The following is a 111,213-nucleotide window of genomic DNA, read 5'->3' as shown; positions in this document are numbered from 1 at the left end:
GACCGGCTGTACTCCTTCTACATCCGGGAGAACTTCTACCCGCTGCGGACCGAGTACAACGACTACTGCCGCTGGGCCGCCGACCGCCTCGGCAACGTGCAGTACTCCACCTCCGTCACGGAGGTCACGTACGACGAGCAGGCCGGCCTGTACGAGGTCCACACCGACCGCGGGGAGACCCACCTGGCCCGCCGCCTGGTCCTGGGCACGGGCACCCCGCCGTTCGTCCCGCAGGCCTGCGCCGGGCTCGGCGGAGACTTCACGCACAACTCCGCGTACATGCAGAACAAGGCGGAGCTCCAGCAGAAGAAGTCGATCACGCTGGTCGGCTCGGGCCAGAGCGCGGCGGAGATCTACTACGACCTGCTGTCCGAGATCGACGTGTACGGCTACCGGCTCAACTGGGTGACCCGCTCCCCGCGGTTCTTCCCGCTGGAGTACACCAAGCTGACGCTGGAGATGACCTCCCCGGAGTACGTGGACTACTTCCACGCCCTGCCCGAGGAGACCCGCCACCGGCTCGAGCACCAGCAGAAGAACCTCTTCAAGGGCATCGACGGCGAGCTCATCAACGCCATCTTCGACCTGCTCTACCAGAAGAAGGTCACCTCGCCGGGCCCGGTCCCGACCACCCTGCTGACCAACAGCTCGCTGAACTCGGCGGCGTACGACACCACCACGGGCGCGTACACCCTCGGGCTGCGCCAGGAGGAGCAGGAGCGCGACTTCTCCCTCGTCACCGAGGGCCTGATCCTCGCGACGGGCTACAAGTACACGCTCCCGGACTTCCTGAACCCCGTGCGCGAGCGCCTCTCCTTCGACGGCCACGGCCGCCCCGACGCGGCCCGCAACTACAGCATCGACGTGACCGGCCGCGGGGTCTTCCTACAGAACGGCACGGTCCACAACCACTCCATCACCTCGCCCGACCTGGGCATGGCCGCGTACCGCAACGCGTACATCATCGGAGAGCTCCTCGGCCGCGAGTACTACAAGGTCGAGAAATCCATCGCGTTCCAGCAGTTCGCCGCCCCGGAAGGCACGCACGCATGAGCACCACCGAAATCCTGTACAGCCGCGTCGACGCGGAGCTCGGGGCCTTCTCCGTGAGGCCCCTGGACCCCTTCGCCGACGCGGAGCTGCTGCACGGCTGGATCACCCACCCGAAGGCCTCGTTCTGGATGATGCAGGACGCCTCGCTGCCGGACGTCGAGCGCGAGTACATGCGGATCGCCGCCCACGAGCACCACCAGGCCTTCATCGGCCTGCACGAGGGCCGCCCGGCCTTCCTGATGGAGACGTACGACCCGAGCCGACTGGAGCTGGTCGGCCTGTACGACGCCCGGCCCGGCGACGTCGGCATGCACTTCCTCGTCGCCCCGAGCGACCGGCCGTTGCACGGCTTCACCCGCGCGGTCATCACCACCGTCATGGCGGCCGTCTTCGCGGACCCGGCGACCGAGCGCGTCGTCGTCGAGCCGGACGTCGCCAACACCGCCGTGCACGCCCTGAACGAGGCCGTCGGCTTTGTACCGGAGCGGCAGGTCACCAAGCCGGAGAAGGAAGCGCTGCTGAGCTTCTGCACCCGCTCGCAGTTCGAGGCGGCCACCGGCCTGACGGGAGCGTCCATATGAGCCTCGCCGATGCGATCTCGCACCTCTCCCCCGAACTGTGGGCCCGCGCGAACCGCGCACTGGTCCGCAAGGCCCTGGCGGAGTTCTCGCACGAGCGCCTGCTGTCCCCGAAGCCGCTCGGCGGCTCGGCGTACTCGGTCCTGAGCGACGACGGCACCGTGGAGTACCGCTTCACCGCGGCCCTGCACGCCCTGGACCACTGGGCGGTCGACGAGGCCTCCGTCACCCGCCACCGGGACGGCGCCGAGCTGCCCCTGGACGCGATCGACTTCCACATCGAGCTGAAGGACTCCCTCGGCCTGAGCGCCGAGGTCCTGCCGGTGTACCTGGAGGAGATCTCCTCCACCCTGGCGGGCTCGGGCTTCAAGTACACGAAGCCCGAGGTCCCGGCCGCCGTCCTGGCGAAGTCCTCGTTCCAGGACATCGAGACGGGCATGACCGAGGGCCACCCCTGCTTCGTCGCCAACAACGGCCGTCTCGGCTTCGGCGTGCACGAGTACCTCTCCTACGCCCCGGAGACGGCGAGCCCCGTCCACCTGGTGTGGGTGGCGGCCCGCAAGGACGTCTCGACGTTCACGGCCGGCGCCGGCCTCGACCACGACTCGTTCCTGCGCGAGGAGCTGGGCGAAGCCGCCGTCGCGGGGTTCGAGGCCAAGCTGTCCGCCCTGGACCTGGACCCGGCCGACTACCACTTCCTGCCGGTGCACCCCTGGCAGTGGTGGAACAAGACCACGGTCACCTTCGCGGCCGAGATCGCGAACCGCCGTCTGGTGCTGCTCGGCGAGGGCGAGGACGCGTACCTGGCCCAGCAGTCGATCCGTACGTTCTTCAACACCACGACGCCGGCGAAGCACTACGTGAAGACCGCCATCTCGGTCCTCAACATGGGCTTCATGCGCGGCCTGTCGGCGGCCTACATGGAGGCCACCCCGGCGATCAACGACTGGCTGCACCAGCTGATCGAGGGCGACGAGGTCCTGCAGTCGGTGGACTTCTCGATCATCCGCGAGCGCGCGGCCATCGGCTACCACCACCGCCAGTACGAGCGCGCCACCGACCGCTACTCGCCGTACCGCAAGATGCTGGCCGCCCTGTGGCGGGAGTCCCCGGTCGAGCACCTGCGGGAGGGCGAGCGCCTGGCGACGATGGCCTCGCTGCTGCACGTCGACTCCGAGGGCAAGTCCTTCGTCGGCGCGCTGATCGAGGAGTCGGGCCTCACCCCGTCGCAGTGGCTGAAGCCGTACCTGAGGGCCTACCTCCTCCCGCTCCTGCACTGCTTCTACCAGTACGACCTCGCGTACATGCCGCACGGCGAGAACACCATCCTCGTCATCGAGAACGGCGTGGTGAAGCGGGCGATCTTCAAGGACATCGCCGAGGAGATCGTGGTCATGGACCCCGACGCGGTGCTCCCGCCGGCCGTCGAGCGCGTCCGGGCCGACATCCCGGAGGACATGAAGCTCCTGTCGGTCTTCACGGACGTCTTCGACTGCTTCTTCCGCTTCCTGGGCTCGATCCTCGTCACGGAGGGCATCTGCGAGGAGGACACCTTCTGGCGGGCGGTCGCGGACTGCGGCCACGCCTACCAGGAGTCGATGCCGCAGCTCGCGGAGCGGTTCGAGCGGTACGACCTGTTCGCCGAGGAGTTCCAGCTGTCCTGCCTGAACCGGCTCCAGCTGCGCAACAACAAGCAGATGGTGGACCTTTCCGACCCGTCGGCCGCCCTCCAGCTGATCGGCACCCTCAAGAACCCCGTCGCGCCTTACGCATCGCGACGGTGATCAAGGGGGCGGGTGCGCTGCCGCGTACGGTCCCTCGGCAGCGCACCCGCCCCTTCTGCCCCTCGGCCCCTTTTCCCGGCTACGGCCAGGGCACGTCCGGGGCCCGGTAGTACGTGATGTCCTGGGCGTCCAGCCTCGGGCCCTGGGCCGCCAGGCGCCGGCGGTAGTCGGTCCAGTTCCCCGGGCCCGGGCTCCAGCCGAGTTCCGCGAGGCCCAGGACCCGGGGGAAGGCCATGAACTCCAGGTCCGGGCGGGTGGCGATGGTCTCCGTCCAGAGCGGGGCCTCCACGCCCAGGACCGCGGACTCCGGGACGCCCGTCAGGTACGCACCTGGGTTCCAGTCGTAGGCCCTGCGCACCGGGACGAAGCCCGCCCAGGCCAGTCCCGGCTTGGTCGTCAGGTCGTACTTCATGTCCAGGTACAGCCGGTCTGCCGGCGACAGGATCAGCGGGTGGCCCGCCTTCGCCGCCGTGGCCACCGCCGCCTTCTCGGCGGCCCCGGTCCGGTCGTGGCCCCAGTACTGGAGCACCGCCCCCGGCGCCGGGCGGGCCGTCGCCAGCTGGTGCCAGGCCACCACCGTCTTGCCGTGGCGTGCCACCACCTGCTGGGCCCGGTCCATGAACGCCGCGTAGTCCGCCGCCGGCGTCGAGAGCGCCTCGTCGCCGCCGATGTGCAGGTAGCGGCCCGGCGTCAGCTCCGCCAGCTCGCCGAGCACCTCGTCGATGAACTCGTACGTCCGCTCCTTGCCTACGCACAGCGAGCTGAAGCCGACCTTGATCCCGGTGTAGCGCTCGCGCGCCTTCCCGTCGCAGTTCAGCTCCGCGTACGAGGCCAGGGCGGCGTTCACGTGCCCCGGCATGTCGATCTCCGGGACCACGTCCACGTACCGCTGCGCCGCGTACGCCACGAGGTCCCGGTACTGGTCCTTCGTCCAGTGGCCGCCCGGCCCGCCGCCGACCTCGCTGCCGCCGCCGTACTCCGCCAGCCGCGGCCAGGAGTCGATCGCGATCCGCCAGCCCTGGTCGTCGGTCAGGTGCAGGTGCAGCGTGTTGACCTTGTACTGGGCGAGCTGGTCGACGTACCGCTTGACCTGCTCGGCCGTGAAGTGGTGGCGGGCGATGTCCAGCATGGCGCCCCGGTACGCGAAGCGCGGCGCGTCGGTGATCTCGCCGCCGGGCACCGTGCCGGGACCGGCCACCGGCAGCAGCTGCCGCAGCGTCTGCCCGGCGTGGAAGAGCCCCGCCGGGGTCCGGGCGGTCAGCGTGACCCCGCTCGGGCCGGACTCCAGCCGGTACCCCTCGGCGCCGACGCCCTCGGCCTGCTCGTCGAGGCGCAGCCGGATCCCGTCGCCGTCGGCCCCGTCGACCACCGGCAGCGGGAGCCCGCTGGGGCCCCTGAGCTGCTCGGCGAGGAGCTCGCCGACCCGGCGGACCTCCTCGCCGCCGCTCGCGCCGGTACGGACGACCGTGCCCGCCCCGACGGCGTACCCGGGGCCTTCGGCGCGTAGGGAGGCGGGCGACGGCAGGAGCTGCTCGTAGGGCGCGAGGAGGGCGGGGCGCTCGTCCCCGGCTCTGGCGTCGTCGCCGGGGGACGTGGCGCAGGAGACGGCCGCGCCGAGGACGAGGAGGGTGCCGAGCGTGCGTCGCAGGACTCTCATAAGGCAGGTATAGGCCAACTGGCGTGCTGCGGCCGGTGCGAGAATCGGCGGATGGCGGAAATCATCCAGAAGGACGGCACATGGACCTTCGACGGGGACGCGGTGCGTATCGTGCCCGGCCGCGACAAGGGGGTGGGGCTGCTGCGCCAGACGCTGGGCGAAGTGGTCGTACCGCTGCGCGCGCTCGCCGGGGTCAGTTACGAACCGGGCCGCAAGACGGGCCGGTTGCGGCTGAAGCTGCGTGACGGCGCCGACCCGCTGCTCCAGGTGACGGGCGGGCGGCTGCCGGATGCCTCCGACCCGTACCGGCTGACCGTGGAGGCGGACCGGACGGGAGTGGCGGAGTACTTCGTGGACGAGGTCCGCAATGCGCTGCTGCTGGACCAGGTCGACCCCGGCCCGGCGGACGCGTACCTGCTGCCGGGGCCGGCCGTGCCGATCACGGTGGCCGCGGGGGACGGGACGGTGGCCTTCGACGGGGACCGGGTGGGGCTGGACTGGAACTGGACGACGGAGGAGGCCAAGAGCTCGGGCGGTCCGCGCGAGTTCCGGGTCGCGGACCTGCGGGCGGTGGAGTGGTCCCCCTCGAAGGGCCTGGACAACGGATGGATCCGGTTCACGCTGGCGGGCGCTCCGGCGGCTCCGGCACCCAAGTACGACCCGTACACGGTGGAGCTGTTCGGTTTCAAGAAGGACCCGCTGATGGCGCTGGTGGCGGCGGCCGTGGCGGTGCGGATGCCCCATCCCCGGGGCGCGTCGGCGCCGGCCGAGGCCGCCACGGTCCTGTCCGCGGCGCCGGTGCCGGAGCTCGCGGCCTCGGCGCCCGAGCCGACGGCCCCCGAGGACCACGACGCGCTGCTGCGCCGGCTGCGCGAGCTCGGCGATCTGCATCAGGGGGGCATCCTCACGGCCGAGGAGTTCGCCGCAGCCAAGCAGGCCGTTTTGCGCCGGTTCTAACCGTTTAGTGAGCGGATTTACGCATTCCGCTGGTCTGGACCAGATGGATCCTGCCCGATTTCGGGCAGGATCTTTGCGTTCCCGGCGGTATCCCGTCAGTATCTACGGGTGCTCGACCGCCGCCCGTCTCATGACGATCTTGTCGACCACCTGGTGCGCAGCACCGCGCTGCAGCGCGGCGAGGCAGCCCGGGTGGTGCTCGACGTGCTCGCGTACTTCGACGAGACGACCGAGGAATTCGTGCGCCGCCGCCACCGGGAGCTCCAGTCCGGCGGCGCGGTCAACGCGGAGATCTTCGAACGGATCGCGGCCGAGCTGCCGCACCGCGCCGTGGCGCCGCCGGAGCTCTCGCTCCGGCAGCTGCGCCGCATCGTCTACGGCTGAGCGACAGGTCCGGCCGACGGACCGGGCGCGGGCAACAGCGGCAAGGGCAACCGAACTTCAGGAGGGGCAAGACTTTATGTGCGGAATCGTGGGTTACATCGGCAAGCGTGACGTGGCACCGCTGCTGCTGGAAGGCCTGCAGCGACTGGAGTACCGCGGATACGACTCCGCGGGCATCGTCGTCAACAGCCCGAAGTCCCCCGCGCTCAAGGTGGTCAAGGCCAAGGGCCGGGTCCGCGAGCTGGAGTCCCGGGTCCCCAAGCGCTTCGCGGGCACCACCGGCATCGCCCACACCCGCTGGGCCACCCACGGCGCGCCGAGCGACGTCAACTCGCACCCGCACCTGGACCCCGAGGGCAAGGTCGCGGTCGTCCACAACGGCATCGTCGACAACGCCGCCGAGCTCCGCGCCAAGCTGGAGGCCGAGGGCGTCGCCTTCGTCTCGGAGACCGACACCGAGGTGATCGTCCACCTGGTCGCCCGCTCCCAGGCCGACACCCTGGAGGAGAAGGTCCGCGAGGCCGTCAAGGCGATCGAGGGCACCTACGGCATCGCCGTCATGCACGCCGACTTCGCCGACCGCATCGTCGTGGCCCGCAACGGCTCGCCCGTCATCCTCGGCATCGGCGAGAAGGAGATGCTCGTCGCCTCCGACGTGGCCGCGCTGATCGCCCACACCCGCCAGGTCGTGACCCTGGGCGACGGCGAGATGGCCACCCTCAAGGCCGACGACTTCCGCACCTACACCACCAGCGGTACGAAGACCACCGCCACCCCCGAGACCGTGGAGTGGGAGGCCGCCTCGTACGACATGGGCGGCCACGACACGTACATGCACAAGGAGATCTCCGAGCAGCCCGACGCGGTCGACCGCGTGCTGCGCGGCCGGATCGACGACCGCTTCAACACCGTGCACCTGGGCGGCCTGAACCTGGACCCGCGCGAGGCGCGCGGCATCCGCCGGGTCAAGATCCTGGGCTGCGGCACCTCGTACCACGCGGGCCTGATCGGCGCCGGCCTCATCGAGAGCATGGCCCGCATCCCCGCGGACGCCGAGCCGGCCTCCGAGTTCCGCTACCGCAACCCGGTCGTGGACCCCGACACGCTCTACATCGCAGTCTCGCAGTCCGGTGAGACGTACGACGTGCTCGCCGCCGTGCAGGAGCTCAAGCGCAAGGGCGCCCGCGTCCTCGGCGTCGTCAACGTGGTGGGCTCCGCGATCGCCCGCGAGGCCGACGGCGGCGTGTACGTGCACGCCGGCCCCGAGGTCTGCGTCGTCTCCACCAAGTGCTTCACCAACACGGTCGTGGCCTTCGCGCTGCTCGCCGTGCACCTGGGCCGGATCCGGGACCTGTCGGTCACCGACGGCAAGCGGATCATCGAGGGCCTGCGCAAGCTGCCCGAGCAGATCCAGGAGATCCTCGAGGGCGAAGAGGACATCAAGAAGCTGGCGGCCGAGTACGCCGAGGCCAAGTCGATGATGTTCATCGGCCGGGTCCGCGGCTACCCGGTGGCCCTGGAGGCCTCCCTCAAGCTGAAGGAGATCTCCTACATCCACGCCGAGGCCTACCCGGCCTCCGAGCTCAAGCACGGGCCGCTCGCGCTCATCGAGCCGGCGATGCCGACGGTCGCGATCGTCCCGGACGACGACCTGCTGGAGAAGAACCGCGCGGCGCTGGAGGAGATCAAGGCCCGCAGCGGCCGGATCCTTGCCGTCGCCCACCGCGAGCAGGAGAAGGCCGACCACACCATCCTCGTACCCAAGAACGAGGACGAGCTGGACCCGATCCTGATGGGCATCCCGCTCCAGCTGCTGGCGTACCACACGGCCCTGGCCCTGGGCCGGGACATCGACAAGCCGCGCAACCTGGCGAAGTCGGTCACCGTCGAGTAGTCGGCAGTCGAGTAGTCGGCAGTCGCACCGAGCACGCGGAACGGCCCCCGGGGATTCCCCCGGGGGCCGTTCCGTACGTCCGCTTCGCCACGCGCCTCAGCCCGCGGCGACCGCGCCCCGGCCCGACGCCTTGCCCAATGCGGTGGGCCAGTGGGCCAGCGCCGCGGTGGCGCCGTACCAGAACAGCAGCCCGGAGACCGCGGCCACCCAGCCGGCGACCTTGGCGAGGCCGCCGCTGTCGGCGAAGGAGCCGACCGCGAGGAGCAGCAGGGAGAGGGTGAGCAGGGCGTACGCGCCCTGACCGAACAGTCCGCTCGAGGCACTGACCGTGAGGGTCAGCGCGAGCAGGGCGAAGAGGACCAGGAACAGTCCGGCGGCGTGTGCCGAAACCTTTCCGTCCGCCCCCGCGGCCCAGGTGAACCAGAAGGCGCCGAGGCCCGCGAACGCGGTGCCGTTGAAGCCGTTGCCGCCGCGGAATTCGAGGACTCCGAGGACGAACAGGGCGAGACCGCCGACGTAGGTCGCGAGTGACACGGAGTTGGCGACGGACACTCCGCTGACGATGGCGGTGTGGCCGATACCGAATGCGAGAAGGGTGAGACCCAGGGCTATGTTCCCGAGGGTCGAAGTCGAGGCCGTGCTTCCCGCAGAGACACCATTGTCCACGGCGGGCTCCCTTCGATCTGCAGTTGTTTGCTGCGTCCCAGCAGCACTTATCTACCCTTTACATGGGGGTTCACAACCGCACAACCGACGTACAGTGGGTTACGGAATGACAACGACCGGTCGCTGTGCGCGCTTGGCCAGCCGGCCCGCCACGGACCCGAAGATCCGGCCCACGATCCCGTGCGTGGAGCCGACCACGATGGCGTCCGCCGAGTACTCCCGGCCGACCTCCTCCAGCTCGTGGCAGATGTCCCCGCCCCGCTCCACCAGGATCCACGGCACCTCGGCCAGATAGTCCGCGCAGGCGAGTTCCAGCCCCAGCACCTCGGTGCGGTGGTCCGGTACGTCCACGAAGACGGGCGGCTCGCAGCCGGCCCACACGGTGGTGGGCAGCCGGTTGGCCACGTGCACGATGATCAGGCCGGATCCGGACCTGCGGGCCATCCCGATCGCGTACGCCAGGGCGCGCTCACTGGACGTGGAGCCGTCGAACCCCACCACGACCCCGTGCCGGAAGGCCGGGTCGCAGGGATGACGTGCCTGTTCCGCCGCGCGCAGATCGCTCGACGCGTGATCGGCGAGGGGTTTGCGCTTGCGGTCCGCGGGTTCGGGGAGTTCGTGACCGGCCATGGATGTCTCGGCGAAGGGGTCCTCGGGGGAAGGGACAAGGCGGCGGGGCGGCAAATGGGCTGAAGCGACGATTGAAAAATCGACGACTCAGTGTGACGGAGCTCTGTCCGGGAAGCATCTTCCCAAGCCCATACCCACCAGGGTACGGCGACACTCCTGTCCTGCACAGGGCATGCCGCCCTTGGAGAGCGTCCCAGGGAGCATGCCGGAGCGAGGGCTCCTTGGCAATGGCCGCTGCCCCCTACAGCCAGTGACGAGCAGCGCCACGCGCCACCCATGCGCGCAGTGACCGAGCGCCGTCGCGCACCGTTGGACGGGCGTCCGACCGTCCAGGAAGAGCCTGCAGGGAGCACGCCCGTGCCCGGCCATCCGGTCCACCCCGTCCAGCCCGCTCAGCCGACCCAGTCCGTCCGCTCCGTCCGGACCGCGCAGCACACCGACACGACCCCGCAGTTCACCCCCGCCCCCGTTCACCCGTCCGTGCACCCCGGCAGACGCCCCCATGACGACCCCGCGGGTGACGTGGTGCGCTGGGCCGCCTTCAGCTGCCTGCTCGTCCCCGTGGTGCTCGTCGTCTACGGGACCTCCTTCGACGGGGCCGCCGTCGCCACCCTCGGGCTGGTCGCCGTCACGGCCGTGTGCCGGGCGATGCTGCGGTACTCGGAGAAGGCGGAGCGGATGGCCCTCGCGGAGGAACGGCTGCCGCCGGGCGGGCGCCGCCGCCGTCCGCGCGCCGGGGCCGGCGCCCCGGGCCGTGCGCACCGGGGATGTCACACCTCCGGTGGAATCTCCCCTGAGGACTGACTGATTCGCACGCCCACACCCGCACGTTTTCAGCCAACTTCCCGGCACAGTGGCGTTCTTGTCGGAATGCCCCATCAACCCCCCTACCACCAGCGACTACACCGCCAGGGGGGCTCCGAGACCCTACGGGTACTGGCCATGGCCGGACGGCGAGCTTCCCACTCCGGTAGCGGAGTGGAACGCTTCCTGATCGAATGCTTTTCGCCAAGTTGCCAAGTCGACATAGCGCTGCGTGCTGAACTTGTCACGCCGACACCACGGGACGCAGTAGATTCGATCATGTATTTACGGCGGGGGATCCACGTGCAAGGCCGAGGGGAAACGTGCAGGTGCGACCAGACCAAGGAGTCGCGACACCCAAGGGGGGCTTAGCCATGAGCCAGGATTCCACCGCCGTCGTCGCGGACGCCGGCAGGAAGCTCGCGGGGCGTCGCCGCAGGGAGATCGTCGCGGTGCTGCTGTTCAGCGGCGGGCCGATCTTCGAGAGCTCCATTCCACTTTCCGTGTTCGGCATCGACCGGCAGGACGCGGGAGTTCCACGCTATCGACTGCTCGTCTGCGCCGGGGAGGACGGTCCGCTGCGGACCACCGGCGGACTCGAGCTCACCGCGCCGTACGGGTTGGAGGCGATCGCCCGGGCAGGCACGGTCGTCGTTCCGGCCTGGCGCTCGATCACTTCACCGCCGCCTCCGGAGGCGCTCGACGCACTGCGTCTGGCGCACGAGGAGGGCGCCCGGATCGTCGGACTGTGCACGGGGGCCTTCGTGCTCGCCGCCGCCGGTCTGCTGGACGGCCGGCCCGCGACGACGCACTGGATGTACGCGCCGACGCTGGCCAAGCGGTACCCGTCCGTCCATGTCGATCCGCGCGAGCTGTTCGTCGACGACGGCGACGTGCTGACGTCCGCGGGCACCGCGGCCGGAATCGACCTGTGCCTGCACATCGTGCGCACGGACCACGGCAGCGAGGCGGCCGGGGCACTGGCCCGCCGGCTCGTCGTCCCGCCGCGCCGCACGGGCGGCCAGGAACGCTATCTCGACCGGTCGCTGCCGGAGGAGATCGGTGCCGACCCGCTGGCCGAGGTCGTCGCCTGGGCGCTGGAGCACCTCCACGAGCAGTTCGACGTGGAGACGCTCGCCGCCCGCGCGTACATGAGCCGGCGCACGTTCGACCGGCGCTTCCGCTCGCTGACCGGCAGCGCGCCGCTGCAGTGGCTGATCACCCAGCGGGTGCTCCAGGCGCAGCGGCTGCTGGAGACCTCCGACTACTCGGTCGACGAGGTCGCCGGGCGCTGCGGGTTCCGCTCGCCGGTCGCCCTGCGCGGGCACTTCCGGCGCCAGCTGGGGTCCTCCCCCGCCGCCTACCGCTCGGCCTACCGGGCACGCCGGCCGCAGGCCGACGTGGCCCAGGTGGCCGAGATCCAGGGGTCCCCGGTACCGCACCAGCGCACTCCGCAGCCCCAGCGGGCCGCGGCGGCCCTGGCCGCGGCCGGCCCGACGGTGACGGAGCTGTACGCACCGAACCGGGTCCTGCGCGAGCACGCGTAGCTCCCGCGACGGGCACTGCCTGACGAAGGTCCCCCGCATCGGTCGTCACCGATGCGGGGGACCTTCCGCGTAATCCGCATAAGCTGGGCCGCATGAACGATCGCATGGTGTGGATCGACTGCGAGATGACCGGGCTCTCGTTGACGGACGACGCACTTATCGAGGTGGCCGCACTGGTCACCGACTCGGAGCTCAACGTGCTCGGCGAAGGCGTGGACCTCGTGATCCGCCCGCCGGACGCGGCCCTGGAGACCATGCCCGACGTGGTGCGCGAGATGCACACCGCCTCAGGACTGCTCGACGAGCTGGCCGCCGGGATCACCCTCGCGGACGCCGAGGCGCAGGTCCTGGCATACGTACGGGAACACGTGAAGGAGCCCCGCAAGGCTCCGCTCTGCGGGAACTCGGTCGGCACCGACCGCGGCTTCCTGCTGCGTGACATGCCCGCACTGGAGAGCCACCTGCACTACCGGATCGTGGACGTGTCCTCGGTCAAGGAGCTGGCGCGCCGCTGGTACCCGCGGGCCTACTTCAACAGCCCGCCGAAGACCGGCAACCACCGGGCGCTCGCGGACATCAAGGAATCCATCGCCGAGCTGCGCTACTACCGGGAGGCGGTCTTCGTTCCGCAGCCCGGGCCCGACTCGGACACCGCCCGGGCCATCGCCGCCAAGCACACCCTGTCCGCCGAATAGGACCCGGCAGGACGCTCCGCAGACGGGTCGGGGAAAAGGAGGGCGCGAGCACCCTCCCGGACCCTGTACCCTTTTCTTCGGCCGGTCGGTTTTCCGACCGGACATGGTGGGTGTAGCTCAGTTGGTAGAGCACCTGGTTGTGGTCCAGGTGGCCGCGGGTTCAAGTCCCGTCACTCACCCTGCGAGAGGGCCCCGGTCCGCGAAAGCGGACCGGGGCCCTCTGTGTTTTCCGGGCTCTGGCTGCGTTTCGGGGCGCTGTCGCCGGTCCACCGCCGAACGGTCCGGCTGAACTCCCGCCCGGAACACCGCCGCCGGCCCGCGCGGAAGAGGGCCGCGGCGGTCAGGCGTGGAAAGCGGCCGCGTGGTCCTCGGCCCAGGTTTCGAAGGAGCGGGCCGGGTGGCCGGTGAGGCGCTCGACGGCGTCGGTGATCTCGACCGGGAGACCGTCGCTCGCGGCCCAGTAGTCGAGGAGCGCATCGGCATAGGGGCCGGGTATGTAGCCCTCGACCCCGGACTTCCACTGCTCGGCGGTGACGGACTCGAAGGGCACGGGGGCACCGAGCACCCCGCCGAGTATGGCCAGTTGGGTCGCGAAGGTCAGGGAGTGCGGGCCGGTCAGGTGGTACGCGCGGCCACCGAGGGCGGGGTCGGTGAGGACGGCGAAGGCGGCCTCGGCGAGGTCGGCCTCATGGACCGGGTCGCAGTGGGCGCCCGGGTAGGGCAGCTGCACCGCGCGGCCGGACTTCAGCGACCAGGCCCAGCCGAGGGCGTTGCTCGCGAACGCGCCAGGACGCAGCAGGGTGGTGCGCAGCGGGGAGGCCAGCAGGGCCTCCTCGACGGCGAGATGCGAGGCGGACAACGGGCTCTCGGCGGCGGCGGGGCCGAGCACCGAGGAGGAGGACAGGAGCACGACGTGCTCGACTCCGGCGCTGACGGCCTCCTTGACGAAGGCGCCGATGGCGGCGGCCTCGGCATAGAGGAAGACGGACCGGACGCCGGCCAGGGCGCCGGGAAAGGTCGACGGATCGGTGAGGTCGCAGTGGACGGCATGGGGCGTATCCGGCTCGCGGGAGGCGAGGCGGTGGGGGATGCCGCGGGCGGCGAGGAGGGGGACGAGGCCGCGGGCGACGGCGCCGCGGGCACCGGTGACGAGGATCGACATGGCGGGTTTCTGTTCCTGTTCTGGTTGCAGTTCTCTTGCTGGTCTTCTTGCTCGTCTTGTTGCTGGTCTTCTTGCTGGTCTTGTTGCTGTCCTGGCGTGCAGCCCACGCTAGGATGAGTACGTGGCACAGATTCTGCACGATCAATATTCTGCGTCACGCAGATAAATTTCAGGCATGGAGAAGCCGATGTCAACCGATTCCCCTCGTTCGAGTGACACGCGTGCCGAGTGGAGCCGCGCCGAACTGCTCACGCGCATCGTCACCGAGAGCCAGCGCCACTACGCCGACTACTCGCTCTTCAACCAGGCCATGGCCGACCACGTCGGGCTGCACCCCACCGACATGCAGTGCGTCGCCCTCCTCGACATGGAGCCCGGCCCCGTGAGCACCGGCGACATCGCCCGCCTCACCGGCCTGACCTCAGGGTCCGCCACCCGCCTCGTCGACCGGCTGGTCAAGGCCGGCGTCGTAGAGCGGCACGCCGACCCCCACGACCGCCGCCGCTCCCTCGTCTCCCTCGCCCCCGGGGCGCGCCGGCGCATCGGCGAGGCGTGGGAGACCCCGGGCCGGGCCTTCGGCGCGGTCCTGGAGAGCTACTCCGACTCCGAACTCGCGGTCATCGCCGACTACCTGCACCGCGCCGCCGAGGTCGGCCGGTCCCAGGCCCAGCGCCTCAACTCCGGCGGCTGACCTCCGGGCCCCACCTCGCCAGGGCGAGCACGCGGGACTCCCGAAGCCCGCATTCCGCGGCTACGGTCCTGCTCACGGGCAACGGTGCGCGCCGGAGACACGGGAGGGTCGGCGTGCGGATGGAGGTTGTCCGTGTCCGGATCCGACGCCGCCCCCGGCGGCTTCCGCGGAGTCTTCGCACTCGGCGGCAGCGCCCTGCCCGTCTACGCGTTCCTCGCGCGGCTGCCCGCCGCGCTGTGCCCCATCGGGACGCTCCTGCTCATCAACGAACGCGACGGCATCGGCGACGCCGGCACCGTCGCGGCCGCCCTCTGGCTCGGCCAGGCCCTCGGCGGCCCGGTCATCGGCCGCCTCGCCGACCGGCGCGGCCACCGCCCCGTGCTCCTCGTCGCCTGCGTCGCGAACGCCGCCGTCCTGGCCGCCCTCGTCGCGGCCGTCCTGGCCGGGCTGCCGCTGCCCGCCCGGACGGCCCTCGCCGTCGCCGCCGGGCTCACCGTGCCGCAGGTCGGCCCGCTGGCCCGGGCCCGCTGGGCGCACCTGGCGGGCGAGGACGAGGCCCTGGTCGGTACGGCCCTGTCCTTCGACACCACCCTCGACGAGCTCGGGTTCGTGGTCGGGCCCGCGCTCGCCGGGATCCTGGCCGTGACCGTGCACCCGGCCTCCGCGCTCGTGCTCGCCGCCGGGCTGATCCTGCTCTTCGGGACCCTGTTCGCCGTCCACCCGACCGCGCCCGGCCCCCTCGGCGCACCGGATGCCGATGCTCGTGCCGACGTACGACTGTGGTCGCCGGAGCTCGTGCTGCTGTGCACGATGGCCGTGCTGCAGGGCGCCGCGTGGAGCGGGGCCAACACCGGGGTCAACGCGCTCGCCCAGTCGCTGGGCGAGCCGGGAGCGGCCGGGCTGGCGTGGGCGGCCATGGCCGTGACCAGCTCGATCGCCGGCTTCGTGACGGTCGCCCGCCCCGGGTCCGCGGACCTGGGCGTACGGCTGCGCCGGACCATCGGCGTCCAGGCGCTGCTCACGCTGCCGCTGCTCGCCGTGTCGGGACTGCCCGGCGCCGCCTTGGCCGTCGCCGGGATCGGGCTGGCCGTGGCCCCGCACCTCATCGCGCTGTTCGGGCTCGTCGAGCGGGCGGGCCCGGCGCAGCGGAGGGGCGAGGCCATGACCGTGGTCGGCAGCGGCCTGATCGTCGGTCAGGCCCTGGCCGCCGCGGCCGCCGGACCGCTGGCGGCGGCACACGGCCACCGGGCCGCGTTCGCCGTGTCGTGCGCGGCGGCGGCCGCCTCCGCGGTGCTCGCGTGGGCGGCCGCCGGCCGGGGGCGGGGCGGGGTACGGGGGCTGCCGCCCCGCCCTACGAGGACTTCATCGCCCCGAGACCCTTCGCCAGGTCCTCGGTGTTCATCACCGGACCGACCTCGATCTCGGCGTTGAACTGCAGGAACAGGTCCTCCAGCAGCGGCGGCAGCTGCGAGCTGTCCTGGAGGTCGAAGACCATCCAGCACGACCTGACGCCCTCGTGGAGCCCGAAGTAGGCGGCCTCCGGCTTGATGGCGTCCGTGAGCTTCTTCATGGACTGCTGCAGGGCGCCGCTCTTGATGCCCTCGTTCGTGGCCGCCGTGTCCAAGTGGGCCCGGAGCATGACTCTCATGCCTGACTCCTTCCGTCAGGCCCACACTCCGCGCGGCCACCGGGACCGGCAACATCTCGGCGCCCATCCGGGACGGGCAGGTCAGCCGCCCTGCTGCGCGCCCTGGATGTGGAAGTTGAAGTCCGTGTGGCCGAGGGTCCCCATCAGGCGGAGCCAGATGGGGAGCAGCATCTCGGTGCCGCGGGCCGTCTCGATGCCGCCGAGGTCCAGCACGCTCGCCTCCGGCCAGCCGAAGGAGTACAGCAGCTCGCGTACGGACTTCTTGGCGTCGGCGTCCTCGCCCGAGAGGAACACGGTGTGCTCGCCCGGCACGCGCGCCGGGTCGACCATGATCTGGCAGTTCATCGTGTTCAGCGTCTTGACCACCCGCAGCCGCGGGAAGGTCCGCTGCAGCAGCTCGCCCAGGCTGTCGTCGTCCACCGGGTCCAGGGTGGGCGGGAACCCCTGTGAGAAGTCCAGCGGGTTGGCGATGTCGATCAGCACCTTGCCGTCCAGGTGCGCGGCGTCCGCCTCCGTCAGGGCGGCGACGCTGACCTGCCCGCCGGTGGCGTTCACCAGGACCTCGCCCTGCCGGGCGGCTTCCGGGAAGGAGGCGAGGCCGACCTGTGGGTGGGCCTCCTGCCATTCGGCGTACTCGGTACGGGCGAGGGTCGCCCGGGGGTCCCGGGTGCCGATGACCACCTCGTGTCCGAGCGAGACGAGGCGGCCGGCCACCGTACGGCCGACGATCCCGGTGCCGAGGACTGCGTAGCGCATGACCAGTTCCATTCCGTTCGGGGGAAGGACAACCAACCACCCCGTACGGTATGCCGCCCGCGCCCTCCGTGGGCGAAGGCGGGCGAACCGGCGAACCGGCCAACCGCCCGTCAGCCGCCGCGCCGCTTGCGGCGGCCGCGGCGCGTGCGCACACCGCCCGCACCGCCCCGCGCCCGGTCGTCCAGGGCGATCCACACCCGGACCTCGGTCCCGCCGAGCATCGAACGGCCGATCCGCACGTCGCCGCCCGTCGATTCCGCGACCCGGCGCACGATGTCAAGGCCGAGGCCCGTCGAGCCGTCCCGGCCGCCGTCGTTGCCGCGGCGCAGCGCCGCGTCCGGATCGGCGATGCCGGGGCCCGCGTCCGAGACGAGCACGATGACGGCGTCCCCCGCGTCGTGGACGTCCACCGCGAACGGGGTGCCCTCGGGGGTGTGCCGGAACACGTTGCCGAGCAGGGCGTCGAGGGCGGCCGCGAGCTCCGGCCGGGCGACGGGGAGCCTTACCGTGCGGTCCACGCCGGCGAGCCGCACCTCGCGCCCCTCGTCCTCCGCCAGTGCCGACCAGAAGTCCATCCGGTCGCGGATCACCTCGGAGGCGTCGCAGCCCGCCCCGGCCCCGCCCGCGGCGGCCGCGGGTGCGCGCTGTTCACGGGCCGTACGGATGATCGTGTCGACCTCCCGTTCCAGCTGCTCCACCGCCGCCCGGGTCTGCTCCGCGGCCGGCCCGTCGCCGAGCGAGGCCGTGTTGAGCCGCAGTACCGTCAGCGGCGTCCGCAGCCGGTGCGAGAGGTCGGCGGCCAGCTCCCGCTCGTTGGCGAGGAGTTCCACCACCTGGTCCGCCATCGAGTTGAACGCGACGGCCGCCGAGCGGAGTTCCTTCGGCCCGTCCTCCGGCACCCGCGCCCCCAGCCGGCCCTCCCCCAGCTGGTGCGCGGCGTCCGCGAGCCGCTCGGCGGGCCGTACCAGCCGGGCGCCGAGCCGGTCGGCGACCGCCACCGAGCCCACGATCAGCGCCAGGCCGACGCCCGCGAGGACCACCCAGGCCGTCGCGACGCCGTTGCTGACCTCGCTCTCCGGTACGAAGATCTCCACGACGGCGATGTCCCCCGACCCGAGGGCGGTCGGCTGGAGCAGCGCCGAACCCCCGCCGGCCAGCGGGGTCGTCATCGCCCGGCCCATCCGCCGGGTCTCCGCCACGGCGTGCGACCCCGCCCGGGCCGTGCCGATCTCCACCGGCGCGCTGCCGCCGATCGCCGGCACGTGGACCGCCATCCGCTGGGCCGCGCCCATCTGCGTGGACTCCACGGCCTTGCGCAGCTGCACCGGGTCAGTGGTGATGGACAGGGTCGGCCCGATGGTGGCCGCCTGCCGCTCGGCGTTGGAGAAGGCCCGGTCGCTGGCCATCTCCTGGACGACGAGCCCGAGCGGCACGGCGAAGGCCACGACCACCATGGCCGTGACCGCGAGGCACACCTTGACCAGCGCCCATCTCATCGCGCGCCCACCGCGCCCGCCGCGCCCGCTGCCCCCCGCGCGCTCACCTGGGCGGCTCCAGCTTGACGCCGACCCCCCGCAGGGTGTGCAGATAGCGGGGGTTGGCTGCCGTCTCACCCAGTTTGCGGCGCAGCCAGGACAGGTGCACGTCGATGGTCTGGTCGTCCCCGTACGACTGCTGCCAGACCTCGGCGAGCAGCTCGCGCCGGGCCACGACCACCCCGGGCCGCCCCGCCAGGAAGGCCAGCAGGTCGAACTCCCGCCGGGTCAGGTCCAGCACGGCCCCGTCCAGCTCGGCCTGCCGCCGCAGCGGGTCGATGGCCAGCCCGCCCACCCGCAGGACCCGCGAGGGCGGCTCGGCCCCGACGGCGGCGCGGGCGCGGCGCAGGACGGCGGACATCCGGGCGGAGAGGTGCTCCACGGAGAAGGGTTTGGTCAGGTAGTCGTCGGCGCCGTCGTTGAGGAGCCGGACGATCTCGGCCTCGTCGTCGCGTGCGGTGGCGATGATCACCGGTACGTCGGTGATGCCGCGCAGCATCTTCAGCGCCTCCGACCCGTCGAGGTCGGGCAGCCCGAGGTCGAGGATGACCACGTCGAACCGGTGGTGGGCGACCTCGCGCAGCGCCTCGAGGGCCGTACCGACGCTCCGCACGGTGTGCGAGGCCTCGGTCAGGTGCCGGATCAGGGCGGAACGTACGAACTGGTCGTCCTCGACCACGAGCACACTTGCCATGGGCGGCACCGTAGTCCATTCGGGGGACCACGCGGGGTGTCGGGACGCCTCTGGGGCGAGTGGTGCAGTATGTGCCCTGATGCACCGAGGACTTGTTCATGCTCTCGCCTGGACGCTGGCGACCGGGGCGGCGGTGACGCTGTCCTGGTGGGGCGTGCACACCGTCATGTCCGGAACGGCCTACGATCCGCCGCTGGCGGTGCCGCTGACCACGCAGCCGCTGTCCTCCTCGACGCACCGTGCGGCGGCGCCGTCGCCCGAACCGGCCCCGGACTCCCCGTCCCCGTCTGCCTCCCCGTCGGCATCGCCCTCCGCCGGCGCCTCCTCCGCGAAGCCCCCGCAGAAGGCGGCCCCGCCGAGCCCGCGCCCGGAGGAGCAGCAGGGCGGCGGCGGGGATCCGGGCAAGGTGAAGGCCTACCCGGTCACGGGTGGCCGGGTGGTCTTCGACCTCGGAACGTCCTCGGCCGAGCTGGTCTCGGCGACGCCGGACGCCGGCTGGCAGATGCAGGTGTGGAAGCAGCCGTACTGGATCCGGGTCACCTTCACCAAGGCGGGCCGGGAGATGTCGGTCTTCTGCACCTGGAACGGGCATCCGCCGCTGGTGGAGACGTACGAGGGGTAGTGCGCCGTCAGAGGGTGACGATGTTCTGCGCCTGCGGCCCCTTCTGCCCCTGCCCGACCTCGAACTGGACGCGCTGGCCCTCCTGGAGCTCCTTGAAGCCCTGCCCCTGGATCTCGCTGTAGTGGACGAACAGGTCCTGGCCTCCGCCGTCCGGCGCGATGAACCCGAATCCCTTCTCCGCGTTGAACCACTTGACGTTGCCCTGAGCCATGTCCGTGTCTCCCTGCTGCCTGCGGATGACCGCTCGCCCCGGCGGGGCGCTCGGGACGAAGACCTACCCGCCCCCGCGGTGTTCGGAGCGCAAGGTCATCCGTACGAGGGCGTGGCGCGGCAGGTCACGGCCCCTCAGCGGAAGACCGACGGCGGGGGCTCCGGCGAGGCCGCCGCCGAGGCGTCGCAGACCGGGGCCGCGCCGCCCGCGAAATCGGCGAGGGCCCGGCCGTGCTCGACCCGGCCGGGATGCGGGTCGCTCGCCACCCGGCGGGTGAACTCAGCCACCGGCAGCTCCCGGTCGGCGGCCGCCAGCACCGCATTGCCGAACCGTTTCCCCCGCCACACCACCGGGTCGGCCGCCAGCGCCAGGTGCTCGAAGCGGGACGCGGCGGTCGCGATCTGCCCCTTCAGGTGCGCGAGCGGCGGGCCGTCCGCGAGGTTGGCCACGTACCACCCGCCGGGCGCGAGGGCACGGCGTACGTCGTCCAGGAACTCTCCGCTCGTCAGGTGCGCCGGGGTGCGCGCGCCGCTGAACACGTCCGCGATCACCAGGTCCGCCCAGCCGTCCGGGACCTTGGCCAGGCCCGCCCGCGCGTCCACCGCCCGGACCCGGACCCGCGCCTGCGGGTCCAGCGGCAGGTGTTCCCGTACGAAGGCCACCAGCGCGGCGTCGATCTCCACGACCTGCTGGGTCGAGCGGGGGCGGGCGGCGGCCGTGTAGCGCGCGAGGGTGAAGGCGCCGCCGCCCAGGTGCACCACGTTCAGCGGCTGCCGGGCGGGCGCGACGAGGTCGATGAGGTGGCCGATCCGCCGCTGGTACGCGAAGTCCAGGTACCCCGGATCGGCCAGGTCCACATGCGACTGCGGGGCTCCGTCGACGAGCAGCGTCCAGGCGTCCGCGCGCTCGCGGTCGGGGGCCAGCTCCGCCGTGCCGCCGGCCACCTGCCCGACGACCGCCTCGGAGGTACCGCGCCCGCGCTGTCTGCTGCTGCCTCTGCCCTTGCCTGCCACCACCCCATTGTCGCCGGTCAGCGGCAGTTGTCCGCCGCCTCGATCAGGCGTGCGGCCTCGCCGAGCGCCGCGCGCAGCACCTCGGGGTCGGTGACCGGACCGACGGCCTCCGGGGGGAGCAGCCAGCCGGTGTCGCCGGCGGTGGGCGACACGTCGACGTCGCCGAAGCGCATGCCGCGCCCGTTGGTCTGGGTACAGGCGCTGCCCGGCAGGTCCCAGGCGTCGGCGGTGCCGGGCGGGACGAGGAAGCCGAGGGTGTCGCCGGACCCGTCGTGCAGCACCGGGCCGACGCCGCCGGCCAGGCTGGCGGCGCGGCGGATGATGTCCACGGCCTCCAGACCCTGCCGGGTGGGCACGGTCACCAGGTCGGGCGCCTCCGCCGGCGCGGCGACCGCGACCGCGACCGCGACGGCCACGACGCCCGGGGCGACCGCGACGGCCGGGACGGGGGTCGCGCCCGAAGACGCGGGCGCGGTGTTCGTTCCAGTGCTCTCCATGCCGCCCTCCACCAAGGGAACCCCTCCTCGATCCGCGTACTACGAGCGGGGCGGGAGTCAGCTCACACCCCGCATGGGCTCAACGCGCCAAAACGTCAACGGGTGCGGCGGCAAGACGCTGCAAAGGATGGCAGTTCATGGCGGATCGCGGGTGAGATATCCCTTTTGTAGCCAAACACCGCATGAACCGTCCGCCGCTGGCGGTACGTTCATGCGCGCCGGGCCCGGCTCCATCCCGCGGAACCGGCGGTGCGTCCCTTGCCAGAGAGGCCACGTCCATGGCGGCGTTCCCCCACTCACCCAATCAGACGTTCCGGCGGCTGCGCGGGCAGCACTCCCCGGCCGAGTTCGCGGGCATGGTGCGCCGGGCCGCGAAGGAGATCGGAGAAACGGTTTCCTGCGACGCCCGCTACATCGGCCGGGTCGAATCCGGCGAGATCCGCTGCCCCAACTACGCGTACGAGCGGGTCTTCCTCCACATGTTCCCCGGCCGGACCCTGGCCGACCTGGGCTTCTCCCCGCGCGAGGCGGTGCGCGGCCGGTCGGCGCAGCGCACCGGCCCCTTCACCCACAAGGAGAGCGACGTGCTGCGTCGCGCGTTCATGGCGGGCGGCTCCGCGGCCGTGGCGGCCGCGACGATCGGCCTCCCCCTGCTCGGCGACACCCGCCGGCCGCCCTCCCGGGCCGGCGAGTCCGAGGCGGCGGCGGTCGAGGAGGCCGTGCGCCAGATCCGGCTGCTGGACGACCGGCACGGGGCCGACGCCCTGTACCGCCGGGCCGCCGAACCCCTGCGCGCCGCCTACGCACTGCTCGACGCGGGAGCCACCCGGCAGTCCACCGAGGACCGGCTGCACGCGGGCGCCGGTGAACTGGCCATCTCGGTGGGCTGGCTGGCCCACGACTCCGGCCGCTTCGAGGACGCCCGCTCGCACTACGCGGAGGCCCTGGCGACGGCCCGGGTCGCCGGGGACGCGGGCCTGGAGGCGCACGCCTTCAGCAACATGGCCTTCCTGGCCCGGGACTGCGGACGGCCGCGGGAGTCGGTACGGGCGGCCCAGGCGGGCCGCCGCGCGGCCCGCTCCCTCGGTTCCCCCCGGCTGCTCTCGCTGCTCGCCCTGCGCGAGGCGGGCGGCTGGGCGGGCCTGGCGGACCGCAAGGCCTGCGAGGAGGCGCTGACCCGCGCGCACACGGAGTTCTCCCGCGGCGGGGCGGGCGCGGACCCGGAGTGGATGTCCTTCTTCGGCGAGGCCGAACTGGAGTCCCTGGAGTCGCGGTGCTGGGCGGCCCTCGGGGAGCACGCCCGCGCGGCCCGGCACGCCCGCCGCGCGGCGGACCTCCAGGATCCGCACTTCGCCCGGAACGTGGCCCTCTACACCGCCGAGCTCGCCGACGACCTGGCACGGGCCGGTGCCCCCGACGAGGCGGCCTGGGCGGGCGGTCGGGTCCTGGACCTGCTCACCGAGGTCCAGTCCACGCGGATCCGGTCCATGCTGTCGGGGACGGCCCGCACCCTGGTCCCGCACCAGCGCAGCCCCCGCGTGGCGGACTTCCTGACCCGCCACGCCACGGCCTGACCGGCCCCGGCCCCGGCCACGCCGCGCGGTCCGGTCCGGTCCGGTCCGGTCAGCCGCTGACGTACTCGTACACGGCGCCGTCCGGGTGCCGGAGCACGGCGCGCCGCCCGTTCGGCGTCTCGGCGGGCGCGGCGACGACCTCGGCGCCGGCCGCCTCGCCCTGCGCGACGACCGCGTCCAGGTCCGCCACGCCCAGGGTCGCCGCCACCCCCGCGAACCGCTCCGCGACCGTGTCCGGTCCGCTGAAGAGGAGGAAGGGGCCGACGGCCGCCAGCTCCAGGCCGGCGAACGCGAACCGGTTCGCGGGCTCGCCGGTCAGCTCTTCGTAGAAGGCCGAGGCCGCCTCGAGGTCGTCCACTCGTCGTCGCAGCACCACGGAAGTGATCGTCATGACCTCATCCTCGCAGCCGCAGCGATCACTCAACCACCGGCCCCTGCAAGGGACTTCGGGCTGCGGTCAGACGTCCAGGTGGCCCGTGTCGTTCCAGCGCTCCAGTGCGGGGGCCCCGTAGGCCCAGCCCAGGACCGAGAGGGAGGTGGGCTCCAGACGGATGCGGGCGCCGAAGGAGGCCTCGAAGCCGAGCCAGCGGGCGGCCAGGGTGCGCAGGATGTGGCCGTGCGCGAAGACCAGCACGTCGCGCTCCGCCGCACGGGCCCAGGCGACCACTTCGTCGGCACGGGCCGCCACGTCGGCGACGGACTCGCCGCCCGGAACGCCGTCGCGCCAGATCAGCCAACCCGGGCGGACCGCCTGGATCTCGGCCGGGGTCATGCCCTCGTAGTCGCCGTAGTCCCACTCCATCAGCGCGTCCCACGGCTCCGCCCGGACGCCGAAGCCGGCCAGGTCGCAGCTCTCGCTCGCGCGGACCAGCGGGCTGGTGCGGACCTCCACGCCGGGCAGGCCGCGCCACGGGTCGCGGGCCAGCCGCTCGCCGAGCAGCTTCGCGCCCCGCCTGCCTTCCTCCAACATGGGCACGTCCGTGCGTCCGGTGTGCTTGCCGAGCTGGGACCACGCCGTCTGGCCGTGGCGGGCCAGGAGGATGCGGGGGGCCATAGGAGATTCTCCCGGTACGTAAGGGCATGAGGCTGTAAGGGTTCGCGTGCCTTTGTGGCGGTTCGGGCGATTGCGTCGTCCGTCCATCATCCATCACATGAACACCAGGCAACCCACCCTGTCGTACAAGCGTCCTACACCGTATGACTGATCGGCAGAAGCCCACCCGGTGGTGGGCCGAACTGCTGCTCCTGGGGCTCGTCTACGGCGCGTACACCGGTGGCAGACTCCTCGCCCGGGGCGACGTGCACCTCGCCGTCGGCCACGGCCTCGCGATCCTCCGGGCGGAGGAAGTGCTGGGGATCGACCTCGAACGGCCGCTCAACCGGCTGTTCTCCCACCAGGGACTGCTCGGCATACCCGCCGACTTCGTCTACGCCTCCCTGCACTACCTCGTCACCCCGGCCGTGCTGGTCTGGCTGTACCTGCGCCGGCCGCAGCAGTACCGCAGCGCCCGCACCTGGCTGGTGGTCTCCACCCTCCTCGGGCTCGTCGGCTTCACCCTGATGCCCACCTGCCCGCCCCGGCTGCTGGACTCCGTGTACGGGTTCACCGACACGATGGCCCAGTACAGCGCCTACGGCTGGTGGGGCGCCGAGGCCAGTGCGCCGCGCGGGCTCGGGGGCCTCACCAACCAGTACGCGGCCATGCCGAGCCTGCACGTCGGCTGGGCCCTGTGGTGCGGGGTCCTGCTGTGGCGGTACGGGCGCCACCCCCTGCTGCGGGGGCTGGGCGTCGCCTATCCCGCCGTCACCACGCTCGTGGTCATGGGCACGGCCAACCACTACTTCCTGGACGCGGCCGCCGGGGCCGCCGTGATGGCCGCCGGGTACGCGATCGCGCGCCGGCTGCCCGCCCGAACGGCCCGATTCCGCAGTAAGACCACGATTGTCAGTGGCGGATGGGACACTTCCGCCCGTGAGCTCCTACCCGCCCAGCGGCCCGCCCCGGAAGACGACTCTGCGGCAGCGGCTCGCTGACCTGCGCGGCCCCGCCGTGCCGCCCCGCCCGCTCGACGCCCGCGCGCTGGCGGCGCTCGCCGCCAACCCCGGATGCGGCAGACGCGCCCTCCTCGACGGTGCCGGCGTGGACAAGACCGCCCTGGCCGCGGCCCTCGGCTCGCCCGCCGCCTTCGGCCAGTCGCAGTTCGCCATCGTCCGCGGGAACTCCTTCGAGGCCAGGGTCAAGGGCGACGGCGGAGCGGTCCTGCTGGAGCTGGTCCACCGGCACCTGGGCGCCGGCGCCGAGCCGCCCGGCCCCGGCGCCCGCGTCCCCGACCTGACCGCCGCCGGGCCCGAGGGCCGGGCCGCGCGCACCGCGCTCGCCCTGCGCGAGGCCACCGCCGCCGGCGCGGCCTCCGGGGCCTGGACCCTGCTGGACCACCCGATGCTGGCCCTGGAGGTGGCGGGCACCCCCGCCTATCTGGAGCCGGATGCCGTCGTGGTGCATCCCGACGGCCGCTGGACCGTCGTGGAGATCAAGTCGTTCCCGCTGATCGACGGGGCGGCCGATCCCGCGAAGGTCGGCGCCGCCGCCCGGCAGGCCGCCGTGTACGTCCTGGCCCTGGAGAGCACCGCCGAGAAGCTGGCCTCCGCCGTGGTCGGGCACACCGTGCTCCTCGTCTGCCCGAAGGACTTCTCCAACCTGCCCGCCGCCGCGCCCGTCGACGTCCGCCGCGAACGCGCCGTGACCCGGCGCCAGCTGGACCGGCTGACGCGGGTCGAGGAGCTGGCCGCGGCCCTGCCCGAGGGGCTCAGCTTCGACCCCGCGCGGCCCGCCGAGGAGCTGACCGAGGCGGTCTCCGCCGTCTCGGCCGCCTACGCCCCCGAGTGCCTGGCCGCCTGCGAACTGGCCTTCCACTGCCGGGAGCGGGCCCGCGCCGGCGCCGAGGTGACCGCCCTCGGCCGCTCCGTACGGGGTGAGCTCGGTGCGCTCACCACCGTCGAGGAGGCGCTCGCGGCCGCCGCCGGCGACGGCTGCCCCGACGACCCGACCGCGGCCGCGCTGCACCAGGCGGCCCGGCTGCGCGCCGAGGCCCTCGAGGCGGCCGCATGTCCCTCCTGAACACCCTCGCGCGCCTCGAAGCCGTCCGGGCGGGCCGGGCCCAAGCGCTGGCGACCGTACGGCACCGGCATCTGAGCGAGCGCCCGCTGGTCCTCGTACCCCTGACGACGGCGGGCGAGGCCGGGGCCCCGCTCGGCGCGCTGATCGGGACCGATCCCGCGCAGCCGCGGCTGCTGGTGGTGCCGCAGCCACGCGACCGGGACCTGCGCTGGACGTTCCTGGCGGAGCTGGCGGACGTGGTCCTGCCGTACGTGGAGGGGTACGCGGACGACGTCGAGTACGTGGAGCGGACCGAGACCGATCCGGAGACCGGCGCGAAGAGCAAGGTCTCCGCCGAGCTGTGCCTGGACGCGCCGCAGGTGATCGTGCCGAGCCGGGCCGGCATCGAGTACGTCCGGCTGCTGGGGCGGTCGATGCGGTTCCGGCGGACGGCCGAGGAGGATCCGGAGAATCCCTATCCGGCACCCACCCGGGTCCCGCTGCTGGGGCGCTGGTTCACGCACCTCGGCGAGCGCTCCCGGGTCCCTGGGGCCTCGATGCTGCTGTCGGCGACGGAGCTGCTGGGGCGGCACTGGGCCACCGGCCAGAGCAACCTGGAGGACCAGCACCTGGGCGCGCTGCTGTCGTGGATAGTCCCGCCGGAGGGGGAATCGGGCGCCGAGGCGGCCCTGCGGGCCGAACTCGGCCGCGACCGGGACGGGCAGCTGCTCGTCCCGCCCGCCGGACCGGCCACCGACCCGGCCTTCGACAACAAGCTGCTCGCCCCGGCGATGGCCCGCTACGACGCCGCGCGCACCGGCGAAGATCCGCAGGCCCTGGCCCGCGCCGAAGCGGCCGTACGGGAGCTCCTGGCGGAGCAGATGCGGCCCACCTGGCGGGCGGTGTGGCAGTCGCTGGAGCTGCTGCGCGCGCTGCCGCCCGGGGAGCGCGCCGAGGAGCGCTGGACCCGCGACCGCTGGTCGTACACCGGCCACCGGGACCGGGTCCGGGCGGGCGAGCCCCCGCAGCCGCGCCGCGACGACGCGGTGACCGCTGCCCGGAAGCTGGCGACGCGGGAGACCGAGCAGGTGCGGCTCGACGCCCAGGAGGCGCTGGACGATCCGCTGGTCATGGCGGGCCGGCGGCTGTCGGGCGAGGCCTTCGCGGGCGAGGTCACCGAGGTGGTGATGGAATGGACGGAGTCGAAGCGGCCGAGCCCGCGCCCCCTGGTGACGGTGGCCACGGAGGACCGTCCGCAGCTCGCGGAGGGCGGCGGCGGCAAGGTGTACCGCTCGCTGGAGGGCCGCCCGCAGGCGGCGCAGTTCGTCCGCTTCGAGGACGACGGCCGGCTCGTGCTGCGGCTGCTGGACAAGATGGGCCGCGGCCGGGAGCCGGAACCCGGCTCGGTGCCGGAGAAGGGCGACCGGATCTGCTGGACGCTGTTCGAGCACGACGCGCGCGGCGGCCCGAAGCTGCCGGAGCCGGAGCAGACCCCGTGGACGCACGGCGGACCGCCGGGATCCGCGACCGCCGCCGTGCTGCCCGACGCCGCGCCCGACCCAGTGACCGCCGAGGACATCCTGTGAGCACCGTTTTCGATCCGGGCGCGGCCGCCGCCGAGGCGACCGCCGCCATCCTGCGCGACACGCTGCACGGCAGCGAGCGCGGCGTGGTCGTCGACTCCCCGCCGGGGGCCGGCAAGTCCACCCTCGTGGTGCGGGCCGCCCGGGAGCTGGCCGCGGCCGGGCGTCGGCTGATGGTGGTCGCCCAGACCAACGCGCAGGTCGACGACCTGGTCCTGCGGCTCGCCGACAAGGACCCGGAGCTGAAGGTCGGCCGGCTGCACAGCAGCGACGGCGACGCGTACGACCCGGCGCTGCGCGAGCTGCCCTCGGTGACCCTCTCGGCCAAGCCGGGGGACCTGGCCGAGCTGCCGATCACCATCTCGACGGCGGCGAAGTGGGCGTACGTGAAGGACACGGAGCCCTGGGAGCACGCGATCGTCGACGAGGCGTACCAGATGCGCTCGGACGCGCTGCTGGCCGTGGCCGGGCTGTTCGAGCGGGCGCTGTTCGTCGGCGACCCGGGACAGCTGGACCCGTTCAGCGTGGTCGGCGCCGAGCAGTGGGCGGGGCTGTCCTACGACCCGTCGGCGTCGGCGGTCAGCACCCTGCTGGCCCACAACCCGCAGCTGCCGCAGCACCGGCTGCCCGTGTCCTGGCGGCTCCCGGCGACGGCCGCGCCGCTGGTCTCGCAGGCGTTCTACCCGTACACGCAGTTCCGCAGCGGTACGGGTCCGGGCGAGCGGCGGCTGTCGTACGGGGTCGCGGGCGACGGATCGGGCCCGGACCGGGTGCTGGACGAGGCCGCCGAGTCGGGCTGGGGCCTGCTGGAGCTGCCCGCCCGGCACACCCCGCGCACCGATCCGGAGGCCGTGCGGGCGGTGGCCCTGGTGGTCCGCCGGGCGCTGGACCGGGGGGCGGTGACGGCGGACGAGCAGTCCGAGGGCCCGGCCCCGCTGACCGCCGACCGGATCGCGGTCGGCACGGCGCACCGCGACCAGGCGGCGGCGGTCCGCGCCGCCCTGGCGGAACTGGGCGTCGCCGGGGTCACGGTGGACACCGCGAACCGGCTCCAGGGCCGGGAGTACGACCTCACGGTGGTGCTCCACCCGCTGTCGGGCCGCCCGGACGCGACGGCGTTCCACCTGGAGACGGGCCGCCTGTGCGTACTGGCCTCGCGGCACCGGCACGCCTGCGTGGTGGTGGCCCGGGCGGGCATAGCGGAACTGCTGGACGACCACCCGTCCACGGAACCGGTCCAGTTGGGGGTGACGGTGAAGTTCCCGGATGGCTGGGAGGCCAACCATTCGGTCCTGGCTCACCTGGCGGAGCACCGGGTGGTCTGGAAGCCCTGAGGGGCGGCGCTCTTGCGCGGCGTTGGACAATGGAGGGTGGCCCGGAAGGATCCCGAACGCGCAGCAGGAGGACACGCATGGCAGAGCCCGAGCGGACGACCGAGCGGAAGCTGCGGCCCGCGCCGCTGCTCTTCGAGCCCTCGGAGGCCGCCACGGACCCGGAGCACTTCTTCGACCTGGAGTCGATCGAGGACCCCCGGGAGCTGCTGGCCCGCGCCACCGAGCTGACGCTCGCCTTCCGGGCGGCGCAGGACCGGGCGGTGGAGTTCCAGGCCCTGGCCGCCGCGCAGCTCGCAGATCCGCGGCGGTTCGACCGGCTGCCGCCGGCGGCGATCGCCGAGCAGGCGGAGTGGACCGAGGACTACGCGCTCAAGATGATCGAGTTCGGCGAATCCCTGCAGCGCGAGGCGGGCCCGGAGACCCCGTAGGCCCCCGTGGTCCCGGGACGGGCACGGACGGGCAGGGACGGGCCCGGCTACTGGGGGGCCTCGCGGCACGCCGCGGTCGCGACGATCCCCGCCACCCCGGCCTGGGTCAGCCCCTTGGTGCAGCCGTCCTCGTCTCCCACGAGACCCACGTAGCACCCGATCCGGATGGCGTCCGTGACCTCGACACCCTGCAGCTGGACGATGTCCTGGCAGGCCTCGATGTCGGCGTGGGCCGCCGGAGCGGCGACGGCGACGCCGCCCAGGGCGAGGGCCAGGGCGGCGAGGACACCGGGGATACGAGCCGAACGACGCATGGGAACGCACCTGCTCTCGGTCGGGACCGCGGTCCCGGGTGTCCCGGACCGCGCGCGGCGGCGGCAGCCGGACGACCAGGGGCGGAGGCCGGATTCCCCGGTGCCGCAGAGCGGGCTCACCGGCGCGCCGAGCGGGCGAACCCCCGCTCATACGACGCTAGAACAGTTCCGGAACGCACGCACTCGCGACCGCCACGGCCCCGCCGCGGGCCCGGTGTGCCGCCCTCGCACCGCCCTCGCCCCGCCCTCGCCCCGCCCTCGCGCAGGCCGCGGCGTACGGCGCACCTGGCATATGCGGGGTGCAACATAGCCCACCATCCCCCTTCCTGTCCCGGCTTTCCGTAACTCCTGGAAACCGCATCACTACGCCCGGTAGACCGGTCCGCATGACGACGCTGACGACGGCACCCGCCTGCCCCACCCACGACGCACGCCCCGCCACCCACGTCACCCCCCAGGGCGCCGCCTGGCTCGCCTCCGCGTCCGCGCACCCGCACAGCACCCTCGCCCTCTGGGAGGCCCGGGCCACCGCCCCCGCCACGCTGCCGTGCGGGACCGCCTTCGACGTCGTCAACGTCCCCCTCGTCCTCGGCCGCCGCATGCTCGACCTGCTCCGGGCCGAGGGCCCCGGCCCGGGGCCCGTCGCCGTGCACCGCGGGCGGATGCTGCTCTTCGCCGCCACCGGGACCGCCCACCGGCTCCCTGCACTGCTCGCCTGGGAAGAGTGGGGCAGCTCGGCGCCCGCCCCCCTGTGCCACGGCCGCGGCGACGCCGTCACCGTGCCGCCGCTCGCCGCCACCCCCGGGCCGTCACGCTGGCTCGTCGCCCCCGAGACCCGCACCCCCTGGCTCCCCGGACCCGAGGCACTCCTGTGGGCGTACGTCCGCGCCGCCCGAGCTGCGGATATCGATTTTTCCTTCCGGCCATCTCCCTGCTAATGTCTTCCTCGTCAGCAAGCGCCGCTAGCTCAGTTGGTTAGAGCAGCTGACTCTTAATCAGCGGGTCCGGGGTTCGAGTCCCTGGCGGCGCACAGACGGAAGAAGGCCCCCACGCAAGTGGGGGCCTTCTTCGTGTTCCGGTGCACGCTCCGATGCGCGTTCCGGCAGAACCGCGCTACGTGGTGATCTTGACCGTGTACGCACCCGACGGAGTGCGGTCCGCCACCTCGATCCTGATCCGCTCCCCCGGCACCGTGAACGCCTGCCCCACCTCGAGCGGCGCGTCCGCCAGCGGCGGGTACACCGAGCGGTCCCAGCAGGCCTCCGTGTCCGGATGCCCGTCGAGCACCTCGATCGGCCCGCCGCCCGACGCCGCCTCGTTGCGCACCCGGTAGACCAGGACCCCCTCCGTACAGGTGTCCCCGTCATTGCCCGCGGACCCCCGCGCCTCGACGGCGATCGCACTGCCGGTCCCCGTACGGATCACCGCGAGCCGGGTCCCGCCCGAGGCGCCGGCCACCGGCGCCTGGGCCAGCGGCAGCAGGGTGTGCAGCGAGGAGCCCGACTGCACGCAGTCCACCTGGGACGCGTCCAGCCAGCCGAGCTTCCACTTGTGCCAGGCGAACAGGTCCGGGGCCATCCCGAACTGGCTGCCCATGACGTCCCAGTCCCCGACGTGCGTGTCCCAGTCACCCTTGCCGTCCGTCGGCCGGTGGTAGAGGTCGGGCAGGTCGAAGACGTGCCCCGTCTCGTGCGCCAGCACGTTCCGGTCCGGCGGGTGCCGCTCGAAGACGGTCACGATCCGCCGCAGGTCCGTCCCGTCCGCCCTGATCGGCCGGTCGAAGTTGACGACCTTGGTGGCGTCCGAGTCCACTCCGGGCGCGTCCGGGTCGGCGACGAAGTACACGACGTCGTACCGGGAGAAGTCCACCTCCCGGTCGGCGGCGGCGACCGCGTCCCGCAGGTACGCGGCCCGGTCCTGGGACGCCCAGTCGCGCTGTATCCCGTACGCCGTGGACGGTTTGGGCATCTGGATCCACTGCTTCTGCGGGTGCGGGACCAGCCGGAACCTGCCGTACGAGGCCCGCTCGAAGAAGTCGCCGGTCGCGGGGAAGTAGTCGCCGGTCAGCTGCTCGGTCGTCAGGGTGGCCCGGTGGTCGGGGAAGGAGAGGAAGACCATGACCGCGTCGAGGGTGCGCTCCGGCTTGGGGTAGGAGCGGTTCCAGCTGTCCAGGCCCAGGGAGTGGTGCGCGGAAGTACGGGTCAGGGCGCACGGCGCGGCTCCCGGAACGGCGACCGCGGGACCCGCGACGAGCGACATGGCGGCGAGCGCCGTCAGGGAGGTGAGCGCGGCCGCCGTGCTTCTCATGCGGGAGCGTTCCACTCCCCCGGGTGTCTGCTGTCGCGCCACATCGACCTCCGGTGGTGGATTCGTACCATCTCGTTCCACCTTGGGGCGATTGTCTTACTAATGCCCTGTTCCGCTGCCCCACAAGAGTGAGCACTACGGCAAGCCGGTGACCCGGGGGGTTCACCCACATGCCTACAGAACGTCACGACCGATCACGGGAGATCAGCAGGAGGCTTCCGCTGCTCAGAGCTGCGCAGAAACGATCGCCCGGGATTCGCCCGGCGAGACGTCAGCACGCCGAAGTCCCGTGCCCCGCACGGCGACGCCGCTGGATAGGGCCGTACGGTGCCTCTATGATCGGCACACTTTCCTGCACGGACACTCACGAGCACTGCGGGAGCCAACGGTGAGCGGAACCTCAGAGGGAACCGGTTCGGCGGCCGACAGCATCCGATCGGCCATTACGGAGCGTCACCAAGCAGTGCCGGCCGTGCCGACGTCGACGCCCCGTACCGGGTCCGAACTGCGCGATTACCGGGCCGCCTTCAACGCGGCCCACCTGGCGATGGCCGTCGTCGACCGCTCCGGCTACGTCGTCGCCGCCAACGCGGCGCTGGCCGGGCTGCTGGGCACCGAGCCGCACGCGCTCGTCGAGCAGTGCGCGGCCGACCTGGTCGACCTGGGTGCCGAGGCCCGCACCTGGCAGGCCTACCAGGAGGTGCTCCGCGGCCGCCAGGCCAGACTGCGCTGTACCCGCCGGCTCAAACACCCGGACGGGCACTCGCTGTGGACCGAGGTCACCCTCGGGCCCGTGCCCGGGACCCGGGACGTGCTGCTGTCCGTCGCCGACATCAGCGACCGCCGCGACCTCCAGGCCCGGCTGCGGCACCTCCAGATGCACGACCCGGTGACCCGGCTGCCCAACCGGGCGCTGTTCTTCGAGCGGCTCTCCGCCGCCCTGGAGGCCTCCTCGTACGAGCAGGGCGGCACCGGGCGGATCGGCCTGTGCTACCTCGACCTCGACGGGTTCAAGGCCGTCAACGACACCCTGGGCCACCGCGTCGGCGACCGGCTGCTGACCGCCGTCGCGGCCCGGCTGACCCAGTGCGCCGACCAGTCCGGGTACGGGCGCACGGGCGGGCACCTCGTGGCCCGGCTCGGCGGCGACGAGTTCGCCCTGCTGGTCGAGGACTCCACCGGCACCGAGCAGCTCGCCGACCTGGCGCGTAGCGTACTGGCCGCCGTACAGGAGCCGTTCGACCTGGCCGGGCAGCGGCTGTCGGTCTCGGCGTCGATCGGCGTGGTGGAGCGGGCCACGGACGGGACCTCGGCGACCGGGCTGATGCAGGCCGCGGACACGACCCTGTACTGGGCGAAGGCGGACGGCAAGGCCCGCTGGACGCTGTTCGACCCGGAGCGCAACGCGCACCGCATGACCCGCCAGGCGCTCAGCTCGACGCTGCGGCCGGCCGTGGAGCGGGGCGAGTTCGCGCTCGAGTACCAGCCGCTCGTGGACCTGGAGAGCGGTGCGGTGCGCGGGGTGGAGGCGCTGGTCCGCTGGAACCACCCGCAGTTCGGCACGCTGACGCCGAATCGGTTCATCGGAATTGCGGAAGAGGACGGCTCCATCGTCCAGTTGGGGCGGTGGGTGCTGCGGACCGCCTGCCGGCAGGCCCGGCGCTGGCAGATCGAGCAGCCGAGCGACTGCCCGGTCTTCGTCTCCGTCAACGTGGCGGTCCGGCAGGTGTGGGACTCGGACCTGGTCGGCGACGTGGCGGAGATCCTGGCCGAGACCGGGCTGGCCCCGCAGCTGCTCCAGCTGGAGCTGACCGAGTCGGCGGTGATGGGCTCCGCGGGACGGCCGCTGCAGGCCCTCCAGGCGCTGAGCGACATGGGGGTGCGCATCGCCATCGACGACTTCGGCACGGGGTACTCGAACCTGGCGTACCTGAGCCGGCTCCCGGTTTCCGTGCTGAAGCTGGACGGCTCCTTCGTGCGGGGCTTCCGCTACGAGGAGGGCACGCACCCGAACCCGGCCGACGAGACCATCGTCGAGGCCCTGGTGCAGCTCGCGCACCGGCTCGGCCTGACGGTGACGGCCGAGTGCGTGGAGACGGCCGGCCAGGCGGCCCGGCTGCGCCGCGTCGGCTGCGACACGGGCCAGGGCTGGCTGTACTCGCGGGCGGTGGCCCCGGAGCTGATCGCCGAGATGATCGGCACCCGCCCCGGAGCCTGATCCCGTCTGCGCCGGAGCACGCCCGCCCCGTACCCCTCCTGTGCAGGGGTACGGGGCGGGCTGCCGCTCGGCGCGGGGTGGGGGGAGATCAGCAGGCGCCGAGGTCCTTCCAGACACCCCATTCACCGGTGGTGCCGGGCTCCTCGTTCTGCGTCCACCACTGGGCCTTCCACTTGTGGCCCTTGTGCGAGACCTCGTTGCCGCCGGTGTAGACGGTCCCCGCGACGTACGCCGGCGCCGGGCAGCCCGAGGTGGGCGGCGTGGTCGGCGGAGTCGTCGGAGGAGTCGTCGGCGGGGTGGTCGGGGGCGTGGTGGGCGGAGTCGTCGGAGGCTGCGTGGTGCCGCCGAGGGCGTCCGAGATCTGGTTGAGCAGCGTGGTCTTGTCGTCCAGGCCGAGCAGGGAGTACATCATCGCGCCGGCCAGGCCGCGCTGCTTGCCGTAGTCGACGCGGGCCTGGACGGACCGCTGGTTCAGGCCGGTGAAGAACTCGCCGTCCTTGTAGAAGTACGAGGCCTTCGCCTGGTCGTCCCAGAAGGTGGTCGCCGGGTTGTCGACGATCCCGCCGAGCTCCTTGTAGTTGGCGATGCCGGCCTGCTGGCTGGTGGGCCGGGCCGCGGAGGGGCCGGTCGCGCTCTGGGCGAGGCCGCCCGCGGTCCCGGCGGGGACGCCCTTCCAGCCGCGGTAGTAGAACTCGTAGCCCAGCGTCAGCTTGCCCGCCGGGAAGCCGCCCGCGATGCCGTACGCCGCGTTGCCGTCGATCCAGGAGTCGATGGCGTTCTTGATGCCGTACTTCTGGGCGCCCGGCGCGATCGGGTCGGTCGGATCGGCCGCCGAGTTGTCCAGCGGGGACTGGTGGTACGTGGGCCCGTCGCCGTCCCAGGCGCCGTGCATGTCGTACGTCATGACGTTCGCGTAGTCGAGGTACGAACCGATCTTGTCCGTCTCGATGTACTTGATCTTGTCCTGGCCGGCCGGGAGCGCCGCGGTCAGCAGGTACTTCTTGCCGCCGTTGGCCGCGCCGTACGCGTCGAGCTGCTCGCGGAACTCCTTGAGCAGGAGCGTGAAGTTCTGCTTGTCCTCGGGGGCGTAGTGGTTGCCCAGGTGCCCGCCGGAGGAGCCGGGGTACTCCCAGTCGATGTCGATGCCGTCGAAGATGCCGGCCGCGGTGCCCGGGCCGCCGTAGCCGCCCTCGACCGGCAGGTTGCCCTTGATGTACTGGTCGATGCAGGAGGAGACCAGCTTCTTGCGGGAGGCGTCGGTCTTGGCCGCGTCGCTGAAGTACTTCGAGTACGTCCAGCCGCCGATCGAAATGTTGATCTTCAGGTTCGGGTACTTGGCCTTGAGCTGCTTGAACTGGTTGAAGACGCCGACGATCGGCTGGTCCCACTTGTCGGCGACGCCGCTGACGCTGTCCGCCGCGCCGAAGGACTTCTGGTAGTCGGCGTACGAGTCGCCCGCGCCGTCACCGGCGTTGGGGTTGTTGTCGTCGCCCGCCGCCTTGTTCGCCTCGAAACAGGTGAGGTTCGTGGGGTGGATGTTGCCGAACGAGTAGTTGATGACGTCCAGCTTGCCCGCTATGCCGCGGGTGTCGAGGTGCTTGGGGTAGAAGGCGTTCCCGTACACGCTCCACTGGTCGTAGTACGCGATCTTGACGTTGCCGCCTGCGCCCGCGGCGGTGGCGGCGCCGGCGGCCTGTGCGGTGCCGAGCCCCGCGAAGCCGGCCAGCGCTCCGGCGGCCAGCGCGGCCGTGGCGGCGGCCGCGATGAGGGGTTTACGGAAGTGCATGAACTGCCTCCGGGGGGTGGGAGGGGGGAGCAAGAGGTTCGGGTGGGAGAAGAGATAGCGATCACCCGAGGGCCGCGTCAATGGTTTGGACCAAAGAAGGACTAGACCACTCGTCGCGCAAATCCCCTTGTCAGAGGCCTGGAAGCACAGCAGAAACCGCCCGCCACCCCGGGTGACGAGCGGTTTAAGGGTGCCTTAGGACACCCTCGCGCAAGGTTTCGGCAACAAACCAGCCGAACTGCGTTTGCGCGCGATCAATCAGCTCGCGGCGCCTCCACCGGCATCCCGTACACATCTGCGACGAGCTCGTAGGAGCGCAACCGGGCTGCGCCGCTGTGCGCGTTGGACGTCAGCATCAGCTCGTCGGCGCCCGTGCGCTTGGCCAGGTCGTCGAGCCCTGCGGCCACCTCGTCGGGGGTGCCGTGGACGACGTTCGCGAGCCAGCCGTCCACGAACTCCCGCTCCGGCGGGGAGAAGTCGTACGCCGCCGCCTCCTCGGGCGTCGGGATCAGCCCGGGCCGGCCGCTGCGCAGCCGCAGCATCGACAGCGCCCCCGTGAGCACCTGGGCGCGGGCCTGCCCGTCGGTGTCGGCGGCCAGCGCCGCGACCCCGATCGCGGCGTACGGGGCGTCCAGTACCGCCGAGGGGCGGAAGGCCTGCCGGTAGAGGTCCAGCGCGGGCAGGGTGCCGGCCGCCGAGAAGTGGTGGGCGTACGCGAAGGGCAGGCCGAGCTCGGCGGCGAGGCGCGCGCTGAACCCGGAGGACCCGAGCAGCCACAGCGGCGGCCGGCCGGCGCGGCCCTGCACGGGGCCGGGCACCGCGTGGACACGGGCGTACGGGTGTCCGTCGGGGAAGTCGTCGTCGAGGAAGCGGGTCAGTTCCACGAGCTGCCGGGGGAACTCCTGCGCCGCCTCGTCGAGGCGGCCGGGACCGCGCAGGGCCGCGGCCGTGCGGCCGTCGGTACCGGGCGCGCGGCCGAGCCCGAGGTCGATCCGCCCGGGGGCGAGCGCCTCCAGCGTGCCGAACTGCTCGGCGACGGCGAGCGGGGCGTGGTTGGGCAGCATGACCCCGCCCGAACCGAGCCGGATGCGGGAGGTGTGGGCGGCGAGGTGGGCCAGGATCACCGCCGGGGAGGAGCTGGCCACCCCGGGCATGGAGTGGTGCTCGGCGACCCAGTGGCGGTGGTACCCGCGGGACTCGGCGAGCCGGGCGATCGCGACGCTGGTGCGCAGGGAGTCGTGGGCGGTGCTCCCGCTGCCGACCGTGACGAGGTCGAGCACCGAGAGCGGCACCGGCGCGCGGCCGCGTACCGCACCCCGGATCGGATCTCCGCGGCCGTCCCCGTCCGCAGCCCGACCCGCGTCCCCGGTGTCACTCATAGTCGCTCCCGTCTCGGTTCGCCGTCCGTACGAAGAACTCGAACCATCGGCGGCCTGCGGCCATTCCCGGCATCCCGGGACAGCAGGCGTGACCTTGGCATATGCCATTGGATTAGACACAGACCAGGGGACCTGATCGAGCCATCAATCTCCTCAACAGGCGCTCCACATGGGCCTCTTGATGGCTATCGTGGTAGGGCAAGCGGTAACAACCTGCTAGGGGGAAAACCGTGGCGCTGAAGCCCGAGCCGACCGCGCCGTTCCACTCGGTGCAGTACGCCCTGCGCGTACTCGAAACGATCGCCCGCCATACCGGCGGTGTGACCGATGTACAGATCGCGCGTGAGACCGGCCTGCCCGCGGTCCATCTCGCCCCCATGCTCCTCATGCTGCGCCGTGAGGGGTACGTCCTCCAGGTGGCGGACGGCGCCTATGCCATAGGGGACTCACTCGTCCTGCTCGGCTCAGGCATAGACAGGCAGCAGGCCCTCCAGAACAAGCTGCAGGACACCCTGGACCGGCTGCGGGACTCGGTGGGCGCGGCGGTCTACATCAGCCGGTACGTGGACGGCGAAGTGAAGATCACGCAGTTCGCGGACAGCCCGCGCACCCCGAAGGTGCACGAATGGGTCGACTTCCGCTCCGCGGCGCACGCCAGCGCGGTCGGCAAGTGCCTGCTGACCCAGCTCGACCAGAACGGGCGGCGCGACCACCTCTCGCGGCACAAGATCGCCCGGCTCACGTCGAAGACGATCGTGAACGAGCGGATCCTCTTCTCCAAGCTGGACGCCCAGCCGGCCACGGTGCCGGTCCTGGACCTGCAGGAGTACGCGGTGGGCACCGTCTGCGCCGCGGTACCGATCACGGCCGGGGCCTCGGTGGGCTGCCTGGCCCTGTCGATGCCCGTCGAGCACGCGCACCGGCTGCGGGCCGCCGCGGACGCACTGAACCGGAAGGCCGCGCCGCTGCTCCTTTCACTCACCCTGTGACACCGGTCACGGACGGGCGTTGCCGACGGATCTCACGGCGGGAACGGCGGGAGAGGAGCCCCGGAAACACTTCGGGCGGTTCCCGGTGAACCGGAAACCGCCCGAAGTACAGGTGCGCCGCCAGGGACTCGAACCCCGGACCCGCTGATTAAGAGTCAGCTGCTCTAACCAACTGAGCTAGCGGCGCCTGACAGAGAAAATACTACCTGCTCCTCAGGGGTGCTCAAAACCAATACCCGCGGCCCGCGGATCAGCGCTCCAGGAGCTCGTCGCGGCCGTGGGCCGCGTACGCCGCGAGCAGCCCGGAGAGGTCGGCCGGGCCCAGGAGGCGGTAGCCGGCAGTGCCCGGCGGGGACCACCAGACCGGGTCCGGGCAGCGGAAGCCGGCCCGGCGCAGGGCGACCCGGTGGACCTTGTTCGTCGCCGTGGTCGGCATGGACTCCACGATCCGGACGTAGCGCGGGGACATCTTCGTGCCCAGGTCCGGCTGGGCGGCCAGGAAGGCGGAGAAGGCCTCCGGCGAGAACCGCTCCCCTTCCTCGAGGGCGACCGCCGCCATCACCTGGTCGCCGGCCGCCTCGTCCGGCACCGCGTACACGGCGACCGCGGCCGCCGGGGACCAGCGCGCCAGGATGTTCTCGATCACCGCGGCGGCGAGGTTCTCGCTGTCGACCCGCAGCCGGTCGTCGGTGCGGCCCGCGAAGTAGAGGAACCCGTCCGCGTCGCGGAAGAAGAGGTCGCCCGTCCAGTACCAGCCCTCCCGGGTCCGCGCGGCCTCCGCCTCGGGGTTGCGCCAGTAGCCCTCGAACAGGCTCCGGCCGCGGTTGACCAGCTCACCGATCGCGGCGGAGCCGTTGAGGAGGCGGCCCTGCGCGCCCAGGACGGCCGGCGGGCACTCCGCGCCGGTCTCCGGATCGATCACGGCCAGGTCGTCCCCGGCCCCCGCCCGGCCCAGGGCGCCCGGCGGGGTGTCCGGGGTCCGCTGGACGGAGGCTCCGCCCTCGGTGGCCCCGTACCCCTCGACCAGCCGGACCCCGAACCGCTCGGCGAAGCGGGCCGCGTCCACCGCGCCGGCCTCGGTGCCGAAGCCGAGGCGCAGGCTGTGCACGCGGTCGTCGGGGCGGGGCTCGGTGGCCAGCAGGTACTGGACGGCCCGGCCGACGTAGGTGAAGTACGTCGCCCCGTACGCGCGGACGTCGTCCAGGAACGCGGAGGCGGAGAACCGGGGGCGCAGCGCCACGGACGCGCCCCCGGCGAGGGCGGGCAGCCAGTCGGCGATGACCGCGTTGCCGTGGAAGAGCGGCATGCAGATGTAGTGGACGTCGTCCGGGGCGACCGAGAACTGCCGGGCCAGGGAGTCCCCGGCGGCGGCGATCCGGCCCTGGCTGCACAGGGCGGCCTTGGGGGCGCCGGTGGAGCCCGAGGTGAAGTAGAGGAGGAAGCGGGAGCCGGGGCCCGGGGTGCCGATCGCCGCCTCACCCGGCTTCGCGGCCGCGTACGGGGCGAGCAGGTCCGCGTACTCCTCGGTGTCGGTCACGAGGATCCGTACGCCCGGCAGGTCGAGGCCGCGCAGCAGCGGCAGGTGGGCGCGCTCGGTGACCAGGATCCGGCAGTCGGCGTGCAGGACGTCGCGCGCGAGCTCCGGGCCGCGCCGGGTGGGGTTGATCCCGGCGACGGCGGCCCCGGCGAGGGCCGCCGCGCCGAGCCAGAACGGGAACTCGGGGGTGTTGTCGAGCAGCACCCCGATGTGCGGTTCGGCGTCCGACGGCAGCAGGTCGACGAGCAGCGCGGCGCGCGCTGCGGCCTCCTGGGCGGTCCGGTGCCGGCTGAGGACGGCGGTGTGCGTGCTGCCGCCGTACTGCAGGCCGGGCCGGTGGTCGCCCCATTGGCGTGCGATGAGCTCCGCGACGGTTTCGGGTGTCGTCCGCATGCCGCCGGAGGCTAGCTGACGTACCGTCAGAATTGAAGGTCGGAAGTGAAGGTCAGAACTGGACGTCGGAGCAGGCGTAGAAGGCCATGGCCGTGTCGTTGACCGTCCAGACGGCCAGGATCATGTGCCGGCCGGTCTTGCCGCTCGGCATGGTGCCCTGGTGGACGGTGGTCATGGGCGGCCGGGCACCGTTGTAGGCGACGGTGAGGAAGGGCTGGGACTCGAGGGCGGCGCGGGTGAGCGGCTTGGTCGGGTCCCAGCCGTTCTTGGTGACGTAGTACTTGAAGTCGGTGGTGGAGTGGTTGGCGGTGAACTGCCACCGGAAGCCGTAGCTCTGCCCGCTGGTCACCTTGGTGGCGGGCCAGGCCCCGCCGCGCGGGTCGTCGAGCTGCGCGAACTCGCTGTGTCCCCCGGCGCATATCTTCCCGTCCGCCGGACCGGCGGCCGGGAAGCCCTTGTAGCCCTCGACGCTCTGCGGCTCCCACTGGATCGGGCCGCAGTCGGAGACCGTCTTGTTGGCGCAGAGCTTCTGGCGGCTGATGGGGGTGTCCGTGTAGCCGTGGCCGCTGGCGGTGGGGGCGGTGAGGAGCGCCAGGGAGGCGACGGCCCCCAGGCCGAGCGCGGCGGCGCCGGCTCGTCTGGGCAGGTGAACGGGCATGCGGATGGGACGCATGATGCTCCTTGAACGTGGGGGGAGTTCGGCGAGAGCGTGCGCACGCGTGGGGTCGAGCATGGGGATTCAGGTCTAGACCAAGTACCAGACTATTGACGGGAGTTGGCCATGTCCAGACCAATGGGGGAACGGGTGGTCCGGTCGATTCCGGCCACCCGTTCCGCATGCGGTGCGTTTCCCTCGCTCCGCCCTACTCCGGGCGTCCCGTGTAGAAGGCGACGGTGAGGTCCTTCACGAGGGCCTTGCGCTCGTAGTCGTCGAGTTCGACCAGCCCGCGTGAGGTCAGCCGGTGGACGGTGTCGTCGACCGCGTCCACGATCGAGGTCAGCACCGTGTCCCGGTGCTTGGCGTCGATGGCCGCGACCCGGCGCCGCCGCATCGCCTCGGCGACGTCGGGGGCGTACTCGATCCGGGTCGGCTGGGCCGAGTACACCTCGATCCCGACCGCCTCGGTCTCGGTCGCGAGCATCCGGGTCAGCGCGTCGCCGACGGCCTCGGCGTCGCGCAGCGTCGGGGCGTCCTCGTGGAAGGCATCGGCGGGCAGCTGGGACAGGACCCGGGCCATCGCCGATTCGACCTGCTCGGCGAGGTAGTCGGTGTGGTCCTCGACGGCGAGGGTGGCCCGGGCGGTGTCCTTGACCTGCCAGACGACCTGGACGACGACCCGCAGGGCCAGGCCCCCGGAGTCCACGGCCGGCATGGGCTCGCTGCGCCAGTGCCGCAGCCGTACGTCGACGCGCTGGCGCAGGAGGAGCGGGCTGACCCAGGTGAGGCCGGTACGGCGGACCGTGCCGCGGTAGCGGCCGAAGAGGGTCAGCACCCAGGCGTGGCCCGCCTTGGCGCGGCCCAGTCCGCCGAGCGCGAGCAGCGCGACGATGCCGAGGAAGGCGAGCGGCGGCCAGTGGGTGGCGCGGAGCCCCTCGTAGGGGCGGGGGGTCGCGCCGAACGCGGCCACGAGGGTGGCCGGCACCGCCCCGGCCCTCCAGAGCACCGCCAGGCAGCCGGCGAGGGCGAGCCCGCCGACGCCGACGCCGACCCAGCCGGGCAGCACGGGCCCGCGGTGTTCCCGGAGCCGGTCGTCGCCGCGCGGGACCCGGCGGCTGGGGGCGGGACGGGCGGCACGGGACCGCGGCGCGGCGGCGGGGGCCGGGGGCCGGGCCTGGGCCTGGGCCTGGGACTGGGCTTGGGCCTGGGCCTGGGCCTGGGCCTGGGACTGGGCTTGGGCCGGCCGGGACTCCCCGGGGAACGGCAGGTGCACCGGCACCTCGGTGACCGCGGCTCCGCGGGCGGGCGCGGTGCGCGGCAGGTCCTGCGGGTCGGACCCCTGGCGCTCCGCGCCCATCCCGCGGGCCACGGCCTGCGCGACGATGTCCGCGACCGCGGGTCCGGGCACTGCTACGGGCACTGCGACGGCCGGTTCGGCCGGGCCGTACGGCCCCCCGGGTCCTGCCGTTCCGTGCCCCTGCGCGTGCCCGAGCGTGTGCGCGTGCCCGTGGGCGGACTCGGCGGCTCGAAGGCCGACCTGGCCGTACGCGTGGGCGGACTCGGGATCGGCCTGGAGGCCGGCCCGGCCGTGCGGGTGCGCGGAGTCGGAGCCGGCCTGGGGGCCGATCTGCCCGTGCAGGTGCGCCGGCTCGGGGCCGGCCTCGGGCTCGGCCTCGGGGCCGACGGCCACGCCGTACGCGGGGGCGCGAACGTGTGCCGCGGCCTCGGGATCGGGCTCGGCCTGGGGGCCGGCGGGCGGCCACGCCTCGCCGTACCGCTGTGCGGGGCGGTCCGCCGCCGGCTCGGTCCCGGCATCCGCCTCGGGACCGGCGGGCGGCCACACCTGCCCGTGCGGGGGCGCCGACTCGCCCCCACCGTCGAAGCCGCGCAGGCGCAGGGTGGCCACGCCGGTGTGCGCGGCCTCGTCCGGGCCGGGCCCCGCCGGGGCCGGTACGCAGACCAGCGGATCGGGTTCGTGGCCGTACGAGCCCCCGCCGGACTCGGCGCGGTCGACGGCCCCGGCCAGTGCGGGCACCGGCTCGGCCTCGGCCCGGTTCCGGGCCGCCGGGACCTCGCTCCGGGCGGCCTCCGCCGCCGGGCGCCCGTGCGGCAGGGCGACCTCGCGCGGCGCGGCCACCAGCCTGGCCGGAGTTCCGGCGACCCACCCCCGTCGGCCGGGATCCGCCACCCCTGCCACCACGCCCGAAGACCCGGCCCCTGGCCCGGTCTGAGCGGCGTACGAGAGCGGGCCCGCAGCCGGAGCGGCCTGCGCCGCGTGCGGGAGCGGAGCCACGGGGCGCGAGGTCTCGGCGGGAGGCTCGGCCCCCGCCCCGGCCGGGTGCGCGGGCAGGTCCGCCGCTGCCGCGGCCACCCGAGCGGCCTGCCCGGGGTCCGGGAGGACGGGGTCCGGGAGGACGGGGTCCGCGGCCGGAAGCCCGGCCGTCGGAGCTGCCTGCGCCATGTCCGGGAGCGGATCCGTGAGCGCGGTGGGGACGCGCAGCGGGTGGGGTGGGGTCGGGTACAGGTTGCCCGTGCCTCGCACGGCCGGGGCCTGGGGGGCGGGCGGGGGCGTGGCTGCCGCGGAGGGGACGCGGAAGGTGCCCGTCGTCGAGGTGGTGTGCGTGGGGTACATCGTTGCCTCCGTCATGCGAACAGCCGGCGCCAGGTTTCCGGGCCCGGGTAGCCGTCGGCCGCGGCGCCGCGCCAGCCCTGGGCGCGCTGGAAGGCCTCGACGCTGCGGCGGTCGGCCTCGCTCCAGCGGACCCCGGGGCCGGACGTGTAGTTCTTGCCGAAGCCCTTCTTCACCAGCTGGCGGCCCAGGCCGGCGATGAACGGGTGGGTGGACCCGGGGCGGAACGCCGACGGCCCCGGATAGGCCGGCACCCCGGCGGGGCCCGGTGCGGCGTCCACCGTCGGCCGGATGTCATTGCCCTTGTGTTCGACGAGCAGTTGCCAGGTGTGCGCGCCCGGGATCCCGTCGGCGTCCGCGCCCGTCCAGCCCTGGGCGGTCTGGAAGGCCTGGGTGGCCAGCCGGTCGGAGTCGCTCCAGGCCGTGCTCGCGCCCTTGGGGTAGAAGCGGCGGCCGCCGCGGTCGATCAGCATCCGGCCCAGCTGGGCGACGTACTCGTTGTTCGCGCCCGGCCCGAACTGCGTGGCGCCGGGGAAGACCGTCGGGACCGCCGGCTTCGGGTCGGTCGCCGGGTCCGGCTCCGTGATGCCGCCCGTCACCCCGTTGAACCGGTACGGCACGTACTTCGTCGCGTTGGTCCAGTAGCCGTACGGGGTGGCCCCCTTCCGCGTGGTCGGGCGGGTCTGCTCGTACGCGACGTAGTGCGTGCGCGTCTCGTCGACCCACCCGCCGAAGAGCACCACGTGCGAGCCGTTGGTGGGGTTCGACGGATTGTGGAAGAGCAGCATGTCGCCCGGCAGCAGCTCCTCCTTGGTGATCTTGGTGGCGAATTTGTCGAGGCTGCCGGTCCACTCGTTCGTACCAAGGTTCCAGGCCATCGAGACGTAGCCGGAGCAGTCCTGCCGGTAGCCGTCGGACCAGTACGTGGACATGCTGTACGGGACCTGCGCGTCCAGCCACAGCTTCGCCCGGGTGATGATCGACGTCCGGTCGATCCGCTTGACGGCCGACGGCGCCCCGGGCAGACCCGCCGGCTTGGCCGGTGCCGGGCGCCCGTGCAGCGGGGACCGGCCGCCCTGCGGGGAGCCGGGGATGTCGGGCGCGGGGGCCTCGGGGGCGGGGGCATCGGGGGCCGGGACGTCGGCGGCGGTGGTGTCCAGGGAGACCGGCTCCGGGCCGGGGGCCGGGGTCGCCGCCGCCAGTGCGGCCGAGCCGCCACCGCTCAGGACCACACCCGCCGTGGTGGCCAGCACCAGCGCCCGACGGGTCCCGCGGGCGGCCGGGTGGCCGCCGTCACGGAGCGGTATGGCCCTCGCGCGGGCGAGGGCACGACGGCGCTGCGTGCAGCCGAGGCAGGCGCAGTCGCCTGCGGGCTCGTACTCCTCGAAAACGGGCATCGGCATCGCTGCAGGCATGGGTGCAGGCACCTGCACATGCATCGGCGGCTGGATCGTCATGCGGTTCCGTCCACTCCCCTGCTCGTCGCTGGTCCGGCGGGCCACGCATCTGTCGGGGCATCAGATTCGGCTCGGCCCAGACATATCGTGCACGATAAACCCCTCAAACATGGGTTAATCGGACAAGGCGGGCGCGGCTGGTCACGAGCACCACTCGAGGTGGGGTAGAGTTTTCCCTGTCAGCAAGCGCCGCTAGCTCAGTTGGTTAGAGCAGCTGACTCTTAATCAGCGGGTCCGGGGTTCGAGTCCCTGGCGGCGCACAGACAGGGGAAAGCCCCTCGCAGCGAAAGCTGCGAGGGGCTTTTTCGTCGTGTCGCGCGGCCCTAGGGTGGCGGGGGGCCTCCTGCGCCGGTCCCCGGACTCCTCCCGCGGTCCGGGCGCGCCGCGCGGTCGAGGACCGGACGGCCGGCGGTGCCGGGGCGGGTGCGCGCGAACGTGCGCGTGTCGCCTCACGCCGCCGCGCCGGGCCGGACTGCCGCTCCGGCGCCACCGCCCGCGCCGGTACGTGCGCCCGTACCCGGCCCCGGGGGCGGGGTCGTGCCCGTCAGGTAGGCCGAGACGACCACGTTCGCCGTGTACTCCTTGGCCGCCTTGTCGTACGTTCCCCCACAGGTCACCAGGCGCAGCTCGGCCCGGCCGGGGACCCGCTGTCCGTAGGCGCGGTGCGCGTCGAAGCGGGCCCGCTCGTAGACCCGTACGTCGTCGATCGTGAACTCGGCGACCGAACCGTCCATTCGCACCACGCGCACCGTGCCGCCCGGGCGTGCCGAGCTCAGGCCGTAGAACACCGCCGGCTTCGAGGCCGTGTCCACGTGCCCGACGAGCAGCGCGGCCCCGGCCTCGCCCGGCTTGGCGCCGCCGCCCCACCAGCCGACCGTGCCGGGGCGCTCGAACGGCGGGGGCTCGATGGCGCCCTGGGCATCGAGGCCGCGGGAGATCACCGGTGCCTGGATGCCCATCGACGGCACGTCGACCCGTGCCGGCACGGACGCCGCCAGCGGCGCGTGCGCGACGGGCAGCCCCGGGACCGGGATCGAGGAACCGCCCGCCGCTCCGGCGGACGGGCTCGGCGGGACGCCGGTGATCTCGCGGCCCCACAGCCACAGGCCGAGCACCAGTACGGACCATGCGGCGAAGGTCAGCAGCCGCCCGCCGCCGGAGGACCTGGGCTCCCCCGAGCCCGTCACCGGCGGGCCCTCACTCGCCGCTGCGGCGCCGGCGCAGCGTGAGCGCCCGGAACGCGACGGCCAGGGTGGCCGCGGCGGCGAGCACGGCGCCGATCACGGTGTGCGGAAGGCCGGGGCCGTCGCCCCCGTGGTTCTTCTTGGCGGCCGCGGCCTGGTCCTGCGCCGCGAGCTCGGCGGACATGCCGCCGCCGCCCGCGTGGACGGGCCAGACGGGAGAGCGGTGGGGATCCGGCCGGTCGCGCTCCTTCTCGCGCTCCTTGTCATGGCCCTTCTCGTGATCGTCGCGCCGGCGGACGACCTCGATGGAGCCGCGGACGCGGTCCTCGCCCCCGTCGCATTTCACCCGGATGTCGTGCCAGCCGGGCTGGGCCGTGGAGCTGACCATCGCATCTCCCGTCAGCGTCCTGTCCCCGTCACGGCCGGACGACAGGTGGACCTCCGACACGAAGACGGCGGACTTGGCGGACGCCCATTTGTCCTCACATCCGCGGACGCGCAGCTTGACCTGCGCCCCCGGCTCGGCCTGGTGCGGATCGACCGAGACGCCGCCGCGGTTCTCCTCGCCCGCCGCGAGGACGGTGGGCGCGGACACGGCGGTGAGCGCCGTCAGGGCGACGGCCACCCCGGTGACACGGAGAGCGATCAGAGCACTGCGCATGGTGAACCTCCTCAACAAGGAGGTTCACGCGCGGCGCGGCGCTCCGCATCCCGAGCGCCGCGGGCTTGACCCGTTCGGATCAGACGAGATCGACCAGGTCGGCGATGGAGTCGACGGTCTTGGTCGGGCGGTAGGGGAACTTCTCGGTGTCCGCGGCGGAGGTCAGTCCGGTCAGGACGAGGAAGGTCTGCATGCCGGCCTCGAGCCCGGCCAGGACGTCGGTGTCCATGCGGTCGCCGATCATCGCGCTGCTCTCGGAGTGCGCGCCGATGGCGTTCAGGCCGGTCCGCATCATCAGCGGGTTGGGCTTGCCTGCGAAGTACGGCTGCTTGCCGGTCGCCTTGGTGATCAGCGCGGCGACGGCGCCGGTGGCGGGGAGCGGTCCCTCGGTGGAGGGGCCGGTCTCGTCGGGGTTGGTGCAGATGAAGCGGGCGCCGGCGTTGATCAGGCGGACCGCCTTCGTCATCGCCTCGAAGCTGTACGTCCGGGTCTCGCCCAGGACGACGTAGTCGGGCTCGTGGTCGGTCAGGATGTAGCCGATGTCGTGCAGGGCGGTGGTGAGGCCGGCTTCGCCGATGACGTACGCGGTGCCGCCCGGGCGCTGGTCATCGAGGAACTTGGCGGTGGCGAGCGCCGAGGTCCAGATGTTCTCGACGGGGACGTCGAGGCCCATGCGGGACAGCCGGGCCTGGAGGTCGCGCGGGGTGTAGATGGAGTTGTTGGTCAGGACCAGGAAGGGCTTGCCGGATTCGCGCAGCCGCTTGATGAAGGCATCGGCGCCCGGGATGGGGGTGCCCTCGTGGATCAGGACCCCGTCCATGTCGGTGAGCCAGGATTCGATCGGCTTGCGCTCTGCCACTGGACTGTTCTCCGCTCTCGGTGGCCGTGACCTCTGACCTGTCACCTTCGGCCTGCGACCGCTGGTCTGAACCACCCTATCGGGGCCGGGCCGTGGACGCTTCGGGCGTCCACAGCCCGGACCGCGGGGGGCCTGGATCAGCCGAGCTTGACGTTGTCCACGGTCCAGTACCAGTTGTTGGTGCCGGCGTAGCGGAAGCGGATCTGGACGTCGGTGGCGCCGGCCGGGACCTGGAGGGCCAGGGACTCCGACCTGGCGACCGCGTCGGCGGTGTAGCTCTTGACGACGGTCGGCGTACCGCCGTTGTAGGAGACCAGGACCTGGGCGGTCTGGCCGGCCTCGTGGTGGTAGTGGGTCTGGAAGGTCAGGTTCTTCGTGGTACCGCCGGTGACCGCCCACTTGGGGGTGATCAGGGTGGAGTCGTAGGAGCCGGTGTGGGACTTGTCGTCCCACTCGTCGGAGTCGGCGACGGCGAACACGTCGCGGGAGCGGACGTTCAGCTCGCGCCACTGGTCACGCTGGGCCTGGCTCCAGAACTCGTCGGTCGCGAAGGCCCAGCCGGCCCACTCGGTGACGCCGCCGGTGCCCATCTTGGAGTTGTCGACGGCCCAGCCGGCCGGCGGCGTGTGCGTGAAGCCCTTGACGCCCGCGGGGATGCCCGTCTCGCCCACGCGGCCCTGGAGGTTCGGCCGCAGGGTGTCGAACGGGTCGTTGTCGTCGGGCGCGTTCAGCGGGATGCCGTCGATCGCGGAGCCGGGGTCGACGCCGACCTGCGCGAGGGCGGTGGCCGCCACGTCGACGAGCTTGACGTCGGTGCGGACCGAACCGGCCGGGATGCCCGCGCCCTTGGCGATGACGAAGGTGCCGCGCTCCTGGATGGTGGAGCCGCCGTGACCGCCGGCGTCGGTGTGCCCGTGGTCGGTGGTGACCAGGATCTTCCAGTTCTCCTGGGCATACGTCGGGCGGTTTTGGACGGCGGTGAGGAGCTGGCCGACCATCGCGTCGACGCGGCCGATCGCGTCGAGGTACTGCTGGCTGGCGGCGCCGTAGGAGTGCCCGGCGCCGTCGACCTGGCCGAAGTACACGAACGCGGCGTCCGGGTTCTGGTCACGCAGCTCGGCGGAGGCCGCGGCGGCGATCTTCGGGTCCTCGGTGCCGTAGCCGTCCCGGTCGCCTTTGAGGCTGAGGCGCTTGTCGACCTTGGCGGAGAAGATCGGGCCGCCCGCGTCGGTGGAGGTGATGGGCTCCCAGTCCGCGGCCGCGTACGTGTTGAGCGACGGCTTGGCGTTCTCGATGCGGGTCAGGAAGTCGGGGTGGGCCGTGTAGTTCTTGCCGGTGAAGGTGTTGTCCTTCACGCCGTGCTTGTCGGGCCAGACGCCGGTGGCGATGGTGGACCAGCCGGGGCCCGAGGAGGTCGCGGCCATCGGGTTCGCGTAGAGGGTGCTCTTCGCGGTGAGGCCCTGGGCCATCAGGCCCTGCAGGTGGGGGGCGTTGGCGGCCTTGACGCGGTCCAGGACCGTGCCGTCGATGCCGATGACGAGGACCTTGTCGGTGATCGCCGCAGTGGTGGCGGCCGTTTCGGCGGTGGCGGCGTGCGCCGTGAGGGCGGTGGCGAGCAGGGCCGTGGCGGTGGCGGTCACGGCGAGGGCGCGTCCTGACAGGACAGTGGGCACGTACTCCTCCGGGAGTAATCGTGGGGAAGGCGCAGGTGGACTTGCATGGGGGCGTATCTGAGGGCGTACGCCGCGAAGTGCGCGGGGACGTGCGCCGGGTCCGGACCGAAGGTGCGGGCTTCGGTCCAGACCCGTTATGCAAGCGTCACTTTCCTGGTCGTGGGTGACCAGGAGGCAACCAGTCAGCTTCCGGTGGCCGACTTCCACGCGTCGACGTAGCCCGCGAGGTTCTTGTCGATGTCGGCCCAGTCCGGCTCGAAGACCTCGACACCGGTCATCAGCTTGGTGAGTTCGACGGCGTTGGCGTCGGTCGGCTTGACGTCGGTGCGCGCGGGGAAGCCGCCGCCGACCTCGCTGACCAGCTTCTGGGCGTCCTCGCTGAGCAGGTAGTCGAGGAGCTTCCTGCCGTTCTCGGTGTGCGGGGCCTTGTCCACCAGGCCGGCCGCGTACGGGAGGGCGAAGGTGGTCGGCTTGCCGCCGTCCTTGGCGGGGAACCAGATGCCCAGGTTCGGCATGGACTTGGACTGGGCGAAGTTCATCTGGACGTCGCCGTTGGCGACGAGCAGCTCGCCCTTGTCGGTCTTCGGCGCGAGCTTGCTGGTGGAGGAGGACGGGCCGACGTTGTTGGCCTGGAGCTTCTTCAGGTACTCCAGCGCCGGCTCCTTGCCGCCGAAGTCGTGCATCGCCTTGATGAGGACGGCGGTGCCGTCGCCCGCGACACCCGGGGTGGAGTACTGGAGCTTGCCCTTGTACTTGCCGTCCAGCAGCTCCTCCCAGGTCTTGGGCGCCTCGGCGAGTTCCTTCTTGTTGTAGACGAAGCCGAAGTAGTTGTTGACGACCGAGGTCCACTTGCCGTCGGCGGCCTTGTTCGCCCCGTTGACCTTGTCGGATCCCTGCGGCTTGTACGCCTGGAGCAGGCCCTTGCCGTCCGCCTGCTGGATGAACGGCGGCAGGGTGGCCAGTACGTCGGCCTGGGTGTTGGTCTTCTCGCGGACGGCGCGCTGCACCATCTCGCCCGAGCCGCCCTCGACGTACTTGACCTCGATGCCGGTCTTCTTCGTGAAGTCGGCGAAGACCTTGTCGTACCAGCCGTCGCCCTTGTCGCTCTTGAGGCCGTCGGCGCTGTAGACGGTGACGATCTTCTCGCCGCCCTTGGACCCGTCGGAGGACGAGCCACCGCAGGCGGTGAGGCCGGCGGCGAGGGCGAGGCTGCCGGTGGCGGAGGCGGTGATGCGCAGGAGGCGGCGACGGCTGTCGGCGTTTCTGAGGTTGCTGGACATGGAACTTCCTTACGGGGAAAAGGGAGTCAGCGGTACGTGGCTCTGGTGCGGATGCGGGAGACGGCCAGGAGGACCAGCAGGGTGGCGGCCATCAGGACCACGGCGACGGCGGAGCCGCCGAAGAGCGAACCGCGGTCGGTGGCGGTGAAGATCCGGACCGGGAGGGGCATCCAGTCCGGCGGGTAGAGCATCATCGTGGCGCTCAGCTCGCCCATGGACAGGGCGAAGCAGAGTCCGGCGGCCGCCGTCAGGGACGGCAGCAGGAGGGGAAGCTTGACCCGCCACAGCACGTAAGCGGGACGGGCGCCCAGGGAGGCCGCCGCCTGTTCGTGCGCGGGGTCGAGACGAACGATGGCGGCCGAAACCGACTGGTGGGCAAACGCCGTGACAAGAATCGTGTGCGCCAGGATCACGATTGAGCTGGTGCCGTTGAGCAGCAGCGGGGGCTTGCTGAAGGCGACCAGGACGGCGAGGCCGACGACCACGGACGGCACGGCGACCGGCAGCATGAACAGGGCGTCCAGGGAGCGTCTTCCGCGCTTCTTCAGCCCGGCTGCGGCCAGCGCGGCCCACGTGCCGACGGTGAGCGCGAGCAGGCTCGCGACGAGGGCGGTGACCAGCGAGGTGGTCAGCGCCTGGAGGGATTCGCCCTGTACCGCGGAGGCGTAGTTCCCGGTGGTCGGGCCGGAGGGGAAGGCGCCCGACCAGTGGGTGGAGAAGGACGCGGCGACCACGACGAGCAGCGGCAGCGCGAAGAGGGGAAGGAAGAGGAGCCCGAACAGGCCCCAGACGGCCCAGCGGCCGCTCCTGCTATGCACCAGCACGCTTGCTCACCACCCGGTAGAGGCCGAACAGGCCGACGGAGATCGCGATGTTGACGACGGCGACCACGCAGGCGGCCGAGTAGTCGGATTCGAGGATCGCCTTGCCGTAGACGAGCATCGGGAGCGTGGTGACGTCCTTGGCTCCAGTGAACAGGACGATCCCGAACTCGTTCAGGCACATGACCAGGACGAGGCTGCCGCCGGCGGCGAGCGCCGGAAGGGCCTCGGGGAGGATCACGCGCCGGATGATACGGGCGGGCTTCGCCCCGAGCGAGGAGGCCACTTCGAGCTGGGCGGTGTCGAGTTGGGAGAAGGCGGCGAGCAGCGGACGCATCACGAAGGGCGTGAAGTACGTGATCTCCGCGAGCAGCACGCCCCACGGCGTGGTGAGGAAGTGGAACGGCCCTTCGGCGGCGCCGGTCACGTCGGTCCAGACCCCGTTGGCCATGCCGACGGTGCCGTAGATGAAGAGGAGGGCGAGTGTGATGAGGAAGGAGGGGAAGGAGAGGAAGACGTCGATGAACTTCGCGACGCCGCGCGCCCCGGGGAAGGGCACGAACGCGATGATCAGCGCGAGTGCGAAGCCGAGGGCGAGGCAGCCGACGGTGGCGCCGGCGGCCAGCCAGACCGTGGTCCCGAGCGCCTCGCGGAAGGCGTGGGAGCCGAAGACGGAGGTGTACGCGTCGAAGGCGCCGCCGCCGCTCTCGGGGGTGAGGGACTGCTGGACGACCAGCGCGAGCGGGTAGAGGAAGACCAGCGCGAGCACGGCCACGGGCGGTACGGACCAGAGCCAGCCGGGCACGGTACGGGGCGCCCGTGCGGCGGGGGCCGCAAAGCCGCCCGGGGCTCCGCCCGGGCCGTCGGGACCGCCCGGTGCGAAGCTTCGTACGGTCTGGTTCTTGTTCCGGTGCCGGGCCCCGGCCTGGTGTTCGGGGCGGGCCTGCTGCGGGACGGTCGTGGTGGCCGGGGCGGGGACCTCAGCCATCGCAGACCCCCGCCGACAGCAGGACCGCGTCGCGCGGTTCGAAGTGCAGCGTCACCGTGTCGCCCAGCGCGGGCGTCTCGCGCAGCTCCGGCAGGTCCGCCTTGACGCGGTGGCCGTCGACGTCGACGTACAGCCGGTGCGTCGAGCCCCGCCACTGCACCTCGGCGATCGCGCCGGTCAGCGCGTTGGGGCCGGGCCCGAGGCCGAGCAGGTGCGGCCGTACGCACAGGGTCGCGCTCGCGCCCGGCGCGGCCTGCCCGCGGTCCAGCTCCAGCGCCCGCCCGGCGAAGAGCGCACCCGAGTCGGCGACGGTGACCGGCAGCAGGTTCGCGTTGCCGACGAACGACGCGGTGAACTCGGTGCGCGGCGCCCGGTACAGCTCCTGCGGAGTGCCGCAGTCCTGCAGCCGCGCCTTGTCCATGACCGCGATCCGGTCGGCGAGGGTCAGTGCCTCCACCTGGTCGTGCGTGACGTACAGAATCGATACGTCGGGCAGTTCACGGTGCAGCCGGGCCAGTTCGGCGAGCATCCCGGAGCGCAGCTGCGCGTCGAGCGCGGACAGCGGCTCGTCGAGCAGGAGCACCCCGGGCCGTATCGCCAGCGCCCGGGCGATCGCCACGCGCTGCTGCTGCCCGCCGGAGAGCTCGCGCGGGTAGCGCTTGGCGTACGCCGCCATGCCGGTCATCTCCAGCGCCTCGGCGACGCGCCCGGGTATCTCGGCCTTGGGGGCCTTCTGCGCCTTGAGGCCGAACGCCACGTTGTCCTCCACCCGCATGTGCGGGAAGAGCGCGTACTGCTGGACGACCATGCCGATGCCGCGCTTGTGCGGCGGGAGCGCGGTGACGTCCCGGCCGCCGATCAGCACCCGGCCCGCGCAGGGCCGTACGAAGCCGGCGACCGCGCGCAGCGCCGTGGTCTTGCCCGAGCCGGAGGGACCGAGCAGCGCCATGACCTCGCCGGGTTCGACGCTCAGGTCGAGCCGGTCGAGCACGGTGTTGCCGCCGTACGCGACGCTGACGCCCTCGAAGCGGATGCCGCTCACGCCGACTCCAGCAGGACCGAGGGCAGTTCGGCGATCGAGTCGAGGACGTGGGTCGCGCCGTGCTCGGTGAGCGCGGCGAGGTCGTGGGCGCCGGTGAGGACGCCGGCCACGATCCCGGCGCCGGAGCGGCGGCCGCTGAGCATGTCGTACGCGGTGTCGCCGGCGACGACGACCTCCCGTACGTCGTCTGCGGCCCCGGTGCGCAGGAAGGCGGCGAGCACCATGTCGGGGTAGGGCCGGCCGCGGCCGCCCGCGTCGGCGGGGCACAGGGTGAGGTCGGCCAGGCCCTGCCAGCCGAGGGCGTCGAGGATGGCGTCCTGGGTGACGCGGGCGAAGCCGGTGGTCAGGACGACGGTGCGGCCGTCGGCGCGGAGCTTCTCGATGGCCTGGCGGGCGCCGGCGATCGGGGCGATGAGCCCGCCGTCGACGAGCTCGCCGTACGCCTCCTCGAAGGCGGTGTTGGCGCGCTGGGCCATCTCCTCCGTGCCGAAGAGGTGGCGGAAGACGGAGATCTTCGACTCGCCCATGGTGTCGCGGACGTACTGGAGCTTGGCCGCGTGCTCGGCGGTGCCCGGCTCGACGCCGATGCGTTCGGCGGCGCGCTCGAAGGCGCGCTCGACGAGGCCGCCGTCGGCGACGGTGGTGCCGGCCATGTCGAGGACGACGAGGTTGCGGGACGCGTTCTTCGTGCTGCTGTTGCTCATGTTCTCTACCAGCCCAGTTCGTTCGCGGTGGTCTCGGCTATGGCGGGCGAGCAGGTCATCCCGCGGCCGCCGGGTCCGGTCACCAGCCAGACGCCGTCGGCCACCTGCTGGCGGTGGACGACGCGGGTGGTGTCGGTGCACTGCGCGTACACGCCCGCCCAGCGGCGCCGGATCTCCGGCAGCGGGCGGCCCAGGAAGGACTCGACGACCTCGGTGAGGTACGCGTACGGGTCTTCGAGGGTGTCGAACGCGAAGGGGTGCTCGTACTCGTGGGTGTCGCCGATGGTCAGTCCGCCGTCCTGACGCTGGACCATCAGCAGCTGCATCTTGTGCGCGGCGGCGATCGGCGCCTGCGCCTGCCCGGCGTTGAGGGCGTCGAGCGCGTCGCTCTTGTACGCGGGGTAGTAGCGGAAGCTGTCGGCGTCCGCGATGGAGGTGGTGAGCTCCTCGCCGAGCGGGGCGGTCTGCATCATCTGGAGCCGGACGCGGCGTACGGGCAGGTCGGGGACCAGCTCGCGGACGAGTCCGGACAGCCAGGCGCCGGTGGCGAGGATGACGGCGTCGCCCCGGTGGACGTCGCCGTGGTCGTCGCGGACGGCGCCGTTGCCGACGACCTCGCGCACCTCCCGTCCGGGCAGGAAGGTGTAGCGGCCGCTCGCCCCGAGGGCTGCGCGCAGGTGGAGCTGGGCGGTGCGCGGCTCGACGGCCGCGTCCCGTTCGCACCACAGGGCGGCATCGAAGGCGCCGCGCAGGGCGGGGTTGATCTGCCGGGCCTCCTCGGCGGTGACCAGTTCGTAGCCCCGGGCGGCGGCGTCGGGGCGGGCGGCGGCCGCCTCGGCGACCGCGTACTCGCGGGCGCCCCGGACCGGGGTGAGGGAGCCGATCGCGCGGAAGCCCAGGCCGGGCACCTCCGCGCCGATCCGCTCCCAGAGCTCGCGGGCCCGCAGGGCGGTCTCGAGCTCCTCGCCCCCGGCCCGTCCGCTGACCCAGATCTGGCCGAAATTGCGCAGTGACGCGCCTCTGGCCTCCGCCTCTCGCTCGATCTGGACGACCTCGTGGCCGCGTTCGACTGCTTGCCAGGCGTGCATGGTGCCGACCACGCCGCCTCCGACGACTATGACTCTCACGCGCTCCACGGTGGTCTCGGCCCGTGGACCGGGGGGATCGCGGTGGCAACGGGACGGTGAACAACCCTCGACGCTTGGACTAGACCCGTTACCTTCTCGTTACCTGCATGGGCCTTGAGTACGTCCCTTTTCGGCATGTTGGCGGTGATCCGCTCGGGACTACTCAGGGCGGAGGTGGGTCGTGAAGCTGAACCGGTCACCACGGTAGAGCGAACGCACCCGCTCCAGGGGACGCCCGTCCTGGTCCCGGGAGAAGCGGTGGATGAGCAGCATGGGGAGGGCCGGCGGGGTGCCGATCAGCAGGGCCTCGCGGGGGGTGGCGAGGACGGTCTCCAGCTTCTCGTCGGCGTCCCCGAACGAGATCCCGAGCCGGTCGAGGAGGTACCCGTAGAAGGAGGAGTCCGGCTGGAATTCGGTGTCGAGGCGGGGCGCCCGCGCCACCCGGATGTACGTGCTCTCCAGGCCCACCCGCTCGTCGTCGGCGAGCAGGACGCGCTCCAGGTGCCAGACGGGCTCGCCGGGCTCGGCGCCGATGCCGGGGGCGAGCTCGGGCGGGCAGGTGAACTGCTCGAGCCCGATGAGGTGACGGCCGGGCCGGCGGCCCTGGCGCCGTACGCCCTCGGTGTAGCTCGCGAGGGAGAGGGGCTGTTCGAGCTTCGGCCCGGCGACGACGGTCCCGCGGCCGGAGCGGCGGATCCGTCCCTCCAGCAGCAGCTCGCGCAGGGCCTGCCGCACGGTCTCGCGGGACACCTCGTACCGCTCGGCGAGATCCCGCTCGGTGGGCAGCAGCCCGCCCTCGCCGAGGTCGTCGAGGAGGTCGGCGATGAGGGCCTTGACGGCGTAGTACTTGGGGATGCGCCCGTGCTCCGGAATCCCGGACCGAACGGGCGAGCCGGGACGGTGGTGCTGGTTCTGTTCTTCCACCCTGGGACTGTACGCGGCGGGGGTGTACGCAGATCAGCGCGACGGGGTACGGGGGCGGCGGCCGGGCTACGCGGGGGTACGCAGTCGGCGGGCCGTCAGCAGGAGGCCGCCGCCAGCGGCGAGGGCGGCCGCCGCGCCGCCGGCGAACGCCCAGTCGCGGGGGCCTGTGTGGGCGAGGGATCCGGCCTCGCCCCTCTCCCCCTCCGGCCCCTCGACGGAGAACCGGTAGCCGCCGGCCTCGCCGACCCAGTCGCCGTCGTCGGCCCGCCGCTGCACGAGGGCGGCGTCGGCGACGACCTCGCCGGCGGGGGTGCCGGGCGCGAAGGACAGGCGGACCGTGACGGTCAGCGAGCCTCCGCCGCGCACGGCGAAGCCGGAGAAGGCCTCGCCCCCGTCGAAGACGGCGATGATCTCGTCGCGGTCACTCCGCTCGAGGCTGACGGGGAAGGTCCCGCCGGGGGCCTCGAACTCCATCCGGAAGTGGGCGGGGAGCAGGGCGCGGGCCTTGTCCGTGAACACCACGACGGGGTGGATGGCGGTGCATTCGGAGTTCGTCGTGTTCGTGAGGTCCAGGAACCAGGTCTGCGGCCCGCCGCCGGCCCGGTACACGGCCGGGCCGCCGCGGATCCGCGCACCGATGGGGAAGGCGGTGCTCTTCCCGTCGCCGCAGGTGGCCTCGATCCGGGACGGCAGCGCGGGCGCGGGGTGCGCGCCGCCGCCGTTGCCGATGTCCGCGGCGGAGTTCGGCGCGCAGAGGGCGACGGCGACCAGGGCGGCGGAGAGGGCAAGGGCTTTGCGCAGTCGCATGGAAGACCTTCGCTTCGCTGCTCGCCGGACGGGAGGATGGTCGGACGAGGCGACAATCACCCCGGCCTCCCCGCACCCTCCCATGCCCCCACACCCCCCTCCCCCCGCCACGCCACCCCGCCCCGCGCTTACGCCTGATCGGCCCACCGGGCCGGGTCACCGCCCCCACGGGCTCGCCGCCGGCGGCGCACCAGCCGCCGGGCGCCCCCGTGGAAGGCTGCGGATCGCGCCGGGCACCGCACACCGCGCGCCGCGCCGGGCGATGGAGCCTCAGCGCACGCGGCCGAACAGCGGGGCCAGGGCCAGTTCCGCCGCGCCCTCGGCGACGCCGTCCTCGGACGCGGCGACCTCCGGAATCGGGCCGCCCAGGGTGCGGGCCGCCAGGACGCGGCGGACGCCCTGCGTGAAAACCTCCGGGGCGGAGTCCACCACCCGCCCCCCGAGCCACACCCGGTCCACGTCCAGCAGCGCGACCACGTTCGCAGCGCCCTCGCCCAGGATCCGCGCTGCCTGCGGGAGGTCGCCGCGGGCCACCGCCGCGAGGCAGAGCACCTCCGCGCAGCCGCGGCCTCCGCACCGGCAGGGCGGCCCGTCCAGGCTCAGGACCTGGTGTCCGAACTCCCCGGCCGCGGACCGCTCCCCCCGGTAGACCTCGCCGTTGAGCCGGAGCCCGGCCCCCAGGCCGGTGCTCAGGTGCAGGTAGAGCGAGGTTTCGAAGGCACGGCGGCCGGGGGCGGCGGCGCCCGCGCTGGTGTCCTTGTCCAGCACCACCGGCGGGGCGTCGGCTCCGAGCCGCTCCGCCACCGCCTGCCGCAGCGGGAACCCCTCCCAGTCGGGGTGTCCCGTCACCCGCCCGAGTACGCCCGCCTGCCAGTCCAGCGGCCCCGGCGCGGCGACGCCCACGCCCAGCAGGGACCGCGTCCCCGCCTCCCCGCACAGCCGGATCACGGCGCGTACGACCTCCTCCGCGGTGGCCTCCGGTCCGGCCCCGAAGTCCAGGGGGCCTCGGAGCCGGTCGACGACCGTGCCCGCAATGTCCACCCGCACCGCCCGCAGCTCGTCGCGGTCCGCGTGGACGCCGACGGCGTGCCGGGCACCCGAGACCAGCCGGAGCAGCGTCCGCGGCTTGCCCCCGGTGGACTCGCCGCGCCCGGCTTCGGTGACCAGCCCCTCCGCCCGCAGCCGCGCCGCGATCTTGCTGACGGCCTGCGGGGTGAGACGTGTGAGGGCCGCGAGGTCGGCGCGGCTGAGGCCTTCGATGCCCGCCTCGCGCAGCAGGCCCAGCACCAGCGCGTCGTTGTGCCCGCGCAGCGCCGGTAGGTTCACGCCGCTTCCGTTGCCCTTGCTCTCCCGGTCCACCTCTCCATTGTCCACCCTCCTTGCACTTAGGCAACGCTGTTGCCAAAGTAGGAGCCATGACCGCCACCACCTCCCCCTCCGCCCCCCTCCGCGTCGGCCTCGTCGGCTACGGACTCGCCGGCTCCGTCTTCCACGCGCCGCTCGTCTCGGCCACGGACGGCCTCGTCCTCGACACGGTCGTCACCTCGGACCCCGGCCGGCAGGCCCGGGCGCGCGAGGCGTACCCCGACGTCCGGATCGTCGGCTCCGCGCAGGAGCTCTGGGACCTCACCCCGGCCCTCGACCTGATCGTCGTCGCCTCCCCCAACAAGACCCACGTCCCGCTCGCGACCGCCGCGCTCAACGCCGGCGTCCCGGTCGTCGTGGACAAGCCGCTCGCCGCCACCGCCGCCGAGGCCCGCGCACTCGCCGCCCTCGCCGACAAGACCGGCACGTTCCTGTCCGTGTTCCAGAACCGCCGCTGGGACAACGACTTCCTCACCCTGCGCCGCCTCCTGGCCGACGGCGAACTCGGCGAGATCCAGCGCTTCGAGTCCCGGTTCGAGCGGTGGCGCCCGCAGCTCAAGGGCGGCTGGCGCGAGTCCGGGGCCCCGGAGGAGGTCGGCGGCCTGCTGTACGACCTCGGCAGCCATGTCGTCGACCAGGCGCTGGTGCTGTTCGGCCCGGCCGTGCGCGTGTACGCGGAGACCGACGTACGCCGCCCCGGCGCCGAGGCGGACGACGACACCTTCGTCGCCGTCACGCATGCGAACGGCGTCCGTTCCCACTTCTACGTCAGCGCCACGACCGCGCAGCTGGGTCCGCGCTTCCGTGTGCTGGGCTCCCGCGCGGGCTACGTGAAGTACGGGCTGGACCCGCAGGAGGCGGCCCTGCGCGACGGGCAGCGGCCGGGCGTCGGGGAGACCCCGTGGGGCGAGGAGCCCGAGCACCTGTGGGGCCGGGTGGGCTCCGGCGAGTCTCCGCTGACCGGCGGCGGGACCCCGGTGCCGACCGTGCCGGGCGACTACCCCGCGTACTACGCGGCGGTGGCGGCGGCCCTGCGCGAGGGCGGCCCGGCGCCGGTCAGCGCGCACGAGGCGGCGCAGTGCCTGGCGGTGCTGGAGGCGGCGCGGATCTCGTCCCGGGACGGGGTGACCGTGGAGCTGGGTGCCGCCATGCCTTGAAAACGAACCGTTTGAGGTGCAAAGGCCATCTATCCTGCACAGGTTGTAGATCATCACATGTGTGAAGAACGGAACCTGTCTGTGAAGCTGCCCCGGATCGCATCGGTCGTCGCCACCGCTGCGATGGCCCCGGCCGTCCTGCTCGCGTCTCCGGCCTTCGCCGCCGGCTCCCCGGCGCCCGGCGCACCGGCCGCTCCGACCGTGCCGGACCAGGCCGCGGACGAACCGGCGGGGCGGCCCGCGGACAGGCCGGCGGCGAAGCCGGAGGACAAGCCCGCGGACAAGCCGGCGGACAAGCCGGCCGAGAACCCGGCCGAGGGCCCCCAGGCTGCGAAGGACCGGGCCGCCATCCAGGCGATCCTCGCGGACCCGGCGAGCGGGCCGGGCGTACGCGAGGCGGCCGGGAAGGCGCTCAAGGGATCGGCCGCGGACATGCGGAAGTTCCTCGAGGTGGAGTGGGCCCGCGAGCAGTTCACCGACGACCGGGTACGGGTCTCGCAGATCATCAGCGTCGGCGGCCCGGCCGTACAGAAGGCCGGCAAGGCCGCCCTGAAGGCGGACACCCAGGCCGCGCTGACCGAGTTCCTCAAGAACGGCCAGCACACGGCCCGCTTCGGGGACGACAGGGTCGAGCTGGCGCGAATGCTGGGCGGGGCCGGCCGCGGGATCACCGAGGCGGTCAACCGGCTGCTGGACAGCGGGACGCCCGAGGAGGTCCGCGAGTTCGTCGCGCACGGGCAGCACAAGATCCGGGCGGTGGACGACCGGGTGGCGCTGTTCGCGATGCTCGACGGCGCGGGGCCGGGCCTCAAGGAGGGCATCGTCAACCTCCTGAAGGGGAACCCGACCCCGGCCGAGCTGCGCACGTTCGTGACGACCACGCAGCACGAACTGCGCGACGACGACAACATGGTCCTGATCTGGGCGATGCTCAACAAGGCCGGCCCGGAGCTGAAGAAGGCCGCGATCATCGCGATCAACGGCACGCCCGCGGACCGCGTCGAGTTCCTGAAGACCGGGCAGTTCACGGCACGCGACAAGGACAAGGCCGCCGCCGACGCGCAGACCGGCAAGACGGACGCGGGCAAGGACGGCAGCGTCCGGCAAACGGTGGCCACCGGCACGACGGCGAACGGCACCACCCACCTCACCGCGGCGGGCGGGTCCGGAGCGCTCGCGAGCACGGGCACCCAGACCGCCCTGATCGCGGGCGGCGGCGCCGCGGCGCTCGGCGCGGGCGCGGGCCTGGTCTTCGCCGGCCGCCGTCGCCGCAGGTCCTCGAAGGACTGACCGACCGGCACTGCGTACGCACGCACGCACGCATCATCCGGATGTGACCGGATGGGAGGGGGACCGCCAAAGGCGGCCCCCCTCCCGCTTCGCTCGCCGTCCCGCTTCGCCCGCCCGCTCGCGGCTACGCGCTCTTGAACTCCTGGCGCTGACGCCCGAGGCCCTCGATCTCCAGCTCCACGACGTCACCGGCGCGCAGGTACGGCTTCGGCTCCGGCTGGCCCATGGCCACGCCCGCCGGGGTGCCGGTGACGATGACATCACCCGGGTAAAGGGTCATGAACTGGCTCAGGTACCGGACGACCTCGCCGACCGGGAAGATCTGGTCGGCGGTGTTTCCGTCCTGCTTGAGCTCGCCGTTGACCCACAACTTCACGTCCAGGACCTGCGGGTCCTCGACCTCGTCGGCGGTGACCAGCCACGGTCCCAGCGGGGTGAACGTCTCGCAGTTCTTGCCCTTGTCCCAGGTGCCGCCGCGCTCGATCTGGAACTCGCGCTCCGAGACGTCGTTGACCAGCGTGTATCCGCCCACGTGCGCCAGGCCCTCCGCTGCGGAGGACAGGTAGCGGGCGGCGGCGCCGATGACGACGCCGAGCTCGGCCTCCCAGTCGGTCTTCACGCTGCCGCGCGGGATCAGCACGGTGTCGTCCGGGCCGACCACGGTGTCCGCGGCCTTGAGGAACAGGATGGGCTCGGCCGGCGGCTCCGCACCGATCTCGGCCGCGTGCCCGAAGTAGTTCAGCCCGATGCCCACGATCTTGCCGATCCTGCCCACCGGCGCACCGATCCGCAGGCCCTCCGCGTCCAGCACCGGGAGCGCGCCGGCCGCCGCCGCGTCCCGTACCCGGGACAGCACGGAGTCGTCGGCGAGCAGGGCGCCGTCCACATCCGTGATCAGGCCGGAAAGGTCGCGCAGGGTCCCGTCCTGGTCGAGCAGCGCGGGACGCTCCGCTCCGACCGGTCCGACACGCAGCAGCTTCATGGGCATTCTCCCGTGGTCGTGGGTGGTCGGCCCATGGGCGAGCACAGGCCTGCCGATGGGTTGCGGCCATCGGAGAATTGGTTGATCCTCCAAGATGGCCGCCCAATCCGCAAGACCCTGTTCACAGACTGGAACGCTCGCGCTCCTCGGCCGCCTCCTTGCGGTACTGGAGCCAGGCCCGCTCCGCCACGGACCATGCGGTGGTGGTCACCAGGTACAGCCCGGCGGCCAGCGGCACAACCGCCGCAGTGATCAGCGTCCCGAACGACAGCAGCGGCAGTACGCCGCCCAGCTTGCGCAGCATCTCCTGCTGCTCGGCGCTCACCTCGGCGGCGACCCCGGACTTGCCCTTCGCCCGGGCTACGGCCGCCACCGGAGCCGAAGCCGCCGCCGCAGCAGCCAGGGCGGCCGTACGCCGCCCCCGTACGGCGCTCCACGCGGCGACCGCCGCAATGGCGGCGAACAGCCCGAGGAAGACAAGCCCCTGCGCCCCGAGGAAGCCACCGTCCCCGAGGGCATCGCTCCACCTGGCCCCGAGCGGGGCGGCGAACAGCCGGTGGCCCAGCAGCTCCCCGGACGAGGAGAAGGCCTGGTACATGAGGAAGAACACCGGCAGCTGGAGCAGTACGGGCAGACAGCCGGCCACCGGGGTCGCACCGCGGAACGCGGCCCGGTTCAGCGGATGCAGGACGAGCCGTACGAGCACGGTGAACAGCACGATCGCGGCAGCGGTCGCGGACTCGGCCAGTACCGGCTCCAGGAACCGGCCCAGCTCGACAACAAGAGAGGTGAAAACGGACACGCGGGCCCTCCGAGGGGTCTCGTCAACGTCGAAAAAGAACTGCATTTCGGCGCGACGACCACGAGGGGCACGACGGCAGACCAACAGGAATGGAGCAGGTGCCCCTACGTGGCCGTCAGGACGAGACGACCGGGCGCCCTGGGCCGCGACCGGCCCGAGGCATCGGGATCACGCTGCGGCAGGAACGCCGTGCGCTGCTCACGATCACGTATCGCGGTGCGTATGCGGTGGGGCGGCACGGGCCGTACCAGCCGGGCGGCGAGGGCCGCGGCACCCACGGCGACGGTGGCGGCGAGCGCGACCACGACTGCCCCGAGCCCGCGCAGCCCGCCCTCCCCGGCGAACAGCCCGAGGAACCCGAGAAGCCCGGCGAGCAGGAGCAGGGACATCAGGAAGGACATCAGCAGCGGCATCACGAGCCGCCCATGATCACGCCGAGCCATACCGTCCGCCCCCCTCCCAAGATCTGTACTCACTACTCGCTACATACAAGGACGCGGGCTATCCCCTCAAAGTTCCCCACACCACGAGCCGATATTTGGAGGTGTACTCGGGAGTGCAGGTGGTGAGCGTGATGTACGCCCCCGGCTCGCCGTACCCGTACTCCGGCCGGACCGTGCTGCGCGGCACGGGCGCGATCACCCCGGTGTCCCGCTCGCTGGTCTCCGCCAGGATCTTGCCCACCACGTACGTGTACCGCCGCCCCCGTACATCGACGATCAGCTCGTCCCCGGCCCGCAGCCGGTTGATGTACCGGAACGGCTCGCCGTGGGTGTTGCGGTGCCCTGCGAGCGCGAAGTTCCCCTGCGCCCCGGGCTGCGCGGTCCCCGGGTAGTGCCCGGCGTACCCCTTGTCCAGCACGGCCCGCTTGTCGACCCCCTGCGCGACGGGCACGGCGACACCGAGCCGCGGGATGCGCAGCACCCCGTACGCCGATTCCTGCGGCGGCGCCGGCGCAGGCCTGGCAACGGGCGGGGCCGGCGCGGCGGAGGCGCCGGGCGCCCCGGACGCAGCAGTGGAGGCGGTAGCAGAATCAGAAGGCGCCACGGAAGGCACCGCAGCCGCGGAGGGATCGGAATCCACATCGGCGGGGAGGGTCCACTCCCTCTCCAGCTCCCGGACCTGCTCGTGCGCGGCGGCGAGGGCCTGCCGGTTGGTCCACCACACCTGGTGCACCACCAGCAACAACACCACCACGCCCACGGTGACGGCCAGTTCGGCGGCGCCCCACAGCACCCCGGCGAGGCCGGCCCGGCGAGAGCCCCGCCCGCCCCCCTGCACCACCACACGCATGTGATCCCGCACGGGCCGCACCTTAAGACCTCCCCCGTCAACAGACCAGCCGCAGTACGGTGTGAACCATGCGCCCTGACACGCCTGCCGAGCACATCGCCGAAGCCGAGCGCCTCATCCGCACGGCGACCCGTTACCCCGAGGACCAGGAGCCTTTGCTCCTCCAGGCCGCGGCCCACCTCGAACTGGGTGACGCCCGGGACCGCGCCAGCGCGCTGTACGACCAGCTCCTCGCCGCCTCACCCGCCGACCCCCACCTGATCAAGGCCCTTCAGGCCGCGAACCTGTGGGAGTACGGCCACGAGCCCGAGGCCCGCGCCCTCATCCAGGGCATCCGCGCGGCGGCCCCCGCGGACCCCGCCCCCTGGGAGGTCATCGCGGAAGCCCTTGAGGCCCACGACGAGTTGACCGCCTCGGACGAGTGCTTCACCCAGGCGGCCACGCTCCTGATCACGGAGAGCGCGCCCCTGACCCCGGCCACCACGGCCCTCCTGACGGGACGCCACCGGGTCCGCCGCCTCCTCGGACTCCCGCACGACGACTGGGACATGGTCGCCGACACCCGCCACATCGGCCCGATCCCGCTGGACGAACTCCACGACCCGAAGCGCATCTGGGCCCTCGGCTCCGACGACCCGGCCGAGCTCCGCGCCGAGATCGCCCGCCTCCGCGCCGAACTGGGCGACCGCCGTGCGGCCCTGTCCCGCCCGTTCCCGGTGGCGATCCTCCACTGGCCCGCCCGCGAACTGGCCGAACTCCTCACCTCGTACCCGACGCTGTCGGCGGAGTACCCCTCGCACGAGGCCCACCTGCGGGAGATCGAGACGTCCCTGCGCGCCCTGGCCGCCTCGGGCACGACGAACCTCGGCATCGTGACGGCGAGCGTCCCCTCGTACGAGGCCTTCGCGGCATCGGAGAAGACCTCCCCGGCCTCCCCGTCCCTCCTCCCGGAGTACGCCACGACCCTGGCAGCCCGCGGCAAGGCCACCCCCTGGCCCCCCACCCCCACGTCCCCCTGCTGGTGCACCTCGGGCAAGCCCTACTCGGAGTGCCACGGCACCTGAGTGTGCGCTCTCGGCGACCGGCGGGTGACCGTTCGCCATTTCCCCCTGTCGACGGTCTGGCATGAGCACTACGCTCATGCCAGACACAGATCGACTTCAGGGCAGGAAATGACCGATCGTTGGCAGTTCGAGGTACCGACCAACGGAACCAAGCACCTTCCTCCGGATGCCCGCTACATGGAGGCGCTGAGCAGCCAGGGATACGGATTCGAGGCGGCGATCGCAGACCTGGTCGACAACTCGATCGACGCCGGCGCAAAGGACGTAGTAATCCACTTCCTGCGTGATGCCGACCGGCTCGTGAGTCTGCTCGTGATCGATGACGGCAAGGGCATGACCGAGGAGGAACTCGACGTCGCCATGACGGTCGGGGGCCGGCGCGACTACGACGCGAAGGCCTTGGGCATGTTCGGAACAGGTCTGAAATCGGCCTCGTTGAGCCATGCCTCCGCGGTCACCGTCGTGACCAAGACGCGTCGCACCCGAGCGGTGGGACGGCGGTGGCTCATGGAGCGCGCCGTGAACGGCTACCAGTGCGACATCGTCGACCCGAGCTACGCACAGACGCTGATCGACCGCTACTCCGAGCGGCCGATCGTCTGGCAGGGCACGGTCATCCGCTGGGACGGGGTGAAGAACTTTCCCCAACACGGCGGGGGCGGACAAACCGACCGATATCTGCATCGCACGATCAATCGACTGGGGCTGCAGCTGGGGCTTTGCCTCCACCGCTTTCTCGCCCGCGACGACTTCAACATCACGATCGCCGTGGAGGACGTCAACACCGGCCTCGAGTACATGAACTTCGGAGTCGACCCGCTGGACCCCTTCGGATACCCCAAGGTCGGGCACCCCGAATACCCGAAGACGTTCACCGCCACGATTCCTTCAGTGGGGGACGTGCCCCTCCACGCGCATGTCTGGCCCGCAAAATCCACCCTGGACGAGTACAAGGCGGTCGGCTCCGTGCTGGACCGTCAGGGGTTCTACTTCTACCGCCACAACCGCCTGGTCCAGGCAGGCGGCTGGAACAACTTCCGGCAGCCCGACCAGTACCTCTCGCTTGCGCGCGTGGCCGTCGACCTGCCCGACACGGCAGCCGACGTCTTTCGGCTCACTGTGAAGAAGGAGGGAGTCGACACCTCCCCGGAATTCGCAGACGCCCTGAACGAGGCGGTCGACACGGAGGGGCGCCGTTTCACCGAGTACATCGGCGCCGCCGATGCCGTGTACCGCGAGGCTCGGAGGAGGGCGGGCACGACACGCAAGGCAGTGATCGGACCGGGAAAGGGATTCGACCCCTCACTGCGCGAGGCCATGGAGGATGAGCTCCCCGTGATGCACGGCGAGGAGCCCATCTCCGTCCGCTGGCAGAAGCTCGACAACGGGAACTTCTTCGACATCGATCGCGAGGATCGGGTCATCGTGCTGAACCAGCACTACCGTTCCGCGGTGCTCGGTGGGCGACGAGGTGGGCTCAACGACGCCCCGACGGTCAAGTCGCTGATGTTCCTGCTCCTGCACCAGGTTTTCGAGAAGGAATACAGCGGCTCGCGGGAGAAGGACAACCTCCAGCTGTGGCAGTCCATCCTGGTCGCCGCAGCACGCGCCGAGCTGGAGCGCATGGCCGACGATGAGTGACCCGACAGCGTTCCCGCAGCTCGCCTGGTCGACCGTCGAGCACTATCTCGGCATACGGCAGGGGACCAGCTACCCCCTGTCGCCGCCCAGGTCGGAGCGACTGGTCTCCTACGAGATAGGCGACGGTGGCCACGGGATCTCTCTCTACGTCGAGCTGGGCCGGGACCAGTCGCCGCCACGGTCTCCCCTGCCGTCGATCACGATCGACCAGGTGGCCCACCGCGGCAAGCGGATGGCCCGCGTTCGCACGACCCAGTCCGAGCTCATGCGCGACTTCCACGATCTCCTGATGGCGGTCGCCGATCGAGTCGTCACCGGCGACCGCGACCTGGGACGGGCACTGGACGAGACCGTAGACGCCTGGGCCGGGCTCCTTCATCGGCCCCGCGGACTCGGAGCCGAACGACGCATCGGCCTGCACGGCGAACTGGCGGTGCTGCGCGCGGTGGCTCGTGCGCGGGGCTGGGAGAGTGCGGTCGACGCCTGGACCGGGTCGCGGGGGGAACAGCACGACTTCGGTCTGCCCGATTCGGACGTGGAAGTGAAAACGACCTCGTCCGAGGACCGCCAGCACACCGTGCACGGCATTCGCCAGCTCGAGGAATCGCCCGGACGCCCGCTGTGGCTGGCTTCCCTGCAGGTGACCCGTGGCGGCGCCGGCGGCCGGACCCTGGGCGAGTCAGTGGCCGCCGTCATCCGGGACACCCACGCCGTGAGCCACATCGCCGGTGCACGCCTCGAAGCCGCGATCGATCGATCCGGTTGGAGCCCGACCGAGCAGGACGACGAACGGTGGACCCTGCGCGGCGACCCGCTTCTCGTCCCCGCCGACAGGATTCCGCGTCTGACCCAGGCGATGCTGCCGGCGGACGTACGTGATCACATCCTGTCGGTCGACTACCGCATACGCCTGAATCACCTGTCCCCCGCGCCAGGGGCTCCGGTCGACCTGACCGACTTCCGTCTGCCGTGACGAACCGAGGACCGCGATGACCACCCCCTACGAGCTGCGACTCGAATTGCACTGCGCCGTATTGGCCGACCTGGACGGCAGCCGGCCGAAAAGCCTCGAAAAGGCGCTCGCCTATCAGGTCGACGACATGGCTCCGGAAGCGGAGGCGCATGCCACCGAGGCCGATTTCCAAACGGCTCTGTCGTCGGCCCACGCCACGGACCGATTGGTCGAACTCTGGCGCCGCCAACTCACCACGTGGGACTACGCCGAGGCGCCCGTCTGGTCCACGACCTCACCGCGCACCGACGAACGGCGGGCGGAGGTCTACGGTCTGCTGAGGATCGAGCGCGTCACGTGCACCCTCCTCGACGAGCTCATCCCAGTGGTGAAGGCCGCGGGTCCTGTGGTCATCAGCGACACCTTCAGACCCTGGTACACCCCGGAGTCGCAGCGCAGCCGTTCTTACTACTGGCCGGCATATCGCCGGCTGCTCACAGACAAGGGTTGGCCCGCACAGGCCGTCGCAGATCTGGACACCGCCACCGACCGGGTGGTCGAGCGGCTCTCCGATCCGACCGGCGAGGAGGCCTACCAGTCCAAGGGGCTCGTCGTGGGCTACGTCCAGTCGGGCAAGACGGCTAACTTCACCGGCGTGATCGCGAAGGCGTTCGACGCCGGGTACCGCCTCGTGATTGTCCTCGGCGGCACCATCAACACGCTCCGGGCCCAGACCCAGCGGCGGCTGGACATGGAGCTCGTGGGCCGGGAGAACATCCTACACGGCAGCACCGAATCGGAGTCGGACTATGCCGACGACCCGGCCTGGCGGGAGGGCCGGTTCCTCGGCTTCGGGGATCTTCCGTCGGCCCTCGGTGCGTTCGACATCGTCCGGATGACCACGCGCGACAACGACTACAAGAGCCTGCTCCAGGGCATCACCGCGCTGGAGTTCCACAAGCACAAGCCCGGTCGGCCTCTGTACGACCCCGAGAACCTCCATGGTTGCGCAGCGCGGCTCATGGTCGTGAAGAAGAACAAGACCGTGCTCGCGAAGCTGGTCAAGGACCTCGGCAAGATCAAGACTCCACTTGATCAGATCCCCGTCCTGATCATCGACGACGAGTCGGACGAGGCGTCCGTCAATACGACCAAGCCGGAGGTGGAGAAGCGGAGTGCCATCAACGAACAGATCGCGAAACTTCTGAAGATGCTCCCGCGCTCCCAGTACGTGGGCTACACGGCAACCCCGTTCGCCAACGTCTTCGTGGATCCGAGCGACACCGAGGACATCTTCCCCAAGGATTTCATCCTCTCTCTGCCGCGCCCGGCCGGGTACATGGGCGCTCGTGACTTCCACGACCTGGACTCGGCACTGGAGCCGGGCGAGCGCACCTTCGCCAACTCCAACGAGAAGGCACATGTCCGTGTCATCGGCGCCGACGCCGATGACGACGACACGTGCCTTCAGGAGGCCATGGACATGTTCGTCCTCACGGCCGCCGTGAAGCTGTATCGGGAACGCGTGGACGGGCTCGAGGACGGCCACTTCGAGCACCACACCATGCTGGTCCACGAGTCCGTGCGCACGAACAACCACAGAGAGCTGCACGACAGGATCCTCGGCCTCTGGGACAACGCGGGGTACACCGGCCCCCGCGGTCACGCCCGCCTCCGCAAGCTGTTCGAGACCGATATCGCGCCGGTGTCCGCCGTACGCGCCGACGGCCACGCCGTGCCCGCGACATACGAGGAGCTGATGCCCTTCGTCGGTGTCGCGGCCATGCGCATCGGCAGGGACGGCAATCCGGTCATCGTCGTCAACGGTGACAAGGATCTGGAGACCGGCGAAGCCGACTTCGACAAGCGGCCGATCTGGAAGATCCTCATCGGCGGCCAGCTGCTCGCTCGCGGATTCACCGTGGAAGGGCTCACCGTCTCCTACTTCCGACGGCGGGCCGGAAACGCATCGTCTCTGATGCAGATGGGCCGCTGGTTCGGCTTCCGCCGCGGCTACCGTGACCTGGTCCGTCTCTACCTCGGACGCAGCGAGGCCATGGGCGACAAGGAGATCGACCTGTACGCCGCGTTCCATGCCCTGTGCCTGGACGAGGAGTCGTTCCGGGGCGAACTGGAACGCTATGCAGTGCTGGTGGACGGGTACCCGCAGATCACTCCGGCGCAGGTTCCGCCTCTGGTGTCGCAACACCTCCCGTGGCTGAAGCCGACGAGCCCGAACAAGATGTACAACGCGCGCCTGGAGCTGGTGCGGTCCGCCGGGCGATGGGAGGAGCCGACGGCCTACCCGCAGAAGAAGGCCTCCCTTGTTCGCAACACCGAGCTGTGGGTGCCGGTGCTCGAGTCTCTCGACCAAGAGGCGAGCACATACGCGTACCACTTCACGGAGGAGAACACGGTCCACCGTTACCGCGCGCTGACCGGAACGCTTCCTGCCGACGGCCTGCTGTCGGTCCTCGGCCGCCTGGAATGGGAGCACCCCCGGCACTTCTCCCCGCATCTGCGCTACATCGAGGAGATCACGAAGAAGGGTCTCGTCGAGGACTGGGTGGTGCTCGCGCCACAGCACGCAGGTGCCCACGGGAAGGCCTTGAGGCTCGGCACGGAGGGGCGTCGGTACTCCTGGTTCGAGCGGGACCGCCGACGGGACCGCCACGGCCTCTTCGGCGCTGTCAGCGACAGGAAGCACCGCGGGGTGGCTCATCGCATCGCCGGTGCACTGGGCCACTCCGGTGACCCGACGACGGAGTCTCTGGTCGCGGAGCGGAGGGGGGCGCTGGTCCTCTATCCGATTGTGGAGCGCCTCCACCGAGATGCGTTCGACGGCGAGCGCATCGATCCGGGCAAGGTCGTGTTGGCTTTCTCGTTCGTGGCTCCGGCCGCCGCCCGCAGCGCAAACGGCCAGGTTGTCCAATTCACGACGATCTCCCCGACCGCCGATGCGATCATCGACGTCACGGAGATCAACCACGGTTGATCTCCACGCAGGGTTCTACGGAGATCACCGGGGGCGAAGTGAACGAGTCAGGAGGGGAGCGATTGCGCTCCCTCGATGTGTGCTCCGGGGCGGGGGGCCTGGCACTCGGGCTCGAGCGAGCCGGATTCGATCCGGTGATCGTTCTCGACAACCGGGACGTCGCCTGCGAGACACTGCGGCTGAACCGGCCACAGTGGGACGTACACGAGACGGATTTGCTGTCCTTCGATCCGTCCGAGCACACCCAGACGTATGACGTCGACCTGTTGTCTGCCGGGCTCCCCCGGGTCAAGGCAACGGCCTCCGTCAACCGGAGGGACAGCGATGCCGAGGCCAGGCTGCTCGAGGCAACCGTGCTGCTGCTGCACGGAGTACAGCCGCGAGCGGTGCTCCTTGAAAACGTTCCGCACCTGGTGACCAGGCCGGAGTACCGACCCCTCCGTGATCACCTCGCCGAGGAGCTGAGCCACCTCAGGTACCGGCACCGGTGGTTCGTGCTCAACGCCGCCGATTTCGGGGTGCCTCAGGTTCGCCTCCAGGGGATCCTGGTCGCCTTCAAGGGCGATGCGCTGGACGCGTTCGTGGAGCCTGCGCCGACCGTGGAGCACCATCGAACGGTCGGCGAGGCGCTGGGCCCTTCGATGCGAGCCCGCGGCTGGCCGGAGGCCGAACGATGGGCCCGACAGGCGAACGAGCCGGCCCGCACCCTCGTCGGAGGGTCGTGGAACCGCGGTGGTGGCGACCTCGGCCCGAAGGGAACAAAGAAGGCATGGGCTCGCATGGGCATCGACGGCGGCACCGTGGCCGACGACGTTCCGGACGCGTCCTTCGTATGGGATCCCGCCCTGGGACGAAAGGGCATGCCGGCGCTCACGGTGGAACAGGCGGCCATTTTGCAGTCGTTCCCCGAAGCCTGGACGTTCGCCGGACGCAAAACGGCCCGATATCGCCAAATCGGACACGCGTCACCTCCGCCCGTGGGGCACGCCTTGGGCGCGGCGATCGCCGCAGCACTCCGCGCCTGAGTCTTCGCTCCGGGCTCCGACGAGCCCACGATCACAGCCGTTGACGGTGACTACACTTGGCCCTCATGACCAGCACGCAGCCCCCCACATCACAATCCGGACAGATCAAGGTGATGGATCTGTTCGCCGGGGCTGGCGGGTTTTCTGCCGGTTTTGGATCATATACGCCGAAATTGGGGGAGAACCCGTTCACCTCCGTCGCTGCCGTCGAGTTCGACGCGGCCGCCGCGTCGACCTACGCGGCCAATTTCGGCGGGGCCCACGTCTACCCCGGCGACATCGCGCGGTTCGACCCCACGCCCTTCAAGGGGCAGGTCGACGTGATCATGGGCGGTCCGCCCTGCCAAGGCTTCTCCGGTCTCGGCAAGGAAGATCCCAACGATCCGCGCAACGATCTCTGGCAGGAATACGTCCGTGTCGTTTCCAAGGTCCACCCCAAGCTGTTCGTCATCGAGAACGTCGACCGGTTCCTGAAATCAGCGCAGTACCGGGATCTCTGCGCCGCCTCCAACACCCCCGGACACCCGTTGCACGACTACACCGTGATTCCGGCCCTTCTGAATGCTGCCGACTACGGTGTTCCCCAGGCCCGCAAGCGGGTCATAGTCATCTGCACACACAAGGACTACAAGACGCCGCTCCACCATCCCGAGACGACCCACGACAAGAACGGATACGAGCCCGAGGCCGCCGACGACGACGGACAGGCTGCGCTCTTCCGGGCCGACGGCGACGGATCGCGCAAGCCCCGCTGGGTTTCGGTGGAAGGGATCTTCCAGAGGTCCGAAAAGCTTCCGATCAAGACCGATCTCCGCGAACCTCGCGAGGGAGAGGCCCCGCTCGCGCACGGCGTACCCGGCCACTACCTCACGCCTGATCTTCATTTCGGACGCAATCCGGTCGAACTCTCCAGGGCGCGGTACGCGGCGATCCCGCCGGGCGGGAATCGCAAGAACCTCCGAGGGATTCACTACAGACTCAACGGAAAGAACGAAATCGTACTCTCCACCGAGCCCGGATATCGACGCCTGAGGAGCCCGGAGCACTACCTCTCCACGGAAAGCTGGGACAAGCACAATTCCGGCTCGGGCGATGTAATGGGGCGTCTTCGGGTGAGCTCGCCCTCGGTCACCATTCGCACCGAGTTCTACAAGCCGGAGAAGGGACGCTATCTGCATCCCCGGGAACCCCGTCCCATCACCCACTACGAGGCGGCGCTGATTCAGGGCTTCCCCGAGGGGTTCAAGTGGTTCGGGACGAAAACGGACATCGCGCGGCAGATCGGCAACGCCGTGCCCGTCGGACTCGGCCGGGCGCTGGCCGAGTCCATCCACCGATTCCTCGCGGATCAGGACTGATCTGCCGGGGACCCGGCAGTCAGTGTCCGTCGGTCGCCTTCACCAGCGACACGCCTTCGGGAAGGCGGGCCGCCGGGACACCCCTCCGCCTCGACCTGTCGCGCAGCGGCGCCTCATCGAGGAGCCGCTCGAAAATCGGGATCAGATCGTCGATCGAGCCGCTGAGCACCCGTCCGTCGTCCGGCCCGGCGGGCAGGGTGTCCCAGGGCACCGGTGGAGCGTGCTCCGAGTCGTCGATCCAGTCCCTCAGGGCATCGGTGTCCGGTGCCTCGTCCGGCGCCAACACGTCGTACACCAGAGTGCTTCCCGCCGCGTTGACGGCTGCGGAAAGGGCGTTGACCTGGTCCCCGGGGCGCGTGACCCCCTTCGCGAGGCGGCCTTCGATGACCCTGAGCATCGCCTGGGCCGTCGGCCTGTGGTCGACCACGTCCATGCGCATGGTGGTCTGGAGAAAGTCCTGGACCCGGCACACGCCCTCCACCGGGCCGTAGTCGGAACCGTTGCGGAACAGCTCCGCCGCCCACCACAGACGCGAGAACGCCTGCGTGTAGTGCGCTCCACGGAAGCGAGCCGTCGGCACTGTTCCCCGCTCTTCGTCGGAGTCTGCACCCCGATGGCGCCAGACCACGTAGTCGGGGGCCACGACCATCGCGAGGAAATTCCACAGGCGGCTGTCGGCGGCCTCCGCGCGCGTCATGCGCAAGGTCGCGTGCAGGCGCGGGGCCAGCCAGCCGTCGGCCTCGGTTCGCCGCACATCAAAGCGCTCCATGGCTTTGTCGACCAGCTCTCGCACCGGCTCTGCCTGCCAACGTCGGGCGCTTCCCAGAGCCTCCGATTCCCGGCGGAGCGCGACCTGCGGAGGCCGCTGTTGCCCAGTCCGCACCACCAGGGACAGGTGCCGGGCAGCTGCCATGTCGGGCAGCAACCCGAGAGTCGGCGGAACATCATGGTTCCTACGGCTCACCGGGTCGCTCCTGTCTCGCTCGCTGCGCCCAACGAGCGGACCGCAGTCGTCAGATGCCGGCTGTTTCGGCTGCGCCGACCCGCCGCGAATTGCACGCTTGTCTGCAGCTCCGCCCAGCCGTAGCCCTTCTCCCGACGCTGCAGAATCTCGTGCAGGGCATCGGCGGGCTGCAACCCCGGCAGCACGTCCGGCAGCATGGACCGCAGAACGGCCTCCCGCCAGCCGCTCGGCATGATCGGCGTTCCGTCCTCGTCCGTGTCCAGATCGCCCGCCGCGCTGTGGAACATGGCAATCCAGGCGTCTTGAGCGATCATGCTGTGGGTCATGTCACGGAGTGCGCGCTCGGGGGGCGTCCCCCCACGGCTATGGAGGAGCGCCATCAGCCCTTCCACGGAACCGGTGTTCAGGTAGACCGTGGGCATGTCACCGGTCGCATCGACGACCCACGCCGAGTCCTGGTAGGCACGCAACCACTCGTGGGCCCCCTTGCGAAAGTCGGCCTCGACGATCTCGATCTCCTGTCGACGCTCCGGCGCCGACGCCCGAAGGTCGACGTACCACGAGTCCTTGGCGGAGCCGATCAGACGTCCCGGAACGTCGCCGACGGTCGCGACCACGGAAACGGCCAGCGTGACCCGGTCGTGGTGCCGCGCCCGGTCCAGTTCGACGGCCCCCTCGACAGTCCCGTCACCCGTCCGCCTCAGTACAGCGGTTGTCCGGGCATTGGTGGACTTCTCGGACAGGACTGCGAGGAAAACGACATCCGACCAGGGCCCCTCGGCCAACTCGCTTTGCGGAAAGTCGACTGCGACCCGGAGCCGGGCCCGTTCCCAGGACTCGCGCCCCGCTCTGTGCAGGGCGACGGTCCTGTCCGACGCGGAAATCATCGTGTAGGGGAGCTCATCGCCGTCGACCTTCACAGAGAGGACTTTGACGGTGACGTCGCCGAAGAGCACCGGATAGGGGAAGGCAACTGTCACGCGGCACCTCCACGAGCCCTCTGGACTTCGACGACGAGCCGGGCCAAAGCGCCGCGGACGGGATGTGTGGCCGGGTCGGTGACACCATGGAACTCCGCCCGACGCACTCCGGCATCAACAACGAGATTGCCGCGCTCGAGGCGACAATTGTCCGTGGCGGACAAGCTCGCCCAGTCGACCACCGGCTTCCCACCCGAGCGCACGTCGAACTTCGCGACCGGCGTCAGCAGCCAAGGGTCGTCGGCATCGGGAAGCTTCACCGTCACGGCCACGCTCCATGCGCCGGACGGCTTCAGCGTGGCGTCGAGCCGGTCCACGATCGGGAACGACGCGGAACGGCGCTGCGCAGGTCCGCTGTAGTCCAGGCGCAGCAATTCCCTCAAACCCGCCGGGCCCTCCGCACGTGGAGCCGTCTCGCGCTGGACCAGGCCTCGTACAGCCTTGTCGATCTCGGCGCGAAACTCCTTCAGCCGCGTGAGCGCCCCCCGCGCGTACAGCGAGGTGAGCTCCTCGGTTCGATCCCATCGATCGTGTTCCGGCGGTTCCGATGCCCTCAGGAACGCCTCGGCGAGAGCGACGTCCTGCCCATCCCGCTCGGTCGCGTATCCGGCGAGGAGCACCGCTTGGAAGGGAATGGAGCCCGGGGGCAGTTCACGCGGGCGGTGCTCGGTGATCGTCATGCGGTTGCCCCGCATGCACACGACCCGGCTGTGCTTCTCGTCCCCGTCGGCAGTGGGCGTCAGCAGCAGAACCGCACCGTGCCGGTTCCCCTTCCCTCCGACCTGCCCCTTGCGTGGCGTCACCACGATCGGGACCTCGACCGCGGCCACCTGATTCTCGGAGGTGAGCGCGTCGACCGTCTCCTCGTCGAGATATGCCCGGAGCGCCCGACACAGGCCCGGGTGCCTCACGGAGGGATCGACTCTCTCCTCGGGAACGATCACTCGGCCGTCCCTCAGGGTCCGCACGGTCGCCTCCAGCAGCGGACCGGCGCGCCGGCCGCCGACCATGGAGGCCCAGAACCCGTCCGCCAGGGACCTGACGAGTTTGTCGTGAATATCGCGAAGGTCTTCGGCATCCCCTGAAGCGTCATGCGCACCGACGATGAGGAACGACGTGCCCGGGGCAGCGCTGCTGCGTTCGAGATGCAGGTCCCGTACGGTGTCTTCGGCGGCCCACCACGACCGGGCCACGTTTCGGTGGTCCGGGGCGGTGTCGGGCTCGCCGAACCAGGCCGGGCCGGCATAGGCATCACCGCCGACTTCGTGCCACGGGAGGTCGAGTCGACCGATCACCCGTCGGTCGGTCCGCCCCTCGTGCGCCTCGGACAGAGTGGAGTTGACCAACACCAGACCGAACCGGCTGGTCGCCCAGAGGGTGGCCTTGCCCAGGCCGTACGAGCCACCGGCCCGACTGGCGGATGTCTTGTGGCTGTCCAGCTGTCGCCGGACGACTGCCGCGAAGCGGCCGTCAGCGTACTCCGGGCCCGTGAGGCCGGTCGCGTTGTAGTCGTCCACCCGAAGCAAGAGAAGGGAATCCCCGGCCGCGAGGTCGTCCAGCGCCGCGCGGAGGCTGCGGGACACCTTCTGCGGCGCGCCCGCGGCCTGCTCGTAGTGCGGGAGGAGCTCATCCCATTGCAACGCGTCGAGGAATTTCTTCAGGCGGCTGCCGGTGAGCTCGTGGAGTGTGTACTCGACGCGGACCGGGGCCCCGGTGTCCAGTCGTTCGTCGAGCGAGTTCTGGGTTGCCTCGCGGGTGAGGACCGCCATGTCTGCATCGAAGGCAAACGCAGCGGCGTTTCCGTACTCGCGGCCCCCGTCCGCATGCGCCCGCCGGTGGTGCCAACGCAGGGGCAAAGTGGTGACGACGTCGGTCACGCGGGCCGCCAAGGATGCCTCGTCCGTTCCGAATGCATCGGCAATGAGCCGTTTCGTGTCATCCCTGGGTTCCGAACGGCCGTTCACCCAAGCAGAGACCGCCGCCCGAGTGAGACCCACACGCTCGGCCAGTTCGGCCTGGGATATGTCCATCCGGCTCAACTGACGTGCCAGCCAGGGCCCGAACTCCTCGCCGCCCACTCCCATGGATCCCCTCCCCCGGTCACCACCGCGCAAGACAATCGGCAATGCGCAGCCTAGCAGCGGCATTTGACAATCTCTCTCTGTCAAATGGCTCTGCCGCGACCACTCCTCGCAGAGACCCCGAGCGCGTCACGACGCATCGCAACCGTGGAGATGACCCGCTCCGCCGCCTCGACCGGGTCCTCGTGCTCCCAGATGCGCACGGAAAGCCAACCCGCGATGGCAAGGCGGGCGTCCGTGTCGAGGTCTCTGCTCCGGTTGCCTTCGATCTTCTTCCGCCAGAAGTCTGCGTTGTTCCGAGGCCAGGTCGCATGCTCCGGGCAGCCGTGCCAAAAACAGCCGTCGACGAAGACCGCTACACGAGCAGGCCCGAACACGATGTCCGCCTCCCGGCGAACCCCCTTCACCGGGCGCCGGTGAATCCTGTACCGCAGACCGGAGCCATGCAACAGCTTGCGCAGGGCAACCTCGACCCCGGTGTTGCGGCTCTTCTGGCGGCTCATGCGCCGACGCACCACGGCCGTCGTCTCGAGTGTCTCCACACATCCATTGTCGCCGCCCCGAACCGCTTGATCACCACCTGAGGGGAAAGGCCAGCTGTTGGTGGCCGCGGGCTTGGGCTGTGGGTGGGGTGGGGCGGGTGGTGGCCAGGGCGAGGAGGGTGCGGAGGGCGGCGATGACCTGGGGTGGGGTGTCGCGGATCATCGACGGGGTTGCGCTGACCACCAGGATGCCGTGGGACTCCAGGCGCAGGCGGCGCAGGAGGGTGGCGTGCCAGGCGTCGCGGGTGTAGTGGTACTCCGCCGAGTCGATCTCCAGGGCGACGCCCTCGTCGGGCCAGTACGCGTCCGGGCTGGCCAGGAACGAGCCGTCCGGGGTGTACAGCCGGGCGTTCCACAGCGGGGTCGGGAGGTCCGTCGCCGTGAGGGTGTCCCGGGCCAGGGCCTCGGCGATCGAGCGGACCCCGGCGACGAGTTCCGAGGCGGCGGCGCGGATCGCCGGGCGGGTGAGGAGGCGGGCCGCGCGGAGCTCGGCGTGCAGGTCCTGCGGGTGGCACCAGCCGGACTGGACCACGTGGGCCAGGGTCGAGCGGATGCGGTCGGGGTCCTCGGTCCGGGCGGCGAAGTCGGCGGCCGCACGCACCGGGCCGGCGCTCGGGATGCCGGACACCGCGATGGTGCGCGGCCAGCGCGCGGTGGCCAGCGGGCGGACCTCCGGGGTCCCGGTGAGCCGGCGCGGGGCGCGGACCAGGACGTCGGCCGGGGTGTACGGGACGTCGCGGATGCCGAGGAGCGCCAGGGCGGCGCCGCCGGTGAGGACGGCCGTGTCGCCGGACAGCGGGTCCGCGGCGGGCTCGGCAGCGTACAGGACGGCGGCGAGGGCGCGTTGGCGGTGGTCCGGGGGCCCGGTCTGCAGGAGGTAGACCCGGGGAAGTAAGCGTTGCCAGGGCCCGCCCGGGCGGGTGCGCGAGGTGATCGTGCCGTCGGGCACCCCTGCGCTGACGAGCTGGTGGCGGGTGGCCAGGTTGAACTGCCGACGGGCCGCATGGGCGGCGGCCGCCTGTCCGGTCGCCTTCCCGGGCCTGCGGTCATTCGCCGTCCGCCCGGCCGGCTGCACGGGCCTCCGGCTGGTTGCCGTCCGGCCGAGGGGCCGGTGGGTCGGGGGCCGGGTGTGGTCTGGCGTCTGCTTCGGTGTGATCATGCCGGCGGTATGCCCGGCCCCGGGCCGACGACACCCCCTAGCGGCCCGGGTGCTCCGGGGACAGGAAGACGATCACCCCCGTCTGCGTGCCCGGCCGGGCGGTGACCTCGTGCCAGCCCAGGCGCCGGTACGTGGCCACCGTGTCGGTGGCCAGGCGGGAGGTCAGCAGCCAGGCCCGCCGGTCCGGGGCATCGGCGGTGATCTCGGTGAGCAGGGTCCGGCCCGTGCCGTGGCCGCGCGCGTAGGGGCGTACGGCGAGCTCGTCTATCTCCAGCGCACCCGTCAGGAGTTCCCGCACGCGCTCCGGGCCGAGCTGCGCCGCGACCTGGGCGTACCCGCGGTCCTTGGGGAACGCCGCCGGGGTGAGCCAGCCCGTGGCGAAGCCGTCGATGCCGGCCGCGGACTGGGCGAGAGCCGTACGGAAACCACGGCGCCGGGCGTTGGCCTGGAGGCGGACCGCGAACTGGCGAATGGTTTCTTCGTCTTCGTTCCACGGCGGAGCGGAGAAGACGTCGGCATAGGCGTCGACCAGTTCGTCCGCGAGGTCGAGGACGGCCTGTCCGTAGCAGATCACGATGTCCGAGCTCCTCTTTTTCCCGTTTGGGATGGGAGAGTCAATTTATGCCGGACCGGTTCCTGGAGCACGTATCGCGCGGATCCGGCGAGTGTGCGACAAATCCCCTCCCCGTGCTCCGTGTCGGGGCGACGCGCGGCGCGTTGAGCAGCCCGTGGACAGACTGCTTCGGGCCACCGGCCGGTGCGTGCTCGCCTTCCTTCTCGTCCTGGGTGTGGTGGCGCTGCTGCCGCGCGCCGTCAAGGACGCCGTGCCGGACGGTGTGGTCGGCGGGGCCGTGCTCGTCTTGGGGGCGCTGGGGGCCCGCCGGGTGGTCAAGCCCCCGCGTTAGCCTCGTAGTGGCACAAGTGAGATCAGCGAGATCACCAGATCAGTCAGACCAGTCAGATCAGACGACTTGAGGAGTTGGGCATGGCGCGCGTACCGAGTTCCGCAGTGGCGGCCGCCGGACTGGTCGGCGGGTACGCCGTCGCCCGGTGGACGAAAAAGCGTCCGCTGGGCGGTGTCGTGCTCGGCGCGGCCGGGCTGGCCGCCGGGCGGGAATGGCACCGGCGCGGCGGCACCCCCGCGGCGGCCGGGCTCGGCGCGCTGTACCTCGCCGGCTTCGCGGGCGCGCACCCGCTGGCCAAGAAGGTCGGGGCCTGGCCGGCCGTCCTCGGGGCCGCGGCCGTCGTGGCGACCGCGTCCTGGGTCGTCGCCGACCGCGGCTGACCCGACCACGGGCGCCACGGCGCGTGGGCCACAGGCCACAGGCCACGGGCCACGGGGCATGAGGCATGGGCCACGGGCCACGGCCCCGCCGAGCAGGCTGGGCCAGCCCGACCCTCCGCCGACCCTCCGCCGGCCCCGAGCCCGGGCCGGCCCGGCAGAGGGCCTGGCCTACGCGCCGAACGCCTGCGACACCGCGTAGATCAGCAGCCCTGCCAGGGCGCCGACCACCGTGCCGTTGATGCGGATGAACTGCAGGTCGCGGCCGATGTGGGCCTCGATCTTCCGCGACGTGTGCTCGGCGTCCCACCCGGCCACCGTGTCCGTGATCAGCGAGGTGATCTCGGCCCGGTAGGTGGTCACCACGTACACCACCGCGCCCTCGATCCAGCCCTCCACCTTGTCCTGGAGCCGGCCGTCCGTCGCCAGCCGGGCCCCCAGCGACAGCAGGGAGGACCGGACCCGCAGCCGCAGCTCGCTGTGGTCGTCCTCCGCCGCCGAGAGGATCATCGACCGGATCGCGGTCCAGGCGGAGGCGATCACGTCCTGGACCTCCTCACGCTGCAGGATCTCGGACTTCAGGCGCTCCACCCGGGCCCGGGTGTCCCTGTCCGACTGGAGATCGGCCGCGAAGTCCGTCAGGAACCGGTCCACCGCCCCGCGCGCCGGGTGCTCCGGCATGTCCCGCATTTCCGTCAGGAAGCGGAGCAGTTCCTTGTACACGCGCTCGCCGACCTTGCGGTCCACGAACCGCGGGGTCCAGCCGGGCGCGCCGCCCTGGACGGCGCCCATCACCGATTCCCCGTGCGTCACCAGCCAGTCGTGGGCCTTGATGCAGACGAGGTCGACGACGCGGCGGTGCCCGCCGTCCGCGACGACCTTCTCCAGGGTCTTGCCGATCCCCGGCGCGATCTCGGCGGTCTCGGCCCGCCGGGTGATGGCCTCGCCCACGACGGCCTGCACGTCGGAGTCGCGCAGTACGGTCAGGGCTCCGCGCAGCGCGGTGGCCAGCTCGGCCGTGACGCGGTCGGCGTGCGCGGGCTCGGCCAGCCAGGCACCGAGGCGGCTGCCGATGCGGAGGGCGTGCAGGCGGGTGCGGACCACGTCCGGGGAGAGGAAGTTCTCGCCGACGAACTCGCCGAGGGAGACGCCGAGCTGGTCCTTCTTGGTCGGGATGATCGCGGTGTGCGGGATGGGCAGGCCGAGCGGGTGCCGGAACAGCGCGGTCACGGCGAACCAGTCCGCGAGCGCGCCGACCATGCCGGCTTCGGCGGCGGCCCGGACGTACCCGGCCCAGCCGCCGGCACCGGAGTGCTCGGCCCAGGTGGTCAGTACGTAGACCAGCGCGACCAGGATCAGCAGGCCGGTCGCGGTGGTCTTCATGCGGCGGACGCCGCGGCGGCGCTCCTCGTCGGCCTCGCTGAACACGAAGCCGCCAATGCCAGTGCCAGTGCCTACGGCGTTGGGGCGGTTGTCCACGTGTTCCTCCCTTCCCCCGGGCGCCGGTTTTGTCTGCATAGCATCCGACTCCCCGGAGCCCCGAGGAGTTCCCGGCGCGCCGATTCGCCGCCCTCGAGGCGCCCGGCGTCCCTACGCGCGACAGGGCCCGCCGGCCCGTGCGGGCTGCGGGGCCCGGCCCGTGGTCCGGGCCCCGGCCCGTGGCTCCGGCGCCCGTACGGCCCGTGCCGCTCCGGCTGCGCCCCGTGTGGCGCCCGGGCTCCGGTCCGGCCGCCAGGGTGACGGCGCCCCGCTACAGCTCCTTGCGGAGGTTCGGGGCGCCCGGCAGGGGCTCGGGGCGCTTCGGGGGTTTGGTTTTGATCTCCACGCCGCCCCAGAAGGCGAAGCCCGTCACCACCACCCGCGGGGCGCCCGGGGTGACCGGGCCCGGGGTGTCGCGCTGGTCGAAGGCGCCCATGAAGCCGAAGCCCCGGACGTCGACCTCCACGCCCGGCGGGACGGTGATCTCGATCCCGCCCATGATCGCGACGCAGTTGATGACCACCTCACGCTGCGCGAAGTTCGCCTCGCGCAGGTCGAGCTCGCCGCCGCCCCAGAACGCCACCGCGTCCAGGCGGGCGGGCACCGTCCAGTTGCCCTTGCGCTGGAACGACGACATGACCGCGACGGCCGGCGACGATCCCGCGGGCAGACCGGCGCCGCCGATCCTGGACGGCCACGAGCGGTCCCCCGGAGCAGGCACCGGGGCCGGCGCCGCGACCGCCATCGGGGCGCCGCCCGGCGCGGGCAAGTCGCGGGTCAGTGGTTCCAGTTCGGCGTACGTCTTCGACTTGTACGCCGCCTCCAGCCGCTCCTCGAACTCCTCCATGTCGATCCGGCCCTCGGCGACGGCGTCCCGCAGACGCTCCACCACCCGGTCACGGTCGGCGTCCGACGCCCTCAGCTCCGGCAACGGCTTCTCCGGCCGCTCGTCAGTCATGGGGAACAGCCTATGCAGCCACGCAAGGGAGTTGTATGGCCCAGCCCTGGACCCGACCCCCGCTCGCCCCTGATTTATCCCCTACCCCGGGCCCCGCCGAGCCCCCGGCCCGCCGAGCCCCCGGCCCCCAGAGCCCAAAGCCCCCGCCCCCGGGGCCCCTCACCCCCGCCCCGCGTACATCCGCGCGATCACGTCCTCGATGTCCGGCTCCCGCACCGACAGGTCCAGCAGCGGGTACCGGGCCGCCACCTCCGCCACCAGCGGCGCCGCCGACGTCCCCGCCGGGAACGCCAGCCACTGCCGCGGGCCGTCCACCTTCACCACCCGCGCCCCCGCCACGCTGATCTCCGGAAGCTCCCGCTCCAGGTCCACCACCAGCGTCCGCTCCCCGCCGCCCTCCCCCATCGAGTGCAGGCCGGCCAGGGCCCCGTCGTACATCAGCCGCCCGTGGTCGATCACCATCACCCGCTCGCACAGCTGCTCGATGTCCTGCAGGTCATGGGTGGTGAGCAGCACGGTCGTGCCGAGCTCCGCGTTCAACTGCCGCAGGAAGCCCCGTACCTTCGCCTTGCTCACCACGTCGAGCCCGATCGTCGGCTCGTCCAGGTACAGCACGTCCGGATCGTGCAGCAGCGCCGCCGCGATGTCCCCGCGCATCCGCTGGCCCAGCGAAAGCTGCCGTACCGGAACGTCCAGCAGCTCGGCCAGGTCGAGGCGGTCCACGCAGTGCTCGAGGTTCTCCTCGAACCGCGCCGCCGGGATCCGGTACATCCGCCGCATCAGCCCGTACGAGTCCTTCAGCGGCAGGTCCCACCACAGCGTGGTCCGCTGCCCGAACACCACCCCGATCCGGTGCGCCAGCCGCATCCGCTCCCGCGCCGGGTCGATGCCCGCGACCCGCAGCCGGCCGCCGCTCGGGGTGAGGATGCCGGTCAGCATCTTGATCGTGGTCGACTTCCCGGCGCCGTTGGGCCCGATGTAGCCGACCACCTCGCCCCGCGCCACCTCGAAGCTGATCCCGTCAACCGCTCTGACCTGCCGTTTCTCCCGCCGCAGCAGGCCCACCCGGCGCCGCACGTCGAAGACCTTCTCGACGTCGTCCAGCTCGATCAGCACATCCGTGCCCACAGCCGCTCAGCTCCCCGTACTCCGGTACGAACGAAGACCCGCACGCCACACCAGCGACGCGGGTACGAACACCACCACCGCCACCAGCGGGCTCAGGAACGCCACCCACCCCGGCAGTCCCAGCGGATCGGGCCGCCCCAGCACGTACAGGGCGGGCAGCCAGTTCACGAAGGCCAGCGGCACGACGAACGTGACCCCGCGCAGCAGGTCCTTCCCGAACACCGTCGGCGGGTACTGGAGCATCGTGTTGCCGCCGTACGTGAAGGAGTTCTGCACCTCCGCCGCGTCCCCGGCGACGAACTGGAACGCCGCCCCGGCCACCATCACCGCCCCGAAGATCGCCGCCCCGGCCACGACCATCACCGGCATCAGCCACACCTTCCCGGCCGTCCACTCCACGTCCAGCGCGCAGACCGCCCAGACCAGCACCGCCAGTCCCTGCCCGATCCGCCCCACCCGCCGCAGCGCGAAGCGGTCCGCCGCGACCTGCGCGAGCACCGGGACCGGACGCACCAGCATGGTGTCGAGCGAACCGTCGCGGATCCGGACGCCGATCCGGTCCGTATTGCCGAGGAGCAGGTCCGCCAGCCCGAGCGAGGCCGAGGCGGACCCGTACAGCAGGGCGATCTCGGGCAGCGTGAAACCGCCGAGCACGTCCACGTGCGAGAACATGATCCAGATCGCGACGAAGTCGAGGAGCGTGATCGCCGCGTTCCCGAAGGTGGAGAGCAGGAACGACGTCCGGTACGTCATCGTCGAGCGGACCCACATCGCCACGATCAGCCCGTAGCCGCGCAGCCCCTCCACCGCCCGGTTCCGCGCCGGTACCTCCATCGGCCGCCCGGGCCGCCGCGCCGGAGCCGCCACCGACTCGGACGCCACCGACCCCGACGCCGCCGTCTCAGCCACCCTGGACCACCGCCTTCCGCGTCGCCGCCGACTGCAACAGCCGCCCCGCGCCCAGCAGTACGAGCACCCATCCCGCCTGGAAGCCCAGCGCCCGCACCGCGCCCCCGGCGCCCGCGTGCTCGCCCATCAGCACGTCCAGCGGCACCTGGATCATCGCCGCCCACGGCAGCACGCGGACGACCTCGCCGAAGCCGCCGGGGAACACCGTCAGCGGCAGCAGCATCCCGGAGCAGAAGATCGTGACGACGACGGCCATCACGTTGATCCCCGTCCCGTCCATCAGCCAGAACGCCGCCAGCCCCAGCAGGTACCGGATCCCGAAACTGACGACCAGCCCGAGCAGTACGGACACCAGGAACAGCAGCCAGCGCACCGGATCGGCGGGCAGCGCCAGCTCGAACGCCAGCGCCCCCGCGAGCAGCGGCACCACCCCGCGCCCGAGCAACTGGAAGCCGGCGCGCCCCAGATCGGCCGCCAGCCACCACAACTGCAGATCGGCCGGCCGGTACAGGTCGACGGCGATGTCACCCGTACGGATGCGCTCCTGCATCTCCTCCTGGAAGCCGCCGCCGATGAGCGCGCCCGCGGCGAGCAGCGACTGGCTCACCCAGACGAAGGTCAGCGCCTGCGCCTGGTCGTAACCGCCCAGTCCGGGCCGCTCCTCCCACAGCGCGACGTACGTGTACGCGAGGATGAAGCCGAAGACGGTGTTGGTGAACACCCCTGCCGCCGTCGCCGTCCCGTACGTGGCGTAGCGCCGGAACCCGCCGGCCGCGACGGCCGGATAGAGCCACGCTCTGCGAGCCGTTGCCTGGCGCACCGTATCCCTCCGATTTCCCCGGTCGTTCCTACGTCGGCCAAAGCGCGCGAGCTTAGTGCGGAGGGGCGATCCACGCGACCGATTTACGCCCGTCCGAAGCGGAATGAGCGGTCATCGGGTAGACAGCACGGAGTACAGATGTGGATATTTCGTATGGCGTCGAGGAGTCCTGGCGATGAGCGACCAGTCACCACCACCGGGCTGGACCCCTCGTGACCCGGACACCCCCACAACACCTCCCGCGCAGCAGCCGTCGGCACACAAGCCGCAGGAGCCGCAGAAGCCGCAGAAGCCTTCCGGCGAGAGGCAGTCGCGCAGAGCCGCCAACAAGGCCGAACGGAACCGGAAGCGGACCGGCCGGCGCCGCCTCGTCCCCACCTGGCGCATGGTCCTCGGCACCGTCCTGCTGCTCGCCCTGCTCGTCATCGGCGCCCTCGTCGCCGGCTACCTGCTGGTCCGCATCCCGCCCGCCAACGCCGCCGCCACCGCCCAGTCCAACCTCTACCTCTACGCCGACGGCTCCCAGCTCGCCCGTGACGGCGAGGTCAACCGCGTCAACGTTCCCCTCTCACAGATCCCCCGCACGGTGCAGGAAGCCGTACTCGCCGCCGAGGACCGGGATTTCTACTCCGAACGGGCCGTGGACCCCAAGGCGATGATCCGCGCCGCATGGAACACGGCGACCGGCAAGGGCACCCAATCCGGTTCGACCATCACCCAGCAGTACGTCAAGAACTACTACCTGGGCCAGGAACAGACGATCAAGCGCAAGGTCAAGGAGTTCTTCATCGCGATCAAACTCGGCCGCGAGAAATCGAAGGACTACATCCTCGAGGGCTACCTCAACACCAGCTACTTCGGCCGCAACGCCTACGGCATCCAGGCGGCCGCCCAGGCCTACTACGGCAAGGACGTCGGCAAACTCACCACCGCCGAAGGCGCGTACCTCGCCACGCTCCTCAACTCCCCCAGCGCCTTCGACGTCGTCGCCCACCCCCAGAGCCGCACCCGCGCGCTCGCCCGCTGGAACTACGTACTCGACGGCATGGTCAAGAAGCAGTGGCTGCCCGCGGCCGAGCGGACCGCGACGCAGTTCCCCGAACCCGGCAAGGTCCGCCCGGCCGCCGGCCTCTCCGGACAGCGCGGCTACCTCGTCGAAGCCATCAAGGACCACATCGTCGAGCGCAAGATCCTCGACGAGAAGACCCTCGCCAAGGGCGGCTACCGCATCACCACCACCATCGACAAACGCCGCCAGAACGCCTTCGTCGACGCAGTCGACGAGAAGATGGCCGACAAGCTGGACCCGGCGACGCGCAAGGCCGACCGCGTCGTACGGGCCGGCGGGGTCTCCATCGACCCGGCCACCGGCAAGGTCGTCGCCATGTACGGCGGCATCGACTACACCAAGCAGTACGTCAACAACGCGACCCGCCACGACTACCAGGTGGCCTCCACCTTCAAGCCGTTCGTGTTCGCCGCCGCCGTCGAGAACGACTCCCGCACCCAGGACGGCCGCCTGATCACCCCCAACACCGTCTACAACGGCGACAACAAGCGCCGCGTCGTCGGCACCCGGACCCCCTACGCCCCCGAGAACGAGGGCCAGTTGTCGTACGGGAACATCACCGTCAACACCGCCACCGACCTGTCCGTCAACGCCGTCTTCGCCCAGATGGTCGTCGACGTCGGCACCGCCAAGGTCAAGAAGACCGCCATCGACCTCGGCATCCCCGAGAACACCCCGAACTTCGTCGCGGGCCCCGCCATGGCCCTCGGCACCATGCAGGCCAGCGTCCTGGACATGACCCAGGCCTACGCGACCCTCGCCGACCACGGCCGCTACACCCCGTACACGTTCGTCGAGAAGATCACCAAGGGCAGCGACAGCATCCCCCTGCCCGACCGCACCCCGAAGCAGGCCGTCAGCCGAGAAGCCGCCGACACCACCACGTCCATGCTGGTCAGCGTCGTCGACAACGGCACCGGTACGGCCGCCCTCGCCGCCGGGCACCCGGCCGCCGGCAAGACCGGCACCGGCGAACTGGACCGCTCCGCCTGGTTCGCGGCGTACACCCCCGACCTGGTCACGGTCGTCTCGATGATGGGCCAGGACCCCGACACCGGCGCCCTGGAATCCCTGTACGGGGCTCTCGGCGAGGCCCGGATCGGGGGCGGCGGCTACCCGGCCCGGATCTGGGCGCAGTACACGAAGACCGCCCTGGAGGGCAGCGACCCGCTGGACTTCGACCTCGAACTCCAGCCGGGCGCCGCCCCGTCCCCGCCGCCGTTCGTCCCGGGCAGCCCGGAGCCGACGCCGGACGAGGACACCCCGCAATCCCCGCCGCCGCCGAGCCGGCCGAACCGCCCGAACCGGCCGACACCGCCGGACGGCGACGAGGACCAGGGCGGCCGCAACCAGGGGCAGGACACCGAGGGCCGGACCACGGAAGGCGACACCACCGGGGGCCGGAGCAACGAGGGCGCCACCACGGGGACGACGACCGGGACCACCGGAACCGCCGGAGGAACGGCATCGGGCACCACGGCCGGCACCACCGCAGGCGCCCTGGGCGGCGTCACCGGCGGCCGCCCGCGCAGCCGGCCCCCGTCGGAGTACCTGGAATAACCGGAATCGCGGGACTGACCCGTACGGGGGGGGAGAGGTCAGTGACCGGAGGTCGCCTTCAGCCCCACCACGGCGACCAGCAGCAGGCAGACGAAGAAGACACGGGCGGCGGTGACGGGCTCACCCAGCACCGCCATGCCCAGCACCGCGGCCCCGGCCGCACCGATGCCCACCCAGACGCCGTACGCGGTACCGATCGGCAGGCTCTTGGCGGCGTACGAGAGCAGCACCATGCTCGCGACGATCCCGGCACCGGTGAACACGCTCGGCCACAACCGGGTGAAGCCCTCCGTGAACTTCATGCCGATCGACCAGCCGACCTCGAGCAGACCGGCGACGAGAAGCAGAACCCAGGCCATGACGGGCACCTCCGGAACGAGAGCGAACGGGGTGCGTCGTCTTGTCCTACAGCCACGGCTACCCGGTACGGCGCGTCTCGTCGGGGGTTCCCCACCACCGTAGCAAAGCCCGTGCAGAAGGGCCGGTGACCCCGGTCACCGGCCCTTCGACGATCGATCCCTACAGGTTTCTACAGGTTTCTACAGGTTTCTACAGATCCCTACGGGCTCCTACAGGTACAGCCCGGTGGAGTCCTTGGACCCCTCCAGCCGCTCCGCGGCCACGGCGTGCAGATCCCGCTCACGCATCAGCACGTACGTCGCACCCCGCACCTCGACCTCGGCCCGGTCCTCTGGGTCGTACAGCACCCGGTCGCCCGGCTCCACGCTGCGTACGTTCTGCCCGACCGCGACCACCTCGGCCCAGGCCAGCCGCTTGCCCACGGCAGCGGTGGCCGGAATCAGGATGCCGCCGCCCGAGCGCCGCTCGCCCTCCGGCGAGTCGGACTTCACGAGCACGCGGTCGTGCAGCATGCGGATGGGCAGCTTGTCGTGGGTGGTGGTGTTGGTGTTGTCGCTCACGCCACGAACCTACCCGTCCGCGCCCCACCCGTGCGCCGCAGGGTCATCAGCGCTTGCGCCGCGCCGACACCACGAGCAGGCCGATCACACCCGCCGCGAGCAGCGCGACGGGCGCGATCCGCGCGGGACGCGGCGTACCGTCGTCGTAACGGAAGCTCGCCCGCACATCCGTCAGCACACGGTTCACGGCGACGACGGCACGCCCGGCGGTGTGGTCCACGGTCGAGGCGACCCTTGCCTTTGCGTCCCCGATGATCGTCTTCGGGTGCATGCGCACGCCGATCTCGTCGAGCGTCTCGGCGAGCTGCTCGCGGCGGCGGACGATGTCCGCCTCGATCTGTGCGGGGGTCCTGGCTTCCGGCACCGCGCTGCCTCCGTCGTCGTGGTCGTGGTCGCATGGGGGCGTAGTCCGCCATGAACAGTCTGTCAGCTTAGTCTCGGACCGTACCGATCCCCTCCCGAGGAGACTGTTGACATGAGCGAGCGACTCCAGCCGGGCGACACCGCCCCCGCCTTCACCCTGCCCGACGCGGACGGCAACGAGGTCTCGCTCGCCGACCACAAGGGCCGCAAGGTGATCGTGTACTTCTACCCCGCGGCGCTGACACCGGGCTGCACGAAGCAGGCCTGCGATTTCACGGACAACCTGGCGGTGCTGGCCGAGGCCGGCTACGACGTGATCGGCGTGTCCCCGGACAAGCCGGAGAAGCTGGCGAAGTTCCGCGAGAAGGAGCACCTGAAGGTCACCCTGGTCGGCGACCCGGAGAAGAAGGTCCTCGAGTCGTACGGCGCGTTCGGCGAGAAGAAGCTGTACGGCAAGACGGTGACCGGAGTCATCCGCTCCACGGTGATCGTGGACGAGGAGGGCAAGGTCGAACGCGCCCTCTACAACGTCAAGGCCACGGGCCACGTAGCCAAGATCATCAAGGACCTGGGCATCTGACTCCGGCCGGCCCTGCGCACCAGCGGCCCGCACCGACAAACCGGTGCGGGCCGCTCCGTTTATCGGACGAACAGGCCCGTAACCGTCCGACTATCGACCCGTTTCTCCGTACGAGAGCCGCACACGCGGCCGGGAACGGAGGGGCCGGCATGCCGATCAGCCCGTACACGAAGGAACGCCTCGCGCAAGCGGCGAGCACGTCGCGCACGCTGAGCGAGGCGCTGGAGAAACTGGGAGTGGACCCGAAGGGCGGCTCGCGACGCTATGTCCATGACCGGATGCGGCGCCTGGGGGTGGACACGTCGCACTTCGAGCGGGCTGACGCCGTCAAGTGGACGAAGGAGATCCTGGCCGCGGCGGTCGCCGACTCCACGAACATGTGCCAGGTCCTGCGACACCTCGGCCTCGAAGTCGTCGGTGGGAACCACACGCACATCAGCAGGCGGGTCAAGGCATTCGGCATAGACATCTCCCATTTCACACTGCCCTCACCGGCAGGACGGCCCAAGACCCGGCGGACCCCGGAGAGCCTTCTGGTCAAGCAGGACGGTTCCCACGCCCGGCGGGCACAGAGCGAGCAGCTGAAACAGGCTCTGACCGCACTGGGCGTTCCCGAGGTCTGCCACATGTGCATCCGGCCGACCTGGCAGGGCTACCCGCTGCCGCTGGAGGTGGACCACGTGGACGGCGACTGGCGGAACAACCTGCCCGAGAACCTGCGACTGCTCTGCCCCAACTGCCACTCCACAACAGACACATACCGCGGTCGCGCCAAGGGGCGCCGCCGATGAGCGCCGGGAACCGCTACACGCGCGAAGTCCTGGCCGAGGCGACGGAACGGGCCGGCTGCATAGAGGACGTCATCTCCCTGCTCAACATAAAGCCGTACCCCCGACTCGGCCGGTACCTGCTGGAGCGATGTCGCCACTTCGGCATCGACGTGTCCCATTTCGAGCGCCGGGACCGCAGGCTCCGGGTCAAGCCGGACCGGGAGGAACTGCGTGCGGCGGTTGCCGCCTCGCACTCTCTGGCCGAGGTTCTCCGCCGACTGGGCCGCCCCGTGTCCGGAAGCCACCACGGCCCCCTGAAACTCTGGATCCAGGAAGAGGGCCTCTCCACTGCCCACTTCCTCGGACAGGCCCATCAGCGCGGCAAACGGGGGCCGGTGCCCATGAAGTCCGCGGCGGACATCCTGATCAGGCATGACGGCAAGCGGCGGACACGCACCCACCTGCTGCGGCGGGCGCTGCGTGAGGTCGGCGTTCCCGATTGCTGCGACATGTGCGGGACGCCTCCAGTGTGGGGCGGGCGCCCCATGACGTTGGAGGTCGACCACATCAACGGTGACTGGAGCGACGACCGTCGCGAGAACCTGCGGCTGCTGTGCCCTAACTGCCATGCCGTCACGAACACATGGTGCCGGGGAGGCCGGCGGCGCCATGTTGTCGACCGTCAGACCCCGGCAGTCGTAGACTAGCCGCAGTCAACCAGATCCGATGTCCGATTTGGGCGACATGTCGCGGTCGTGGTGGAATTGGCCTACACGCAACTTTTAGGTAGTTGTGGGAGAAATCCCTTGAGGGTTCGAGTCCCTCCGGCCGCACACTGAACGAAGGCCCCGACTCACGCGAGTGAGCCGGGGCCTTCGGCGTGGCAGGCCCCGGCTCAGCCCAGCAGGGCGCGGACGAACGGGACCAGGGCTCGGAAGGCCTGGCCCCGGTGGGAGATGGCGTTCTTTTCCGCCGGGGTGAGTTCCGCGCAGGTGCGGGTGTCGCCCTCGGGCTGGAGGATCGGGTCGTAGCCGAAGCCGCCGGTGCCCGAGGGGGCGTGGCGGAGGGTGCCGAGGAGGCGGCCCTCCACGACGCGTTCGGTGCCGTCCGGGAGGGCCAGGGCCGCCGCGCACGCGAAGTGGGCTCCGCGGTGTTCGTCGGCGATGTCGCCGAGCTGGGCCAGCAGCAGGTCCAGGTTCGCCTTGTCGTCGCCGTGCGTACCCGCCCACCGCGCCGAGAAGATGCCGGGGGCGCCGTTCAGGACGTCCACGCAGAGGCCGGAGTCGTCGGCGATCGCCGGCAGGCCGGTCGCCCGGGCCAGGGCGTGGGCCTTGAGGAGGGCGTTCTCGGCGAAGGTGACGCCCGTCTCCTTGACGTCCGGGATCTGCGGGTACGCGTCCGCGCCGACCAGCTCGTGCGGCAGGCCGGCGTCGGACAGGATGGCGTGGAGCTCGGCGATTTTGCCCGCGTTGCGGGTGGCGAGGATCAGGCGGCTGGTCATGCCGCCCATTATCCGGTCCCCTCCGGGCGGGTGGCGGTTCAGCCCGGGGTGCAGACCTTCGACAGTTCCTTCGCCGCGTCGGCGACGGGCTGGATGTCGGGGTTCGGGTTGCCGTTCTCGATGGCCGTGCGGACGTTCTTCACCGCCGTCGTCATGGAGGAGACGGCCTTGCTGAGGTCGGTGTTGTCCGTCTGGTCGCCGACCTTCTTGAGGTTCGTCTCGATCTGGTTCAGCGCGTTCTGGGCGTCCTGCGGGCTGTTGCCGGCCTGGGAGACCGCCTGCTGGAGGTCGTTCGCGCCGTCCGTGATGGCCACCGCCGTGTTCGCGCAGTCCATCGCCGTCGAGATCGCGTCACAGGACGTCAGCGCCGGGACGGCGAGGGCCGCGGCGAGCACGACCGCCGCTATGCGGTGCTTCGGGTTCATGGTTCGGGTCTCCCAGGATCGACACGGATGCGAGGACGGGCGCACGGCTTTGACACCGTGCGCCCGTATGCAAGGGGACGCAGGAGCGCGCCCCGTGGTTCTGCCTAGAGCTGGAGCGCGCCGAGCTGGATGGCCTCGAGGTCGGCGCAGCCGCCGGCGGCCAGGTCGAGGAGGGCGTTGAGCTCCTTGCGGTCGAAGGGCTCGCCTTCGGCGGTGCCCTGGACCTCGACGAAGCGTCCGTCGCCGGTGCAGACGACGTTCATGTCGGTCTCGGCGCGCACGTCCTCCTCGTAGCAGAGGTCGAGGAGGGGGACGCCGTCGACGATGCCGACGCTGACGGCGGCGACGGTGCCGGTGAGCGGCTTGCGGCCGGCCTTGATCAGCTTCTTCTGCTGGCCCCAGGCGACGGCGTCGGCGAGTGCCACGTAGGCGCCGGTGATGGCGGCGGTGCGGGTGCCGCCGTCGGCCTGGAGGACGTCGCAGTCCAGGACGATGGTGTTCTCGCCGAGGGCCTTGTAGTCGATGACGGCGCGCAGGGAGCGGCCGATGAGGCGGGAGATCTCGTGGGTGCGGCCGCCGATCTTGCCGCGTACGGATTCGCGGTCGCCGCGGGTGTTGGTGGAGCGGGGCAGCATCGAGTACTCGGAGGTGACCCAGCCTTCGCCGCTGCCCTTGCGCCAGCGGGGGACGCCTTCGGTGAAGGAGGCGGTGCAGAAGACCTTGGTGTCGCCGAAGGAGATGAGGACGGAGCCCTCGGCGTGCTTGCTCCATCCGCGTTCGATGGTGACCGGGCGGAGCTGTTCGGGCGTGCGGCCGTCGATGCGAGACATGCGTCCGAGCCTAGTCGGTGCGCGGATACGCGAAGACCCCGTCCGGGTGGGTGGGGGACGGGGCCTCGTGGGGGTGTGCGGGCGGGGGCTCGGCTCGCACGGCGCTGACTGGGTGGTTACATCATGTCTTCGATGTCGGCGGCGATGGGGTCGGCGTCGGTGCCGATGACGACCTGGATCGCGGTGCCCATCTTGACGACGCCGTGGGCGCCGGCGGCCTTCAGGGCGGCTTCGTCGACCTTGGTGGGGTCGATGACCTCGGTGCGCAGGCGGGTGATGCAGCCCTCGACCTCTTCGATGTTGTCGATGCCGCCGAGCCCGGCGACGATCTTCTCAGCCTTGGTGGCCATGTGTTTCTCCCTGAGTTCTACGAAGAACGAGTCTCGGCGGCCCTGTTCCAGCCAGCGCGGTCCGCTTTGTCACGGTAGCCCACTGTTGGCCCAGCTACGCGAGCGCGGGTCCAGCTTCTGCCGAATGATGACGGTCAGCGGCAACCTGCCCTCCGGGCGGGTGAGTGCGACCGCATCATAAGTGGTCTACACCAGTGTGCCGCACGGGGCGCACCTGCCCAAACGGGCCCGCCAGGAGGACGCCGATGAGCGCGAGCAGTGCCGAAGCAGCACCGCAGCCGAAGTGGTGGAGCGGCTTGTACCCGGGGCTGCAGAAGATGGGGCGCAGTCTTCAGCTGCCGATCGCGGTGCTGCCTGCGGCCGGGCTCCTCAACGGGCTGGGGCAGCCCGGCGTCTTGGGCGAGGAGGGCCTGAACTGGAGGATCGTGGCCAAGGTGATGGTGGCCGCGGGCGGCGCCCTGCTGAACGCGGACATCGGGCTGCCGCTGCTGTTCTGCGTGGGTGTCGCGATCGGCATGGCCAAGAAGGCGGACGGTTCGACGGCCCTCGCGGCGGTGGCGGGCTTCCTGGTCTACCGGGGTGTGCTGCACGCCTTTCCCAACATCTGCCCGGTCGGCACGGCGGACATCGGCGGCGGCTGTCTGGGGCCGAACAACACGTTCGTGGAGTTCACGTACCAGAACCCCGGGGTGTTCGGCGGCATCGTCATGGGACTGCTGGCCGCATGGTTCTGGCAGCGCTTCCACCGGGTGAAGCTGGTGGACTGGCTGGGCTTCTTCAACGGCCGCCGGCTGGTGCCGATCATCATGTCGTTCGTGGCGATCGGGTTCGCCGCGCTCTGCCTGTGGATCTGGCCGCCGGTCGGCAGTGCGCTGGAGAGCTTCTCCGACTGGCTGGTGGGGCTGGGCTCCTGGGGCTCCGGCATCTTCGGCGTGGCCAACCGCGCGCTGCTGGTGATCGGCCTGCACCAGTTCCTGAACGTGCCGGTGTGGTTCCAGTTCGGCAGCTACACCAAGCCGGACGGGACGACGGTGCACGGTGACATCAACATGTTCCTGGCGGGCGATCCGAACGCGGGGCAGTTCCTGAGCGGCTTCTTCCCGATCATGATGTTCGCGCTCCCTGCGGCGGCGCTGGCGATCACGCACTGTGCGAAGCCGCAGCGGCGCAAGGAGGTCGCCGGTCTGATGCTGTCGGTCGGCCTGACCTCGTTCGTCACGGGCATCACGGAGCCGATCGAGTACTCGTTCCTCTTCGTCGCGCCGGTGCTGTACGCGATCCACGCGGTACTGACGGGCGTGTCGATGGCGGTGACGTGGGCGCTGGGCGTCCACGACGGGTTCAGTTTCTCGGCGGGTCTGATCGACTACCTCATCAACTTCGGCCTGGCGACGAAGCCCTTGCTGATCATTCCGATCGGCCTGTGTTTCGCGGTGGTGTACTACGTCGTATTCCGCTTCGCGATCACGAAGTTCGACATCCCGACCCCGGGCCGGGAGTCGGACGAGGAGATCGCGGCGATGCAGGCGGACAACACGAAGGCGTAACGGACGCTCCACTGCGTCGGGGCCCTCGGATCCACGGGATCCGGGGGCCTTCCGCTTGTGCCGGGCCGCCGGTCGCCCACAGGAGCCGAGTGTGGTGTAGACCACAGGAAATCGAAGGTTCCTTATCTATCCCCGACCATGCTACAACTGGTCTACACCACGGATTGGTGTAGACCACGCAAGCCCGATTCGGCGCTCGCGTACCCCCGTTCTGAGACGCCGCCATCCCCCGGTTGCACCCCCTGGGCGGCGCCTTGCCTTCTGGAGGAAGCCCATGTCCACAGCCACCGCTGCGGAAAAGAAGAAGGGCGCGGGCGTGATGGCCGTCATGCAGCGCATCGGCCGGAGCCTCATGCTCCCCGTTGCGGTGCTCCCGGCCGCCGCGCTGCTCGTCCGCCTCGGCGACAAGGACATGCTCGGCGACCCCTCGCTGCCGACGTTCCTGACCAAGATCGCCGGATACATGTCCGCCGGCGGTGGCGCGATCCTCGACAACATGGCGCTGCTGTTCGCCGTCGGCATCGCCATCGGCTTCGCCAAGAAGTCCGACGGTTCGACCGCGCTCGCCGCGGTGACCGGCTACCTGGTCTTCAAGAACGTGCTCGCCACGTTCACCGACTCGAACCTGCCGAAGATAGCCAAGGCGGTCGACGGCAAGGTCGTCATGATCGACGCGCCGGTCGACGCCAAGGTGCTCGGCGGTGTCGTCATGGGCATCGTGGTCGCCCTGATCTACCAGAAGTTCTACCGGACCAAGCTGCCCGAGTGGGCGGGCTTCTTCGGTGGGCGCCGTCTGGTCCCGATCCTCTCCGCGTTCGCCGGTCTCGTCATCGGCATCGTCTTCGGCCTGATCTGGCCGGTCCTCGGCACGGGTCTGCACAACTTCGGTGAGTGGCTCGTCGGCTCCGGCGCCGTCGGCGCGGGCATCTTCGGTGTCGCCAACCGTGCGCTGATCCCGGTCGGCATGCACCACCTGCTTAACTCCTTCCCGTGGTTCCAGGCCGGCGAGTTCCAGGGCAAGAGCGGCGACATCTCCCGCTTCCTGGCGGGTGACCCGAGCGCCGGGCAGTTCATGACCGGCTTCTTCCCGATCATGATGTTCGCCCTTCCGGCGGCCTGCCTCGCGATCGTCCACTGCGCCCGCCCCGAGCGCCGCAAGGTCGTCGGCGGCATGATGTTCTCCCTCGCGCTGACCTCCTTCGTCACCGGTGTGACCGAGCCGATCGAGTTCACGTTCATGTTCATCGCCCCGGTCCTGTACGCGATCCACGCGGTGCTGACCGGTGTCTCCATGGCCCTGACGTGGGGGCTCGGCATGAAGGACGGCTTCGGCTTCTCCGCCGGCGCCATCGACTACCTGCTGAACCTGGGCAAGGCCACCAACCCGCTGGGCCTGGCGGTCGTGGGCCTGTGCTTCGCGGCGGTCTACTACGCGGTCTTCCGCTTCGCGATCACCAAGTTCAACCTCCCGACGCCGGGCCGCGAGTCCGACGAGGAGCTCGCCGAGCTCCTCAAGGCCGAGGCCAAGTAGCCACGGCGCTGCCTGCGGCGAAGCCCCCGCCCTCCCTTCCCGGGAGAGCGGGGGCTTCGTCGTGCGTGCGACCGCAGGGCCGTACTCAGACCTCGTAGACGGCGCCCGCGTACGCGAGGTCGACCGGGCCGTCGTAGGCAGCGCGGGCGTCCGCGAGGTTCTGGCGGGCGTCCGTCCACGGCGGGATGTGCGTCAGGACGAGCCGGCCGACCCTGCCGCCGCGCGCGAACTCCCCGGCCTCGCGGCCGTTGAGGTGGAGGTCCGGGATGTCCTCCTTGCCGTGCGTGAAGGAGGCCTCGCACAGGAACAGGTCCGCGCCCTCGGCGAGCATCCCCAGCTCGGGGCAGACACCCGTGTCGCCGGAGTACGTGAGGGCGCGGCCGCCGTGCTCGACGCGGATGCCGTAGGCCTCGACGGGGTGGCTGACCCGCTCGGTGCGGACCGTGAACGGGCCGATCTCGAAGCTGCCGGACTTCAGGGTGCGGAAGTCGAAGACCTCGCTCATGGAGCGCTCGTCGGGGACGTCCTCGTACGCGGTCGTCAGGCGCTTCTCGGTGCCCTCGGGGCCGTAGACGGGGATCGTGCCGCAGCGGCCGCCCTCGTGCCGGTAGTAGCGGGCGACGAAGTAGGCGCACATGTCGATGCAGTGGTCGGCGTGCAGATGGCTCAGGAAGATCGCGTCGAGGTCGTAGAGACCGACGTGGCGCTGCAGCTCGCCGAGGGCGCCGTTGCCCATGTCGAGGAGCAGCCGGAAGCCGTCGGCCTCGACGAGGTAGCTCGAACAGGCCGATTCCGCGGACGGGAACGACCCCGAGCAGCCGACGACGGTGAGCTTCATGGAGCGAGAACCTCCGGGGACGGTCCGTGGACGGAATGCGGGCCGTGCGTGGGTCGAGCGTAAGGCGCGAAACGTCAGGTCGCTCCTCCGCGGCAGGCCGTTGTGGGGGGAATCACCTGTGCTGTCACCCGGGGGAGCGACGGTGGGCACGGGCGTGCCGGTGCACTGCCGTGCTGAGGGGTCCGGGCGCGGCTACCTTCGGAATATGGACACGTCCTGGTGGCCCGCGGCGGCCGCGGTGGTGGCCGTGGTGCTGGTGGTGCTGGTCGCGGGGCGTCGGCCGGGGATGCCCCGGCGGGCCCCGCCGCCGCACGGGCCGGGTGCGGCGCCGCGGCCCCGGGCGGGTGAGCTGTGGTGTCTGGCGGACGGGCGGCTGTGCCTGGTGCTGGCCGTGTCGTCCGTACGGGCCCACCGGGCGCGGGTCGCGTGGATCACCGGGAAGTACGACGACCGGCGGGCCGGGGTGATCCCGCTGCCCCCGGGGACGGTGGGCGCGCAGGGCCGGGCGAGCTTCCTGGAGGCGGACCGGCCGGCGGAGGTGTGGGTGTGGGAGTTCGGGAGCCGGCTGGGCGTGCTGGATCCTGCGGTGTGGGACGAGGTCAAGGGACTCGGAGGTGGCGCGTGATCCGGTTGCGGCGTGTGTACGACCCCCCGGAGCCGGAGGAGGACGGCGTACGGGTGCTCGTGGACCGGCTGTGGCCGCGGGGCCTGGCGAAGGCGGTGGCGGGGGTGGACGAGTGGCCCAAGGCGGTGACGCCGTCCGGGGAACTGCGGAAGTGGTTCCACGGGGGCGGGGGCACGGCGCAGGAGTTCCGGGCCCGCTACGAGGAGGAGCTGGAGGCGCCGGACGCGGTGGCGGAACTGGACCGGCTGCGCACGCTGGCCGAGGCGGGCCCGGTCACCCTCCTGACCGCGGTCAAGGACCCCGCGTCGAGCCACGCCGCCATCCTGGCGGAGCTGTTGACCGGGTGACGCTCCGGGGGCCGGGCACTGGGGAGCGGGCCGATCCGGGCCCGTGGGCCTTCGGGCCGGTCCCGCCCGCCCGCCCGGCGGAGAGGGGCGGGCCGGGGGGCTACGCCCAGAGCTGGCCCTGGAGGGTTTCGATCGCTTCTTCCGTCGTCTTCGCCGTGTAGACGCCCGTCGAGAGGTACTTCCAGCCGCCGTCGGCCACGACGAAGACGATGTCCGCCGTCTCGCCGGCGGCCACCGCCTTGCGGGCCACGCCGATCGCCGCGTGCAGGGCGGCGCCCGTGGAGACGCCCGCGAAGATGCCCTCCTGCTGGAGGAGTTCCCGCGTACGCGTCACCGCGTCCGCCGAGCCCACCGAGAAGCGGGTCGTCAGGACCGAGGCGTCGTACAGCTCCGGGACGAAGCCCTCGTCCAGGTTGCGCAGGCCGTAGACCAGGTCGTCGTACCGCGGCTCCGCCGCGACGATCCGTACGCCGGGCACGTGCTCGCGCAGGTAGCGGCCGACGCCCATCAGGGTGCCCGTCGTGCCCAGGCCCGCCACGAAGTGGGTGATCGAGGGGAGGTCCCGCAGGATCTCGGGGCCCGTCGTCGCGTAGTGGGCGCCCGCGTTGTCCGGGTTGCCGTACTGGTAGAGCATCACCCAGTCGGGGTGCTCCGCCGCCAGTTCCTTGGCCACCCGGACCGCGGTGTTCGATCCGCCCGCCGCCGGCGACGAGATGATCTCCGCTCCCCACATGGCCAGGAGGTCACGCCGCTCCTGCGAGGTGTTCTCCGGCATGACGCACACGATCCGGTAGCCCTTGAGCTTGGCCGCCATCGCGAGCGAGATGCCGGTGTTGCCCGAGGTGGGCTCGAGGATCGTGCAGCCGGGGGTCAGCCGGCCGTCCTTCTCGGCCTGCTCGACCATGTGGAGCGCGGGGCGGTCCTTGATCGAGCCGGTCGGGTTGCGGTCCTCCAGCTTGGCCCAGATGCGCACGTCGTCCGAGGGCGACAGGCGGGGCAGCCGGACCAGCGGCGTGTTGCCGACCGCGGCCAGCGGGGAGTCGTAGCGCATCAGACGGAGCCGCCGGCGACCGCCGGGAGGATGGTGACGCTGTCGCCGTCCTTGAGGGCGGTGGAGATGCCGTCGAGGAAGCGGACGTCCTCGTCGTTGAGGTAGACGTTCACGAAGCGGCGCAGCTTGCCGCCATCGACGATGCGCTCCTCGATGCCCTTGTGGCGCGTCTCGAGGTCCGCGAAGAGCTCGGACAGGGTGGCGCCCTCACCGTTGACGGCCTTCTCGCCGTCGGTGTAGGTACGGAGGATGGTCGGGATGCGGACCTCGATGGCCATGGCAGGCTCCAGTTGTGAAGTGATGCGGGAGGGGCTTAAGGGCGCGCGGCGCATGGGCCCCCGCGCGAGGGGCCGTGGTGCTCAGGCGGCAGGACAGATGCTGCTGGCGAGGCGGCACAGGTCGACGTGCAGCCGCGCCACGAGCAGCAGCCTGCTGGGCGTCTCGATGCTCACGTCGTGGGGAACCATGCGGTCATGTTAACGATTCCCGGTCCCCCGTTTGGAGTGTGATCCCGCATCGTGGACGCAAACCGCTCACATCGTGGTCAATAGGCCTCGACGACCCGTACTTCCTCCTCCGTGATGACGCCTTCGACGATCCGGTACGAGCGGAACTGGAACTCCCCGAGGCCGTCGGTGTCCGCCGTCGAGACCAGCACGTAGTGCGCGCCCGGCTCGTTCGCGTACGTGATGTCCGTACGGGAGGGGTAGGCCTCGGTGGCGGTGTGCGAGTGGTAGACGATCACGGGGTCCTCGTCCCGGTCGTCGAGCTCGCGGTACAGCTTCAGCAGATCCTTCGAGTCGAACTCGTAGAACGTGGGCGAGCGGGCCGCGTTCAGCATCGGGACGAACCGCTCGGGGCGGTCGGTGCCCGCCGGTCCGGCCACGACGCCGCACGCCTCGTCCGGGTGGTCCTTGCGGGCGTGCTCGACGATCTGGTCGTACAGCGCCTGGGTGAGGGTCAGCATGAGCGACAGGATAAGCAGACGGGCCCTCCCGTACCGAGGTGTGGTACGGGAGGGCCCGAATGCTGGACAGAGTCGGTTATGCGACCGGCTCCGCGGCCTTGCCGGCCTTGTTGAAGGCGGCTCCGGCCGGGTTGCGCTTCTTGAGCACCAGGTACGAGACGCCCAGGATCAGGCCCCACAGCGGCGCGCAGTACAGCGAGACGCGGGAGTCCTTGTCGATGCCCATCATCACGATGACCATGCCGATGAACAGCAGGGCGAACCAGCTGGTCCACGGGGCGCCGGGGGCGCGGAAGGGGGACTGCGGCAGTTCGCCGCGGTCGGCCTTGGCGCGGTAGCGGATCTGGCAGACGAGGATCATGATCCAGGCCCACATGCCGGAGATGGTGGCGAAGGAGACGACGTAGTCGAAGGCCTTGCCCGGGGCGACGTAGTTGATCCAGACGCCCACCAGCATCAGCGCGGCGGAGAACGTGGTGCCCACGAGCGGGGTGCCGCTCTTGGTGAGCTTGGTGAAGAACTTCGGGCCCTGGCCGTTGAGGGCGAGGTCCCGCAGCATGCGGCCGGTGGAGTACATGCCCGAGTTGCAGGAGGACAGCGCGGCGGTCAGGACGACGAAGTTGACGATCGCGGCGCCGACGCCGAGGCCCATCTTCTCGAAGGCCAGCACGAACGGGCTCTCGCCCGCCTTGAAGTTGGACCACGGGATGACCGACATGATCATGATGAGGGCGCCGACGTAGAAGACGGCGATGCGCCACGGCACGGTGTTGATGGCCTTGGGCAGGGTCTTCTCGGGGTCCTTGGACTCGCCGGCGGTGACGCCGACCAGCTCGACCGCCAGGAAGGCGAACATGACGATCTGGAGCGTCATCAGCGTCTCGCCGATGCCGTTCGGGAAGAAGCCGCGGTCGCTCCACAGGTTGGAGACGGAGGCGGTGGCGGCCGCGTCGGAGAAGCCGACGGTGAGGATGCCGGCGCAGATCAGGATCATGCCGACGATGGCGGTGACCTTGACCATCGAGAACCAGAACTCGAGCTCGCCGAAGAGCTTCACGGAGATCAGGTTGGCGGCGTAGAGGATGACCGTGAAGATCAGCGCGTAGGCCCATTGCGGGAAGCTGTCATGGGTCCAGTACGACATGTACTTGGCCGCCGCGGTCACCTCGGTGATACCGGTGACCACCCAGAAGAGCCAGTACGTCCAGCCCGTCGCGTACCCCCAGAAGGGGCCGAGGAACTCCCGGGCGTAGTCCGAGAAGGAGCCCGAGACCGGGCGGTACATCAGCAGCTCGCCCAGGGCGCGCATGATGAAGAAGATGACCAGGCCCGCGATGGCGTAGGCCAGGATCAGGCTCGGGCCGGCCTTCGAGATGGCCTTGCCGGCGCCCAGGAAGAGGCCGGTGCCGATGGCTCCGCCGATCGCGATCATCTGGATCTGGCGGGCTCCGAGTGCGCGGTGGTAACCCTCGCCGCCCTCGGCCGCGGCGCCCTCGCCGGGTGCCCTGTCGTGCTGCTCGACCTGCACAGAGGTCATGTCTTGGTGCGCCTTTCTCCACGCCGACCCGCGCCTTCGAAGGCAGCGGATCGGGTCCTCGATCCCCCCGGATACGGATGGAGTTGCACCCGGCGGTCAGCCGGTTCAAGCGGCCGGGGGGCATGGGTGGCGCCCCGTCGGCGGTCGTGAAGATTTATCACGGGCTTACGGGTGGCCGAGGCGCGAAAAAGTGATCCGGAGCACATTCAATTCAGGACAAAGGTCCTGACACGCATCAGATCACCGCATCGCGGTGATCTGATCGTTATCCGGATTTGAGCGTCCGCTGAGCGAACAATGCGCGAACAGTGTTCCCGCTTGAGGCTTTCCTGAGGTTTCCGAGGGTTCTCAGAGGGTTTCGATGAGCGTTTCCTGGAGGCCGCCGAGCCAGAGGTAGGCCATCACCATCGGCTTGCGCGGGTCGTCGTCCGGCAGCCGGAAGAGCATCGCGCCCTCGTCGTCCTCGGTGATGTCGAGGCGCGCCGCGATGGTCAGGCGCAGGTCGTTGAGCGCCCCCAGCCAGCGCAGCGGGAGTTCCCCGGTGAGCTCGAGCACGGCCGCCCCGTCCCCGCCGGGGGTGAGCGCGTCCAGGCTGCGCACGACGGCCAGCGCGTCCTCCCGCTTGCGGGAGCGCAGGTCGTTCTCGGTGAAGCGGCGGAACTCCGCCGACCGGGCGGCGAGCTCTTCCGGGTCCACCTTCCGGTCCTCGGGGCCGGGGCCGCCGTAGGCGTCGGGGAAGAGCCGGATCAGCGCGGGGTCGGAGGGGCGCTCGGTGGGCCCCTCGTTGCCCTCGGCGAACAGCACGGCGAGCGGGTCGGCGTCCTCGTCGGGCTCGGGCGCGCCCGGGCCGATGAGCTCCAGCAGCTGGACGGCGAGGGAGCGCAGGATGGAGATCTCGATCTCGTCCAGCGCGACGACGGCGCCGCCGCCCTCGAGGGCTTCGAACATCCCGGCGGACCGCCCCATCAGATGCGGTCCTGGGAGAGGGTCGCCCACAGGCCGTAGCCGTGCATGGCCTGCACGTCGCGCTCCATTTCCTCGCGGGTGCCGCTGGACACGACCGCCCGCCCCTTGTGGTGGACGTCGAGCATCAGCTTGTGCGCCTTGTCCTTGGAGTAGCCGAAGTACGCCTGGAACACGTACGTCACGTAGCTCATGAGGTTGACCGGGTCGTTGTGCACCAGGGTCACCCAGGGAACGTCGGGTTCGGGGACGGCGAACGTCTCTTCGGCCGACTCGGTGCGTTCGATCTCAATGGGAGCAACACTCACTTGTCCCATGCTGCCACTGTGACCGGCCGGTCGCACAAACGGGTCCCGAGATCTCGTCACTTTGACGAAATGTGCGCTAGCATCCGTGGCATGAACCCTGCGGACCTGGGCCTGCCGGTGGACGTGCCGTCGACAGCGCTCTTCACGGATCATTACGAGCTCACGATGCTGCAGGCCGCCCTGGCGAACGGCACCGCCGACCGCCGCTCGGTCTTCGAGGTCTTCACCCGGCGGCTGCCCGAGGGGCGCCGCTACGGGGTGGTGGCCGGCACCGGCCGCGTCCTGGACGCGGTGGAGAACTTCCGCTTCGACGGTGCGGTGCTGGAGTTCCTGCGGGAGCGGGCCGTCGTCGACATGCGGACCCTGGACTGGCTGTCCTCGTACCGCTTCTCGGGCGACATCTGGGGCTACCCCGAGGGCGAGGTCTACTTCCCCGGGTCGCCGGTCCTGCGCGTCGAGGGCAGCTTCGCCGAGTGCGTGCTGCTGGAGACGGTCATCCTGTCGATCCTCAACCACGACTCGGCGATCGCGGCCGCGGCCTCCCGGATGGCCTCGGCGGCCGGCGACCGGCCGCTGATCGAGATGGGTGCGCGGCGCACCCACGAGCTGGCGGCGGTGGCGGCCTCGCGCGCCGCGTACGTCGGCGGCTTCACCTCCACCTCGGACCTGGCGGCCGGCTTCCGGTACGGGATCCCGACGGTCGGGACCTCGGCGCACGCCTTCACGCTGGTGCACGACACCGAGCGGGACGCCTTCCAGGCCCAGGTGGCCTCGCTGGGCAGCGGGACGACCCTGCTGGTGGACACGTACGACGTGGCGGAGGCCGTGCGGACGGCCGTCGAGGTCGCCGGTACGGGGCTGGGCGCGGTCCGGATCGACTCCGGCGACCTGCTGCTGGTCGCGCACCGGGTGCGGCAGCAGCTGGACGAGCTGGGGGCGACCGCGACGAAGATCGTGGTCACCTCCGATCTGGACGAGTACGCGATCGCCTCGCTGGCGGCGGCCCCGGTGGACGCGTACGGGGTCGGCACGCAGCTGGTGACGGGCAGCGGGCACCCGACGTGCTCGATGGTCTACAAGCTGGTGGCGCGGGCCGCGTCGGCGGACCCGAAGGCTCCGCTGGTGCCGGTGGCGAAGAAGTCCACGGGCGGGAAGACCTCGATCGGCGGCCGCAAGTGGGCTGCGCGGCGGGTCGACGCGGAGGGCGTCGCCGAGGCGGAGGTGATCGGCACCGGGCCCGTCCCGTCCGCGCTGGCGGACCGGCAGCTGCTGGTCGAGCTGGTCAAGGCGGGCGAGGTGGTCGCCCGCGAGCCGCTGGAGGCGCCGCGCGAGCGCCACCGCGAGGCCCGCGCCGGGCTCCCGCTCTCCGCGACGCAGCTGTCGCGCGGCGAGCCGGTCATCCCGACCGAGTACGCGTAGCCGGTCTGCGGGGCCGGGGGCGGCGCCCCCGGTTTCGGGAAGGGGCGGGGCGGGGGAAGAGCCCGCGCAGCGGCACATACGACAACCGAAGGACACGCGACATGCACCGCGCACTGATCGTCGTCGACGTACAGAACGACTTCTGCGAAGGCGGCAGCCTCGCGGTCACCGGAGGGGCCGACGTCGCCGCCGCGATCACCGAGCTGATCGGCCAGGCCACGGCGGGCTACCGGCACGTCGTCGCCACCCGCGACCACCACGTCGACCCCGGGTCGCACTTCGCGCACCCCCCGGCCGAGCCGGACTTCGAGACCTCCTGGCCGGTGCACTGCGTCGCCGGCACCGAGGGCGTCGGGTTCCACCCGAACTTCGCGCCCGCGGTCGCCTCCGGAGCCGTCGCCGCCGTCTTCGACAAGGGCGCGTACGAGGCCGCGTACAGCGGGTTCGAGGGCGCCGACGAGAACGGCACCCCGCTCGCCCGGTGGCTGCACGACCGGCAGGTCACCGAGGTCGACGTCGTCGGGATCGCCACCGACCACTGCGTGCGCGCCACCGCCCTGGACGCGGCCCGCGCCGGCTTCACCACCCGCGTGCTGCTGGACCTGACGGCCGCCGTGGCCCCCCACACCGCCGCGCGCGCGGTCGAGGAGCTCCGGTCGGCCGGGGTCGAGCTCGTCGGCGAGAGCCCCCGCCAGAGCCCGTGACGGGCTATCGGGGCGGGGCCGGCCGCGTCAGTGCCCCAGGAGGGCGCGGATGGGGTGCCAGAGCTCTTGGGCCCGATCCGGGGCGCCGCGCCACAGCAGGCCGTCCGGGTGGTGCAGGACGGCCGTGACCTCGTCCGGGGTCGGCGGCTGCGCGTTGCCGCGCAGGTAGACCGCCCGCATCCCGAGGTTCCGCAGCCTGGTCAGGGCGCGGGCCCGGTTCGCGGCGTGCACCAGCACGCGGACGTTTCCGCCTTCGCCGCACGGCCTCGGCAGCGTGAGCGCGACCACCACGCTGCCGCCTGGCAGTCTGACGAAACCTCCACCGGGCATGATCTTCAGCTCCCCCGTCAATAAGAAAACTCGCACCCGCATCTAAACGCGATCGGCCGCCGCCCGCTAGAGGGCGACGGCCGATCATGCTTTGACCTGCGGGTTTGCCGAATTACTTGGCGGCGGGCCCGACCTCGATCGTCATCTGGAGACCGTCGTAGGTCTCCTTCGCGATCTTGATCTTGGTGTTGGTGTCAGCGACCTTCACCGAACCGGTCGGGTTCTCGTCGTAGTAGTACTTGCCCTTGTGGTCGTCGAAGACCAGGTTCGCGGGCTTCGGCTTCAGGAACAGCGACTCACCGTTCTTGTGCAGGGTGAACGCGTCCGTCGAGTACGCGCTGAAGGTCGCGTCGTACGGCTGGATCTTGTTGCGCAGCAGGGTGCCGTCCGCCCACTTCATCGGCTTGGCGTTGGCGTCGATCGGGAGGATCAGACCCGAGCCCGGGTGCTGGCTGGTGTTGTTGTCCTTCTGGGACTTGTCCCACAGCCAGATCAGCAGGCCGTCCTGGTACGGGTAGTGCTCGACCCAGCCCGGCTTCGAGTTGGCCCAGCCGAAGTTGTACGGGCCCACCTTGAGGGTGGAGTCGTACGAGACGTAGCGGCGGTTCTCCGCGATGTAGTACTGCGGGTACTCCTTGGTGAACCCGGCGCCGATGCGCGAGAAGCCCTTGCCGGTCCAGCCGTTGTCGCCGTTCTCGGCGCCGTCGGTGAACAGGTTCTGGCCGTCCGCGGTGATCGCGAGGGCGTCGGCGGTGAAGCCCTTGCCGCCCGCGCCGCCGTCCGTCTGGTAGCGGAAGCGGAGGTCGATCTTCTTGCCGGCGTAGGCGTCGAGCGGGAACTTCAGGTCCTGCCAGCCGCCGGAGACGTCGGTCAGACCGGCGTTGCCCGCAGCGTCGGCCGGGATGGCCTTGCCGCCCGCCGTGCCGTTCAGGACGGTCCAGGTGGCGCCGCCGTCGGTGGACACCTCGGTGTAGAGGTAGTCGTAGTCCTTCTCGATGTCCCACCAGCCCTTGAGGGACAGTGCGGCGGAGGACTTGCCGGTCAGGTCGACCGAGCGCGACAGGGTGTTCTTGAGGTCGTCACCCATGTTGCTCCACCACTGCGAGGAGCCCTCGGCGGGAGCGACGATGTCGGTCTTGACCTGCTTCTTCGGCAGCTCGACGACCAGCGCCTGCTTGTCCTTGGTGTTGTACTCCGAGACGCCCAGCTTGTGGGTGGACTTCGTCGCGGCCTTCGCCGTGTCGTAGTTCAGCCAGCCCAGCTGGAGCTTGTCCCAGGCGGTCATGTCGCCCGGGAGGTCGCCTATGGAGTCCTTGCCGTTGCCGAGCCAGGAGCCGGCGGACATCAGGGACCAGAAGCCGACCGAGTTCTCGCCGCCACCGGAGGTGTCGTAGAGGTCCGGCAGGCCGAGGTCGTGACCGTACTCGTGCGCGAAGACGCCGAGGCCGCCGTTCTCCGGCTGCATCGTGTAGTCGCCGACCCAGATGCCGGTGTTGCCGATCTGGGTACCGCCGGCCTTGTTGTTCGCCGGACCGGTCTTGCCCGCATCGGTGCCGTAGGCGTACCAGCGGTGCGCCCACAGCGCGTTGGTGCCCTGGACACCGCCGCCGGCCGACTCGTCCTCGCCCGCGTGGACGATCTGGAAGTGGTCGATGTAGCCGTCGGGCTCGTTGAAGTTGCCGTCGCCGTCGAAGTCGTTGCGGTCCCACTGGTCGTACTGGGCCAGCGTGGCCTTGATCTCGGCGTCGGTCTTGCCGGCCTTCTTCTGGGCGTCGACCCACGCGTTGACACCGTCACGGACGGTGTCCCACACGTTGGCGCAGTTGGTCTGACCGCAGTAGTTCGAGCCGTAACGGGCCTCGTTGTACGGGATCTTGACCCAGTCGGCGACCTCGCCCTCGACCGAGTAACGGCCCGAGGAGGTCTTCTCGTAGTAGGTCTTCAGCGAGTTCTTGCCCTGGCCGGTACCGAAGTACAGGTCCTGGAAGTACTCGCGGCTGAAGTCCTTGCGCCAGGCGGTGCTGTTGTTCGTGGTGCGGTCCGGCTGGGCGATCTGGTTGCGCGCCGGACCGGGGTTGCCCCCGTACTTCGGGACGGCCGGCTTCGGGCCGTCCGGACCGTCCGGGTCGAACATGGTCGTGTTGTCGACCTGGTCCCCGAACTCGACGAGGATCGTGAAGATCTTGTCGGTCTTCTCGCGGCCGAGCTCGACGTACTTGCTGTCGTCGAGCTTGACGACCTTGGAGGCGCCCCGCTGCTCGACGGACTTCTTGCCCGAGAGCACCTGCTCCAGGGCGGCTTCCCGCGCCTGGGCCTGCTGGTCGCTGAACGGGCCCTTCAGGTTGTGCTGGACCGCCTCCTTCGCGGGAGCGGTCGGGTCCTGGCGGTCCGAGGCGGGCGCGGTCGACGGCGCCTCGGAGGCCTGGGCAGTGACGAGGAAGGCGCCGGAAGCCGCAGTCGCGGCCAGGGTCACACCGATGGCTGCGGCACGCAGCGCTCGTCGACGGCTGGAATTGCTGGTCACTTGATGTCGTTCCCCTCCCGCGGCCGCGACACAGGTCGGAACGTCTCCATAGGAGCGGGGGGTTCCGCGCGGCGCGCGTCTCAAGTGACGACATTTGACCGGAGAGTCTAAAGAAAAGACAGACCTTGACTTCTTCCTTACAACTGCACTATGCGGTCAGGGAGTTCCGCTATCCGGACGTTCCTCTGCCATAGGGGACGAAGGGCGCGTTCTGACCACACTGTGGGACGGGCGGGTGAACCCGTGCGCCCCCCGTGCTCCGGCACCGTGGGTTAGGTCACGCTTACTGGCGGTTCCGCTCGGGAATCCCCCGACGTAGAGTCCCTTGACGCGCGACCTAGTTGAGCAGACTCCCCCTCCCCGCCTTGAGGACGGATATCGCCATGCCGCGTCCGACTGCCGCCCAGCTGTTCTACGGGTCCGCCACCGTAGTCGTGTCGACGATCGCCATGCTGCTGCTCTCGGAGACGAGCACGGGGCGCGGGATCGCCGTCATCGCCACCGTCGCCCTGGCCCTCGGACTGCTCGTCGCGCTCACCGCCGCGAGCCCCCGCCGCCGCGGCCGGCACGCCGCCCCCGCCGGAGCTCCCGCCCGCACCCGTGCCGCTTCCCCCGGTGTTGCCGAAATCACGCCCGAACCGGGCCCCGTGGACACGGCGGCCGCAGACGCGGCGGCCGCCCGGGTGCCTGAACCCCGGGCGGCCGCCGTCGAACAGCCGGTGCACCACTGAGCCGCGGGCCTTCACGGCCCGGCGGGGCGTGCGCTACGTGGTTCTGACCACCACGGTCTTGGCGGCTTTGTCGTGCAGACCCTGCTGGTACGGCTTGTCGACCAGCACCGAGATGAACAGCACGATGGGCCAGAGGCAACCGCAAAGGCAGCAGACCAGCCACGGCAGCCAGAGAGTGGCGGCGCGCGCCAGAGCGGCCTTGGACGTCGGGACGCTGCCGTCGTTGAGCATCGCGACGCGCATGCGCATCCACTTCTTGCCGGGAGTCTGCCCGTTGCTCTTGGTGAACCACCAGTCGTAGCCGACGTACGCGAGGATCGAGATCAGCAGGAAGACGAGGCCGCTGCCGACGTACCACCCGTTCACGGCGTCACTGACGTCCTCACCCTTGTCCGTGTTCACCTGGTAGAAATCCCCGTCGAGCGCCCACCGGATGAGGGCGAGGGGCACGGACACGATGATCAAGTCGATGAGGCGTGCGACAAGCCTCCTGCCCGTGTCGGCGAGTGGGGGCATCCCGGCCAGCGGATCCGGCATGCCGCCACCGCCGTAGGCGTCACCGCCTCCGCCGTAAGGGGGCGGTGGTGGCGGGTACCCACCACCACCGCCCGCACCGCCCGCCCCGCCGCCGTACGGGCCGCCCGGGGGCGGGGGCGGGGGCGCGCCGCCCGGCGGCGGGCCGTACGGCGAGCCGCCCGACGGAGGCGTCGGTTCCTGGGGCTTCTTGAGGAACGGGTCGTCCTCGGGCGGCTGGCCCGGCGGCGGCTGATCGGTACTCATGGCCCGAGTCGAACCCGGCTCCGCGAACCCCGCAACGGGACGGCGTCCGTTCGGGGGAAGCCGCCCCCGGCGGCCCCCCGGCGGGGCCGTGGCCGGGCCTCAGCGGGCCACGTACGTCCCGGCCGCCCGGTCGTGCCAGCCCCGGCGGCGGGGCCGGTCCACCAGGCACCAGAGGCTGCCGGGGAGCCCGAGGAACGCGTACACCAGCCAGCGGCGCAGCGCCGCCCCGAACGTGGGCGGGCGGAGCGTGGCGGCGGACAGCACCCGGACCCCGAGGAGCTTCTTGCCCGGGGTGCGGCCCCAGCGGGCGGTGGGCAGCGCCTCGTAGAACACCCCGAAGAGCAGTACGGCTCCCAGCACGAGGCCCAGGTATCCGGCGATGGTGGTGTCGAACAGCCACACGGTGGTGGTCCGCCCGCTGCCCTTCGCGGCGTCGACCTTGGCCTCGAGGTGGGCGGTGGCGGCAGGGAGCAGGGGTCGGGCGGCACCCGCCGCGACCGCGCCGAGTACGAGGGTGTCCAGCGCGCGGGCCAGGGCCCGGCGCACCAGCCCGGCGGGGCGGACGGCCTGCTCCGCCATCCGCTCGAAGACGGCCCGCTCGGTGGGCCGGGGGGCCGTGCGGTCGGCCGCCGGTGCCGGTGTCGGTGTCGGTGCCGCCGACGCCTCGATGCCGTGATCCGGCTCGGCGGGGACGGCCGCCCGGCGGGGGGCGGGGGGAGCCGCCGGGGACTGCGCAGCCGGCGACGACGGCGCCGGTACGGGCCGGGCTGCCGAAGCGGCGTCCCGGTCGCGCCGCACCGGCGTCCCGGGCTCGGGGCGTGCCGCCGGGTCACGGCGCGGAGGGGCCTCCGGCTCGGGCCGGGCCGCCGGCTCCCAGGCCGCCGGGGCCTCCGGCTCGCGCGGGGCCGCCACCGGGTCGCGCCGCGGCGGGGTTCCGGGCTCGTGCCGCGGCGCGGGTTCGCGGCGCAGCGGGGTCTGCGGCCATGAGGAGGTGAGCCCGGACGGCCCGGCGCTGCCTCCGGGGGCGGCGGGCCACGCGGGCTCGACGGGAGCCGGGGCCGGGGCTGGAGCCGGAGCGGGCGCCGGGGCCGGAGCGGGCGCCGGGGCCGGAGCGGGCGCCGGAGCCGGGGCCGGGGCCTGGGCCGCCGGGGAGCGCGCGGACAGGATCCCCACGCCCTCGGCGGAG

General features: G+C 71.5%; 109 protein-coding genes, 5 tRNA genes, 2 pseudogenes and 1 riboswitch (2 of these 117 running past the window's edge). Of the genes and pseudogenes, 46 read left to right on the top strand and 70 right to left on the bottom strand.

The annotated features are described in order from the left end of the window. The 3 genes in view from AB5J51_RS25300 to AB5J51_RS25290 are tightly spaced (each overlapping or abutting the next) and all read left to right on the top strand, a layout consistent with a single transcriptional unit that may run on beyond the window. On the top strand, positions 1-1,053 hold the 3' portion of the coding sequence (locus AB5J51_RS25300) for a lysine N(6)-hydroxylase/L-ornithine N(5)-oxygenase family protein (protein WP_369778710.1). The gene continues 258 nt to the left of window position 1, outside the view; 1,053 of the gene's 1,311 nt are visible here — the last part of the coding sequence; its start codon lies beyond the left edge, outside the window; its stop codon occupies positions 1,051-1,053. Beyond that, entirely contained in the window at positions 1,050-1,634 is a 585-nt protein-coding gene (locus tag AB5J51_RS25295) for a GNAT family N-acetyltransferase (RefSeq protein WP_369778709.1), read from the top strand. Before AB5J51_RS25300 ends, AB5J51_RS25295 begins: the two co-directional genes overlap by 4 nt. Continuing rightward, positions 1,631-3,415 carry an IucA/IucC family siderophore biosynthesis protein gene (locus AB5J51_RS25290; protein WP_369778708.1) on the top strand — a complete coding sequence of 595 codons (1,785 nt, stop codon included), beginning with the start codon at positions 1,631-1,633 and terminating at the stop codon, positions 3,413-3,415. Before AB5J51_RS25295 ends, AB5J51_RS25290 begins: the two co-directional genes overlap by 4 nt. Positions 3,416-3,494: 79 nt before the next feature. On the opposite strand, the gene AB5J51_RS25285 is transcribed toward AB5J51_RS25290, so the two are convergent. Further along, positions 3,495-5,072 carry a beta-N-acetylhexosaminidase gene (locus AB5J51_RS25285; protein ID WP_369778707.1) on the bottom strand — a complete coding sequence of 526 codons (1,578 nt, stop codon included), beginning with the start codon at positions 5,070-5,072 and terminating at the stop codon, positions 3,495-3,497. 51 nt (positions 5,073-5,123) lie between these two features. Here AB5J51_RS25285 and AB5J51_RS25280 point away from each other — a divergent pair, with 51 nt between their 5' ends. The 3 genes from AB5J51_RS25280 to glmS all read left to right on the top strand — a co-directional run bounded on the left by AB5J51_RS25280 (position 5,124) and on the right by glmS (position 8,307). Then, complete coding sequence (locus AB5J51_RS25280) at positions 5,124-6,029, top strand: DUF4429 domain-containing protein (RefSeq protein ID WP_136225514.1); 906 nt, start codon at positions 5,124-5,126, stop codon at positions 6,027-6,029. Between the two features lie 108 nt (positions 6,030-6,137). Beyond that, positions 6,138-6,413, top strand: a complete 276-nt coding sequence (locus AB5J51_RS25275) for a hypothetical protein (RefSeq protein WP_030008735.1) — start codon at positions 6,138-6,140, stop codon at positions 6,411-6,413. A 76-nt stretch (positions 6,414-6,489) separates the two neighbouring features. Further along, positions 6,490-8,307: a glutamine--fructose-6-phosphate transaminase (isomerizing) gene (gene glmS, locus AB5J51_RS25270; RefSeq protein ID WP_053785543.1), complete on the top strand. Its 1,818-nt coding sequence runs from the start codon at positions 6,490-6,492 to the stop codon at positions 8,305-8,307. 96 nt (positions 8,308-8,403) lie between these two features. On the opposite strand, the gene AB5J51_RS25265 is transcribed toward glmS, so the two are convergent. After that, positions 8,404-8,973, bottom strand: a complete 570-nt coding sequence (locus AB5J51_RS25265; protein ID WP_053785542.1) for a GPR1/FUN34/YaaH family transporter — start codon at positions 8,971-8,973, stop codon at positions 8,404-8,406. Between the two features lie 99 nt (positions 8,974-9,072). Then, positions 9,073-9,603, bottom strand: coding sequence for a universal stress protein (locus tag AB5J51_RS25260; RefSeq protein WP_030297865.1), 531 nt, complete (start codon positions 9,601-9,603; stop codon positions 9,073-9,075). Between the two features lie 357 nt (positions 9,604-9,960). Between AB5J51_RS25260 and AB5J51_RS25255 the strand changes: the two genes are divergently transcribed. From AB5J51_RS25255 to AB5J51_RS25240, 4 genes are all read left to right on the top strand, one after another. Then, the gene (locus AB5J51_RS25255; RefSeq protein ID WP_346766478.1) at positions 9,961-10,407 is read left to right on the top strand and encodes a hypothetical protein; all 447 of its coding nucleotides are present in this window, start codon (positions 9,961-9,963) and stop codon (positions 10,405-10,407) included. Positions 10,408-10,781: 374 nt separating this feature from the next. Next, on the top strand, positions 10,782-11,954 hold the full coding sequence (locus tag AB5J51_RS25250; protein ID WP_053785540.1) for a helix-turn-helix domain-containing protein: 1,173 nt from the start codon (positions 10,782-10,784) through the stop codon (positions 11,952-11,954). Between the two features lie 92 nt (positions 11,955-12,046). After that, a complete protein-coding gene (gene orn, locus AB5J51_RS25245; protein ID WP_053785539.1) occupies positions 12,047-12,649 on the top strand; it encodes an oligoribonuclease in 603 nt (200 codons plus the stop codon). Between the two features lie 106 nt (positions 12,650-12,755). Next, positions 12,756-12,828: transfer RNA gene (locus AB5J51_RS25240), tRNA-His, on the top strand. Positions 12,829-12,989: 161 nt separating this feature from the next. Here the strand turns inward: AB5J51_RS25240 and AB5J51_RS25235 are convergent. Then, positions 12,990-13,811, bottom strand: coding sequence for an NAD(P)H-binding protein (locus AB5J51_RS25235; RefSeq protein ID WP_369778706.1), 822 nt, complete (start codon positions 13,809-13,811; stop codon positions 12,990-12,992). A 187-nt stretch (positions 13,812-13,998) separates the two neighbouring features. Between AB5J51_RS25235 and AB5J51_RS25230 the strand changes: the two genes are divergently transcribed. Together AB5J51_RS25230 and AB5J51_RS25225 are read left to right on the top strand one after the other, a co-directional pair. Beyond that, the gene (locus tag AB5J51_RS25230; RefSeq protein WP_369778705.1) at positions 13,999-14,502 is read left to right on the top strand and encodes a MarR family winged helix-turn-helix transcriptional regulator; all 504 of its coding nucleotides are present in this window, start codon (positions 13,999-14,001) and stop codon (positions 14,500-14,502) included. 132 nt (positions 14,503-14,634) lie between these two features. Next, positions 14,635-15,933, top strand: a complete 1,299-nt coding sequence (locus tag AB5J51_RS25225; protein ID WP_369778704.1) for an MFS transporter — start codon at positions 14,635-14,637, stop codon at positions 15,931-15,933. On the opposite strand, the gene AB5J51_RS25220 is transcribed toward AB5J51_RS25225, so the two are convergent. The 4 genes from AB5J51_RS25220 to AB5J51_RS25205 all read right to left on the bottom strand — a co-directional run bounded on the left by AB5J51_RS25220 (position 15,854) and on the right by AB5J51_RS25205 (position 19,135). Next, positions 15,854-16,150 (bottom strand): hypothetical protein, encoded by a 297-nt coding sequence (locus tag AB5J51_RS25220; protein ID WP_053785535.1) that lies wholly within the window; start codon positions 16,148-16,150, stop codon positions 15,854-15,856. The genes AB5J51_RS25225 and AB5J51_RS25220 overlap by 80 nt on opposite strands. A gap of 81 nt (positions 16,151-16,231) precedes the next feature. After that, positions 16,232-16,906: an NADPH-dependent F420 reductase gene (locus tag AB5J51_RS25215; RefSeq protein ID WP_053785615.1), complete on the bottom strand. Its 675-nt coding sequence runs from the start codon at positions 16,904-16,906 to the stop codon at positions 16,232-16,234. A gap of 110 nt (positions 16,907-17,016) precedes the next feature. Further along, the gene (locus AB5J51_RS25210) at positions 17,017-18,402 is read right to left on the bottom strand and encodes a HAMP domain-containing sensor histidine kinase (protein ID WP_053785534.1); all 1,386 of its coding nucleotides are present in this window, start codon (positions 18,400-18,402) and stop codon (positions 17,017-17,019) included. Positions 18,403-18,445: 43 nt separating this feature from the next. Continuing rightward, entirely contained in the window at positions 18,446-19,135 is a 690-nt protein-coding gene (locus AB5J51_RS25205; RefSeq protein ID WP_030297887.1) for a response regulator transcription factor, read from the bottom strand. A gap of 79 nt (positions 19,136-19,214) precedes the next feature. On the opposite strand from AB5J51_RS25205, the gene AB5J51_RS25200 reads away from it, so the two are divergent. Continuing rightward, on the top strand, positions 19,215-19,757 hold the full coding sequence (locus tag AB5J51_RS25200; RefSeq protein WP_136225501.1) for a hypothetical protein: 543 nt from the start codon (positions 19,215-19,217) through the stop codon (positions 19,755-19,757). Between the two features lie 7 nt (positions 19,758-19,764). Here AB5J51_RS25200 and AB5J51_RS25195 read toward each other — a convergent pair whose 3' ends face one another. From AB5J51_RS25195 to AB5J51_RS25185, 3 genes are all read right to left on the bottom strand, one after another. Next, the gene (locus AB5J51_RS25195) at positions 19,765-19,968 is read right to left on the bottom strand and encodes a cold-shock protein (RefSeq protein ID WP_136225499.1); all 204 of its coding nucleotides are present in this window, start codon (positions 19,966-19,968) and stop codon (positions 19,765-19,767) included. Positions 19,969-20,102: 134 nt separating this feature from the next. Beyond that, a complete protein-coding gene (locus AB5J51_RS25190) occupies positions 20,103-21,008 on the bottom strand; it encodes a spermidine synthase (RefSeq protein ID WP_369780310.1) in 906 nt (301 codons plus the stop codon). Beyond that, the gene (locus AB5J51_RS25185) at positions 20,999-21,478 is read right to left on the bottom strand and encodes a hypothetical protein (RefSeq protein ID WP_369778703.1); all 480 of its coding nucleotides are present in this window, start codon (positions 21,476-21,478) and stop codon (positions 20,999-21,001) included. Before AB5J51_RS25185 ends, AB5J51_RS25190 begins: the two co-directional genes overlap by 10 nt. Before the next feature lie 278 nt (positions 21,479-21,756). Here AB5J51_RS25185 and AB5J51_RS25180 point away from each other — a divergent pair, with 278 nt between their 5' ends. Continuing rightward, positions 21,757-23,052, top strand: a complete 1,296-nt coding sequence (locus AB5J51_RS25180; RefSeq protein ID WP_136225497.1) for a tetratricopeptide repeat protein — start codon at positions 21,757-21,759, stop codon at positions 23,050-23,052. Positions 23,053-23,101: 49 nt separating this feature from the next. On the opposite strand, the gene AB5J51_RS25175 is transcribed toward AB5J51_RS25180, so the two are convergent. Then, on the bottom strand, positions 23,102-23,443 hold the full coding sequence (locus AB5J51_RS25175) for a VOC family protein (RefSeq protein WP_133897961.1): 342 nt from the start codon (positions 23,441-23,443) through the stop codon (positions 23,102-23,104). Positions 23,444-23,509: 66 nt separating this feature from the next. Further along, positions 23,510-24,106, bottom strand: a complete 597-nt coding sequence (locus tag AB5J51_RS25170) for a histidine phosphatase family protein (RefSeq protein ID WP_053785528.1) — start codon at positions 24,104-24,106, stop codon at positions 23,510-23,512. Positions 24,107-24,249: 143 nt separating this feature from the next. Between AB5J51_RS25170 and AB5J51_RS25165 the strand changes: the two genes are divergently transcribed. From AB5J51_RS25165 to AB5J51_RS25145, 5 genes are all read left to right on the top strand, one after another. Beyond that, positions 24,250-25,086, top strand: coding sequence for a phosphatase PAP2 family protein (locus AB5J51_RS25165; RefSeq protein WP_369778702.1), 837 nt, complete (start codon positions 24,250-24,252; stop codon positions 25,084-25,086). Then, positions 24,995-26,170: a hypothetical protein gene (locus tag AB5J51_RS25160; RefSeq protein WP_369778701.1), complete on the top strand. Its 1,176-nt coding sequence runs from the start codon at positions 24,995-24,997 to the stop codon at positions 26,168-26,170. Before AB5J51_RS25165 ends, AB5J51_RS25160 begins: the two co-directional genes overlap by 92 nt. Next, positions 26,158-27,735, top strand: a complete 1,578-nt coding sequence (locus tag AB5J51_RS25155) for a hypothetical protein (RefSeq protein ID WP_053785525.1) — start codon at positions 26,158-26,160, stop codon at positions 27,733-27,735. Before AB5J51_RS25160 ends, AB5J51_RS25155 begins: the two co-directional genes overlap by 13 nt. Further along, positions 27,732-29,066, top strand: coding sequence for an AAA domain-containing protein (locus AB5J51_RS25150; protein WP_053785524.1), 1,335 nt, complete (start codon positions 27,732-27,734; stop codon positions 29,064-29,066). Before AB5J51_RS25155 ends, AB5J51_RS25150 begins: the two co-directional genes overlap by 4 nt. Before the next feature lie 77 nt (positions 29,067-29,143). Beyond that, positions 29,144-29,494, top strand: coding sequence for a hypothetical protein (locus tag AB5J51_RS25145; protein WP_053785523.1), 351 nt, complete (start codon positions 29,144-29,146; stop codon positions 29,492-29,494). A 47-nt stretch (positions 29,495-29,541) separates the two neighbouring features. Here AB5J51_RS25145 and AB5J51_RS25140 read toward each other — a convergent pair whose 3' ends face one another. Continuing rightward, positions 29,542-29,808, bottom strand: coding sequence for a hypothetical protein (locus AB5J51_RS25140; protein WP_369778700.1), 267 nt, complete (start codon positions 29,806-29,808; stop codon positions 29,542-29,544). Positions 29,809-30,194: 386 nt separating this feature from the next. Here AB5J51_RS25140 and AB5J51_RS25135 point away from each other — a divergent pair. Together AB5J51_RS25135 and AB5J51_RS25130 are read left to right on the top strand one after the other, a co-directional pair. Then, positions 30,195-30,774 (top strand): annotated as a pseudogene (locus AB5J51_RS25135) (bifunctional DNA primase/polymerase). Beyond that, a tRNA-Lys gene (locus tag AB5J51_RS25130) sits at positions 30,765-30,838 on the top strand. Before AB5J51_RS25135 ends, AB5J51_RS25130 begins: the two are co-directional and overlap by 10 nt. A gap of 83 nt (positions 30,839-30,921) precedes the next feature. Here the strand turns inward: AB5J51_RS25130 and AB5J51_RS25125 are convergent. Next, on the bottom strand, positions 30,922-32,115 hold the full coding sequence (locus AB5J51_RS25125; RefSeq protein ID WP_078987199.1) for a M6 family metalloprotease domain-containing protein: 1,194 nt from the start codon (positions 32,113-32,115) through the stop codon (positions 30,922-30,924). Positions 32,116-32,503: 388 nt separating this feature from the next. On the opposite strand from AB5J51_RS25125, the gene AB5J51_RS25120 reads away from it, so the two are divergent. Further along, the gene (locus AB5J51_RS25120; RefSeq protein ID WP_078987198.1) at positions 32,504-34,333 is read left to right on the top strand and encodes a bifunctional diguanylate cyclase/phosphodiesterase; all 1,830 of its coding nucleotides are present in this window, start codon (positions 32,504-32,506) and stop codon (positions 34,331-34,333) included. An 88-nt stretch (positions 34,334-34,421) separates the two neighbouring features. Here the strand turns inward: AB5J51_RS25120 and AB5J51_RS25115 are convergent, their stop codons facing one another. Beyond that, positions 34,422-36,119, bottom strand: coding sequence for a glycosyl hydrolase family 18 protein (locus AB5J51_RS25115; RefSeq protein ID WP_369778699.1), 1,698 nt, complete (start codon positions 36,117-36,119; stop codon positions 34,422-34,424). A gap of 254 nt (positions 36,120-36,373) precedes the next feature. After that, positions 36,374-37,498 (bottom strand): LLM class flavin-dependent oxidoreductase, encoded by a 1,125-nt coding sequence (locus tag AB5J51_RS25110; protein WP_133897957.1) that lies wholly within the window; start codon positions 37,496-37,498, stop codon positions 36,374-36,376. A 230-nt stretch (positions 37,499-37,728) separates the two neighbouring features. On the opposite strand from AB5J51_RS25110, the gene AB5J51_RS25105 reads away from it, so the two are divergent. Beyond that, positions 37,729-38,487, top strand: coding sequence for an IclR family transcriptional regulator (locus AB5J51_RS25105; RefSeq protein ID WP_030297926.1), 759 nt, complete (start codon positions 37,729-37,731; stop codon positions 38,485-38,487). 113 nt (positions 38,488-38,600) lie between these two features. Here the strand turns inward: AB5J51_RS25105 and AB5J51_RS25100 are convergent. From AB5J51_RS25100 to AB5J51_RS25080, 5 genes are all read right to left on the bottom strand, one after another. Then, positions 38,601-38,674: transfer RNA gene (locus tag AB5J51_RS25100), tRNA-Lys, on the bottom strand. 63 nt (positions 38,675-38,737) lie between these two features. Next, complete coding sequence (locus AB5J51_RS25095; protein WP_369778698.1) at positions 38,738-40,417, bottom strand: AMP-binding protein; 1,680 nt, start codon at positions 40,415-40,417, stop codon at positions 38,738-38,740. 52 nt (positions 40,418-40,469) lie between these two features. Then, positions 40,470-41,090: a lytic polysaccharide monooxygenase gene (locus AB5J51_RS25090; protein ID WP_369778697.1), complete on the bottom strand. Its 621-nt coding sequence runs from the start codon at positions 41,088-41,090 to the stop codon at positions 40,470-40,472. 190 nt (positions 41,091-41,280) lie between these two features. Then, positions 41,281-43,707 (bottom strand): SPFH domain-containing protein, encoded by a 2,427-nt coding sequence (locus tag AB5J51_RS25085; protein WP_369778696.1) that lies wholly within the window; start codon positions 43,705-43,707, stop codon positions 41,281-41,283. 11 nt (positions 43,708-43,718) lie between these two features. Beyond that, positions 43,719-45,107, bottom strand: a complete 1,389-nt coding sequence (locus AB5J51_RS25080; protein ID WP_136225489.1) for a peptidoglycan-binding protein — start codon at positions 45,105-45,107, stop codon at positions 43,719-43,721. A gap of 240 nt (positions 45,108-45,347) precedes the next feature. Here AB5J51_RS25080 and AB5J51_RS25075 point away from each other — a divergent pair. After that, positions 45,348-45,421, top strand: a tRNA-Lys gene (locus AB5J51_RS25075). Positions 45,422-45,610: 189 nt separating this feature from the next. Here AB5J51_RS25075 and AB5J51_RS25070 read toward each other — a convergent pair. From AB5J51_RS25070 to AB5J51_RS25010, 13 genes are all read right to left on the bottom strand, one after another. Further along, the gene (locus tag AB5J51_RS25070) at positions 45,611-46,348 is read right to left on the bottom strand and encodes a class F sortase (RefSeq protein ID WP_053791200.1); all 738 of its coding nucleotides are present in this window, start codon (positions 46,346-46,348) and stop codon (positions 45,611-45,613) included. Positions 46,349-46,358: 10 nt separating this feature from the next. Continuing rightward, positions 46,359-47,006, bottom strand: a complete 648-nt coding sequence (locus tag AB5J51_RS25065) for a hypothetical protein (RefSeq protein ID WP_053791199.1) — start codon at positions 47,004-47,006, stop codon at positions 46,359-46,361. 79 nt (positions 47,007-47,085) lie between these two features. Further along, a complete protein-coding gene (locus tag AB5J51_RS25060; protein ID WP_053791198.1) occupies positions 47,086-47,865 on the bottom strand; it encodes an HAD-IIA family hydrolase in 780 nt (259 codons plus the stop codon). 137 nt (positions 47,866-48,002) lie between these two features. Next, positions 48,003-49,538, bottom strand: a complete 1,536-nt coding sequence (locus AB5J51_RS25055) for an alkaline phosphatase family protein (RefSeq protein WP_369778695.1) — start codon at positions 49,536-49,538, stop codon at positions 48,003-48,005. Positions 49,539-49,720: 182 nt separating this feature from the next. Next, positions 49,721-50,818 carry a 2-aminoethylphosphonate ABC transporter substrate-binding protein gene (locus AB5J51_RS25050; RefSeq protein WP_369778694.1) on the bottom strand — a complete coding sequence of 366 codons (1,098 nt, stop codon included), beginning with the start codon at positions 50,816-50,818 and terminating at the stop codon, positions 49,721-49,723. Between the two features lie 26 nt (positions 50,819-50,844). After that, positions 50,845-51,642: an ABC transporter permease gene (locus AB5J51_RS25045; RefSeq protein ID WP_369778693.1), complete on the bottom strand. Its 798-nt coding sequence runs from the start codon at positions 51,640-51,642 to the stop codon at positions 50,845-50,847. Then, positions 51,629-52,627 carry a 2-aminoethylphosphonate ABC transporter permease subunit gene (locus tag AB5J51_RS25040; protein WP_369778692.1) on the bottom strand — a complete coding sequence of 333 codons (999 nt, stop codon included), beginning with the start codon at positions 52,625-52,627 and terminating at the stop codon, positions 51,629-51,631. Before AB5J51_RS25040 ends, AB5J51_RS25045 begins: the two co-directional genes overlap by 14 nt. Continuing rightward, positions 52,620-53,669 (bottom strand): ABC transporter ATP-binding protein, encoded by a 1,050-nt coding sequence (locus AB5J51_RS25035; protein ID WP_369778691.1) that lies wholly within the window; start codon positions 53,667-53,669, stop codon positions 52,620-52,622. The genes AB5J51_RS25040 and AB5J51_RS25035 overlap by 8 nt, the downstream gene beginning before the upstream one ends. After that, on the bottom strand, positions 53,666-54,373 hold the full coding sequence (locus AB5J51_RS25030) for a phosphonatase-like hydrolase (RefSeq protein WP_369778690.1): 708 nt from the start codon (positions 54,371-54,373) through the stop codon (positions 53,666-53,668). The genes AB5J51_RS25035 and AB5J51_RS25030 overlap by 4 nt, the downstream gene beginning before the upstream one ends. Positions 54,374-54,378: 5 nt before the next feature. After that, positions 54,379-55,500, bottom strand: a complete 1,122-nt coding sequence (locus AB5J51_RS25025) for a TIGR03364 family FAD-dependent oxidoreductase (RefSeq protein WP_369778689.1) — start codon at positions 55,498-55,500, stop codon at positions 54,379-54,381. 159 nt (positions 55,501-55,659) lie between these two features. Then, entirely contained in the window at positions 55,660-56,424 is a 765-nt protein-coding gene (locus tag AB5J51_RS25020) for a GntR family transcriptional regulator (RefSeq protein WP_053791191.1), read from the bottom strand. Between the two features lie 66 nt (positions 56,425-56,490). Further along, entirely contained in the window at positions 56,491-57,231 is a 741-nt protein-coding gene (locus AB5J51_RS25015; protein WP_369778688.1) for a hypothetical protein, read from the bottom strand. A gap of 270 nt (positions 57,232-57,501) precedes the next feature. Beyond that, complete coding sequence (locus tag AB5J51_RS25010) at positions 57,502-58,605, bottom strand: ROK family transcriptional regulator (RefSeq protein WP_369778687.1); 1,104 nt, start codon at positions 58,603-58,605, stop codon at positions 57,502-57,504. A 41-nt stretch (positions 58,606-58,646) separates the two neighbouring features. Here AB5J51_RS25010 and AB5J51_RS25005 point away from each other — a divergent pair, with 41 nt between their 5' ends. Beyond that, positions 58,647-59,753 carry a Gfo/Idh/MocA family oxidoreductase gene (locus AB5J51_RS25005; RefSeq protein WP_369778686.1) on the top strand — a complete coding sequence of 369 codons (1,107 nt, stop codon included), beginning with the start codon at positions 58,647-58,649 and terminating at the stop codon, positions 59,751-59,753. Positions 59,754-59,834: 81 nt separating this feature from the next. Then, a complete protein-coding gene (locus AB5J51_RS25000) occupies positions 59,835-61,043 on the top strand; it encodes a hypothetical protein (RefSeq protein WP_369778685.1) in 1,209 nt (402 codons plus the stop codon). Between the two features lie 124 nt (positions 61,044-61,167). Here the strand turns inward: AB5J51_RS25000 and AB5J51_RS24995 are convergent, their stop codons facing one another. From AB5J51_RS24995 to AB5J51_RS24980, 4 genes are all read right to left on the bottom strand, one after another. Next, positions 61,168-62,025 (bottom strand): fumarylacetoacetate hydrolase family protein, encoded by an 858-nt coding sequence (locus AB5J51_RS24995; protein ID WP_133897942.1) that lies wholly within the window; start codon positions 62,023-62,025, stop codon positions 61,168-61,170. A 121-nt stretch (positions 62,026-62,146) separates the two neighbouring features. Further along, entirely contained in the window at positions 62,147-62,827 is a 681-nt protein-coding gene (locus tag AB5J51_RS24990; RefSeq protein ID WP_369778684.1) for a YidC/Oxa1 family membrane protein insertase, read from the bottom strand. 104 nt (positions 62,828-62,931) lie between these two features. Further along, positions 62,932-63,270 carry a DUF6412 domain-containing protein gene (locus tag AB5J51_RS24985; RefSeq protein ID WP_369778683.1) on the bottom strand — a complete coding sequence of 113 codons (339 nt, stop codon included), beginning with the start codon at positions 63,268-63,270 and terminating at the stop codon, positions 62,932-62,934. Positions 63,271-63,328: 58 nt separating this feature from the next. Further along, positions 63,329-64,132 carry a class E sortase gene (locus AB5J51_RS24980; RefSeq protein ID WP_369778682.1) on the bottom strand — a complete coding sequence of 268 codons (804 nt, stop codon included), beginning with the start codon at positions 64,130-64,132 and terminating at the stop codon, positions 63,329-63,331. Positions 64,133-64,188: 56 nt separating this feature from the next. Here AB5J51_RS24980 and AB5J51_RS24975 point away from each other — a divergent pair, with 56 nt between their 5' ends. From AB5J51_RS24975 to AB5J51_RS24950, 6 genes are all read left to right on the top strand, one after another. Then, positions 64,189-65,184 carry an SEC-C domain-containing protein gene (locus AB5J51_RS24975; RefSeq protein ID WP_369778681.1) on the top strand — a complete coding sequence of 332 codons (996 nt, stop codon included), beginning with the start codon at positions 64,189-64,191 and terminating at the stop codon, positions 65,182-65,184. A gap of 108 nt (positions 65,185-65,292) precedes the next feature. After that, positions 65,293-66,825, top strand: a complete 1,533-nt coding sequence (locus AB5J51_RS24970) for an ATP-binding protein (RefSeq protein ID WP_369778680.1) — start codon at positions 65,293-65,295, stop codon at positions 66,823-66,825. Then, a complete protein-coding gene (locus AB5J51_RS24965) occupies positions 66,818-67,798 on the top strand; it encodes a PD-(D/E)XK motif protein (RefSeq protein WP_369778679.1) in 981 nt (326 codons plus the stop codon). The genes AB5J51_RS24970 and AB5J51_RS24965 overlap by 8 nt, the downstream gene beginning before the upstream one ends. A gap of 16 nt (positions 67,799-67,814) precedes the next feature. Then, positions 67,815-70,772, top strand: a complete 2,958-nt coding sequence (locus AB5J51_RS24960) for a Z1 domain-containing protein (RefSeq protein WP_369778678.1) — start codon at positions 67,815-67,817, stop codon at positions 70,770-70,772. A gap of 62 nt (positions 70,773-70,834) precedes the next feature. After that, positions 70,835-71,797 carry a DNA cytosine methyltransferase gene (locus AB5J51_RS24955; protein ID WP_369780309.1) on the top strand — a complete coding sequence of 321 codons (963 nt, stop codon included), beginning with the start codon at positions 70,835-70,837 and terminating at the stop codon, positions 71,795-71,797. A 65-nt stretch (positions 71,798-71,862) separates the two neighbouring features. Next, complete coding sequence (locus tag AB5J51_RS24950) at positions 71,863-73,155, top strand: DNA cytosine methyltransferase (protein ID WP_369778677.1); 1,293 nt, start codon at positions 71,863-71,865, stop codon at positions 73,153-73,155. Between the two features lie 19 nt (positions 73,156-73,174). Here AB5J51_RS24950 and AB5J51_RS24945 read toward each other — a convergent pair whose 3' ends face one another. The 6 genes from AB5J51_RS24945 to AB5J51_RS24920 all read right to left on the bottom strand — a co-directional run bounded on the left by AB5J51_RS24945 (position 73,175) and on the right by AB5J51_RS24920 (position 79,455). Continuing rightward, a complete protein-coding gene (locus tag AB5J51_RS24945) occupies positions 73,175-73,948 on the bottom strand; it encodes a DUF6339 family protein (protein ID WP_369778676.1) in 774 nt (257 codons plus the stop codon). 167 nt (positions 73,949-74,115) lie between these two features. Further along, positions 74,116-75,099, bottom strand: coding sequence for a hypothetical protein (locus AB5J51_RS24940; RefSeq protein ID WP_053784824.1), 984 nt, complete (start codon positions 75,097-75,099; stop codon positions 74,116-74,118). After that, entirely contained in the window at positions 75,096-77,183 is a 2,088-nt protein-coding gene (locus AB5J51_RS24935) for a helix-turn-helix transcriptional regulator (protein ID WP_369778675.1), read from the bottom strand. The genes AB5J51_RS24940 and AB5J51_RS24935 overlap by 4 nt, the downstream gene beginning before the upstream one ends. Before the next feature lie 80 nt (positions 77,184-77,263). Next, a complete protein-coding gene (locus AB5J51_RS24930) occupies positions 77,264-77,722 on the bottom strand; it encodes a very short patch repair endonuclease (protein ID WP_369778674.1) in 459 nt (152 codons plus the stop codon). Between the two features lie 31 nt (positions 77,723-77,753). Next, complete coding sequence (locus AB5J51_RS24925) at positions 77,754-78,881, bottom strand: hypothetical protein (RefSeq protein ID WP_369778673.1); 1,128 nt, start codon at positions 78,879-78,881, stop codon at positions 77,754-77,756. A 37-nt stretch (positions 78,882-78,918) separates the two neighbouring features. Beyond that, positions 78,919-79,455 (bottom strand): GNAT family N-acetyltransferase, encoded by a 537-nt coding sequence (locus AB5J51_RS24920; protein ID WP_199827955.1) that lies wholly within the window; start codon positions 79,453-79,455, stop codon positions 78,919-78,921. Between the two features lie 154 nt (positions 79,456-79,609). Between AB5J51_RS24920 and AB5J51_RS24915 the strand changes: the two genes are divergently transcribed. Together AB5J51_RS24915 and AB5J51_RS24910 are read left to right on the top strand one after the other, a co-directional pair. Further along, positions 79,610-79,786 carry a hypothetical protein gene (locus AB5J51_RS24915; protein WP_158710014.1) on the top strand — a complete coding sequence of 59 codons (177 nt, stop codon included), beginning with the start codon at positions 79,610-79,612 and terminating at the stop codon, positions 79,784-79,786. Between the two features lie 80 nt (positions 79,787-79,866). Further along, positions 79,867-80,166 (top strand): hypothetical protein, encoded by a 300-nt coding sequence (locus AB5J51_RS24910; protein ID WP_030297991.1) that lies wholly within the window; start codon positions 79,867-79,869, stop codon positions 80,164-80,166. A gap of 168 nt (positions 80,167-80,334) precedes the next feature. Here the strand turns inward: AB5J51_RS24910 and AB5J51_RS24905 are convergent, their stop codons facing one another. The 5 genes from AB5J51_RS24905 to AB5J51_RS24885 all read right to left on the bottom strand — a co-directional run bounded on the left by AB5J51_RS24905 (position 80,335) and on the right by AB5J51_RS24885 (position 85,457). Further along, a complete protein-coding gene (locus AB5J51_RS24905; RefSeq protein WP_369778672.1) occupies positions 80,335-81,681 on the bottom strand; it encodes a DUF445 domain-containing protein in 1,347 nt (448 codons plus the stop codon). 232 nt (positions 81,682-81,913) lie between these two features. Beyond that, positions 81,914-82,600, bottom strand: coding sequence for a DUF1707 domain-containing protein (locus AB5J51_RS24900; RefSeq protein WP_369778671.1), 687 nt, complete (start codon positions 82,598-82,600; stop codon positions 81,914-81,916). Between the two features lie 159 nt (positions 82,601-82,759). Further along, positions 82,760-83,728: an ATP-binding cassette domain-containing protein gene (locus AB5J51_RS24895; RefSeq protein WP_369778670.1), complete on the bottom strand. Its 969-nt coding sequence runs from the start codon at positions 83,726-83,728 to the stop codon at positions 82,760-82,762. Between the two features lie 6 nt (positions 83,729-83,734). Then, entirely contained in the window at positions 83,735-84,562 is an 828-nt protein-coding gene (locus AB5J51_RS24890) for an ABC transporter permease (RefSeq protein WP_053784923.1), read from the bottom strand. Between the two features lie 67 nt (positions 84,563-84,629). Then, positions 84,630-85,457, bottom strand: a complete 828-nt coding sequence (locus AB5J51_RS24885) for an ABC transporter permease (RefSeq protein ID WP_369778669.1) — start codon at positions 85,455-85,457, stop codon at positions 84,630-84,632. 175 nt (positions 85,458-85,632) lie between these two features. Between AB5J51_RS24885 and AB5J51_RS24880 the strand changes: the two genes are divergently transcribed. Next, entirely contained in the window at positions 85,633-88,086 is a 2,454-nt protein-coding gene (locus AB5J51_RS24880; protein WP_369778668.1) for a transglycosylase domain-containing protein, read from the top strand. Between the two features lie 38 nt (positions 88,087-88,124). On the opposite strand, the gene AB5J51_RS24875 is transcribed toward AB5J51_RS24880, so the two are convergent. The 3 genes from AB5J51_RS24875 to AB5J51_RS24865 all read right to left on the bottom strand — a co-directional run bounded on the left by AB5J51_RS24875 (position 88,125) and on the right by AB5J51_RS24865 (position 89,370). Beyond that, the gene (locus AB5J51_RS24875) at positions 88,125-88,445 is read right to left on the bottom strand and encodes a multidrug efflux SMR transporter (RefSeq protein ID WP_136225455.1); all 321 of its coding nucleotides are present in this window, start codon (positions 88,443-88,445) and stop codon (positions 88,125-88,127) included. Between the two features lie 30 nt (positions 88,446-88,475). Next, positions 88,476-88,554, bottom strand: a riboswitch (guanidine-III (ykkC-III) riboswitch). 101 nt (positions 88,555-88,655) lie between these two features. Next, positions 88,656-88,958 carry a co-chaperone GroES gene (locus AB5J51_RS24870; RefSeq protein WP_048475576.1) on the bottom strand — a complete coding sequence of 101 codons (303 nt, stop codon included), beginning with the start codon at positions 88,956-88,958 and terminating at the stop codon, positions 88,656-88,658. A 94-nt stretch (positions 88,959-89,052) separates the two neighbouring features. Next, on the bottom strand, positions 89,053-89,370 hold the full coding sequence (locus tag AB5J51_RS24865; protein ID WP_053784831.1) for a DUF3618 domain-containing protein: 318 nt from the start codon (positions 89,368-89,370) through the stop codon (positions 89,053-89,055). Positions 89,371-89,481: 111 nt separating this feature from the next. On the opposite strand from AB5J51_RS24865, the gene bcp reads away from it, so the two are divergent. From bcp to AB5J51_RS24845, 4 genes are all read left to right on the top strand, one after another. Then, positions 89,482-89,949 (top strand): thioredoxin-dependent thiol peroxidase, encoded by a 468-nt coding sequence (gene bcp, locus AB5J51_RS24860; protein WP_053784832.1) that lies wholly within the window; start codon positions 89,482-89,484, stop codon positions 89,947-89,949. 149 nt (positions 89,950-90,098) lie between these two features. Further along, entirely contained in the window at positions 90,099-90,740 is a 642-nt protein-coding gene (locus AB5J51_RS24855) for an HNH endonuclease signature motif containing protein (protein WP_369778667.1), read from the top strand. Next, positions 90,737-91,426, top strand: coding sequence for an HNH endonuclease signature motif containing protein (locus AB5J51_RS24850; RefSeq protein WP_369778666.1), 690 nt, complete (start codon positions 90,737-90,739; stop codon positions 91,424-91,426). The genes AB5J51_RS24855 and AB5J51_RS24850 overlap by 4 nt, the downstream gene beginning before the upstream one ends. 42 nt (positions 91,427-91,468) lie before the next feature. After that, positions 91,469-91,552 (top strand) — tRNA-Leu (locus AB5J51_RS24845). A gap of 62 nt (positions 91,553-91,614) precedes the next feature. On the opposite strand, the gene rdgB is transcribed toward AB5J51_RS24845, so the two are convergent. From rdgB to AB5J51_RS24825, 4 genes are all read right to left on the bottom strand, one after another. Further along, positions 91,615-92,220 carry an RdgB/HAM1 family non-canonical purine NTP pyrophosphatase gene (rdgB, locus tag AB5J51_RS24840; protein ID WP_053784925.1) on the bottom strand — a complete coding sequence of 202 codons (606 nt, stop codon included), beginning with the start codon at positions 92,218-92,220 and terminating at the stop codon, positions 91,615-91,617. 38 nt (positions 92,221-92,258) lie between these two features. Next, complete coding sequence (locus AB5J51_RS24835) at positions 92,259-92,645, bottom strand: hypothetical protein (RefSeq protein ID WP_053784835.1); 387 nt, start codon at positions 92,643-92,645, stop codon at positions 92,259-92,261. Between the two features lie 104 nt (positions 92,646-92,749). After that, on the bottom strand, positions 92,750-93,475 hold the full coding sequence (gene rph / locus AB5J51_RS24830; RefSeq protein WP_030299875.1) for a ribonuclease PH: 726 nt from the start codon (positions 93,473-93,475) through the stop codon (positions 92,750-92,752). Between the two features lie 116 nt (positions 93,476-93,591). Continuing rightward, positions 93,592-93,876, bottom strand: a complete 285-nt coding sequence (locus AB5J51_RS24825) for a glucose PTS transporter subunit EIIB (RefSeq protein WP_369780308.1) — start codon at positions 93,874-93,876, stop codon at positions 93,592-93,594. A 194-nt stretch (positions 93,877-94,070) separates the two neighbouring features. Here AB5J51_RS24825 and AB5J51_RS24820 point away from each other — a divergent pair, with 194 nt between their 5' ends. Both AB5J51_RS24820 and AB5J51_RS24815 read left to right on the top strand, forming a co-directional pair. Continuing rightward, a complete protein-coding gene (locus AB5J51_RS24820; protein WP_369778665.1) occupies positions 94,071-95,372 on the top strand; it encodes a PTS transporter subunit EIIC in 1,302 nt (433 codons plus the stop codon). 274 nt (positions 95,373-95,646) lie between these two features. Next, positions 95,647-96,903 (top strand): PTS transporter subunit EIIC, encoded by a 1,257-nt coding sequence (locus tag AB5J51_RS24815; RefSeq protein ID WP_053784837.1) that lies wholly within the window; start codon positions 95,647-95,649, stop codon positions 96,901-96,903. An 85-nt stretch (positions 96,904-96,988) separates the two neighbouring features. Here AB5J51_RS24815 and AB5J51_RS24810 read toward each other — a convergent pair whose 3' ends face one another. Further along, positions 96,989-97,741 (bottom strand): MBL fold metallo-hydrolase, encoded by a 753-nt coding sequence (locus AB5J51_RS24810; RefSeq protein WP_053784838.1) that lies wholly within the window; start codon positions 97,739-97,741, stop codon positions 96,989-96,991. A 205-nt stretch (positions 97,742-97,946) separates the two neighbouring features. Here AB5J51_RS24810 and AB5J51_RS24805 point away from each other — a divergent pair, with 205 nt between their 5' ends. Both AB5J51_RS24805 and AB5J51_RS24800 read left to right on the top strand, forming a co-directional pair. After that, positions 97,947-98,366 carry a hypothetical protein gene (locus AB5J51_RS24805; RefSeq protein WP_053784839.1) on the top strand — a complete coding sequence of 140 codons (420 nt, stop codon included), beginning with the start codon at positions 97,947-97,949 and terminating at the stop codon, positions 98,364-98,366. Continuing rightward, positions 98,363-98,713 (top strand): DUF488 domain-containing protein, encoded by a 351-nt coding sequence (locus AB5J51_RS24800; protein ID WP_078987120.1) that lies wholly within the window; start codon positions 98,363-98,365, stop codon positions 98,711-98,713. Before AB5J51_RS24805 ends, AB5J51_RS24800 begins: the two co-directional genes overlap by 4 nt. Before the next feature lie 100 nt (positions 98,714-98,813). Here the strand turns inward: AB5J51_RS24800 and AB5J51_RS24795 are convergent, their stop codons facing one another. The 8 genes and pseudogenes from AB5J51_RS24795 to clpS form a co-directional block, all read right to left on the bottom strand. After that, positions 98,814-99,764: a PLP-dependent cysteine synthase family protein gene (locus tag AB5J51_RS24795; RefSeq protein ID WP_053784840.1), complete on the bottom strand. Its 951-nt coding sequence runs from the start codon at positions 99,762-99,764 to the stop codon at positions 98,814-98,816. Then, positions 99,764-100,042 carry a MoaD/ThiS family protein gene (locus tag AB5J51_RS24790; protein ID WP_136225447.1) on the bottom strand — a complete coding sequence of 93 codons (279 nt, stop codon included), beginning with the start codon at positions 100,040-100,042 and terminating at the stop codon, positions 99,764-99,766. Before AB5J51_RS24790 ends, AB5J51_RS24795 begins: the two co-directional genes overlap by 1 nt. Positions 100,043-100,123: 81 nt before the next feature. Continuing rightward, on the bottom strand, positions 100,124-100,231 hold the full coding sequence (locus AB5J51_RS24785; protein WP_311318620.1) for a putative leader peptide: 108 nt from the start codon (positions 100,229-100,231) through the stop codon (positions 100,124-100,126). 77 nt (positions 100,232-100,308) lie between these two features. Then, complete coding sequence (locus AB5J51_RS24780; protein WP_030299894.1) at positions 100,309-100,731, bottom strand: Mov34/MPN/PAD-1 family protein; 423 nt, start codon at positions 100,729-100,731, stop codon at positions 100,309-100,311. 76 nt (positions 100,732-100,807) lie between these two features. Beyond that, positions 100,808-102,268 carry an amino acid permease gene (locus AB5J51_RS24775; RefSeq protein WP_053784842.1) on the bottom strand — a complete coding sequence of 487 codons (1,461 nt, stop codon included), beginning with the start codon at positions 102,266-102,268 and terminating at the stop codon, positions 100,808-100,810. A 206-nt stretch (positions 102,269-102,474) separates the two neighbouring features. Beyond that, positions 102,475-102,573, bottom strand: a pseudogene (locus tag AB5J51_RS24770) (hypothetical protein); the annotation flags it as partial. 43 nt (positions 102,574-102,616) lie between these two features. Next, entirely contained in the window at positions 102,617-103,234 is a 618-nt protein-coding gene (locus AB5J51_RS24765) for a DUF2017 domain-containing protein (protein WP_053784843.1), read from the bottom strand. Next, positions 103,234-103,548: an ATP-dependent Clp protease adapter ClpS gene (gene clpS, locus AB5J51_RS24760; protein ID WP_053784844.1), complete on the bottom strand. Its 315-nt coding sequence runs from the start codon at positions 103,546-103,548 to the stop codon at positions 103,234-103,236. The genes AB5J51_RS24765 and clpS overlap by 1 nt, the downstream gene beginning before the upstream one ends. A gap of 81 nt (positions 103,549-103,629) precedes the next feature. Between clpS and AB5J51_RS24755 the strand changes: the two genes are divergently transcribed. After that, complete coding sequence (locus AB5J51_RS24755; RefSeq protein ID WP_053784845.1) at positions 103,630-104,958, top strand: nicotinate phosphoribosyltransferase; 1,329 nt, start codon at positions 103,630-103,632, stop codon at positions 104,956-104,958. 101 nt (positions 104,959-105,059) lie between these two features. Then, entirely contained in the window at positions 105,060-105,662 is a 603-nt protein-coding gene (locus AB5J51_RS24750) for a nicotinamidase (RefSeq protein WP_053784846.1), read from the top strand. Between the two features lie 27 nt (positions 105,663-105,689). On the opposite strand, the gene AB5J51_RS24745 is transcribed toward AB5J51_RS24750, so the two are convergent. Further along, a complete protein-coding gene (locus AB5J51_RS24745) occupies positions 105,690-105,992 on the bottom strand; it encodes a hypothetical protein (protein ID WP_030158646.1) in 303 nt (100 codons plus the stop codon). 112 nt (positions 105,993-106,104) lie between these two features. Next, positions 106,105-108,516 (bottom strand): immune inhibitor A domain-containing protein, encoded by a 2,412-nt coding sequence (locus tag AB5J51_RS24740; protein ID WP_234381865.1) that lies wholly within the window; start codon positions 108,514-108,516, stop codon positions 106,105-106,107. 383 nt (positions 108,517-108,899) lie between these two features. On the opposite strand from AB5J51_RS24740, the gene AB5J51_RS24735 reads away from it, so the two are divergent. Continuing rightward, positions 108,900-109,247, top strand: a complete 348-nt coding sequence (locus tag AB5J51_RS24735) for a hypothetical protein (protein ID WP_369778664.1) — start codon at positions 108,900-108,902, stop codon at positions 109,245-109,247. 33 nt (positions 109,248-109,280) lie between these two features. On the opposite strand, the gene AB5J51_RS24730 is transcribed toward AB5J51_RS24735, so the two are convergent. Both AB5J51_RS24730 and AB5J51_RS24725 read right to left on the bottom strand, forming a co-directional pair. Continuing rightward, positions 109,281-110,027, bottom strand: coding sequence for an RDD family protein (locus tag AB5J51_RS24730; protein ID WP_369778663.1), 747 nt, complete (start codon positions 110,025-110,027; stop codon positions 109,281-109,283). Between the two features lie 99 nt (positions 110,028-110,126). Further along, a protein-coding gene (locus AB5J51_RS24725) for an RDD family protein (protein WP_369778662.1) crosses the window boundary here: on the bottom strand, positions 110,127-111,213 show its 3' portion. Its footprint extends 518 nt past the window's final position; the window shows 1,087 of its 1,605 coding nt (coding positions 519-1,605); the start codon falls outside the window, past its right edge; it ends in the stop codon at positions 110,127-110,129.

This window comes from Streptomyces sp. R33 (genome assembly GCF_041200175.1).
Lineage (GTDB): Bacteria > Actinomycetota > Actinomycetes > Streptomycetales > Streptomycetaceae > Streptomyces > Streptomyces katrae_B.
The sequence above is the reverse complement of the archived record's forward strand: the minus strand, read 5'-3'. Positions and strand labels throughout refer to the sequence as shown.

Coding starts and splice junctions, on each gene's coding strand:
- AB5J51_RS25295 (WP_369778709.1), top strand. CDS start 1,050: ATGAGCACCACCGAAATCCTGTACAGCCGCGTCGACGCGGAGCTCGGG.
- AB5J51_RS25290 (WP_369778708.1), top strand. CDS start 1,631: ATGAGCCTCGCCGATGCGATCTCGCACCTCTCCCCCGAACTGTGGGCC.
- AB5J51_RS25285 (WP_369778707.1), bottom strand. CDS start 5,072: ATGAGAGTCCTGCGACGCACGCTCGGCACCCTCCTCGTCCTCGGCGCG.
- AB5J51_RS25280 (WP_136225514.1), top strand. CDS start 5,124: ATGGCGGAAATCATCCAGAAGGACGGCACATGGACCTTCGACGGGGAC.
- glmS (WP_053785543.1), top strand. CDS start 6,490: ATGTGCGGAATCGTGGGTTACATCGGCAAGCGTGACGTGGCACCGCTG.
- AB5J51_RS25260 (WP_030297865.1), bottom strand. CDS start 9,603: ATGGCCGGTCACGAACTCCCCGAACCCGCGGACCGCAAGCGCAAACCC.
- AB5J51_RS25250 (WP_053785540.1), top strand. CDS start 10,782: ATGAGCCAGGATTCCACCGCCGTCGTCGCGGACGCCGGCAGGAAGCTC.
- orn (WP_053785539.1), top strand. CDS start 12,047: ATGAACGATCGCATGGTGTGGATCGACTGCGAGATGACCGGGCTCTCG.
- AB5J51_RS25235 (WP_369778706.1), bottom strand. CDS start 13,811: ATGTCGATCCTCGTCACCGGTGCCCGCGGCGCCGTCGCCCGCGGCCTC.
- AB5J51_RS25230 (WP_369778705.1), top strand. CDS start 13,999: ATGTCAACCGATTCCCCTCGTTCGAGTGACACGCGTGCCGAGTGGAGC.
- AB5J51_RS25220 (WP_053785535.1), bottom strand. CDS start 16,150: ATGAGAGTCATGCTCCGGGCCCACTTGGACACGGCGGCCACGAACGAG.
- AB5J51_RS25215 (WP_053785615.1), bottom strand. CDS start 16,906: ATGCGCTACGCAGTCCTCGGCACCGGGATCGTCGGCCGTACGGTGGCC.
- AB5J51_RS25210 (WP_053785534.1), bottom strand. CDS start 18,402: ATGAGATGGGCGCTGGTCAAGGTGTGCCTCGCGGTCACGGCCATGGTG.
- AB5J51_RS25205 (WP_030297887.1), bottom strand. CDS start 19,135: ATGGCAAGTGTGCTCGTGGTCGAGGACGACCAGTTCGTACGTTCCGCC.
- AB5J51_RS25200 (WP_136225501.1), top strand. CDS start 19,215: ATGCACCGAGGACTTGTTCATGCTCTCGCCTGGACGCTGGCGACCGGG.
- AB5J51_RS25195 (WP_136225499.1), bottom strand. CDS start 19,968: ATGGCTCAGGGCAACGTCAAGTGGTTCAACGCGGAGAAGGGATTCGGG.
- AB5J51_RS25185 (WP_369778703.1), bottom strand. CDS start 21,478: ATGGAGAGCACTGGAACGAACACCGCGCCCGCGTCTTCGGGCGCGACC.
- AB5J51_RS25180 (WP_136225497.1), top strand. CDS start 21,757: ATGGCGGCGTTCCCCCACTCACCCAATCAGACGTTCCGGCGGCTGCGC.
- AB5J51_RS25175 (WP_133897961.1), bottom strand. CDS start 23,443: ATGACGATCACTTCCGTGGTGCTGCGACGACGAGTGGACGACCTCGAG.
- AB5J51_RS25170 (WP_053785528.1), bottom strand. CDS start 24,106: ATGGCCCCCCGCATCCTCCTGGCCCGCCACGGCCAGACGGCGTGGTCC.
- AB5J51_RS25165 (WP_369778702.1), top strand. CDS start 24,250: ATGACTGATCGGCAGAAGCCCACCCGGTGGTGGGCCGAACTGCTGCTC.
- AB5J51_RS25155 (WP_053785525.1), top strand. CDS start 26,158: ATGTCCCTCCTGAACACCCTCGCGCGCCTCGAAGCCGTCCGGGCGGGC.
- AB5J51_RS25145 (WP_053785523.1), top strand. CDS start 29,144: ATGGCAGAGCCCGAGCGGACGACCGAGCGGAAGCTGCGGCCCGCGCCG.
- AB5J51_RS25140 (WP_369778700.1), bottom strand. CDS start 29,808: ATGCGTCGTTCGGCTCGTATCCCCGGTGTCCTCGCCGCCCTGGCCCTC.
- AB5J51_RS25125 (WP_078987199.1), bottom strand. CDS start 32,115: ATGAGAAGCACGGCGGCCGCGCTCACCTCCCTGACGGCGCTCGCCGCC.
- AB5J51_RS25115 (WP_369778699.1), bottom strand. CDS start 36,119: ATGCACTTCCGTAAACCCCTCATCGCGGCCGCCGCCACGGCCGCGCTG.
- AB5J51_RS25110 (WP_133897957.1), bottom strand. CDS start 37,498: ATGAGTGACACCGGGGACGCGGGTCGGGCTGCGGACGGGGACGGCCGC.
- AB5J51_RS25095 (WP_369778698.1), bottom strand. CDS start 40,417: ATGCGGACGACACCCGAAACCGTCGCGGAGCTCATCGCACGCCAATGG.
- AB5J51_RS25090 (WP_369778697.1), bottom strand. CDS start 41,090: ATGCGTCCCATCCGCATGCCCGTTCACCTGCCCAGACGAGCCGGCGCC.
- AB5J51_RS25085 (WP_369778696.1), bottom strand. CDS start 43,707: ATGTACCCCACGCACACCACCTCGACGACGGGCACCTTCCGCGTCCCC.
- AB5J51_RS25080 (WP_136225489.1), bottom strand. CDS start 45,107: ATGCCGATGCCCGTTTTCGAGGAGTACGAGCCCGCAGGCGACTGCGCC.
- AB5J51_RS25065 (WP_053791199.1), bottom strand. CDS start 47,006: ATGCGCAGTGCTCTGATCGCTCTCCGTGTCACCGGGGTGGCCGTCGCC.
- AB5J51_RS25050 (WP_369778694.1), bottom strand. CDS start 50,818: ATGTCCAGCAACCTCAGAAACGCCGACAGCCGTCGCCGCCTCCTGCGC.
- AB5J51_RS25040 (WP_369778692.1), bottom strand. CDS start 52,627: ATGGCTGAGGTCCCCGCCCCGGCCACCACGACCGTCCCGCAGCAGGCC.
- AB5J51_RS25030 (WP_369778690.1), bottom strand. CDS start 54,373: ATGAGCAACAGCAGCACGAAGAACGCGTCCCGCAACCTCGTCGTCCTC.
- AB5J51_RS25015 (WP_369778688.1), bottom strand. CDS start 57,231: ATGCGACTGCGCAAAGCCCTTGCCCTCTCCGCCGCCCTGGTCGCCGTC.
- AB5J51_RS25005 (WP_369778686.1), top strand. CDS start 58,647: ATGACCGCCACCACCTCCCCCTCCGCCCCCCTCCGCGTCGGCCTCGTC.
- AB5J51_RS24995 (WP_133897942.1), bottom strand. CDS start 62,025: ATGAAGCTGCTGCGTGTCGGACCGGTCGGAGCGGAGCGTCCCGCGCTG.
- AB5J51_RS24985 (WP_369778683.1), bottom strand. CDS start 63,270: ATGGCTCGGCGTGATCATGGGCGGCTCGTGATGCCGCTGCTGATGTCC.
- AB5J51_RS24975 (WP_369778681.1), top strand. CDS start 64,189: ATGCGCCCTGACACGCCTGCCGAGCACATCGCCGAAGCCGAGCGCCTC.
- AB5J51_RS24970 (WP_369778680.1), top strand. CDS start 65,293: ATGACCGATCGTTGGCAGTTCGAGGTACCGACCAACGGAACCAAGCAC.
- AB5J51_RS24965 (WP_369778679.1), top strand. CDS start 66,818: ATGAGTGACCCGACAGCGTTCCCGCAGCTCGCCTGGTCGACCGTCGAG.
- AB5J51_RS24960 (WP_369778678.1), top strand. CDS start 67,815: ATGACCACCCCCTACGAGCTGCGACTCGAATTGCACTGCGCCGTATTG.
- AB5J51_RS24950 (WP_369778677.1), top strand. CDS start 71,863: ATGACCAGCACGCAGCCCCCCACATCACAATCCGGACAGATCAAGGTG.
- AB5J51_RS24935 (WP_369778675.1), bottom strand. CDS start 77,183: ATGGGAGTGGGCGGCGAGGAGTTCGGGCCCTGGCTGGCACGTCAGTTG.
- AB5J51_RS24925 (WP_369778673.1), bottom strand. CDS start 78,881: ATGATCACACCGAAGCAGACGCCAGACCACACCCGGCCCCCGACCCAC.
- AB5J51_RS24910 (WP_030297991.1), top strand. CDS start 79,867: ATGGCGCGCGTACCGAGTTCCGCAGTGGCGGCCGCCGGACTGGTCGGC.
- AB5J51_RS24905 (WP_369778672.1), bottom strand. CDS start 81,681: ATGCAGACAAAACCGGCGCCCGGGGGAAGGGAGGAACACGTGGACAAC.
- AB5J51_RS24900 (WP_369778671.1), bottom strand. CDS start 82,600: ATGACTGACGAGCGGCCGGAGAAGCCGTTGCCGGAGCTGAGGGCGTCG.
- AB5J51_RS24890 (WP_053784923.1), bottom strand. CDS start 84,562: ATGGAGGTACCGGCGCGGAACCGGGCGGTGGAGGGGCTGCGCGGCTAC.
- AB5J51_RS24880 (WP_369778668.1), top strand. CDS start 85,633: ATGAGCGACCAGTCACCACCACCGGGCTGGACCCCTCGTGACCCGGAC.
- AB5J51_RS24875 (WP_136225455.1), bottom strand. CDS start 88,445: ATGGCCTGGGTTCTGCTTCTCGTCGCCGGTCTGCTCGAGGTCGGCTGG.
- AB5J51_RS24870 (WP_048475576.1), bottom strand. CDS start 88,958: ATGCTGCACGACCGCGTGCTCGTGAAGTCCGACTCGCCGGAGGGCGAG.
- bcp (WP_053784832.1), top strand. CDS start 89,482: ATGAGCGAGCGACTCCAGCCGGGCGACACCGCCCCCGCCTTCACCCTG.
- AB5J51_RS24855 (WP_369778667.1), top strand. CDS start 90,099: ATGCCGATCAGCCCGTACACGAAGGAACGCCTCGCGCAAGCGGCGAGC.
- AB5J51_RS24850 (WP_369778666.1), top strand. CDS start 90,737: ATGAGCGCCGGGAACCGCTACACGCGCGAAGTCCTGGCCGAGGCGACG.
- rdgB (WP_053784925.1), bottom strand. CDS start 92,220: ATGACCAGCCGCCTGATCCTCGCCACCCGCAACGCGGGCAAAATCGCC.
- AB5J51_RS24835 (WP_053784835.1), bottom strand. CDS start 92,645: ATGAACCCGAAGCACCGCATAGCGGCGGTCGTGCTCGCCGCGGCCCTC.
- rph (WP_030299875.1), bottom strand. CDS start 93,475: ATGTCTCGCATCGACGGCCGCACGCCCGAACAGCTCCGCCCGGTCACC.
- AB5J51_RS24820 (WP_369778665.1), top strand. CDS start 94,071: ATGAGCGCGAGCAGTGCCGAAGCAGCACCGCAGCCGAAGTGGTGGAGC.
- AB5J51_RS24815 (WP_053784837.1), top strand. CDS start 95,647: ATGTCCACAGCCACCGCTGCGGAAAAGAAGAAGGGCGCGGGCGTGATG.
- AB5J51_RS24810 (WP_053784838.1), bottom strand. CDS start 97,741: ATGAAGCTCACCGTCGTCGGCTGCTCGGGGTCGTTCCCGTCCGCGGAA.
- AB5J51_RS24805 (WP_053784839.1), top strand. CDS start 97,947: ATGGACACGTCCTGGTGGCCCGCGGCGGCCGCGGTGGTGGCCGTGGTG.
- AB5J51_RS24795 (WP_053784840.1), bottom strand. CDS start 99,764: ATGCGCTACGACTCCCCGCTGGCCGCGGTCGGCAACACGCCGCTGGTC.
- AB5J51_RS24790 (WP_136225447.1), bottom strand. CDS start 100,042: ATGGCCATCGAGGTCCGCATCCCGACCATCCTCCGTACCTACACCGAC.
- AB5J51_RS24785 (WP_311318620.1), bottom strand. CDS start 100,231: ATGGTTCCCCACGACGTGAGCATCGAGACGCCCAGCAGGCTGCTGCTC.
- AB5J51_RS24780 (WP_030299894.1), bottom strand. CDS start 100,731: ATGCTGACCCTCACCCAGGCGCTGTACGACCAGATCGTCGAGCACGCC.
- AB5J51_RS24775 (WP_053784842.1), bottom strand. CDS start 102,268: ATGACCTCTGTGCAGGTCGAGCAGCACGACAGGGCACCCGGCGAGGGC.
- AB5J51_RS24765 (WP_053784843.1), bottom strand. CDS start 103,234: ATGGGGCGGTCCGCCGGGATGTTCGAAGCCCTCGAGGGCGGCGGCGCC.
- clpS (WP_053784844.1), bottom strand. CDS start 103,548: ATGGGACAAGTGAGTGTTGCTCCCATTGAGATCGAACGCACCGAGTCG.
- AB5J51_RS24755 (WP_053784845.1), top strand. CDS start 103,630: ATGAACCCTGCGGACCTGGGCCTGCCGGTGGACGTGCCGTCGACAGCG.
- AB5J51_RS24750 (WP_053784846.1), top strand. CDS start 105,060: ATGCACCGCGCACTGATCGTCGTCGACGTACAGAACGACTTCTGCGAA.
- AB5J51_RS24745 (WP_030158646.1), bottom strand. CDS start 105,992: ATGCCCGGTGGAGGTTTCGTCAGACTGCCAGGCGGCAGCGTGGTGGTC.
- AB5J51_RS24735 (WP_369778664.1), top strand. CDS start 108,900: ATGCCGCGTCCGACTGCCGCCCAGCTGTTCTACGGGTCCGCCACCGTA.
- AB5J51_RS24730 (WP_369778663.1), bottom strand. CDS start 110,027: ATGAGTACCGATCAGCCGCCGCCGGGCCAGCCGCCCGAGGACGACCCG.